Below are 114,993 nucleotides of genomic sequence, written 5' to 3' on the forward strand. Positions count from 1 at the left end.
ATCGACGGACAGCGCTACCGCGACCTGAAGCGGCCGCTGACCAAGGTCGGCGCGCTGCTGGACGCCAAGTGGGTGCACCCGAACCGGTCCGCCCGCGCCCACCTGGCCTGGATGGCCGCGTCCAACAAGCTGCCGAAGGACTCGGTCGACAAGGCCCTGGAGATGGTCGGCCTGTCGGCGGTCGCGAACAAGCGGGCCGGTGCCTTCTCGCTGGGTATGTCCCAGCGGCTCGGCATCGCCGGCGCGCTGCTCGGCGACCCGGAGGTGCTGCTGTTCGACGAGCCGGTCAACGGTCTCGACCCGGAGGGCATCGTCTGGATCCGGACCTTCATGCACCGGCTGGCCGACGAGGGCCGGACCGTGCTGGTCTCCAGCCACCTGCTGTCCGAGATGGCGCTGACGGCCGAGGACCTGGTCGTCATCGGCCGCGGCAAGCTGATCATGCAGAGCACCACCCAGGAGTTCGTCGACCGCGCCAGCGGTACGACGGTCAAGGTGCGGACCCCGCAGCTCGACCAGCTGGCCGGCGTACTGAACGGGCAGCAGCTGGTCACCCGGATCGAGGACGTCGAGGACGAGGGCAAGGTCCTGTTCGTCGACGGCGACGTGCGCACCGACCAGGTCGGCGAGGCGGCCGCCGCCCACGGCATCGTGCTGCACGAGCTGACGCTGCAGCGTGGATCGCTGGAGCAGGCGTTCATGCAGATGACCGGTGACTCGGTCGAGTACCACGCACAGGACGAGATCGCTGCCGTGACCCAGCTCGACGCGCCGTCGGGCACCGAGGTGGCCGCGGGTCCGAAGGAGGACAACTGACATGTCGGTGATCACAGTCGAGCGGATCAAGCTCTTCTCCACCCGCTCGCCGTGGTGGTGCATGATCGTCGCGGCCGTGCTGACCGTCGGGTTGGCGGCGCTGACGACCGGCTTCCTCAAGGGCGCCGACGAGCAGAACGCGACGATCTTCATCACCCAGCCGGGCGCACAGCTCAGCCAGATGGTGATGATGGTGATGGCCGCGCTGGCCGTCACGACGGAGTACCGGTTCGGCACCATCCGGACCAGCTTCCAGGCCGTTCCGCAGCGGGCCGCGCTGCTGCTCGGCAAGACCGCGGTGGTGGCCTTCCTGTCCGGCCTCATCGGCCTGATCGCCTCGTTCGGCGCGTGGGGTGTCGGCAGCCTGTTCGCGAGCAACGCGGACCTGTCGATCAACACGGCGGCCGAGTGGCGGCTGCTGGCCGGTCAGGGCCTGGTGTTCGCGATCTCCGCGGTGTTCGCGGTGGCCGTCGGCATCCTGATCCGGCAGAGCGCCGGTGCGATCGCGATCCTGATCCTCTGGCCGCTGCTGGTCGAGAACCTGGTCAACCTGATCCCCAAGGTCGGCGACGACCTGGCCAGGTGGGCGCCGTTCGCGAACGGCAGCTCGTTCCTGAACCAGGGCCAGGACTTCGGTCTGGCCGGCCAGGGCGCGGGCGGCACCGACTTCGCCCTCAGCCCCTGGTGGGCACTGCTGTACTTCGCCGGCTGGGCGGCCGCGCTGATGACGATCGCCCTGGTGAGTGCGAGCAAGCGCGACGCCTGACAAGAACCACCCCGGCCGGAGTTGAGGGGCCCTGGCCGGGGCAGGGAGCCCGGTCGGGCTGAGGGGTCCTGGCCGCGACGGCCCGTGGTGCATCTGGGAGACCGGATGGACCACGGGCCGTTCTCCTGTCCACAAAGGGTGGCGAGTTGGCCCGACGACCGTCTACGGTGCCGCGCATGACCGACTGGGCGCAGGTGCGCGACACGGACTACGCGGTCCCTTCCGATCGATCGCTGGACGAGCTGGTGGCCGAGCTGGTGGGCATGCTGCGCTCACCGGATCCGGTGGTGCGGGACCGGCAGGCGTACGCCGTGCTCGCGACCTGGATCGGGCGTGGAGTGCTGTCGACGGAGCAGTTGCGGGCACTGGGCGACCAGATGGTGCCGCGGTTCGGCGACCCAGAGCTCCAGGCGCGGACGTTCGCGCCGTTGATCCTGGACTCGATCGTGACCGCCGGCGTCTTCGAGCCGAGCTGGGTGCCGCCGTTCGAGCGCTGGTACGTCGCCGAGGAGGACCTGCGCGGGTACGACGAGAAGCTCGGTTGGCTGCACGCGGTCGCACATGGTGCGGACCTGCTCGGGACACTCGGGCTGCACCCGGCCGTGGAGCCGGTCCAGATGCTCCGGCTCGGGATCGGGCGGCTGCTGACGCCGACGTCGTACGTACTGCGGGACATGGAGGACGACCGGCTCGGGTACGCGCTGGCGGCCACACTCACTCGCGACGACCTGACCGACTCCGACGCGACCAGCTGGCTGGACCCGGCGCTGCGGGCGTTGTCGAACCCACCGGTCGAAGGGATCACGCCCGAGGTGACGAACACGCTGCGGACGTTGCGGGTGCTCTACGTGCTGGCAGACCACGGTCTGCGGGTGGGAGATGAGAAATTGCTCACCCGGATTCCGCGAAGCGAGCAGGTAAAGACAAAGCTGGCCGACGTGTTCCGGATCGTCACGCCGTACTATCTCTGACGTTCCGGTGGCGGTCCGGAGGCTCAAGGCAACTACCTGGCGGGGTACGGCGCATCCGACTTTCGTCTCGACTTTCCCTGAATCCTCCCCGAGAAACGGCACGTCGCGGTCCAGGGCGGAGTACAGGTGGTTCCAGGTGGCAGTAGAGCCCCCGTCCGTGACAAGGTCTCTGCTGGCAGGCCATGGCCCCCTCCCATGGTGGTGCCAACGCCACTACCTGAGTAGTGCCAACACCATCAGATCTGGTCCCTGGCGAGGTTAGCTTTGAGTCACAAGCCGTCGGGGGCAGCGGGTTCTAGAGAGGGCGCGAGGAAAGTCATGGTTGCGACATACCTGAAGAGATGGGTCGGCAACCGCATTCTCAGCAGGACCACCCGGAAGGGTGGTCTCGACCTGTCGAAGATGCGGATGTTCCCCAGCCAGGTTTCGATGCCGCTGCGCAGGCAGGGCCTCGACCCGGTGCCGGAGCTGGCACAGGTCCGGGAGACCGAGCCGGTGCACAAGCTGGCTCATCTGTTCGGGCTGAACGTCTGGGTGGTCAGCGGTCACGCCGAGGCGAAGGCCGTGCTGGCCGACACCACCAACTTCAGCAACGACATCCGGCCGCTGGTCGGCTCCGACCCGAACAAGCCGTCCGAGGGCATCGGCGGGCTCGGGTTCACCGATCCGCCGGACCACACCCGGCTGCGCAAGCTGCTCACCCCCGAGTTCACCAAGCGCCGGCTGGCCCGGCTGGAGCCGGCGATCGAGAAGATCGTCAACGACCAGCTGGACCTGATGGAGGCGAAGGGACCGGTCGCGGACATCGTGGCCGACTTCGCCTTCAACGTGCCGTTCCTGCTGATCGCCGACCTGCTCGGCGTCGAAGAGTCCGACCGGGATCGGTTCCGCGCGCTAGGCCCGGCTCGGTTCGACCTGTCCGGTGGCGGCATCGGGGTGTTCGGGTCGGCGTCGGAGTCGCGGGACTTCCTGTTCGAGATCGTCCGCAAGCAGCGGGCGAACCCGGGCGACGGGCTGATCGGCTCGATCATCCGCGAGCAGGGTGACGACCTGGACGACGTCGAGCTCGGTGGACTCGCGGACGGCGTGTTCCTGGGCGGGTACGAGACGTCGGCGAGCATGCTCGCGCTCGGCACGCTGGTGCTGCTGCGCGACCCGGAGAACTTCGAACGGATCCGGAACGAGCCGGGCGCGGTCGACGTGATCGTCGAGGAGCTGCTGCGGTACCTGACCGTCGTACAGGTCGCGTTCCCGCGGTTCGCCCGGCACGACCAGGAGCTGTTCGGTCACCAGGTGAAGAAGGGCGATCTGGTCGCGGTGTCGTTGTCCGGGGCGGACCGGGACAAGCAGGTCTTCGGCCAGGACGCTGAGGACTTCTACCCCCGTCGTACCGTGTCGTCCGCGCATCTCGCCTTCGGCCACGGCATGCACCGCTGCGTCGGCGCCGAGCTGGCCCGGATGGAGCTCCGCGCCGCCTTCACAGCCCTCGCCCACCGCTTCCCGGACCTGTCGCTCGCCATCCCGGAGGACCAGCTCCGCTTCCGCGACTTCTCCATCGTGTACGGCGTAGAAACCCTCCCCGTCCGCCTCCACGCCACCGCCGCCGAACAGGTAGCCGGCTGACGAGGCACCGGTCAGCCTAGGAGGTTGAGCCGGTCTGCGAAGGCTGAGAGGTCGTCCAGGGTTGGTGGGTTGACGACCAAGCGGGTCACGCCTTCGGCCTCGTACGCCGCTACTGCTTGGGGAGTGAGGTCGGTCGAGGCCCAGCGGGTGTACTCGAGGTCGTCTCGGCCGGCGGTCTTGCGGACGAGGTCCCACTGGGTCGCGCGCTCGGCCGGAGTCAACGCGCCGCCGGGAAAGTAGCCGTCACCGCGTAGGCCGGCCCGGCGGGCTGCGGCTCGGCTGGAGCCGCCGATGTGGATCGGGAGGGGCGCGAGCGGCTGCGGGAAGCTACACAGGTCCTTGAAGGCGAAGAACTCGCCGGAATGGCTCACCCCGTCCGCGCCACCCGACCACAGCAGCCGCAGTACGTCGATCGCCTCGTCGGTACGACGGCCACGCGTTGCGAAGTCGACGCCGATCGCCTCCGCCTCACCCGGGAGGTTTCCCAGCCCCACGGTCAGCAGGCGCATCCGGCCCTTCGAGAGTCCGTCGATCGTCGCGAGACGCTTCGCCAGCACGACCGGATGGTGATACGGCAGCAGCAACACCGCCGTACCCAAGAGGATCCGCTCGGTCGCGGCCGCGACGAACGCGAGCAGGTCGAGCGGATCGGCGTACGGCAACGTGGGCGGCAGTTCGAAGCCGCCGAAGGTGGCGCCGGGGTAGAGCGCCACGTGCTCGGGGACGTAGAAACCCTCGTATCCACAGGCCTCCGCGTGCTGTGCGTAGCTGACCAGTTTGTCCGGATCCATGCCCTGAAAGGGCGTGCTGTAGCTCACGGCGAACTTCATCCCGCCACCCTAGAACTCTGCCCTTGGGGGCAAGGCAAAACGGAACTGGTCGTTCTCGACAGTAGTCTCGTTGTGGCACTAGGTGGTCGATGGCCGGTTCGGGTCGTGACAGGAGTGGGGGTGGGTGGTCACAATGGGCGGTCCGGCCCGAAGTGCGGGTGACGGATCAGGGAAGGCCGCCGGCGGGTATGGGTAGTGGCGAGATGGCGACGGGTGACGCGCTGACCGACCGGATCGCCGCCGCGATGACCGCCGCTCAATCGGGTGGGCATGCGAGTGCGGCGGCCGAGATCGAGGCGATCAGGGTCGAGCTCGGTGGCGTGCCGAGTTACCGGTTGGCGGCCGCGGAGTACGTGCGTGGTGTCACGGCGCACCATGCCAGCGACGCCGACGAAGCCCTGCGCGCGGTCGATGCCTGTATCGAGGTCGCCCGCGCGATCGACGAGCCCGGCTGGGAGGCGAACGCGCTCCCGATCCGCATCATCAACCTGGCCCGCAGCGGCCGCGGTGGCGACACGGTCAACGATCTGGTCGCGGCCGAGGCGGCGCTGAGCCGGACCAGGGATCCAGGGCTGACCGCCTGGGCACACACCGGACTCGGCTACGCGTACGACGTCCTACGGCTTTTCGAACTGTGCATTCCGCATTACGAGCTCGCCTCCACGCTCCACAACGATGTGTTCGAGCTGGCCGAGTCCGAGGCGATCGACCGGCTGAACCTCGCCGAGACGTACCTGCGCTGGGCGCACGAACTCGAGCGGCTCGGCGATCCTTTGTATACAAGGGAGATCGAGGAGCGCTTCGCGTCGGCGGCGTACTGGTCGCGGGAGGCCGAGCGGGTGCTGGTCGACGACGAGAGCCAGGAGTTCTGGCGACTCAGCGCCCGGCTGTGGATCGCGGCCGCCGCGACCGCTGCCAATCCGGGCAAGGCGGTCGCCGATCTGACCGAGCTCAGGGACGAGATCAGCAAGCTCGGCGAGACCGAGCGGCTCGCGCTCGCGGGCGCCTACCTGGCCCGGGCCCTGCAGGCGCAGGGGAAGACCGACGAGGCCAAGGCCGCCGCGGACCGGGCCGCCGACGACCTGATCCCGTTGGCCGACCCATCGACTCACGTTCTGGTCCTGCAGACCCGTTCGGAGATCGGGGCAGCCGACGGTACGCCGGGAGCCGTTGCAGGCTTGGCGTATGCGCGTTCGGTCGCCCGCGGCTGGTGGAAGGAGCGGCAGCGCGCGCTGAACGCCGTACGGCATGCGCTTGCCGTCCACGATCTGCCGGCCAGGCACGACGCCGAATGGCATGCGGCCCGTCAGGATCCGCTGACCGGCGTCGGCAATCGCCGCGCCCTGGACGAGCGGCTGACCGCGGCCCGCGACTCGGGGCGTGCAGTCACGTTGCTCGCCATCGATGTAGACGACCTCAAGATCGTCAACGACACGTTCGGGCACGCCTGTGGGGACGAATTGCTGCAGGTTGTGGCAAATCTCCTGGTAGAACAGGCGCGAGCCACCGACGCCGTGGTTCGATCGGGTGGCGACGAGTTCTTCGTGGTCCTCGACCAGCCCGACGCCAAGGGCGGCGCCCAGCTGGCCGAGCGGATCCGGGTCGCGGTCGAGGCGATCGCAGCCACGACGGAGAAGCCGTGGCTGCGCCGGCTCGGGCTGAGTCTCGGGTACGCCGCGACCGCCGAAGGGCTCGGGGTCGAGCAGTTGGTCGCCCAGGCGGACCGGCGTCTTTACCAGGACAAGCGCCGCAAGAAACTGATGGGCGCCACCGGAGCGTGAGGCAGGTAGGGGAGAAGTGGTGCGCGAGACGGCGGGGGTGACGGCGCGGATCGCGGCGGCGATGACACGAGCGCAGTCGGGCAGTCCGGCCGAGGCTGCGCTCGAGATCAACGCGCTGCTGGTCGAGCTGGGTCCGGAGCCGAGCCCTGAGCGTGCCGCGGCCGAGTTTGTGCGGGCCGTCGCGGCGCATCACGGCGCCGACTCGATCGAGGCGCTGGACGCCGTCGACGGCTGTATCCGGGTCGCCCGCGCGATCGACGAGCCGGGCTGGGAAGCCAACGCGATCGCGATCCGGATCGTTACGCTGATCCGCACCGGCGAGGGCGGTGACTCGGTCGCCGACCTGGTCGCCGCGGAGAACGCGCTGTCCCGGACTCGCGATCTCGGGCTGGCCGGCTGGGCGCACACCGGACTGGGGTACGCATACGACCTGCTCCGGCTGTACGAGCTGTGCATCCCGCACTTCGAGCTGGCCGCCGAAGGCGATCACGATCCGCTCGGCCTGCTCGAGGCGCCGGCGATCAACCGGCTGAACCTGGCCGAGTCGAATCTGCGGTGGGCGCACGAGCTCGAGCGTCTCGGCGACACGACGTACGACGCAGAGATCCAGGAGCGCCGGCGGTCCGCGCATCGGTGGGCAGGTGAGGCGGTCGAGGTGATTCTTGCGGCCGATCTGCTCGGGTACTGGCCGATGGCCGGGCGGATGTGGCTGGCGGCGAGCAACGACGACGGGGACGCAGCCGAGGCGGCGGTGATCCTGAAGGACTGCCGGGACCAGCTCGCGAAGCTGGGTGATCTCGAGCTGGCGGCGATCGCTGGCGCGTACCTGGCAAAGGCGTACCTCTCGCTCGGGCGGATCGCCGACGCGATGGAGGCCGCGGACCGGTCGGCGAGTGACCTGCCGCCGACGTCGGATCCGCCGGTGGAGGCGCTGATCCGGCACACCGCCGTACAGATCGTGGCTGAGTCCGGGGACGCCGGTGCGGCGACCGGGCTGCAGTATGCGCGGGCGATCAGCAGAGGCTGGTGGGCGGAGCGGTTGCGCGGGCTGTACGCCGTACGGAGCGCGCTGGCCAACCATGAGCTCTCGATCCGGCACGATGCCGAGTGGCGGGCGGCTCGGGAGGATCCGCTGACCGGTGTGGGTAATCGGCGTGCTCTGGACGAGCGCATGTCGGTGGCGCACGCGTCTGGTCGATCGGTTGCGGTGATCGCGCTCGACGTGGACAACCTGAAGGTGGTCAACGACAGCTACGGGCATGCGCGCGGGGATGAGGTACTGCGACGTGTCGGGCAGCTGCTGACCGAGCAGTGTCGCGCGGAGGACGTGGTGGCACGGGCGGGCGGTGACGAATTCGTCGTCGTACTGGACAACCCGGACGAGCGGGGTGCGCCGGAGCTGGTCGAGCGGATCAGAGCTGCCGCGGATCGAGAGGCTGCGCGGGCGGAGGCGCCTTGGTTCGCGATGCTGCGGCTGAGTGTTGGGCAGGCGAGTAGTACTGACGGTACGGCGGTCAGCGACCTGCTGACCGAGGCGGACCGGCAGATGTACGCCGAGAAGCGCCGACGCCGGGCTCAGTAGTCGAGAAAGCCTTCTATGACAAGGCGTCTGACCTGCGGCAGGTATTCGGTGAGTACGTCGACCAGCGGGCGGTCCATCAGGTCGGCGAGGGCCGCGAGGATCTGGCCGGTGCTCAGCTCGCCGTCGCAGGCGCCGACGAAGCCGGCGAGCACAGTGTCGACCTGCTCGGCCCGGCGCATCCCGCGTTGCCTTCGCAGGACGATGGTGGCCGGGTCCTCGGCGCCTGGCTGACCTGTGGTCTCTTGGATGACGTCGTCGGCGACCTGCAGGTGCATGGCGGTCAGGTCGGCCGGTAGGCCTTCCAGGCGTTCGAACCGGTGCAGGACGTGCGGACCGATCGGACGCTCGATCTCGTACGGCCAGGACTCGGCGTCGAGGGTGCCTGCGACGTTGTGGAGGGTGATCCAGCCCATGCCGATCGCCTCGACATCCTGATCGTCGAGGTAGCGCATCCACTCGTCGTACCGGATTGTGTACTGCGGTGTGCCGTGGAGGCCGGCGTCGCGTAGCCAGAGTTCGACGTACTCAGAGGGGTCGAGCTGCTCACGCTGGACTGCCCAGGCGGACCGATCGCCTGTCCAGGTGGCGATGCGGTCCTGCCAGTCCTGGCCGCGGACGCAGGTCCAGTTGGCGAGTAGTTGGCACCAGCCGCCGTCGGTCAGGTGGGTCGGCGCTTGTTTTACGAGCTGCTCGACTACGGCGTCGCCGGTGAAGTGGGTCTCGCGGTAGGTCAGGTCGCCGTCTGGTGGGGAGATGACGTACGGCGGGTTGCTGACGATCAGGTCGAAGCGCTCGCCGCTGACCGGCTCGTAGAGGCTGCCATCGCGGATGTCTAGGTCGATGCGGTTGAGGGCGGCCGTCGCTTTTGCGAGTTGGAGGGCACGCGGGTTGACGTCGGTGGCGACGAGTTGGTTGACGCGGTCGGCGAGGTGCAGCGACTGGATGCCGCATCCGGTCCCGATGTCGAGCGCACGCTCGGCCTTGATCGGGACAGTGAGGTGAATCAGGCTGAGACTGGCCGGCGCGATACCGAGCACGTAGTCCGCCCGCATCGGCTCCCGCCGCCCGTCGAGCCCCGGGGTGAGGTCGGCAACCACCCACCACTCCTGCCCATCCTCCGCAAACGGCCGCAGGTCGAGGATCGCCCTCGCTTGGCCTCCTGAGGTCGCGATGATGCCCAGAGCAACCAGATCAACCCCCGGAAACGCCTTGCTAACAAGCTCTTCCGGGACGGTCCGCTGCAGCAGGAACAGCCGGATCATGGTGTCGAGCGCGTCCCCGGATCCGGTCCGCCGTACCGCCGGAGCGGTCTCATTCCGAGCCAGCGCCCCGTTCGCCTGCGAGCCGAGCCGCTCCGCCACCCCATCCACGGTGTACCCCGCGGCCGCGAACGCCTCCCGCAACCGATCCACGTCGTACCCTGTCAACTGCGTCACGCGCACATCCTCGCATCCCTTGCCCACTGAGCTGGAGGGTTGCCCCCTCAGATTCTCAGGGGGCAACCCTCCAGTTGCGGGGTTAACCCCCGAGTTGGAGGGTTGTCCCGTTTGAGGCGGCCGGGGTGGTTAGGGGTTGCAGGTTAGTTTGGGGTTGGCCCAGTCGGCGTGGTCGCTGGTGTTGCCGTCGCCTCCGTCGGTTACCTGGAGGGTCAGGGTTTGGGCGCCGGTTACGTCGACTGTGGTGGTGGCGGTGGGGCTGGTGCCGGTTAGTTGGTCGGATGTGTATTTGGCGGTGCCGTCGGTGAGGACCTTGAAGGTGACCTTGCCTCGGTCGTCGACCTCGTCGTCGACGCCTAGTTGGCTGGTGAAGCTGGTGCAGTTGCCGCCGAGGCGGACACTCACCGACGACGGGGCGTGTGCTCCGAGGCCTTTGGCATAAACGACGCCGTCCAGTGTGATCGGGGCGCCGTCGCCGGCGGCGTCCTCGCCGTTGCTGTGGTCGCGTTCGACCGGACCCCAGCCGTTCGTCGAGTCGAGGAACTCCAGGTCGCTGACCCAATTCTCCCCGGTGGGTGCCGGTGGCAACGGTTTGTCGGCAATGGTTGCCGCGAAGAACCCGAGCCCACCGCCGGGCAGCTTGATCGCCTTCACCGTCTTCCCAGGATCGAGCGGTACGGCGGTGTAGAAGACGCGATAGTCCGTCGTCGTATTGCCCAGACCCGCTGGTGTGTAACGGCCCTTGACCGAGACAGCGAGTGAGGCTCCACCCGTTGTCGGATCCTGACAGCACCAGTTGGGTAGCTGGAAGGTGCCCTCGGACGTCGAGCCGTCGGTGTAGATGATCGTCACCGTCCCGCGAGCGTTCAGACTGGCGCCCGCACCCAGTAGCGCGAGATGCGAGCCGGTGCCCGAGACAAGGATCGGAGCCGATTGGTTCTTCACCAGGTTCGGCGTACCGGGTGCTCCGGTCGGCCAGGTGAAGTCGGCGCCCTGGACGGTGACCGTCGCCCCGGGCTTGTATCCGGCCGCGGCGAGGGCCTCGCCGTTGTAGCTGTCGCCAGATCCGTCGAAGTTGCCCTGGGCATAGGTCGCGGCATCGGTGACACCAACGACATTCGATGCTTGTGACAACGATGCGTACGGCAACTCCGCCGTCGCCGAGGCCGTGTTCGAGTAACTCTTGCCTTGAGCAACGTACGACGCCTTCAAGGTCAGCGTGAAGCTCGCCGGTTTCACATCAGCGCCGGGCGTGACCTGGAGCTTGGTGGTGACCGTCTTCCCAGGAGCGACGCTGGCAAAGGTGTTCTGACCGGAAACGTTCCAGCCGGTGGGCACGGCGACATCCAGACTGACGTTGCGCACGGTGGTACGGGTGTCGTTGCGGAAGGAAGCAGTCACCTCGGTGGCCTGACCCGGAGCGTTCCACAGGGATGGCGTGGTCAGCTCAGGGGTGCCGAAGGTGTTGGCGACATCAGGTCCACCGACGGAGGACGTGCCGAGCAGGCGGACGACAGCGTTCCGCGAGGTCGGGATCGAGGCGGTTTGAACCTGGACGACCCCGTTCGAGTAGGTCCACTTGGCCGGTCGTCCGTCGATGGTCACGTTGTGCGGCGCGGTGCCGGTGTGGACAGTCAGCTCGTACGGACGTGCGGCCGGCTTCCCGGCGTACGAACCGACGCTGGCGCCGATGTTCACCGTCACATCACCACGGCCCTGCGTCGGTGCGTTGACCGTGAACGTCTGCGTCGCCGACTTGGTCGACCTGGTCACCCGGTCGTCCTCGTACATGCTGAACGACGACTTGCCCGACGGGTAGATGTCGACCGTGACGCGGTCGCCAAACCCTTGCTCGGCGGCGTTGTTGATGCCGGACTTCCACATCGGCACCACCGCGCCCGCCTTGACGAACAACGGCAGCGTGTCGAGCGCCGCGTGGTACCCGTTCACCGTGGTCGGTCCCTGGTAGACGCGCCCGGTCCAGTAGTCGACCCACTTGCCGGCGGGCAGGTAGATCCCGTTCTTCACCTCGTCCGCGCCGTACATCGGCGCGACCAGGAACTCCTTGCCGGCCAGGAATTCGTACTTCGTCGTGTCGTCCCACGTCTTCGGGTCGTTCGGGTACTCCAGCACCAGCGACCGGTTCAGCGGAGCTCCGGTCCGGTGCGCCTCGGCGGCGTACGTGTAGAAGTACGGCAGCAACCGCTCCCGCAGCTTCAGGTACTTGCGGTTGATCGAGGTGTACGGGTCGCCGTACGCCCATGGCTGCTTGTACGCCGGAGTCGACCAGCCGGACATGCTCATGAAGGCCGGGTTGAACACCTTCCACTGCAGATCACGCACGTACGACGTGGCCGATCCACCGAAGATCCCGTCCACATCGCCGGCGCTGTAAGCGATCCCGGAGTTGCCGGAGCCGGTGATCGCCGGGATCTGCCACTTGATCGCGTCCAGCGAACCGCTGTGGTCACCGGTCCACTGCACCGCGCACCGCTGCGCGCCGGCCCAGCCCTCGACCATCCAGGCGAACCCACGAGCGTTGCTGTACTGCTCGATCCCGTCATGCGCCGTGTCACAAGCACTCAACGCGTATCGGTACCCCGGACCGACCCATGCGACATCCAGCTTCCGGACCCGTACGCCGGCGTCGATCTCGGCCGGCTGCCGGTCCAGCGAGGACTGCGTCCACAGACCCATCTGGATGTTGCGCGCGTTCAACTCGTCACCGGTCTGCTTGAGAGCAGGAATGTCCCGCTTGCCCCACCAGGTGCCGTCGACCTGCTCGGAGTCGGTGTTGGCGGAGTACCCGCAGCCGTAGTCGTCGTTGACCAGCATCCAGCCGCCGGGCATGTCCTCGTCCTTGAAGCGCTGCGCGACCTTCACCGCGTCCAGCGTGGTCACCTTGTCCGGGTTGACCTTCCAGTCGTTGCTGGGGTCCGGGTCCGTCCCGTAGTGACCGCGGTTGTAGCAGTCCGAGTCGCCGTACTCGAGGCCGTAGATCGGCGGCATGAACGGGCGGCCGGTGAGCTCGGTGTAGCGGTCGAGCGAGGTCTTCAGGTCGCCGACGAAGTAGTACGCGTCGAACCGCTTCTCGTCGTGCGTAGTCACAACCGGACTAGTGAAGCTGTAACTACCCGGGCTGAACGTGTTGCGAAGTACGCCGTACCCCGCGGTGCTCATGTAGTACGGCGATGCGTTCGGGTTGCCGCCGTCCTCCCAGTTGAAGTCCTTGGAGATCTTGATCGTCTCGTCGCGATGCGAGAAGCGGCCGTTCTGCATGCCGCCACCGAAGAACTGCTCGTTCGCACCACGGCCGAGGGTCTGCGTCGCGGAGCTGTCGGTCCACGACAGCGGCGCGGTCTCGGACCAGACCAGCTGACCGTTCGACCGGTACAGCGAGAACTTCAGCGGGCTCTTCTGCGCCCGGACCTCGATCTTGCCGGTCGTGAGCGAGTAGTAGCTGCCGCGATCCCGCCACGCCGTCCGCGGCGTTCCGTAGTCGGTCTTGGCGACGATGTTCGATGCGGGGGCGGTCGGGTCGGTGGGCGGTGTGTTGGCCGGGTCGGTGAAGTTCCCGTCCGGCGCAAGCCAGAGGCGGAACACGTCGTCCATCAGGAAGACGACCCGAACCTTCGCGGCGCCCGCACTGATGGTGTACGTCGCTTTGTCGGCCGAGAAGGCCGTGATGTCACCGAGCGTGGTGCCGGCGGCCCGGGCCGGACCCGCGGTGAGCACGAGTGCACCGGCGAGGAGGGCCAAGGCGACTACTGAACGTTTCATGCGGACAAAGATGCTCACGAGTGCCTCATTTCACGCATCTATGAACAAGATGGCGACATTGAAGCTCACCGGAGACCAGTTGTCACGAGGTCGGCCGTGACGAAGTTGAGACGGTGTCGCCATCACGGGGTGAAACAGGGCGATGACGATGAGTCGCATGGCGAACCTGCGTCCCACCAGCCCCAGCAGTCACAGACTCACCAGGCGGCACCTCCTGACCGCCGGTCTGGCCGGCGGCCTGGCGCTGGCCGCCCCGGGGCTCGCCCACGCCGCGCCGATCGACCCGGACCGGATTCGGGCAGCGGGCGACCCGAACTTCCATCCGGTGAAGTTCCGGCTCCCGGCGCCGACCGGCCGGAAGGCGCTCGGGACGACCGCGATCCACCTGCGCGACCGGTCGCGCCCGGATCCGAGCATGCCCAGCGGTCAGCGTGAGTTGATGATCAGTCTCTGGTACCCGGCCTCGATGTTCGGCTCCGCTCCCATCGCGAAGTACATGCCGGCGCGGACCGCGGTCGCGGTCGACGACGCGTGGACGGGTGAGTACGGCCTCGCGCTGCCGACCGGATCGTTCGACTTCGCCGCCACCGAGACGCATTCGCGCGTCGACGCACCGATGCAGCCCCTGCGGCATCCCGTCGTACTGTTCTCACCCGGCTACCAGTACAACCGGTTCGTGAACACCGCGCAGGTCGAGGACCTCGCCAGCCGCGGGTACGTCGTGGTGACGATCGACCACTCGCACGAGACGCCGGTGGAGTTCCCGGGTGGACGGTTCCTGCCGGGTGCGACGGAGTCCGAGCCGCCCGGTCCGGACCAGATCCGGACGGCGGTCGAGACCCGGACCGCGGACGCGCGATTCGTGCTGGACCAGTTGGAGCGGCTCGCGGCCGGGCAGAACATCGATGCCGACGGCAAAGATCTCCCGGACGGGCTCGCGGACGGGCTGGACCTGCGCAAGATCGGCATGTTCGGCTTCTCGCTCGGCGGCTACACGACCGCGAACGCGATGCTGCAGGACAAGCGGATCTCGGCCGGCATCGACCTCGACGGCACGCTCCAGGACGACCGGATCAAGGGGCCGCTCGGCGACGTCGCGGAGCAGGGGCTGGATCGGCCGTTCCTGCTGTTCGGTTCGGGCGAGACGCAGCGGACCGATCCGGCCAAGGAGTACTACGACAAGTCGTGGGCCGGCTTCTGGGCCGCGCAGCGCGGCGGCAAGCTCAACCTGACCCTGACCAACTCCAAGCAGAAGGCGTTCACCGACTACCAGTTCATCTTCTCCCAGCTGTTCCACGACATCTACGGCGAGGACCCGATCATCACGTCCGTGACCAAGGCTCTGGTCGGGGGCGCCAAACCGGCACGGAGCGTGCTGGCCCAGCGCGAGTACCTCGCCGCGTTCTTCGACCTGACGCTGCGTCGCCGGCCGTCGCTTCTGCTCCGCGGCGACTCCCCCAAATTTCCCGAGGTGCGTTTCGCCCGCTGAGACGGCGTACCCTCAAAAAGAGTCGCGGCGCTTACCGTGGCGAGATCGCGACGCGCGGTGACGGACGGGGCTGTTCGCCGTCGTCTGGAACACTCAGGACGGCGCGGTCGGAAACCCGGGGAGGTGTAACCGGGGCCTGACCGGTTACCGTGCGTTGAGAAATGCGTTGCCGTCGGCCGTACTCTGTCCTCGGGCGGGGTCGGTGGGTGCTCGGGGGAACAGACGTCGGTACAGCGTTGTTCGATCTGGGACGTTGTCGGCAGGACGAGAGTAGGGAGCGCAGTGGCAGGGGCAGCAGGGACGAAGACAGGCACCCGGTTGGTGATCGTCGAGTCGCCGAAGAAGGCGCGGATGATCGCCGGCTTCCTCGGGTCCGGGTACGTGGTGGAGTCCAGCTTCGGCCACATCCGGGACCTGCCGAGCGGCGCGGACGAGATCCCGGCGAAGTACAAGGGCCTGCCCTGGGCCCGGCTCGGCGTGAACGTCGAGGACCACTTCGACCCGCTGTACGTCGTACCGGCCGACAAGAAGGCCCAGATCCGCAAGCTGAAGGATCTGCTCAAGGGCGCCGACGAACTCTTCCTCGCCACCGATGAGGACCGCGAGGGCGAGGCGATCGCCTGGCACCTGCTGGAGGAGCTGAAGCCGACCGTCCCGGTCAAGCGGATGGTCTTCCACGAGATCACCCCGAAGGCGATCCAGGACGCGGTCGGCAACGCCCGCGACATCGACGAGGACCTGGTCGATGCGCAGGAGGCGCGCCGGATCCTCGACCGGCTGTACGGCTACGAGGTCTCGCCGGTGCTGTGGAAGAAGGTCATGCCGAAGCTGTCGGCGGGCCGGGTGCAGTCGGTCGCGATCCGGATGGTGGTCGACCGCGAGCGGGAGCGGATCGCTTTCCGGAGTGCGTCGTACTGGGATCTCGATGCAACCCTCGACGCCGGTGAGAGCCGGACGCCGCGGCAGTTCCCTTCCCGCCTGGTCTCGGTGGACAGCAAGCGGGTGGCGCAGGGCCGCGACTTCAGCTCGATCGGTGAGCTCAAGGGCGCGAACACGGTCCACTTGGACGAGCAGGCCGCGACCGCGCTGGCCGGTGCGCTGCGCGACTCGCAGTTCACCGTCCGGTCGATCGAGTCCAAGCCGTACTCGCGCAAGCCGTACGCGCCGTTCCGGACCACCACGCTGCAGCAGGAGGCCGGCCGCAAGCTCGGCATGTCCGCGTCGCAGACGATGCAGGTCGCCCAGCGGCTGTACGAGAACGGCAACATCACCTATATGCGTACCGACAGCGTCACGCTGTCGGAGACCGCGATCACCGCGGCCCGGGCCCAGGTCCGCGAGCTGTACGGCGCGTCGTACCTGCCGGACAAGCCGCGGGTCTACACCTCCAAGGTGAAGAACGCCCAGGAGGCGCACGAGGCGATCCGGCCGGCCGGTGAGCACTTCCAGACCCCGGCGCAGACCGGTCTCACCGGCACCGAGTTCCGGCTCTACGAGCTGATCTGGATGCGGACGATCGCGTCCCAGATGCGGGACGCGATCGGCAACAGCGTCTCGATCAAGATCGACGCCAAGGCCTCGACCGGCGAGAACTGCGAGTTCACCTCGTCCGGCCGGGTGATCACCTTCCACGGCTTCCTCAAGGCGTACGTCGAGGGGCAGGACGACCCGTCGGCCGGCAGTGACGACCAGGAGACCCGGCTGCCGGACGTGGCCGAGGGCGACGTACTCCCGGCCGTCGAGGTGATCGCCTCCGGGCACGAGACCAAGCCGCCGGCGCGTTACACCGAAGCCACGCTGGTCGGTGGGCTCGAAGAGCGCGAGATCGGGCGGCCGTCGACGTACGCGTCGATCATCGGGACGATCCAGGCCCGCGGGTACGTCTACAAGAAGGGCACCGCACTGGTGCCGGCCTGGCTGGCGTTCGCGGTGGTCCGGCTGCTCGAGGAGCACTTCACCCGGCTGGTGGACTACGCGTTCACGGCGACGATGGAGGACGTGCTCGACGAGGTCGCGGCCGGTGACCTGCAGCGCGAGGGTGTGCTGGACCGGTTCTACTTCGGCGACGCCGACCTCGAGGGCCTGCACTCGATGGTGAACGACCTGGGCGACATCGACGCCCGGGAGATGTCGACGTTCGCCGTCGGCGGGGACGACAGCGGGATCGTCGTTCGCGTCGGCCGGTACGGGCCGTACGTCGAGGACAAGGACGAGCGGCGTGCGAACGTGCCGGAGGACCTGCCGCCGGACGAGCTGACCGTCGACAAGGCCCTCGAGCTGCTGGAGCAGCCGTCGGGTGTCGAGACCGAGCTCGGTACGGCGCCGGACACCGGCCTGAAGGTGGTCGCGAAGGCCGGGCGGTTCGGGCCGTACGTGACCGAGGTCCTGCCCGAGGACGCGCCGAAGAGCGCTAAGCCGCGGACCGGGTCGCTGCTCAAGTCGATGACGCTGGACAGCATCGGTCTGGACGACGCGATGAAGCTGCTCTCGCTGCCGCGAGTGGTCGGGACGGACCCCTCGAACGGTGAGGAGATCACCGCGCAGAACGGTCGCTACGGGCCGTACCTGAAGAAGGGCACGGACTCGCGGTCGCTGGCGACCGAGGAGCAGATGTTCGACATCACTCTCGACGAAGCGCTCAAGATCTACTCCGAGCCGAAGCAGCGAGGTCGGCGCGCGGCCGCGCCGCCGCTGAAGGAGCTCGGCGAGGACCCGGAGTCGAAGAAGCCAGTTGTGGTGAAGGAGGGTCGCTTCGGTCCGTACGTCACCGACGGGGAAACGAACGCGACGCTCCGCAAGGACGACTCGGTGGACACGATCTCGCTGCTGCGTGCGGCCGAGCTGCTGGCGGACAAGCGAGCCCGCGGCCCGGTGAAGAAGACCGCCCGCAAGGCGCCCGCGAAGAAGACGGCCGCGAAGAAGACGACTACGAAGAAGACCGCCGCCAAAAAGACGACGGCCAAGAAGGCCACCACAAAGAAGACCGCGACGGCCAAGAAAACGGCGGCAAAGAAGTCCTGAGGCGATGGCAAAGGAGCGCGGATGACGAGTGCGACTGAGGTCAGCGCGCAGCGGTTGCGGGAGCGGGGCGAGCGGGTCACGCCTGCTCGGCTCGCGGTGGTCGAGGTGCTCGCGGGGACCGAGGAGCACCTGAGCGCCGAGCAGATCGGCGAGCGAGCCGAGCAGTTGCGCCCGGGCATCCACCGCGCGACCGTCTACCGCGCGCTCGACGCGCTCGGCGAGTTCGGACTTGTCACGCACGTGCATCTCGGTCGGGCAGGCACGACGTACCACCTGGCCGGCGACCTCGCCCCGCGGCACCTGCATCTCCGCTGCTCCGAGTGCGGCACGGTGTACGACGCCCCCGGCGACATCCTCGAGTCCGCCCGCAAGAAGCTCTCCCGCGAACTCGGCTTCCACCTCGCCCCCGAACAGGTAGCCCTAGTCGGAGTCTGCAAGAACTGCCAGGCCTGACCACTCTCACCCGCCGCCCGCCTCCGCCGTCCGCGCCGCCGCCCGTCTCCGCCGTCCGCGGCCAGGTGAGGGGTCAACCCCTCACCTGGCCGGTTGCGGACCCGGATTCTCCGGGGGCAACCGACCAACTCGGGGGTTGACCCCTCAGACGCGCGTCGGACGGGGAGGGCGCGTGTGGTCGGAACGGGGCTGTATCGGCGTGGGCTGTCCATATTTGTTCATCGGTGTGGAATCGTGAACAGAGTTGGCCTAGGGTCGGGGTCTGTGACCTATGTCGAGGACTTTGCTTCCGGTGAGAACGTGTTGGCCCCGCGGGCCTGGCTGGACGACGACTCCGGGCGGGTGCCGCTCAGCGGGGACTGGAGTTTCCGGTTGTCGCCGACGGTGGCGGACGCGCCGGACGACCTGAAGGACCCGGACATCTCCGGCTGGGACACGATCGCGGTCCCGGGCCACTGGCAGTTGAGCGGGTACGGCGCCCCGGCGTACACGAACGTGGTCTATCCGTTCCCGCTCGAGCCGCCGTACGTGCCGACGGACAACCCGACCGGCGACTACGTCCGTACCGTCACCGTCCCGGCGGACTTCGGCGGCGCGCGGATCGTGCTCCGGTTCGAGGGCGTGGACTCGCGGTTCGCGGTGTTCGTGAACGGCTCGGCCGTGGGTTGGTCGTCGGGGTCGCGACTGGCGTCGGAGTTCGACGTCACCGAGTTGGTTGCTCCGGGCAAGGAAGCGCAGATCGCGGTCCGCGTGCACCAGTGGTCGGCCGGCAGTTACGTCGAGGACCAGGACATGTGGTGGCTGTCCGGGATCTTCCGCGAGGTCAACCTGCTCGCGATCCGACCGGAGGCTCCGACCGACGTCTTCGTCAAGGCCGCGTGGGACCACATCGACGGCGAGGGAACCTTGCTCGTCGAGTCCGACGTACCGGGCATTGTGACGGTCGCCGAGTTAGGTTTGGAGCTGCCGACCGGCGAGCACACCCGGATCGAGGGCGTGCAGCCGTGGAGCGCCGAGGTGCCGCGGCTGTACGACGCCGTACTGCGGACCGAGGGCGGCGAGGTCCGGCTGCGGATCGGGTTCCGGACGGTCGCGATCGTGGACGGGATCTTCACCGTCAACGGCAATCGGGTGCTGTTCAACGGCGTCAACCGGCACGAGTTCCACCCGGACCGCGGTCGGACGCTGACCGAGCAGGACATGCTGGACGACGTACTGATCATGAAGCGGGCCGGGATCAACGCGGTCCGCACCAGCCACTACCCGCCGCACCCGTACTTCTTGTCGCTGTGCGATGAGTATGGGTTGTACGTGATCGACGAGTGCGACCTGGAGTCGCACGGGTTCGGGTACGAGCCGCAGCCGCCGAAGCTGCCGAACCCGGTGATGGATCCGCGCTTCCGCGACGATCTGGTACTGCGGATGCAGCGGACGGTGCACCGGGACAAGAACCACGCGTCGATCGTGATCTGGTCGCTCGGCAACGAGTGCGGGATGGGCGAGAACCTCAAGGCGATGTACGACGCGGTGAAGGAGCTCGACCCGTCGCGGCCGGTGCACTACGAGCGCGACACCGAGGCGGAGTTCGTCGACATCTACTCGCGGATGTACACCTCGCCGGAGGGGTGTGCGGAGATCGGGGCGGACACATCGAAGTACCGGAACCTGCCGTTCATTCTGTGTGAGTACGGGCACGCGATGGGGAACGGGCCGGGTGGATTGCTCGACTACCGCGAGGTGTTCGAGAAGTACCCGCGGTGCCAGGGCGGGTTCATCTGGGAGTTCATCGACCACGGTCTGCGGACGACGATCGACGGGCGCGAGGTCTACGCGTACGGCGGTGACTTCGGCGAGACGATCCACGACGGGAACTTCGTGTGTGACGGGCTGCTGTTCCCGGACCGTACGCCGTCGCCGGGTATGCACGAATACGCGAAGGTGATCGAGCCGCTGCGGATCGTTGCTGACGGCAACCGTGTGTCGATCACGAACCGGTACGAGGTGCTGGACACGAGTCATCTGACCTTCACGACGGTGGTTGAGGCCGAGGGTGAGGTCGTCGGCAGCGGGAACCTGCCGGTGCCGGCAATCGCGCCCGGCGAGACCGTCTCGATCGAGCTGCCGCCGGGGGTCCTGAAGCAGAGCGAGCGCACGGAGGCGTGGCTCACGGTCACAGCCGAACTCACCGAGGCGACTTCATGGGCCGAGGCCGGCCGCCGCGTTGCCTGGGGCCAGATCCGGCTGGACGAGCCCGCCACGGCTGCTGGTGTTCCTACTGGTTCACCAGCCGAAGGAACAGCTGGTGTGCAGGGCATCAACGTCGCTGGTGTGCTGAATGCTCGGTTGGAGGTTTGGCGGGCGCCTATCGACAACGATGCGATTCCTGGGGTTGCGGCGGCCTGGCGGGAGCAGGGGTTGCATCGGGTGCAGCACCGGATCGTGTCGCAGGGTGAGCGGGATGGCGCCTGGGAGGTTGTCACTCGGACCGCTCCGCCTGCGCTGCAGTGGGGTCTGCGCAGTACGTGGCGCTGGACTGCGGTGGATGGCGCGGTCGTTCTGGACCTCAGCGTCGTACCGGAAGGTCTGTTCCCGGAGGTGCTGCCGCGGCTCGGCATCACGTTCGAACTGCCGAAGGTCGGGCGAGTCGAATGGTTCGGCACCGGCCCGAACGAGGCGTACGTCGACACCCGCGCGGCTGCCGCGGTCGGCAAGTACTCAGCCACGGTCGCCGAACTGCAGACGCCGTACGTCCGCCCCCAGGAGAACGGCCACCGCATCGACACCCGCTGGGCCCAACTGGACGGTCTACGCATCGAGGCGGTCGGCCAACTCTTCGGCCTGACCGTCCGCGACTGGACCACCCACGACCTCGAGACCGCCAAACACACCCCGGACCTGGTCCCCGGCGACACCACCTACGTCACCCTGGACCTAGCCCAAACCGGCGTAGGCACAGCCGCCTGCGGCCCAGCCCTCCCCGACCGCGACAAACTGAAGACGGCTCCGGCGCACCTGTCCCTCCGCTTCACCACCGCATAACCCAGCCCCGGACCGCTAGCCCATCACAACGACGGCGAATCCCACGCCCTCCCGCCTACGGAGGCCGTCGCCCCGCGATTGTGATGGCCTGGCGGTCCACGCCCGGACCCCGGCCACTCACCAAGCCGGAGCCGTCTGGGCGGATCACGCTCAGCTGCGGTCCGGCGTGGGCCCGGCGGGCGGGTTGGTGAGTGGCGTAGATCCGCGCCACCTCGCAGGACACTCAGATGGCGATGGTTGGGCGGGGGTGCGGGCGGGTGGTTGGGGGGTGGTAGGCGGTCCAGGCTTTGGTTAGGCGGTGGACGGCTTCGGTTAGCGCTGGTTGGGGGGCTCGGAAGTGCAGGCGGATGTGGGTATCGCTGGCGCCGGTGATGTCGAGGCCGGCGCCGGGGAGGATGGCGAGGCCGTGGCGGAGGGCGGTTTGGGCGAAGGACGTGCCGTCGCCGTACGGCAGGCTGGCCCAGAGGCATTGGCCGCCGGTGACGGTGGGGATGTCCCAGGTCGGTAGCGCCTGGGTGAGCAGGGCGTGGAGGTGGTCGTGGCGGGCCTTCAGGGTTTGGTGGAGGTCAGGTCCGTCCAGAAGCGGCAGCAGGTGTACGGCGGCTAGCTGGGTGGGGACGTTGCCGCCCAGGTCGTGTACGGCGCGCAGGCGAGCCAGCCGGTTGATCAGCGGCGTAGACGCGCGGATCCACCCGATCCGCAGGCCGCCCCAGATGCTCTTGCTCAGCGAGCCGATCGAGATCACCGACTCGCTGTACGCCGCCAACGGCGTAGGCATCGGCACACCTGGAAACCCAAGGTCCGCAGGCACCTCGTCCTCGATCACCGGCACGCCCGCACCGGCCAGCCGCTGCCGAGCCAGCGCAGACAGCACTGAGCCCGTCGGGTTCTGGTACGTCGGGATGACATAAGCCACCGCCGGACGCCGCTCCCGGACTGCTCCCTCCAAGCCCTCCAGCCCGACCGGAAGCCCACGCAGCACCGCGCCCTGCTCCCGGAACACCTCCAGCGCTCCCGGGTACGTCGGCGCTTCGACGAGCACCTGGTCACCAGGGGACACCAGGGCATGAGCCAGCAGGGACAGGGCCTGTTGGCCACCGTTCGTGACCAGGATCTGCTCGGAAGACGTCCGTACCCCACGAGACGTGTAGCGGGCAGCCAGCGCCGTCCGCAGGGCCGGGTGTCCGTACGGGTAGTAGCCGATGTCGTCGCTGATCCGGCTGAGCTCAGGTGCGATCTGCGCGAACGCCTCGGCCAACTGCGGCGGCGGATCGCCAGGCGCAGCACAGATGGCGAGTAGTACGTCGTCGTCGCGCGCCTCCAGCGAGTCCAGGAAGATCGGATCGACCGGAGCATCCGCGGCATCGGACGGTACGCCGGCCACCCGCGTCCCACTGCCCTGTCGACGGTCGATCCGCCCCTCGGCGCGCAACAGGTCATAGGCGCCGACCACCGTCGTACGCCCGACCGCCAGAGCACCGGCCAGCGCGCGGTCCGGTGGCAGCAGCACTCCGGACGGCAGTTCGCCGTCGTCGATCAGTTGCCGGAGCCGGGCCGCGAGCAGCACGTACAGGGGGCCGCGGCCGGACGACCAGCGGCCCAACCGGTCAACCACCTCGATTGGTCTCATTCGCGAACCAATTCTGCCGGATTGGCTCTGGGGTGACCAGGGGAAGCCCAGAACCATGGCTGTATGCCCATCTTTCCGCGCAACCAGATCATGTCCCTGACCGCCGAACAGCCCCGGCACGAGCTGGGCGAGAGCTACGGGCCGGACCTTCGGCTCGCCGACTTGCTGACGCCGGAGCTGGCGGACCTCGAGCTCGGCTACGGCACCGCGGCCGGCGACCTTCGGCTGCGGACCGCGATCGCGGACCGGCACGGCGTACCGCCGGAGCAGGTCGTCGTCACGATCGGCGGGATGCACGGGATCTTCCTGCTCTCCTACCTGCTCGCGGACCGCGGCGGCCAGGTCGTCACGACCGCGCCGCTCTTCCCGATGACTCGCAACACCTACGAGTCGCTCGGCGCCGATGTCCGCGTGGTCCCGGTGACGTTCGACGACGGCTATCAGCTGACCGCCGACGCCGTACGGGCGCAGTTGACGACGGACACGAAGCTGGTCAGCTTGACGACTCCGCAGAACCCCTCCGGGGTCGCCGTACCGCTGGAAACCCTGCAGGAGATCGTGATCGCGATGACCGAGGTCTGCCCGGACGCGTACCTGATGCTCGACGAGACCTATCGAGTCGCGGCGTACGGCGACGATCCGGTCGTGGATACCGCCGTTCATCTCGGTCCGAAGGTCGTGTCCGTTGCGTCGCTGTCGAAGTGCCATGGTGCGGCCGGGTTGCGGATCGGCTGGATCGTGAGCACGGACGCCGAGTTGCTTGATCAGCTGACGACGGCGAAGTTCAACACGGTCGTCTCCGCATCCCCGGTCACCGAGGCGCTGGCGGTCCGCGTCTTCGAGCGGGAGGACGAGATCCTTGCGGTACGTCGTTCGTGGCTCGCGGAGAACCTGGCGATCACCGAGGATTGGGTCCGCGCCAACAGCGACGTCGTCGAATGGGTGCGCCCGGACGCAGGAGCGTTGTGCACGATCCGGTTGAAGGACCACGTTGAGCTGGACCGGTTCCGCGCGGCGAGCGCTGACCTGGGTGTTCGGGTCGCTGATGGTGACTGGTTCGGCGACGAGCCGCGGGTCTTCCGGCTCGGCTTCGGCTTCCTGCCGGCAGGCGAGCTGAAGGCCGCCCTGGATGCGCTGCGGCAGGCTGTCCACGCCGCCCACTAGGCTTGCGGGTGTGCCGGAGCCCTATGACCCGTTGACCGATCCTGCACCGGCGCACGATGTGCGCGCGGTGTTGCGGATCCGGGCGTTCCGGCGGTTGTGGATCGCGTTCGGGCTGTCCAGTCTCGGTGACTGGATCGGGCTGCTGGCCCTGACCGCGATGGCGAAGGCGTTCGCCGGCGACGACTACCAGGCGGCGAACTTCGCGATCGGCGGCGTGCTGTTCCTGCGCGTGCTGCCCGCGCTGGTGATGGGTCCGGTGGCGGGCTGGATCGCGGACCGGCTGGACCGGCGCTGGACGATGATCCTCGGCGACCTGATCCGGGCTGCGTTCTTCGTCAGCATCCCGATCGTCGGCACGCTGACCTGGGTGCTGGTGGCGACCGTGCTGATCGAGATCGTCAGCCTGATCTGGGGCCCGGCCAAGGACGCCAGCGTGCCGAACCTGATTCCCCGGCACCGGCTCGAGGCGGCCAACCAGATCAGCCTGATCACGACGTACGGCACCGCCCTTCCGGCCGCGGCGATCTTCACCGCGATCACCCTGGTCTCCCGCTGGGCCGGCGATTTCGCTATCGACCTGGCCGTCTACGTGAACGCGGCAACCTTCGTCGTCTCGGCCCTCGCGATCGTCTCGGTCTCGGAAATCGGCCGCGCGATCCACGATCACGAGGACCACCCGACGCTGTGGCGGACGATGGTCGAGGGCTGGTCCTACGTCACCGGTACGCCGGTGGTGCGCGGTCTCGTGGTTGGGATCTCCGGCGCGTTCGCGGCCGGCGCGGTCGTGATCGGTCTGGGCCGCACATACGTCGAGGGTCTCGGCGCCGGCGACCCCGGGTACGGGGTGCTGTTCGGTGCCGTGTTCGGTGGTCTGGCGCTCGGTATGGGGTTCGCGCCGCGGATCTTCTCCGGGCTGTCCCGGCGGCGGTTATTCGCAGCCGGGCTGGTCGGGTCCGGTATCTGCCTGGCTGGGCTGGCGCTGATCCAGCAGATCGAGATCGCCACGATGATCGCGATCCTGCTCGGGTTCTGCGCCGGCGGCTCCTGGGTCTCCGGGTATACGTTGCTCGGTCTCGAAGTACCGGATGCGGTTCGCGGGCGGACGTTCGCGTTCGTGCAGTCCGCAGTACGCACGGTGTTGGCGGTCACGTTGGCAATCGCGCCGTTCGCGGCTGGCGCGATCGGCCGGCATACATGGACGATCAGCGGTCACTCGGCGACGTACAACGGTGCCTCGATGACGATGCTTGCCGCTGCGGTGCTGGCCGGGGTGATCGGTCTGCTCGCCTGGCGGCAGATGGACGACCGGCCAGGGGTTCCGTTCTGGCGCGACGTACGGCGCAGTTTCGGGAAGACGCGTGGTGACTATCCGTCGGTCGGCCTGTTCATCGCGCTCGAAGGTGGCGAAGGCGCTGGGAAGTCGACGCAGTCCGCGCTGCTGGTGAAGTGGCTGGAAGAGCAAGGCCAGCAGGTCTTGCTGACCCGCGAGCCCGGCGCGACCGAGCTCGGCAAAACGCTGCGGCAGATCGTCCTCGACCCCGCGACCGGCGACATCTCACACCGCGCCGAGGCGCTGCTGTACGCCGCCGACAAGGCCGAGCATGTGGACTCGGTGATCAAGCCGGCGCTCAAGGCAGGCGCGGTCGTGATCACCGACCGGTACGTCGACTCCGCGCTGGCCTACCAGGGATCCGGGCGTGATCTGGACCTGTCCGACGTCGAGCGGGTGAACCGCTGGGCCACCGACGACCTCCGGCCGAATCTGACGATCCTCCTCGACCTGCCGCCGAAGCGCGGTCTCGGCCGGTTCACCGAGCGGGACCGGATCGAGGCCCAGTCCGACGAGTTCCACGAGCGAGTCCGGAACGCGTTCCTCGAGCTGGCCGCCGCCGAACCGCAGTACTACCTGGTCCTCGACGCGACCCAGGACCGCGAGGAGATCGCCAAGCAGATCCGCGGCCGACTTCAGCCGATCCTCCCGAGGGTGAGCCTATGAGTGTCTGGGACGACCTGGTCGGCCAGGAGCCGGCGGTCGCCGTACTGCAGAAGGCGGTCAACGGTGCCGCGGCCGCGGTGCGGGGCGAGTCAGGTCGAGCGGTCGCCGGTATGACCCATGCCTGGCTGATCACCGGGCCGCCTGGATCCGGCCGGTCGAACGCGGGCCGTGCGTTCGCGGCTGCGCTGCAGTGCGCGGACCAGGGCTGCGGCGTGTGCAACGACTGCCGCACGGTGCTCAGCGGTGCGCACCCGGACGTGTCGCTGATCCGGACCGAGCTGCTGTCGATCCGGGTCAGTGAGGTCCGTGAACTGGTACGCCGGGCCGCGATGAGCCCGACGCAGGGCCGCTGGCAGGTGATGGTGATCGAGGACGCGGACCGGCTGACCGAGCAGGCCGCCGACGCGTTGCTGAAGAGCATCGAGGAGCCGTCGCCACGGACTGTCTGGGTGCTGTGTGCGCCGACGGTCGAGGACGTCGTACCGACGATCCGCTCGCGGTGCCGTCTGCTGGTACTGCGGACTCCGCCGGTGGCTGCGGTCGCGGAGATGCTGACCAAGAAGCTCGAGGTCAGTCAGGATCTGGCCTGGTTCGCGGCGCGGGCCGCTCAGGGGCACATCGGCCGGGCGCGGGCGCTGGCCCGGGACGAATCCGTCCGCGAGCGGCGGAACAAGGTGCTCGAGGTCCCGTTCGCGTTGCGCGACCTCGGAGCCTGCCTGAAGTCGGCGCAGCAGTTGCTCGACGCGGCCAAGGAAGAGGCCAAGGCCAGCGCCGAGAAGGTCGACGAGAAGGAACGGACCGCGCTCGAGCAGGCACTCGGTGTCGGGACGAAGGGCGCCAAACCGCGCGAGGCGAACGCCGCGCTGAAGGAGCTCGAGGACCAGCAGAAGGCGCGGGCCAAGCGCTGGGAACGGGATGTTCTCGACCGCTCGCTGGTGGATCTGATGGCGCTGTACCGGGACGTGCTGGTCGTTCAGACCAGGTCCGGCAGCGAGCTGATCAACGCCGAGCTGGCGCGCAACATCGAGCAACTCGGGTCCCGGACGACCGCTGAGCAGACGGTGCGCCGGATCGACGCGATCGCGACCTGCCGGGAGGCGATCGAGGCGAACGTGGCCCCGCTGGTCGCGCTCGAGGCGATGACGGTGTCCCTGTTCGAGGGCCGGAACGACGGGTTCACCATCCCGCGGCGCGTGCTCCGCTGAGACCAAACCTTGAGGCGTGAGTCACTGCACGGGCTCGCGGGTGTCCGGTCACGTCCGATAACTGGTCAGGCGGTGTAACACCGAGACCTGCGGGTCCGATGTCCGGGTGTCCGGGTGATTGCTCGGCATGACCTTGCCGAAGGACCTAGATGGACCAAGTGCCCTCCCCGATCCAGCCTGCGCGGCCGCCGTTGCCGTCGGCTGAGTCCTGGCTGGAGGGCGTCCCGACCCCGAAGCAGCGGCGCCAGAACGGGTACGCCGTCGCGGCCCTGGCGACCAGTCTGCCGGGCCTGGTGCCGATCGCGGTCGTGCTGGCTTTGATCGCGTTGCGCCGGATCAAGCAGACCGGCGGGCACGGGAAGCGGCTCGCGTACGGCGCGCTGCTGGTCTCACTGTGCTGGGTGATCGCGACCACGGTCGCGGTCACGCTCAACCTGATCCACGATCGCCAGGAAGGGATCGGCCGCACGGTGTCGATCTCGCAGGTGAGCGTCGGCCGGTGCTTCGACGCGGACCTGGACGTCGCGTCGCTGCGGCAGGTGACGATCGCGGACTGCGCCGCACCGCACTCCGGCGAGGCGTACGCGAAGGTGCCTGCGGCCCTGGCCGGATTGTCGACCGCGCAGACCGGGACGGTCGCCACGCAGCAGTGCGCGGGCGCTTTCGTCGAGTTCGTCGGGAAGCCGTACGAGCGATCCGAGCTGGACATGTACTACGTCGTGCTGGAAAATCGTGCCGTTGCTGATGGCAACGTCCTGTGCTTGGTCGGGATGCCGGGGACCCGGTTGACCGGTACGATGCGCGGATCACAACGGTAGTGCCCGCGGGGGAGCAGTGAGGGTAGCGTGAGCCAGCCACCGTACGAACCAGAGTCAGAACGGCCGCAGGACAGGCCGCACGATCCGACGCGCGCGTTCCCGACGTACGCCAGGCCGGACCAGCACCCGCAGCAGGCCGGTTCGCAACCGGCTGGGCCGCAGCAGCCGGGCTCGCAGCAGCCCGGGTCGCAGCCGGCGGGTGGGTCGCCGTGGGCGGCTCCTGGGCAACCGCAGCCGGCGCAGGGTCAACCGTCGTACGGGCAACCGCAGTACGGGCAGCCTCAGCAACCGGCGTACGGGCAACCGGGGCAACCGGCGTACGGACAACCCGGGCAACCCGGGCAACCGCAGTACGGGCAGCCTGGGCAGCCGCCGCAGTACCCGGCGGGTCATAGCGCGGGGTATGGGCCGGGGCAGTATCCGTCGGCCTACGGGCAGGCGCCGGCGCCGTACGCCTATGGGTACGGCTACCAGGGTGATTCGGGGACCAACGGGCTGGCGACCGCTGCGCTGGCGACCGGGATCGGCGGCTTCTTCATCGGCCTGTCCGCGCCGGTCGCGATCGGGCTCGGGATCGCGGCGCTGGTCCAGATCAAGCGGCGCCAGCAGGGCGGCAAGGGGATGGCGATCGCCGGGCTGGTGATCGGTTCGCTGGTGACGATCGGGTACGTGCTGCTGTTCGCGTTCCTGTTCGTGATCGGCTCGAGGGCCGACGACGACTACAGCGCACCCGAGCAGCCGGCGTCGTCGAACTCGGGGCCGACCCAGTACATCGACGAACTGAAGGTCGGCGACTGCTTCAACGACAGCAGCGGCGGCGCCGAGGACGAGGTGATCCTGCTGGCCTGCACCGCGGAGCACGATGGCGAACTCGTCGCGGTCGTCACGCCCCCGGCCGGCGCCTATCCCGGCGACAGCGGCGTCGACAAGGCAGCCGACCGCGCCTGCACGCCCGCCTTCGGCACGTACGTCGGCAAGTCCCGCGACGACTCCGAGCTCTACCTGGACTGGTGGACCCCCGACAAAACCACCTGGAACCACGGCGACCGCCGAGTCTTCTGCGCCGCCCGAGGCCCCGACGACCAAAAACTAACCACCACCGTAAAAAACAGCCACCGCTAGTACTGCGGACTCCCTGTCAGCCGATTCCGGTGGGCAAGTCGCCCCAACGCCTCCGCGAGCACGCGGGAACGTTGGACTGCAAGTACTCTGGCGCCGTGGGTATGGTGATGGCGGTGTCGTTCGAGCGGTACGGGCGGCTTTATTACCTTGATCCGGGTGAGTTTCGGCCCCGGGTCGGGGAAAAGGTGCTGGTGCCCACCGACGACGGTCCTGAGGTGGCGGAGTGTGTGTGGGCGCCGCAGTACGTGACCGAGGAGGTCGGCGGGCTGCCTTTGTGTGAGGGCATCGCGACCACCGCGGATCTGGACCGGGATGAGCAGAACCGGACGCGGCGGGCCGATGCGCGGGTGATCGCGAAACGGACGATCCGCCAGCACGGGCTGCCGATGAAGGTGGTCGGGATCGACTTCGTCGACCGTCGGGAAGACGTCGACCAGCTGGTCATCGTGTACTTCTCCGCCCCGCACCGGGTCGACTTCCGCGAGCTCGTACGTGACCTCGCCCGCGCGCTGCGGGCGCGGATCGAGCTGCGTCAGGTCGGCGCCCGGGACGAGGCCCGGTTGCAGGGCGGGATCGGGCCGTGCGGCCGGGACCTGTGCTGCGCGACGTTCCTGAAGGACTTCGAGCCGGTCAGCGTGCGGATGGCGAAGGACCAGGACCTCCCACTGAACCCGCTGAAGATCTCCGGCGCCTGCGGCCGGCTGATGTGCTGCCTGAAGTACGAGCACCCGCTCTACCAGGAGTACAACGCGAAGGCGCCGGCGCTCGGGACCGCGGTGGAGACCCCCGCGGGTGATGGAGTGGTGGTCGGGCACAACGTGCCGAGCGACACCGTTGTCGTCCGGCTGGCCGCCTCCGGCCGGCGCTGCGCCTGCAGCCGTGCGGACGTGTGCTCGCCGCGGCAGCAGTACGAGGCATCCAGTACGACGACCCCGGACGCCCCACCGGTCGAGGCCGCCGTACCGGAAGACGCCGTACCAGAGACGGTCGCACCTGAGAACGCCGGTCCAGAGACCGTCGTACTCGCGGACGCAGTACCCGAGGCCGCCGTACCCGACGAAGCCGTATCCGAGGAAACGCCGGGCGACGAGAGCCGCGAGGAGCGGCGGGCCCGGAAACCACGCCGGCGCCGCCGCCTGCACCACGACGACGAGGGAGAACCCGGGCAGTGAATTTCCGCAGGCCGATCGTGCTGGTGGCAGCTCTTGCGGTCCTGGTGAGTGGGTGTGGGGTAGCGAGTCGCGCTCAGAACGTGGACGAGGGTACGGCGCCAGGCATCGGCAGCAACCCGCCCAGCGGACCCTCAGGCCCGATCCCGGCCGGGCTGGAGAAGTTCTACCAGCAGAAGCCGGACTGGGAACGCTGCGGCTCGAACCAGCAGTGCGCGACGATCCTGGTCCCGTTGGACTACACCGACCCGACTGGCCAGACCATCGAGCTGCGTGCCCGGAAGGTGCTCGCCCGGGACCGCGGTGGACGGATCGGCACGCTGTTCATCAACCCCGGTGGACCGGGCGCCTCGGGCCAGGACTTCGCCGGGCAGGCGCCGATGCTGTTCGGTGCGTCGCTGTTGCGGAAGTTCGACATCATCGGCTGGGACCCGCGCGGTGTCGGTGAGTCCACGCCGGTCAAGTGCCTGGACACCGCCCAGCTGGACACGATGATCGCCGCCGACGGCAGCCCGGACAACGCCGCCGAGGTGACCGACCTCGACAAGGAAGCCAAGGTCCTGGCCGCCGGCTGCGAGCAGCGATCCGGCCGCCTGCTGCCGCACGTCTCGACCAAGGACGCGGCCCGCGACCTCGACGTACTGCGGGGCATCGTCGGGGACCAGCAGCTCTACTACATGGGCATGTCGTACGGCACCTACCTCGGCGCGACGTACGCCGAACTCTTCCCGAAGAACGTCGGCCGGATGGTCCTGGACGGCGCGGTCGATCCGTCGATCACCAGCCAGCAGATGGGGATCGCACAGGCGAAGGGCTTCGACACCGCGCTCGATGCGTTCGCCGAGGACTGCGCCCAGCGTTCTTCCTGCAAGCTCGGCAGCAGCAAGGCCGAGGTGCTGGCCAAGGTGGACCAGCTGATCAATGACAGCGACGCGCACCCGCTGCCCGGCGACGGGAAGCGCGAGGTCACTCAAGCTCTTGTCGTCCTCGGCGTGATCTACCCGCTGTACCTGAAGGACTTCTGGCCGCGGCTCGAGGATGCCGTCGCCGACGGGCTGGCCGGCAACGGCGCCCGCCTGCTCGCGCTCGCCGATGAGTACACCGACCGCCAGCAGACCGGGTACGCCGACAACTCGAACGAGGCCAACATCGCGGTCAACTGTCTGGACCACCCGGACTCCACCTCGATCGCGCAGATCGAGTCGAAGCTGCCGGCGTTCAAGGCGGCGTCACCGCGGTTCGGCGAGTTCCTCGCCTGGTCGTCGGTGTCGTGCATCAACTGGCCGGTGAAGCCGGTCAACCAGCCGCACAAGATCAAGGCGGCCGGCGCGAAACCGATCATGGTCCTCGGCACCACCCGCGACCCGGCCACGCCGTACGAATGGGCGGTCGGTCTGGCTCACCAGCTGGAAAGCGGTGTCCTGGTCACCCGGGACGGCGACGGGCACACGGCGTACCTGTCCGGCAACGCCTGCGTGAAGAACGTCGTGGAGTCCTACTTGGTCCAGGGCAACACCCCTGCAGCCGACATCAAGTGCTAGTTCGGCCGGTCGTCGCCGGGGGCGACCGGGAGTTTGAGAGTGTCCGTGGCGTGCTGGAGGAGCGCGCGTAGGCCGGCCTCGTCCTGCGGGCGGCCGCCGACGGTGATCTCGACCGCAGAGGTCTTGCCGCCGTCAGTCGAGACCCAGCGCGACAGGCCCATCCGCGGACCGCGGGCCCGGTCGGTGTACGTGTAGACCAGCGTGCCGTCGTTCCGGCTGATCACCTTCAGGTTGCGCTCGTCGATGCTGTGCTCGCGGACCGCGACCAGCTGGTCAGGAGTCTGCTTGCTGCCCCGAGTGTCGAACCTGATCTGCCAGACGCCGGTCGAGTCGAGGAACTTCGGCCGGGTGCCGTCCTGGGCGCTCTTCCAGCCGACCGGGACCTCGGCGGACACCGGGTCGTCGTCGGTGCCGAAGTTCTGCACCACGTACTGCAGCGAGTCGGGCTGGAGGCAGGCGGTACAGGCCGGCGTACTGGGTGGGGCCGAGCTCACGATCCCCACCGACGTGTTGTTGTCGGCGGCGAACGGATTGCCGCCGTTGACGGCCAGCACGGTGCCGAACACGGCCACGCCGACGGTCATTCCCGCCAGCGTCATCAGCAGTGCCTGGTGCCTGGGCGTGAGCATCCCGACCTCGCTTCCCTCTCTCCCGCCCGATTATCGCCGACGAGAGGGGCTTCATCGCAAACCGCCGCGTACGCTGGCACGTCGTGGAGATGTCCGACCCTGCTTTCCAGCAGGCCTTACAACGCTACGACGACGGTACGGCGGAACGCGCAGACCTGAAACTGCTCACCAAGGAGTTGCTCAAGCTCCTGGTCGCGAAGGCTCCGGGTCACGCCGTCGAGGTCCGCGTCCCGCCGTACGGCGCGGTGCAGTGCATCGAGGGTCCACGACACACCCGTGGTACGCCGGGCGCCGTGATCGAGCTCCCGCCGGACCTGTGGATCGACGTCGCGCGCGGCCGCACCACCTGGGCCGACGCCCGGATGACCGGCAAACTCCGCGCCAGCGGCGAGCGCACCGACCTCACCGCCCTGCTGCCCCTGATCTGAACACAAGGATCCGGACATAAGTGAGCCGCGGTCCCCCGTCGGGCCGCGGCTCACCTAGTACTTGTCGGTCAGCTGGACCAGACCGTGGTGCGGCCGTAGACGACCGCCAGCTTGCCGGTGTTCTGCATCTGCAGCACCGAGCCCTTACGGACGGTCTTGGTGGACCACAGTGCCTTCTTGGCGGCGCTGTAGACGACCACGTTGCCGTCCTGCTGCATGACGAGGTACGCGCCCTTGCTGACCGTCTTGGTGCTCCAGATCGGCGTCTTGCCGTTCTTGACGACCACCGCGTTGCCGTCGGTCTGCATCTGCAGCCGGTAGATCCGGTTCGGCGAGACCAGCAGGTCGTACGGGTTCAGGATCCGGCCGGAGCCGAGCGTGCCGATCACCATGTGCCGGTACCAGACCGCCTTGTTGCGGACGTTGTAGATGACCAGGTTGGAGTCACTCTGCACCGCGAGGTACGCACCGGTGCTGCCGCCGGTGTTGCTGGCCCAGACCGGCGTACGGCCGGAGACGACGACCAGGTTGCCGTCGCGCTGCATGATCAGCGTGGAGGCCTTGCGGTTGGTCATGCTGGCCCACAGGGCGGTCCGGCCCTTGTAGAGGACGGCGTTGCCGTCGGTCTGCATGATGAGCGTGTAAATCCCGTTGGGCGAACGGCGGTACTGGCCCGGCTTCAGGTACTGGCCCGGCTTGAGCACCGACGACACAGCCGTGGTGCTCGTGGACGCCGTGCTAGCGGCCTGGGCGGCCGAGGGAACAAGCAGGGTGGCACCGGCGGCCGCGCCCGCGGCCAGCGTGGCGAGCAGCCGGGTGCCGGCCGACTTGATCGAGATCATGCGGTTCATCTCCGTCTTCCCGGGGACCGGCCGGGTCTTCCCGGCCGGTGAGATTGACGCCCTGGGCAACCAATCGGCTCCACCGTAGGGTCCGCCTGGGTCGCCGCCGGAACCTTTCGATGTGCGTGAAAAGGTCGCGCCGAAATCAGGTTCGTCCCGGCTGGTCGGACCTGACACTATGGGCCGGTGGCAGTGAGTCTCCGCGCGCAGCTGGCCCGGTTGCGCGTCGATCTGACCCCGTGGCGTGGTTCCCGCGATTTCCGCATCCTGCTGGTGTCGGGATCGGTCTTCTTCCTCGGCGGCATGGTCGGGTACGTCGCTCTGCCGTATCAGCTCTACCAACTCACCGGATCGAACTTCGCCGTCGGCGCGATGGGTCTGGTGACGATCGCACCACTCGTCGTGTTCGGCCTGTACGGCGGTGCGCTGGCAGATCATGTGGAACGCCGGACGCTGCTCGTCAGCACCGGCCTTGCCCAGGTCGTCATCTCAGCGCTGATGGTCACCAACACGCTCCTGCCGCACCCGCAGATCTGGCTGATCTACCTCTGCGGCGCGCTCAACGCCGTCGCCTCCTCGCTGCAGAGGCCTTCGCGGGAGGCACTTCTGCCACGAGTGGTCCGTCACCAGGAGATCCCGGCGGCGGTCGCCTTGAGCTCCCTGACAGGGCAGATCGGTCAGCTCGCCGGTCCGGCGCTGGGTGGTGTCCTGGTCGGGACAGTGGGCGTGACCTGGGCGTTTTCGGTCGAGCTGACCGGGATCGTGTTCGCGACGCTGCTCTACACCCGACTGGGCTCGTACCGGACAGGCGACCACTCCACCGCTCCCAGTCTGCGGGCGATCGGCGGTGGCATCGTCTACGCGTTCCGCCGGAAGGACCTGTTGGCGACGTACCTGGTGGACATGGTCGGGATGTTCCTGGCGATGCCGATCGTGCTGTTCCCGGCGTTCGCGACCGAGATCCTGAAGGAACCGAAGCTGCTCGGGCTGCTCTACAGCGCCGAGGCGATCGGGGCGATGTGCGCCAGCCTGACCAGTGGCTGGGCGAAGCACGTCCACCACCAGGGCCGGGCGGTCGTGATCGCCACGATGTGCTGGGGCGCCGCTGTCGGGATCGCCGGGCTGGCGCCGAATATCTGGTTCGCGATCGCGTTCTTCGCCGTGGCGGGCGCGGCCGACATGGTGTCGGTGCTGTTCCGGTCGGTGATCTGGAACCAGACGATCCCCGACGAGATGCGCGGCCGGCTCGCGGGCATTGAGATGCTCGGCTACTCACTCGGACCGCTCGGCGGTCAGGCCCGCTCCGGTCTCGTCGCCGACCTCACCACGGTCCGGACGGCGATCGTCAGCGGCGGTGTACTGTGCGTCGCCGGCGTGGTCGCGACCTCGGTCTGGCTGCGCGAGTTCTGGCGGTACGACGCCCGCACCGACGAACACGCCGTCCGCGAAAGAGACCTCCGCGCTGCGGGCTAGGCTGCCAGTCATCATGCGTATCCTGATCGCTGCCGGGCTGGCCGCCGTGCTCCTCGCGGGCTGTAGTGGTCCCGGGCAGGAGGATGCGCCGAGCGCGCCGCCGCTGGTGTCCGTCCCGACGCCTTCGGACACGCCCTCGGAGACCCCGTCGGCAACCCCGTCCGAGACGCCGAGCGGACCGGCCAAGGTCGCGGAGACGTTGTGCGTACGGATGGACGCCACTCTGGTGCAGTCGACGCTCGCAGTGCCGGCCGCGAACATCCAGCCCAAGACGCCACCGGCCGATTTCGGCATTCCGACGTACGACGTCTGTCAGCTGACTCTCGGCAAGTCTCCGAACGGGCCGGTGCTGAACATCGAGACTTCGGTGCTTCCGGCAACGAAGGCGACGTTGGCGGCGACCCAGAAGGCGTACGCCGCGACGAAGGGCGAGAAGGCGTTGCCCGCGGTGGTGGGCGAAGGCGGATACGGGACGAGCACGTTCGTGGTGTTCCTGCTGGACCGCAAGCTGTACAAGATCGCCGGGCCCAAGGCCACGCTGGCGAAGTACGTCGTACTCGCTCAGGAAGTCGTCCGGCAGGCGCCCGGTCTGCCGGCCACGAACGGGTGGATCACGCGTCCGGACTGTGACCGCGGTTCGTCCGCGGCAGAGAAGGTCATGGGGACGGCCGCGATGGTCAGGCGGGACAGTGAGTCGCCCTTGGGTGATGTGGTCTGCGGCTGGGTCACCACGACCAGCGTGCTGTACACCTCGGTACGCCGTACTCCGCAGGCCGAGGCGCTGATCGCCCCGCTCCGCAAGGCATCGACCTCGCAGTCGATCCCGCTCGGCGACGAAGGGTACGTCGACACCGCCACCGGCCGAGCCACGATCCGCGTCGGCGACGACAAACTGGTCGACCTGGTCCCTCTCCCGGCCCGCGCCGTCAACCCGGACGTGATGACCCAGTTCGCCCTCGCCATGTCCTCCCTCTACACCCGCTGAGCCTGTACCGAAGAACGGGTAGTGGTGGGCTGATTCGGCCTCCAGCCGGAGAGCTCAGGCGTGAGGCGGTGAGGTGGAGGCGACTACTACCCGTTCTTCGGTACGGCAGTCGGCGATGGTGGCGATGGCTTCGGTGATTTCGGTGGGGGTTCGGGCGGCGTAGCCGAGGACCAGGCCGGGGGTGTGGGGGAGTTGGCAGTGCCAGGAGAGGGGGTGGACCTTGACTCCTCTGGCAAGGGCGGCTGCGGCCAGCGCGACGTCGTTGGTGGTGTCGTCGAAGGTGATGGTGAGGTGCAGGCCGGCGGCGGCGCCGTGGATGGTTGCGGTGGGCAAGTGGTTGCGGATGGCGGCGACCATCGCATCGCGGCGGGTACGGTGCCGGCGGCGGACGAAGCGGAGCTGGCGTTCGAGTTCGCCGGACTCCATCAGGTGGGCGAGCGTGAGTTGCGGGAGGGCGGCGTTGCCGAGGTCCGCCAGGCGCTTCCGGCCGATCAGCTCGTCCTTGTACTGCGGGGGTGCGAGCATCCAGCCGATCCGCAGTGCGGGGGCGAGCAGCTTCGAAACGCTGCCGGTGTAGATGACCTGATCGGGGAGCATCGCGCGGAGAGCCGGGACCGGCGGGCGGTCGTAGCGGTGCTCGGCGTCGTAGTCGTCCTCGATGATCAGACCGCCGTCGGCGGCCCACTGGATCAGTTCCCGACGCCGTTCACCATCCAGCACGACGCCGGTCGGGAAGTGGTGGGCCGGCGTCACCATGACCACGTCCGCGCTGGAGTTCCGCAGTACGTCGACCTGGAGGCCGCGGTCGTCGACCGGGATGGGCGGGGTCCGCATGCCCCAGTTCTGCAGGTGCTGGCGGGAGCCGAGTGAGCCGGGGTCCTCGACCGCGATCTCGTGTACGCCGCGCTGCTCGAGTACCTGCGCCACCAGACCGATCGCTTGGGCTACTCCGGCCACGATGATCAGGTCGTCCGGGCCGGCCGCGATCCCGCGGTTCTGCGCCAACCAGACCGCGACCGCCCGCCGCAACGCTGGCGTCCCGGCCGGATCGCCGTACCCGAACTCGGCCGCCTGCAGACCCTGCAGCACTGCCCGCTCGGCCCGGATCCACGCCGCACGCGGAAACGCCGCCAGATCCGGCACCCCGGGCGTCAGGTCGATCCGTGCCGGGACCGCTCTCAGGTTGTCGAAGATCTCGAGGTTCTCGGCGGAACGACAGGAGGTAGTGCCCGGATCGCTTGTTTTGCTCGACGCTTCAGGCGGGCGGGGGCCTATACGTAGATGACTACGTCCTGTCGTACCGACGACGACCGTTCCGGCTCGGCCCCGGCCGATGACGTGGCCGTCTTCGGTGAGGCGTTGGTAGGACTCGGTGACGACGCCTCGGGAGATGCCCAGGTCGGCGGCGAGGGTGCGGGTGGCGGGGAGGCGGGTGCCGACCGGGAGGTGGCCGGTGGAGATGGCGGTGCGGAGGCGGTCGGTGAGCCAGTCGGCGAGTCCGCCGGCGGGCACGTCGGCCGGGTTGAGTTGCAGGAAGTCCGTGCCATTGGACCTGCCACTTCCGGCCTGATTGGACCTGTTCACTGGACCATTGTGGCGCGACCGTGGAGACATGGGAACTGACTACGTCCACGGCTACACCCCGGCGGAGACGCGCCGGCTCTCCGACCAGGCCGGTACCCTGGCCGACCTTCTGCACGGCGGCACGACCTACGCACCCGGCAGCCGAGTCCTCGAGGCGGGCTGTGGAGTGGGCGCCCAGACCGTCCAACTCGTGACCCGGAGCCCAGGCATCGAGCTGGTCTCGGTCGACATCTCCGAAGATTCACTCGCCCAGGCCAAGGCCCGTGTCGCCGCCAACGCCCCCAACGCGACCGTCGATTGGCGGCACGCGGATCTCCACGACCTTGACGAGAAGTTCGACCACGTCTTCGTCTGCTTCGTCCTCGAACACCTCCGCGACCCGCGCAGCGCCCTCACCCGCCTCCGCGGTCTCCTCAACCCCGGCGGCACGATCACGGTGATCGAAGGCGATCACCAGTCCGCCTTCTTCCACCCCCGCAGTACGCAGGCCCAAGCCGTCATTGACTGCCTCGTCGACCTGCAGGCCGAGACCGGCGGCGACTCGCTCATCGGCCGGCGACTCCAGCCGCTCCTCGACGACGCGGGGTACGACGACGTGCACGTCGAGCCGCGCACCGTGTACGCCGACCAGACCCTCCCGCACCTGGTCGACGGCTTCACCCGCAAGACCTTCATCGCGATGGTCGAGTCCGTCCGCGACCGCGCGATCGCCGCCCGGATGCGGACCGAGTCCGAATGGAACGACGGCATCCGCGACCTCGAGAAGACCGCCGCTCCCGGCGGCACCTTCCACTACACCTTCTTCAAAGGAGTTGGCCGGACATGATCGCCTTCCTCATCCTCGTCGCGCTGATCTGCTGGGCCCTCAAACGCAACCAGCGCAAGCAGATCCGGCCGCCGGCCAACGGGATCCCCGATCGCGACCTCGAGCGTCTGGTCGCCGAGCTCCGATCACTTAGCTGACCAGTTCATGAACACCTGGTAAACAAGAGGCATGCCCCCCACTGAGCAGCTCGAGATCGAGACGAAGTACGACGTCGACGAAAGCGTCGTCGTGCCGGCGCTGCACGAGCTGCCCGGGGTCGCGAGCGTCTCCAAACCGGTCGAGCTCGACCTGGAGGCGGTGTACTACGACACTCCCGAGCTGGACCTGGCCGCGAACAAGGTGACGCTCCGCCGCCGGACCGGAGGCGAGGACGACGGCTGGCACGTGAAGTTCCCGGGGTCGTCGGGTGGGCGGCTCGAGGTCAGACATCCGCTCGGCCGATCGGTGCGCACCGTCCCGATCGCGGTCGTCCGTACAGTCCGCGTCCATGTCCGCGACAACACACTCGCCGCGGTCGTGAGCCTGCAGACCCGGCGCGTCGTCCATCGGCTGCTCGACGAAGACGGCGCCGTACTCGCGGAGTTCGCCGACGATCATGTGACCGCGACGGTCGAGGGCGGTGAGCCGGAGAGCTGGCGCGAGTGGGAGGTCGAGCTCGTCGGCGGGGACAAGGAGCTGCTGGAGGACGCCGGCGAACTGCTGCGGTCGGCCGGTGCGCGTCCGGCGTCCGGGCCGAGCAAGCTGGCGCGGGCGCTCGGTGACCGAGTTCCGGCGTACGACGACTTGGCGCTACCGGAGAAGCCGCGGACGTCCGATCTGTTCCGCGCGTATGCCGGCGCTCAGGTGCGGGCGATCCACGAGCGGGATCCCGAGGTACGGCGTGATGTCCCGGACTCGATCCACAAGTTCCGGGTCGCTACTCGGCGGCTGCGGTCGGCGCTGGCGACGTACCGGCCGGTGATCGACCGCGAGGCCGGCGACGAGCTCCGGGCCGAGCTGAAGTGGCTTGCTGGTGAGCTCGGGGTCGCGCGCGACGCCGAGGTGCAGCGGGAGCATTTCGCGGCCGAGATCGCGGAGCAGCCGGTCGAACTGGTGATGGGCCGCGTCGCCGGCCGGATCGACGACGAACTGCGCCGGACCTACAAGGACGGTCGCGCGGGTGCACTGGCCGCCCTCGAGAGCGAGCGCTACTTCCGCCTGCTCGACAGGCTCGACGAGCTGGTCGCCAAGCCGCCGGTGACGGGCGACGACCGCAAGGCGAGCAAGCAGATCGGTGAGCTCCTCGACCACGACCTCAAACGGATGCGCAAAGCGGTACGCCGGTCCGAGGCCGCGGAGACTGTCGCCGAGCAGGATCACGAGCTCCACGAGGTCCGGAAGGCCGCCAAGCGACTGCGGTACGCCGCGGAGTCCGCAGTACCCGTCCTCGGTGACGAAGCCGGCAAGCTGGCCGCCCAGGCCGAACAGGTCCAGGAGATCCTCGGCGAACACCAGGACTCGGTCGTCTCTCGCGAGCTCCTGCACCAGTTGGCCATCGAGGTCTACGGCGACGGCGGCAACCCCTTCACCTTCGGTCGCCTGCACGCCCTCGAAGAGCTCCGCGGAAACGCCTCCCGGGCAGCCTTCTACAAACTCTGGCCGACGCTCGACTTCTGAAACCGAAAACGGGCGGTCAGGTCCTCGCCGACCTGGCCGCCCGTTGCTTTTCTGGTGGGGCTGCCAGGCAGGTCCGCGTGAATTGAGCAGGACCTGCCTGACAGGCTTAGTGCTGGACTGCCTTCTCGGCGCCGGCGCCGGTGAGGGAGCGGACTTCCATCTCGGCGAAGCGGTCGACGTCGACCGGCTCCTTGCTGGTGATGGTGCCGAGCCAGCCGAGCAGGAAGGCCAACGGGATCGAGACGATGCCCGGGTTGTCCAGCGGGAACCAGTGGAAGTCGACGCCGGTGTCGGTGATCATCGACAGGCTCAGGTGAGTCTTGGCGTCCACCTTGCCGGAGACGACCGGGCTGAACGCGATCAGGATGATCGTCGAGGCCAGGCCGCCGTAGATGCTCCAGAGCGCGCCGCGGGTGTTGAAGCGGCGCCAGAACAGCGAGTACAGGATGGTCGGCAGGTTCGCGCTGGCGGCGACCGCGAACGCGAGTGCCACCAGGAACGCGATGTTCTGCCCGTTCGCGAAGATGCCGCCGACGATCGCGACCAGGCCGATCACGACCGCGGTGTACCGCGCCACCTTGACCTCGCCGTCGCCGCTGATCTGGCCCTTCTTGATGATCTGGCCGTAGATGTCGTGCGCGAACGACGTACTCGCGGTGATCGTCAACCCGGCCACCACGGCCAGGATGGTGGCGAAGGCGACCGCCGAGATGACGCCGAGCAGGACCTCGCCGCCGAGTTCGAAGGCCAGCAGTGGCGCGGCCGAGTTGGCCTTGCCCGGTGCGGCCTTGATCCGGTCCGGCCCGACGATCGCGGCAGCGCCGTACCCGAGGACCAGCGTGAACAGGTAGAAGATGCCGATGATCCAGATAGCCCAGCTGACACTGCGCCGGGCTTCCTTGGAGTCCGGCACGGTGTAGAAGCGCATCAGCACGTGCGGCAGGCCCGCGGTGCCGAGCACCAGGGCGAGCGCCAGCGAGATGAAGTCCAGCTTGGTGACGCCGGTCAGGCCGTACTGCAGACCCGGGCTGAGCAGCTTCTCACCGGCGGCGGGGCTCTTGTCGACTGCCGCGCCCAGCAGGCTGGACAGGTTGAAGGTGTACTTCGCCAGCACCCAGATCGTCATGATTCCGGCGCCGATGACCAGCAGCACCGCCTTGACGATCTGGACCCAGGTGGTGCCCTTCATGCCGCCGACGAGCACGTAGGTGATCATCAGGATGCCGACCACGGCGATCACGATGCTCTGACCGGTCCGCCCGGAGACCCCGAGCAGCAGGGCGACCAGACCGCCGGCACCTGCCATCTGTGCCAGCAGGTAGAAGAAGCAGACGACGAGGGTCGAGATCGCGGCCGCCATCCGGACCGGCCGCTGCTTGAGCCGGAACGACAGTACGTCGGCCATCGTGAAGCGGCCGGTGTTCCGGAGCAGCTCGGCGACCAGGAGCAGCGCGACGAGCCACGCGACCAGGAAGCCGATCGAGTACAGGAAGCCGTCGTACCCGTTCAGGGCGATCGCACCGGCGATGCCGAGGAACGACGCGGCGGACAGGTAGTCGCCGGAGATCGCGATGCCGTTCTGCGGGCCGGTGAAAGATCGTCCGCCGGCGTAGAAGTCGGCCGCGGTCTTGTTGTTGCGGGAGGCCCGGAAGACGATCGCCAGCGTGGCCAGCACGAACAGCGCGAAGATCAGGATGTTGACGGTCGGGTTCCCGACAGTTGCCAGCGGCAACATCAGTGGGGCGGTCACTGCTGGGCTCCTTCGATCTGGTGGCGCAGCTTCGCGGCGTCGGGGTCGAGCTTGCGGTCGGCCCAGCGGACGTAGATCAGCGTGATCGCGAACGTCGACACGAACTGCAGCAGCCCGAAGATCAGGGCCACGGTGATGTTGCTGCCGCCGATCTTGTGGGACATGAAGCCGTGTGCGTAGTCGGCGAGCAGGACATAGACGAAGTACCAGACCAGGAACAGTGCGGTCATCGGGAACACGAAGCGCCGGAACCGGCGACGAAGTTCGGTGAAGTCCGGCGACAGCTGGACATCCCGATAAGTCGTCAGGTCCGGATCACGCGTATCACTCATCGCGGGACCTCCAGAACGGGGAGCTTGCCGGGCGGTAGAGGCCGGCGGGGTTGCTCGTACTGTGGCGTGGGTCACGGTGGCCCGACAGCACCGACGCGCATCGAGCGCTCAGCGGAGCACACCAGTCGACCGGTGGATCACTCAGCTGCGACGAGCGGTAGGAAGAGCGCGATGAGCGGTTGCCGGTCCGGGTCCGCGGTCCACGTCGACCGCCTCGGGAGTGTGTAGCCGGACCATGCTGCGTGCGGTCCCGGCCGGGATCTTGTCCGGGGTGAGCTTGGAAACCACGATGACGGTGAGGAAGGCGAGCGGCATCGTCCACGCGGCCGGCTGGCCGACGAGCGCGCGCGGCCAACCGCCATGGGGTCCGCCGGTCACGTTGACGAGTGCGGCCGCACTCGCCGCGATCCCGCCGACGACGAGGCCGGCCGCGGCGCCGGTGGTCGACATCCGCCGCCACCAGATCCCCAACACCAGCAGCGGACAGAACGTCGACGCGGCCAACGCGAACGCGAGCCCGACCGTGTCCGCAAGACTCAACGCACCGGTCACCGTGAACGCCAGGTACGGAACCACCATCGCGAGCAAGGCCGCGATCCGGAAGCTGTTCACCGCGACGTAATCCCCGCCGGTCCACCGATGCAGCCGGCTCCGCAACAGGTCCTGATCGATCACTCCGGCGATTGCAACAGTCAACCCCGACGACGTCGACAGGAACGCCGCGAAGGCTCCGGCCGCAACCAGTGCACCGAGCAGATCCCCTGCTGTACCAGGGAAAACTCGCCCCGGCAGCTCGAGTACGACGGTGTCGCCACCAGCTCCCACCAGGTCAGGCGCGAACGTCCGCCCCAGGACGGCGTACATCGGTGGGAAGAGGTAGAAGAGACCGAGCAGCGCGAGTACGACGACGGTGGTACGACGGGCCGCGCGGCCGTCCGGGTTCGTGTAGAAGCGGACCAGGACGTGTGGCAGCCCCATCGTTCCGAAACAAAGGGCCATGAGCAACGAATAGGTCGCGTACAGCGGATGGGCGCGACCGCCCGCGCGGGACAACGGCTCGGCCCACTCGGCGGCCGCGCCGTGCAAGGAGTCGAGTACGCCGGTCGGCTGGTGCCAGGCGAGCAGGATCACGAAGATTGGTGTGGCCAACGCTGTGAGTTTCAGCCAGTACTGGAAGGCCTGGACGAAGGTGATCGACCGCATCCCGCCCGCGGCGACGTTGATCACCACGATCACCGCGACGATCATCGCTCCCACCTGCGGCGGCGCACCGGTCACGGTTTGGACGGCGAGACCGGCTCCGTGCAACTGCGGCAGCAGATAGAGCGTGCCGATACCGACCACGAGTCCCGCGCAGATCCGGCGTACGGCGGCGGATTCGAAGCGGGTCTCGGCGAAGTCGGGCAACGTGTACGCACCGGATCGGCGCAGCGGGGCTGCGACCAGGACCAGCAGCATCAGGTAGCCGACGGTGTAGCCGACCGAGAACCACAGCATGTCGGCGCCGTTCACCAGCACCAGACCGGCGACGCCTAGGAACGACGCGGCCGACAGGTACTCACCGCTGATCGCCGAGGCGTTCCAGCGCGGGGTGATCGCCCGGCTGGCAACGTAGAAGTCGCTGGTGGTCCGGGAGATCCGCAGTCCGAACAGGCCGATCCCGATCGTTGCCGCGACCACCAATCCGATCGCACTGAGACTGAGCGCCGGCGACATTCCTACTGCCGTCCCACGAACTCGGTGAACTCCGCTTCGATCCGCTCGGCGTGGCGGACGTAGATGCGCGCGGCGACGTACACCACTGGGTAGACGAGGATGCCGAGAATCACCCAGGGCAGCGGCAGGCCGAGAACGGACAGCGTGCGCGTCGGTGGGACGAGCCAGAAGAGCAGCGGGATGCTACCGAGGACGAGCAGTACGCCGGCGATGACGGCCAGCGTGAGCCGGAGTTGGGTCTGCACGAGCGAGAGCATGTAGATCTCGCCGAGCCGGGTCTGCTCGTCGATCTCGCGGGTGCCGGTGGGGTTAATGGGTCGTTTGGCCGCGCTGGCCCGGGGGTTGGTGACGCGGACCCTCCGTGGTGCGTCGGGCGTACTCATCGCAGGGAGGTGGATCGGACCAGGAGGTCGCGGAGCTCGCGAGTGTGCCGGCGGCTGACCGGGAGCCAGTCGCCGCCGACCCGGACTGCGCACCGGCCGCTGTCGACCCGCATCTCGTCGATGTGCGCCAGCGCGACCAGCGTGCTGCGGTGGATCCGCGTGAACCCTGCGTCCCGCCAGCGTTCCTCGAGGGTGCTGAGCGGGATCCGGACCAGGTGCGAGTTCTGGCCGGTGTGCAGACGGGCGTAGTCGCCCTGCGCCTCGACGTACCGGACCGTGGAGCGCTGGACCCATCGGGTGACACCGGCCAACTCGACTGCGATCGTCTCGTCCTCCGAGTCGTCAGGTGACTGCAGTGCAGCCGGTGCGCCCTGGGTGACCACCCGACGGACCGCCTCAGACAGCCGCTCGGCCCGGACAGGTTTCATGACGTAGTCGGCCGCGTCGAGATCGAAGGCGGCCACGGCGTGTTCGTCGTAGGCGGTGACGAAGACGATCCGGGGCCGTGGCTGGCGGAACTTGGACAGCACGCTGGCCAGGTCAATGCCGTCCAGACCTGGCATCTTGATGTCGCAAAACACCACGTCGAGGTCGGTGGCCTGCAGGATCTTCAGCGCGTCCGGGCCGTTCTCGGCTGTCAGGATCTGGCCGATCCGGGGGTCCTGGCCCAGCAGGTACACCAGCTCGGCCCGGGCGGGCTCCTCGTCGTCCGCGACCAGCGCGCGCAGCGGAGTGTCGGCCATGCCCTCACCTTAGGACCTGTCCGGCGTTCCCGCGCCTAACAGGCCCTACGGCGACGCGTGCACCCCTGAGGAGTATTTGGGGATGCGGAAAGTAACCTTCGTTCCGGCGTCCACTGCGGTCTCAACGACCAGGCCGTACGCGTCGCCGTACACCTGGCGCAGCCGGGCGTCCACGTTGCCGAGGCCGACCGAGTCGCTGCCGGTCTCGCCGGACAGGGCGGCTCGGATCACCTCGGGGTCGCTGCCGGCGCCGTCGTCCTCGACGCTGATCTCGGCTTCGTTGATCCGGTCCCGCGCGCGGATGCTGATGTGGCCGACTCCCGTCGTACCCTCCAGGCCGTGGCGTACGGCGTTCTCCACCAGCGGCTGGACGACCAGGAACGGGATGACCACCGGCAGCACCTCAGGCGCGATCTGCAGCGACACTTTGAGCCGATCACCGAAGCGGGCCTGCTCCAGCACCAGATAGCGCTCTACGTTGCGCAGCTCGTCCGCGAGCGTGGTGAACTCGCCGCCACGCCGCAGTGCGTAGCGGGAGAAGTCAGCGAACTCCAGCAGCAGTTCACGCGCCCGCTCGGGGTCAGTGCGCACGAACGACGCAATGGCGGCCAGAGCGTTGTAAATGAAGTGTGGGCTGATCTGGGCGCGTAGCGCGCGCAGCTCCGCCTCCATGGCCCGCGTGCGTTCCTTGTTGAGCTCGGCCAGCTCTACTTGACCGGACACCCACCGGGCGACCTCCTCGGTCGCTCTGACCAGTGCGGCCGAGGTGTTGTTGCTGTACGCGACCAGTACGGCGACCACGTGCTCCTCGGTGACGATCGGTGCCACCACCGCCGTCCGGATCGGGCACTGCGGGTCGCCGCAAGCCACGTCGTGTGCGCCGAGTACCGCCGTACGGCCGGACCGGAGGGTTGGTGCGGCCAGGTCCTTGGCGTCGCGGCGGTGATTGCTCTCGTACGGTCCGCCGACGCCGTCCCAGGCCAGTACACCCGAGGAGTCGCAGATCGCGATGGCCGCCGTACCCAGGAGATCTCTGAGGTGGCGGCTGGCTTTGCCGGCTGCTGCGGGGGTCAGGCCCTCGCGCAGGTGCGGGCTGGCCAGCGAGGCGGTATGCAGGGTCGCATACGTCGCCTTGTCAGCCGGAGTCCCGAAATGCTTCCGCCGCCGCGCGAACACTCCATGACGGTAACCGCTCAGCCCTCGGCACGCGGCCTGAACGCCTCCAGCGCCTCCGTGTCGGAGTAGTTCGACAGCAGGTACTCCGCGACCCACTCCTCCCGCCCCGGGTACGTCGACTCGCTCACGATCCGCTCCGCGGCCTTAGCAGCATCCAACGCAGTACGACGCAGTTGTACGCCGTCTGCGGTCAGCAAGGCCCAGCTCGGACCAGGTGCGCCGTACGGCATCCCGACACTGCCCGCGTTCACCACGAGCCGTCGATCGACCTGACGGGCGAACGGCATGTGGGTGTGACCGCAGACGACCGTCCTGACCTCGTCCGGAAGCTCACTGAAGACCTGTGCCCACCGAGCGATCGGACTGTCCACCAGCACCATCTCCTCGTCGTCCCGCGGAGTGGCGTGACAGAACAGCACATTCCCGATCGTCACGGTGGTGGGCAGTCCGGCCAGCAGCTCGACCTGGTCCGGTCGCAGTTGCTCCGCTGCCCACGGACCGACCGCATCCGGCGGCTCCTTGTCGTACTGCTTGCGAGCCATCTCCACGAGCTCCCGGTCCGCATTGCCGCGCACCCACACGGCCCGCTCGCCCAGCTCCTTGAGCACATCGAGCGTCTCCACCGGCTGCGGTCCACTCGCAATGTCCCCGGCCAGCACGATCAGGTCAGCCTCGTGAGCATCGGCCAGGACCGCCTCCAGCGCAGGCAGTACGCCGTGAATGTCAGCCAGCACAGCAACGGTTGTCATGCCAGCAGTCTGCCGCGAAAACCCTTGCCGCAAAGGGACATCTGCTCAGAGCAGATCAGCGGGCGAAGTCGATCTGTTTGGCGGCGACGACCTTGGTCGCGCGTTCGCACGCTGCAGTCTCGAGAGAACATCGCACGACCGTGCTCGTCGTGTTCGGATCCTGACCGCCGCCAGTTACGACGGCGACCATCAGGACATGCTGTTCGTCCTCGGCCGCGGCCCGGTAGAAACAGCCACTCCACTGGTTCCGTACGGCGCCACTGCGCGAGTCCAGCGCGGTGATGATGTTGCTGCAGAAGCTGTCGCCGTACGCCGGTGTGCCGATCGCGACGGAGCCGTCAGGAGTGAATCCGGTGATCCGGTAGTCGCAGGTCTTGAACCGCTTCTTGCCGGTCGCGATCTCGACGACGGTCGAGCAGCCGTCGGGGCTGCTCTTCGTGGGTACTACGGAAGCCAGCCGGCCGTCGCCCGAGACGGTCGTCGGATCTCCGGCGACTGTCTTCACCAGGGCGGGCTTGGCGGCGCCCGGCGTCCAGCTGTAGAGCTTCGACGTCAGCACCCCGCCCTTGCCGGAAGCCTTGTAGTAGACCGTGTTCTTCGCATATGCGAGCACGAAGATGCTCTGGACGTCCGGGAGCTCCAGGGACTTCACCGAGCCGCCGTTGTCCACGAAGAGCGTCGCGCCGTACGTCTGCTGTCCGACGATCACCGGTGGGGTGGTCGCGTACACCGCGGCCGACTGATCCGCCGTCCCGATGAGAGTCATGACGTTCGGGGTACGGCGAACCACTGCGCCGGCGGAGTCGACCTTCAGCAACTCACCCCCGGCGGTCGTTGCGAGCACACTGCTGCCCAGCCGGGCGACGTCCATCAGGCTGCTGCTACCGGGGACCTTCAGCTCCTTGCCGGCGCCGAGCACCGTGTGGTCCAACCGATAGGTCACCTGCGGATCCCGGCCCTGCGTCAGCTTGGCCGGCTGGAGTGCGATCGGGCCGGCTGGTGGCGCGGACGGAGTGGACGTCGGCGGTGGGGTCGGCGTCAGCTTCGGCTTCGGCGTCAAGGTCGGCGTGAGGATTGGCGTCGGGCTTGGCGTGGTGGCCGCCGACGGGATTGGGGTGAAGCTCGTGGTGCCACCCAGCGGCGCGGCGTCCAGCGAAGACGCGGACGTCGGACCTTGCCGGGAGGCGATCGCTCCGCCGACGGCAACAGCAGCCACGGCAGCGACCGCCACAACAGCGATCAGGCGGCCGATGTAAGGAGGGGTCAACTCAGTCCCCGATCAGGAGCGTGCCCTTGGCGAGCGGCGTGGCCAGCTCGCAGGCGCCGGTGGAGATCGTGCAGCGGATGATCGACGCCGGAGTCTCCTCACCGGTGTCGGCGAGCAGTAGTAGGTGCTGGTCGTCCTCAGGGATCCACTGCCGGAACACGCCGGACCACTCGTGCAGCAGAGTGCCCTTCTTCGCGTCCAGCACGGCGGCGATGCCGTTGCCGTAACCGTCCTGGTAGATCGGACCGGCGATCGCGGTCGCGCCGTCAGGGGTGAAGCCGACGATCTGGTAGTCGCAGGTGCGCCACAGTCGCTTGCCGGCCGGGATGGTGAGGAGGCTGCTGCAGCTGTTCTGGTCGGACAGAGTGGTCAGCGACCCCGCCGTACCGACGCTCGACACCGCCATCGCCTGCGGGACTGCGTCGATCGTGATCACCTTGGACTGATCGGGACTCCACTCGTACAGGGTGGAGGTCCCGTCCTGGGTCGTCGACGCGTCGAAGTACACCTTGTCGTTGAGGTAGCCCAGCAGTGTGGCGTTCCAGATGTTCGGCATGGTGATCTTCTGGACGCCGGCCCGGCCCTGGTCCTGCTCGGCGTAGAAGGTCGTTGCGCCGGTCGCCTCACCGGTGGCCTTCAGACGCGAGCCGACGTACGCGGCGCCGAGACCGTCGGCGGTGGTGATGATCTGGGTGACGTCCGGGGTCTGGCCGGTGACCTTGCCGTCGGTGTCGATGGTGAGCATCTCCGTGCCGTAGCCCTTGGTGACCACGGCGAGCGCCGACGAGCCGAGCCGGGCGACCGCCTGGATGTCGGTGCTGCCGGGGACCTTGACGTCGTTGCCGGCGCCACCGCGGATCGTTCGGCCGCTCAGGTAGGTGATCTGCGGCGCCCGGCCGGGTTGGAGCTTCTTGAGGTCGATCTTGGTTTTCACCGGTCCGGTGCTGATCGGAGTGGAGGTCTTGGCCTCCGGTGTCGTCGTCGAGGGCGTCGGCTTGGCGGTCGGCGTTGTGCTCGCGGACGGAGACTGGGAGCTGGAGAGCGGCGCCACATCGGCCTCCGCGGTCTGTGGGCCCTTGCGGTAGGCGAGGGCTCCGCCGCTGGCGATGGCGGCCACGGCGACAGCTGCTACCAGGGCGACCAGACGGCCGTTCTGCAGTCGCATCGGCGAGCTCCTATCGAACCTGGTCAGTTGGCACGGCGTGAATTGACCGGGCGGCGGACCACGGCCGAGGGGCCCCAGGAGCCCGCTGTCGGGAGATGTGACGTCGGAAAACACTGCTTTGTTCACTCCAGCGAACGGGTCGCAGGAGTGATCGAGCATAATTGCGCCATGGACCAGCCACCCCGGATCGGCCGGTACTCCCTGGTCCGCCGGGTGGGTGCCGGAGGTTTCGCGACCGTTTGGCTGGCCCGGGACGAGCAACTGGACGCCGAGGTCGCGGTCAAGATCCTGTCCGAGAACTGGGTCGAGGACGAGGATGTCCGTCGCCGGTTCCTGGCCGAGGGCCGGTTCCTGCGCAAGGTCGACTCGCTGTACGTCGTCGGTGTGCACGACATCGGCGAGGCCGACGACGGCCGCCCGTTCATGGTCCTCACCTACGCCGACGGCGGCACGCTCGCGGACCGGATCAAGGCCGGCCCGCTCGAGTTCGCCGAGGCGGTCCGGATCATCACCCAGGTCGGCCGAGGCCTGAAGCACCTGCACGCGCGCGGCGTACTGCACCGGGACGTGAAGCCGGCCAACGTGCTGTTCCGCACCGATCCGTCCGGCGACCGCGCGATGCTGTCCGACCTCGGTCTGGGCAAGTCGCTGGCCGAGGTCTCCCGGATCACGATGCCCGGCGGCACTCCGGCGTACGTCGCTCCCGAACAGGTGATGGGCGAGCGGCTGGACCACCGCGCCGACCTGTACTCGCTCGGTGCGGTCGCGTACGCCGCTTTCACCGGACAGGCACCACATGGCGTGGCCAGCCTCGGTGCGGTGATGCAGATCGACGCACCGCCGCCGTCGATGACCACGCTGCGCGAAGACGTGCCGGATGCGATCGACGTCGTCGTACGGCGTGCTCTGGAGCCGGACCGGGACCAGCGGTGGCCTGACCTGGACAGCTTCCTCAACGCGCTCCGTGAGGCGCACACCACGGGCAAGGTCCCGGCCAGGCTGGTGCCGGCCGCAGAGATGCCCACGCCGGCTGCCGCGACCGGTCCGGTCGACCAGGCGACCGCATTGGCCAGCTCCAACGAGCCGACCGTCGCAACACGGCCCCGGCGCAGGCGGCGTACCGCTGTCATCACTGCCCTCGCGGCTGTCGTTTTGGCAGCAGGCGGAGGGTACGGCGGGTATGAGTACGTCCTGAGCCGTTTGGTGAAGGTCGAGAACAAGCCACTGTCCGTCGAGGTCCCGCGTACCTGGTCGCAGAAGGCGGTCGACCAGGGGAACTCGTTGCTGGTCAGCACGAGTACGGCGAACTGGCAGAGCAATCCACAGATCGAGGGCGTCTTCGTCGGGCTGGTCACCGGGTCGACGCTGCCCAGAAGCACCACTGCGCCGGAGGGCTGTACTGCGGGTACTCCGGACACGTCTCAGCAGCAGGTGGTCACCTTCCAGTACAGCTGCAACCAGGGACCCGGCGTGGTCGAGCAGTACCGACAGCTCGACAAGACCAAGCAGCTCCGGATCCAGGTACGCGAGTCCGACCCGAAGCTCCGCCAAACCGTCCTCAACTCAGTGAACTACGCCCCACTAGGGGACTAGCGACGTCAAGGACGAGATCGACGCCTTGTGCATCCGGGGGATGACGTTGAGGGTGGCAGGGTCCGAGGCGTACAGGTACGAGCCGGACTCGTAGACCAGGTACGCGGTCCCGTTGTACTCCGTGATGCCTTCGGTCATGCTCGGTGCCCGGAAGCAGCTCAGTGCTGCGGCGTCCAGGTCTTTCTGACCGCGCTTCACCACATAGATGTTGCTGCGGTTCCCACGCCCGTACGACGTGCTGTAAATGAAGTGGCTCGCGGTGACGGTCAGTCCCTGCGTTTTGGTCGGGATCTCCCAAGCGCCTGCCTGTGTGGTCAGCGTGCCGTCGTCGGCGATCTTGTACTCGTACATGGTCCCGCGGCCGGTGTCGTTGAACGTCCCGGCGAACAGCGAGTCCCCGTAGCCCCCGATGAACGACGAGCCGGCCACGTCCCGCGCAGTACCGACCTGTGCGAGGTACGGCGTACCTGCTGCCTTCAACGCGTCACGTAGCTCGGTCAGCCGGTATTTCCGGATGCTGCTGCCCTGGCCGGCCACGAACGCCCAGCCTTTGCTCACGGTGATCCCACCGGCGTGTGTCTCGGCGATCGCGACCACACCGACCGTGGCGCCGGTGGACGGATTGATGCCGTAGATCTCGGAGTCCGCGCCCGCGCGGTACGCCGCGACGAGGAGCAGGTTCTGGCCGGAGCCGTCCCAGTTGTACCAAGTGCCGGCGCCTTGCGGGGTGTAGGTGCTGAGGTTCGGGATGCTCGCGCTGTTGCTGAAGCGGGCGTCGTACTTCTTCGATGCGGACGTACCGTCGTAGAACGTCGAGCCGCCGGTGGTGTCGGTGTCGCAGCTGATCGCGGCGTGCGCGGGCAGGGCTGCGGTGAGTGCGGTAGCGGTGGTGATCAGGGCGGTCGAGATGGCAAGAATGCGCATGGTGACCTCTGGAGGTTGGGCGGAAACCTACGAGAATTTCAGAGTAGATCGGCATTTAGTAACGTGCGAGGGTTCACCGGGCGTCGGTTCGCCGAACAGACGCCGTACCGTAGGCCTCATGACCGATCTGTCTGCGGCGATCGACCGCGTTCTGCCCAGTGTCCGTGCCGATCTCGAGGACCTCATCCGGATCCCGTCGGTCAGTTACGAACCGGCTCGTGCGGCCGACGTCCAGCGGTCCGCCGAGGCGACCGCGGCGTTGTTCGAGGCCGAGGGCTTCACGGTGAAGATCGTCCGGGCCGGCGACGGTGCGCCGGCGGTGATCGCGAAGAAGCCGGCCCCGGCAGGGAAGCCGACCGTGCTGCTCTACGCGCACCACGACGTACAGCCGACCGGACCGGTCGAGCAGTGGACGTCCGAGCCGTTCGTGCCGACCGAGCGCGATGACCGGCTGTACGGACGCGGTGCGGCCGACGACAAGGCCGGCATCGCCGCCCACCTGGCCGCCGTACGGGCCTTCGGCAACGATCTGCCGGTCGGCGTGACGGTGTTCGTCGAGGGTGAGGAGGAGATCGGCTCGCCGACCCTGCTGCAGTTGCTCGACGAGTACTCCGACGACCTCGCCGCGGACGCGATCGTGATCGCCGACTCCGGCAACTGGGAGGTCGGGACGCCGGCACTGACAGTGTCGCTGCGAGGCCTGGTCGAGGCGTACGTCGAGGTTCGGACGCTCGACCACGCGGTCCACTCCGGTCTGTTCGGCGGACCGATCCCGGACGCGCTGTCGGCGTTGTGCCGACTGCTCGCCACCCTGCACGACGACAAGGGCGACGTCGCGGTTGATGGGCTGCACGCGTCCCGGGCGGCGGACGTGGTGTACCCGGAGGACCGGCTGCGGGCGGAGTCTTCGGTGCTCGATTCCGTTCGGCTGACCGGCTCGGGTTCGCTGGTCGACCGGCTCTGGACCCGGCCGGCGGTGGCCGTGGTCGGCATCGACGCGCCGTCCGTGGCGGAGGCCAGCAACACGCTGGTGCCGGTCGCGCGGGCCAAGGTCAGCCTGCGGGTCGCGCCGGGTGATGACGCTCTGAAGGCGAGCGTTGCCTTGAAGGAGCACCTCGAGAGCCACGCGCCCTGGGGTGCGCAGGTCACCGTCACCGAGGGGCAGAACGGCCAGCCGTGCAGCGTGAACGCCCGCGGCGCCGGGTACGAAGCAGCCCGCTCGGCGTTCCAGGAGGCCTGGGGTGTCGAGCCCGTGGACATGGGAATGGGCGGCTCGATCCCGTTCATCGCCGAGTTCCAGCAGGCCTTCCCGGAGGCCGCGATCCTGGTCACCGGCGTCGAGGACCCGGACACCCGCGCCCACGGAATCGACGAGGGCCTGCACCTCGCCGAATTCCGCAAGGTCTGCCTAGCAGAGGCTCTGTTGTTGCAGAACCTCGCAAACCAAGCATGACCGGGCTTTCCGGCGACCCAGTGTTTGGCATAGGTTTCGGCGAGTGAAGATCGCAGTCGTACGGGAGACCAGACCGGCCGAGCGCCGGGTCGCGCTGGTGCCGGAACAAGTCGCGAAACTGATCGAGCTCGGCTACGAGGTCGCGGTCGAGCCGGCCGCTGGTGAACGTGCGCTGTTCTCCGACGACCTGTACCGCGACGCGGGTGCCGACGTGGCCTGGGGTGCCGACCACGCGGCGACGATCGTGACATCGGTTCAGCCGCTCGAGCGCGAGCGTCTGCAGCGGTTGCACGCAGGTACGGCGCTGATGTCGTTCCTGCCGACCAACCCGCCGGATGTGGTCCGTACCGCCACCCGCGCCAAGCTGACCGCGTTCGCGATGGAGCTGATCCCGCGGATCTCCCGGGCCCAGTCGATGGACGCGCTGTCCTCCCAGGCGCTCGTCGCCGGATACCGGGCCGCGATCGTCGCGGCCGAGCGGCTGCCGCGCTTCTTCCCGCTGAACATGACCGCCGCGGGTACGGTCCCGCCGGCGCAGGTCGTCGTACTCGGCGCTGGTGTGGCCGGTCTGCAGGCGATCGCCACCGCGAAACGCCTCGGCGCCGTCGTGAAGGCGTACGACGTTCGTACGGCGGCGGCCGAGGAGATCGCGTCGATGGGCGCCGTGCCGATCGAGCTCGAACTGGGCACGCTGGACGGTCCTGGTGGGTACGCCCGGGAGATGACGCCCGAGCGGGCTCAGCTCCAGCGGGAGCTGCTGACGCCGTACATCGCCGCCGCGGACGCGTTGATCACGACAGCCGCCGTACCAGGCCGGACCGCACCGATGCTGGTCTCGCGCTCCATGGTCGAGCAGATGAAGCCAGGCTCCGTGGTCGTCGACCTCGCCTCCGAACAGGGCGGCAACGTCGAAGGATCCGTCGCCGGGACCGAGCTGACCATCGGCGAAGCCCTGGTCTGGGGCGGTGCGAACGTGGCGAGCCAGATGGCCGGACCGGCGTCGCGGCTCTACGGTCAGAACATCGCGAACCTGATCCGGTTGATGACGCGGAACGCCGCGTTCGACCCCGACTTCGACGACGAGATCGTCCGCGGCTGCTGCGTCACCCACGACGGCAGCGTCCTGCACGAGCCCACCCGCAAACTCCTGGAGGGGCAGCTCCCGTGAGCGAGTCCATCGCGCTACTCACGATCTTCGTACTCGCGGCGTTCGTCGGGGTCGAGGTGATCAGCAAGGTCTCCTCGACCCTGCACACCCCGCTGATGTCCGGGGCGAACGCGATCCACGGCGTCATCCTGGTCGGCGCCATCATCGTTACCGGCGCGACCGACTCGACGATCGTGATGATCGTCGGACTGCTGGCCGTCGTACTCGCGACCGTCAACATGGTCGGCGGGTTCGTGGTCACGGACCGGATGCTCGAGATGTTCAAAGGCCCGGGGGCTCGCAAGAAGGAGCTGCACAAGTGATCCCCACCTGGGCCCAGATCGGCTATCTGGTCGCCGCGGTCTGCTTCATCGTCGCGCTGAAGGCGCTGTCGTCGCCGCGCAGCGCGCGGACCGGCAACCTGATCGGCGCCGCGGGTGCGGTACTCGCGGTGATCATCACGTTCGCGGCGTACAAGCCGAACCACCTGGCGCCGATCCTGATCGCGCTGGTGATCGGCACGGTCGGCGGTGTGGTCGGGTCGCGGCGGGTGCAGATGACCCAGATGCCGCAGCTCGTTGCCTTGTTCAACGGTGTCGGCGGTGGCGCGGCCGCGCTGGTCGCGTTGCTGGAGCTCGGCGAGGTCTCGTCCGACGCGACGGTCGCGGCGATCGCCTCGGCGTTCACGATCCTGGTCGGCGCGATCAGCTTCTCCGGATCGGTGGTGACGTTCACCAAGCTGCAGGAGCTGATGACGACCCGGCCGGTGACGTTCCCGGGGCTGCCGGTGCTGTTCATCGCGTCGATCCTCGGTGGCGTGGCGCTGAGCGTCTGGCTGGTGTCGGATCCGCGGGTGTGGGTCGGCGTACTGCTCTGCCTGGTCGGTCTCGCGATCGGCGTGATGCTGGTGCTGCCGGTGGGCGGTGCCGACGTACCGATCGTGATCTCGCTGCTGAACGCGTTCACGGGTCTGACGGTGGCCGCGAGTGGTTACGTGCTCGGCAACACGCTGCTGCTGGTGGCGGGCACGCTGGTCGGTGCGGCCGGTACGTTGCTGACCAAGCTGATGGCCGACGCGATGGGGCGGTCGGTCTTCAACATCCTCTTCGGTGCCGTCCGCGGTGGGTCGACGCTGGGTGCCGGCACGGTGTCCGAGCGGCCGGTGATCTCCGGTGGGCCGGAGGACGTCGCGATCCTGCTCGGGTACGCGAACAAGGTCATCATCGTGCCCGGGTACGGTCTCGCGGTCGCCCAGGCGCAACACACCCTCCGCGACCTGGTCGAGGAGCTCCAGTCCCGCGGGGTGAAGGTCGACTACGCCATCCACCCGGTGGCCGGCCGGATGCCCGGTCACATGAACGTGCTGCTGGCCGAGGCCCAGGTGCCTTATGAGCAGCTCCGCGAGATGGACGACATCAACGGCGACTTCAAGACGACGGACGTCGTACTGGTCGTCGGCGCGAACGACGTGGTCAACCCTGCCGCCCGCAACAGCCCGTCGGCCCCGATCTACGGCATGCCGATCCTGAACGCCGACGAGGCCCAGCGAGTCATCTTCCTCAAACGCTCCATGCGCCCCGGCTTCGCCGGCATCGAGAACGAACTCCTCTACGACCCGCGGACCACGTTGCTGTTCGGCGACGCCCGCGACTCGCTGACCAAACTCCTCGCGGCGTTGAAGACCGTCTGAGTGTCCCCGGGATATTCCCGGGGAACAACGTTGTCATCCGAAAAGGCGGGTACTAAACCACACCCGCGGCTTTCCCCGCAACCGTCTGGCACCTTCCTGCCCGAAATTCGCGGCAGCCGGTCCAGGCCGGTAAGAAGATCAGCACCCCATGGCCGCCCCCGGTCAACGACCTACCCCGGCCACCCGCCTCCGTTGCCCCGCTCCGCCCCCTCTGTTTGACTTTCCAACCGAGAGGCCCGGGCGGCGCACCCATTTCCCTCTCCTCCCCGCCCCACTCGAAGGAGACCCTTTTGCCTCACCCCCACCCACCCCTTTCCCGCTCCTGGGACTGGGGCTAATCCACCCACCCCCGCTGCGCCGCCCGAACCCCCAGTTCAAACCGCCCCGAAGCCCCCACCTGCTCCCCGAGCTTGGCGACAATCCGCCGCACGGTACGCATCGACACACCCAGCCGCCTCGCAACCTCCTCGTCCGTAGCGCCTTGCACCAAGAGCCTGAGGAGTTCCGAGTCCTGCGCGCTGATGCCGTGCGGCTCGACTGGAGTGTCGAATGGGTCGCGGGCCGTACGCCACAACTGTTGGAAGATCTCTGTGGCCAAGCGAACCACCGCGTTGCTGTGATGCACGACAGCACCAATCGAACTGTCCTCGGGATCGATACCCATCACTGCTGCGTCGTTGTCGAATATGATCAATCTGAAGGGAACTGAGGGCGTGATCCGGACTTTGCCGCCGAATTCGATCATGCGCTGGATAAAGTGGTTCACGCCGGCTTTCCTGAAGAAAGATTCGGGAAAGAGATAACGAATTTCGACTCCGCGGTCCAGGTGTGCGCGGTCGGGAGAGTTCTCGAAATCAGATCGCAGCAGGGCGTCGGCGACGAGTAGTCCCCAAATTGATTTAGTCGGCTGAAATCGCTGCATTCGCTGGTTCGCGCGCTCTGAGCCTTCGAAGATCTCGACGTCGCCTGCCGACTTCTCGGTCAGAAAATTTCCGTAGTCTGAGATGAACACCCCGGCGCGGAGTTGCTCGGCTCGAAGTTGGTGGCTGAGCCCATCGATCTCCTCCTGTCGCTGGGCTGTGAGACGCTCGAACGCGACCGCCGGGTCGAGCGGGTATTCCTCGAGGTTCGCCCAGTTCGGCGCGAGGAACCCGAGCTCGCGCAGTTTGTCCAGGTCCTGTGTCAGCTCCTTCTGGCTGAGACCCAGCTGTCCGGCCAGATCTGGCAACCGTGAGCCTTTCGCCAGTTCGGGCTCCTGAAGCAGCGCTCGGTAGACGGCCAGACGCCGCTCAGTGAGCCCGTACGACTCGAACAAGGCAGAGCTCAGACCCAGCCGCGCTTTGCGGCGGCTACGCCGAGTTCGAAGCGGCTGGCGGCGTCGAGGCGGTCGGAGAGGGTGGCGGTGATGCGGCGCGCAGTGCGGAGCGAGATGCCGAGCAGGCGAGCAACCTGCTCGTCCTTGGCTCCACCGGCGAGCAGTCGCAGCACTTCGGCCTCATGCGGGGTCAGCGGAGCGTCGTCCCGTTCGTCCGGGTCGAACAGTTCGGTGGCTTTGGACCAGTAGGCGTCGAAGAGCGACAAGGCGATGGCCAGTACTGCGGGGCTGCGATGGATGACTGCCCCTGCGGTCGGGCTCTCCGGGTCCATCGGCATGATGGCGATCTCGCTGTCGACAAGTAAAAGCCGCATCGGCAGCGTAGGCGTCACCCGTACTTCACAGCCGAGCTTGTGGACCGCGGCGGCGTACTCCATCGCCTGCTTCGAGGCGGTCATGCTCTGTAGGTAGACTGTCCGCAGTCTGATTCCGCGCTCGAGCAACGGCAGGTCCGGTGAGTCCTCGACGGAGCGAGCCGTGTCGTCGATATGCGTCGGCACAAGACCCCAGAAGGTCTCGCGCGCCTTCAGGGCCAGCTCCTCGATGCGACGGGACGCGTTTCCCCTGCCTTTGAGTATCTCGACGTCGCCGCTGCTGCGCGCGGTGAGGAGCTCGTTGTACTGCTCCGCGACGACCTCGGCGGTTGCCTCAGCCTCACGGAGCTCTCCGAGCTGTCTGTTCAACTCGCTGCGCCGGCGCTCGGCCAGGCCGGTGAGGCCGACTCGCGGGTGGACCGCATGCTCGCCGCCGGGATTTGTCCAGGTCGGAACCAGAAGATCGAGTTTCCGGAGCTTGTCCATCAGCTCCTGAACAGTGGCCGGCGATAGATCGACTAGCGCCGCTATCTGCTCGGGCGTACTGTCTGGGTGGCTGAGAAGGGCGTGATAGACCGCAAAGGTGGCTTCGTCCACCCCCAGCGGCTCGAACACCATCTTCTCCTCCGGAACTTGTCGGAACCGACCATATACAGAGCGCGTCGACAAAGAGCACTCATTAGCGGTTTCGGATTATTTCTGAAGGGACGAGCTGTGATCAAGAAGTTGCTGGCCGTAGTCAGTCTTGGGATCGTACTTGCTATCGGAGTGTCGGTCCCGGCTAGCGCTTCGACCGGCCAGGAGCCGGCCTGCCAGGCCCTCGTCTGCTGGTAAGCCAGATTTCATCGTCGTTCTCCCCAAACCGAGCGCGCTGGACGGACGTGGCCAAGCCACTCCCCGCCGTCCCGTAGACTGCGGGTGTGGCTCGTGGCGATGGTCGGCTTACTGATGAACTCGACCCGCAGGATCTGGGTCCGCAGGACGCTTGTGGCGTCTTCGGGGTCTGGGCGCCGGGGGAAGAGGTTGCCAAACTCACCTATTTCGGGCTCTACGCCTTGCAGCACCGGGGGCAGGAGTCGGCCGGGATCGCGGTCAGTAATGGGTCGCAGATTCTGGTCTACAAGGACATGGGGCTGGTCAGTCAGGCCTTCGACGAGGCCACGCTGGCTTCGCTCAGAGGGCATATCGCGATCGGCCACTGCCGGTACTCGACGACCGGTTCCAGTGTGTGGGCCAACGCGCAGCCGACGTTCCGCTCCACGGCGACCGGATCGATTGCGCTCGGCCACAACGGCAACCTGACCAACACCAGTGAGCTCGCCGCCAGTCTGAACGGCGAAGGTGACCTCGATCTCGGTCTGGACGCGGCCGTCGACCACGCCAAAGCGAATGCGAAGCACGGCGCCTCGAGTGACACCGACATCCTCACCTCGATGCTCGCCGGGTACCCGGACCTGACCATCGAGCAGGCCGCCGCCAAGATCCTCCCGAAGGTCAAGGGCGCGTTCAGTCTGATCTTCATGGACGAGAACACCCTGTACGCCGCCCGCGACCCGCAAGGCATCCGCCCGCTCGTACTCGGCCGACTGGAGCGCGGCTGGGTGATCGCCAGCGAGACCGCCGCCCTCGACATCGTCGGCGCCTCGTTCATCCGCGAGATCGAGCCGGGTGAGCTGGTCGCGGTCGACGCCGAAGGGCTCCGCTCGACGCGGTTCGCCGAGGCGGATCCGAAGGGTTGCCTGTTCGAGTTCGTGTACCTCGCCCGCCCGGACACCCAGATCTCCGGTCAGCGGATCTACTCGACCCGCGTCGAGATCGGCCGCAAGCTGGCCAAGGAGCACCCGGCCGAGGCCGACCTCGTCATCGCCACCCCCGAGTCTGGTACGCCGGGCGCGATCGGGTACGCCGAGGCGTCGGGCATCCCGTACGGCTCCGGCCTGGTCAAGAACGCGTACGTCGGCCGCACGTTCATCCAGCCCAGCCAGACGATCCGCCAGCTCGGCATCCGGCTCAAGCTGAACCCGCTCCGCGAGGTGATCGAGGGCAAGCGCCTGGTCGTCGTCGACGACACGATCGTCCGCGGCAACACCCAGCGCGCGGTCATCCGGATGCTGCGCGAGGCCGGCGCCAAGGAGATCCACGTCCGGATCACCGCGCCGCCGGTGAAGTGGCCGTGCTTCTACGGCATCGACTTCGCCAGCCGCGCCGAGCTGATCGCCAACGGGCTGAACACCGAGGAGATCTGCCGTTCGCTCGGCGCCGACTCGCTCGGGTACATCAGCCTGGACGGCCTGGTCGAGGCGACCACGGTCCCGATGGACCGGCTCTGCCGGGCCTGCTTCGACGGCGTCTACCCGGTAGACCTGCCCGACCCGGAGCACCTCGGCAAACACCTGCTCGAGCTGCCGGTGGCCACCGATGCCGACGGGCTGGCCGCGGTCTCCGGCGGTGGCGGTGCCGCCGACGCGCTGAGCCGCCCGTAACCCAGTCCCCCCGGGAGGACGGCGTACGCCGGGATCCCGGAGTACGCCGTACCGAGGAGAAGAACGTGAGCGAAGGCGCGAGCTACGCGTCCGCCGGGGTCGACATCGAGGCCGGAGACCGGGCCGTCGAGCTGATGAAGGAATGGGTGGCGAAGGCGACCCGTCCCGAGGTGGTCGGCGGGCTCGGCGGGTTCGCCGGGCTGTTCGACGCGACCGCCCTGACGTCGTACCGGCGGCCGCTGCTGGCGACCTCGACCGACGGGATCGGGACCAAGGTCGCGATCGCGCAGAAGCTGGACAAGCACGACACGATCGGGTTCGACCTGGTCGGGATGGTCGTCGACGACCTGGTCGTGTGCGGCGCGGAGCCGCTGTTCATGACCGACTACATCTGCACCGGCAAGGTGGTCCCGGAGACGATCGCGCAGATCGTGAAGGGCATCGCCGAGGCGTGTGTCGAGGCCGGTACGGCGCTGGTCGGCGGAGAGACCGCGGAACACCCGGGCCTGCTGGAGGTCGACGAGTACGACGTGGCCGGCGCTGCGACCGGAGTCGTCGAGGCGGACGAGGTGCTCGGCGCGGACCGTGTGCGCGCAGGCGACGTCGTACTGGCGATGGCGTCGTCGGGACTGCACTCGAATGGTTACAGCCTGGTGCGGCACGTGTTCTTCGAGCGGGCCAAGTGGACGCTGGACCGGGAGGTGCCGGAGTTGGGCACCACGCTGGGTGAGGTGCTGCTGACCCCGACCCGCGTCTACGCGAAGCACTGCCTGGAGCTGATCCAGGAGCTGAACGACGGCGACGGTCGGCCGCTGCACGCGATGTCGCACATCACCGGCGGCGGCTTCGCCGCGAACCTGGCCCGAGTCATCCCGGACGAGCTGTCGGTCCGGATCGACCGCTCCACGTGGACGCCGGCGCCGATCTTCGGGCTGGTCGGGCTGCTCGGCGATGTGGCGCTGCCGGAGCTCGAGAAGACCCTGAACATGGGCGCGGGCATGGTCGCAGTACTCGACCCGTCAGCCGCCGACACGGCGATCCAGGCGCTGGCCGCCCGCGACATCCCGGCCTGGGTATGCGGTGAGGTCACCGCAGCTCCCGGCGGCACCGTCACGCTGGAAGGCGCGTACGCCAAGTAAGCCGACCGGCTGTGCATCCCAGCACCACCTGGAAGCAGCTCTGGAACGAGCTGTCCGACGCCTCGGGCAGCTACGACCGCTGATCCGCCACAGGTGGTGCTGGTGTGATGGAACTCGTCGGACGCACGGTGAACTGCTCAGGCACCCCGAAGGGCGCTGAGCAGCTCAGCCGGGCTGATGTTGCTTACCGACGGGGGTGGTAGTCGTCGGCGTCGTCTCCGTCGCCGTCGTTCTCGCCGTTCGCAGAACGGTCGCCACCCTGGTCACCGGACAGCTCACGCTTGAGCTGGTCCAAGTCGGTGTCCCAGGTGCGGTACTTCAGGTCGCGTGCGACCTTCGTCTGCTTGGCCTTTGCACGGCCGCGCCCCATAGCGTCGACCCCCTCGCACAAGTCAACCGGGTACGCTGCGTGGCGCCCACGGATCAGTCGTCAGTAATCGTGGTTCAAGGATACCCGGAGCGCGGGATCGACACACGCACCGCCCCCGGCCAGTGGTCCGATGACAGCATCGATGGGGTGGGCCGATCCCCTCAAACCGGCCCACCCCACCGCGTCTTTCGGTGTTACTTCACTTCGCGACGTGAGCTAGCCCACAGTCCGACGATGGTCGGCAGGACGATCCAGACCCCGACCGCGGTGAGCGTCTCCGCCCCCATCCCGTGCAGGTCGCGCTCCGCGATCCGGCCGAGTGCGCCGAAGACGTCCAGCCAGTTCGCGTTGTCCTTGAACAGCGCCGGCCCGGCCAGCGACCAGGCGGTCGGCGCGATGAAGTACGCCAGGATCGCGACCGCGGTCTGCGGGATCAGCGCACCGAAGGCGGCACCCATCACCACGTTCAGCGCGACGGTCAGATATGCCCCGGCGAGCTGTCCGCCCAGTCCGGCGTACGACGTCGTGTGGTCGGTGACTGCCCCGGCCAGCGCCGTGCTCGCCAGCGCCAGTACGACGACACCGGTCATCACGACCGCGCTCAGCACGACCGCCGACACGAACTTGGCCAGCTGGACCCGGACCCGGCGCGGCGACAGCGTGAACGTGGTCAGCGCGGTCCGCTGCGTCCACTCCGACGTCATCGCCATCACGCCGATCACCGGCAGCAGGAGCATCACTCCGGTGGACGCAGCGCCGAGGAAGCCGTCGACGCCGGCCGGTCCCTGCGCCAGGTGAGTGATCTGCCAGGTCAGCGCGGCCAGTGCGATCAGCAGGATCGCGGCGATCAGGACTCGGCCGCTCCGGGTGTTGACGGATTTGCGTAGTTCGATTGCAACTAGTTTCAGAAATGACTGGCCGCGAGCGGGCGGCAGCGCGGTCGCTACCTCGGCCCGGTGCTTGGCCGGTGCGACGGTCGGGACATCTTCGGTCACGGTGGTCATAGCGATGCTCCAGAAGTAGGTGTGATCAGGCAGCAGCGGCGACGGGCGTGGTGGTCAGCTGGAAGAACAGGTCCTCCAGGCCGGCGCCGTCGCTCTGGCGGAGTTCGATGAGGATCTGACCGGCAGCGGCGGCGGCGCGCCCGACCTGCTCGGCGGTGGCGTCGACGCGCAGCGAGCCGTCGTGCTGCGGCTCGAGGTTCAGTCCGGCCGCGGTCAGGGCCTCGTTCAGGCCGATCGGGTCGAGACCGCGGACCAGCGTGCCGGTCCCGGCGAGAAGCTCGTCCAGCGAACCGTTGGCGACGATCCGGCCGCCGCCGATGACGACCAGCCGGTCGACGGTTGCCTGGACCTCACCGAGCAGGTGGCTGGACAGGATGACCGTTCCGCCGCGGACGGCGAAGTCCTGCAGCAGTCCGCGCATCCAGCGGATGCCCTCCGGGTCCATCCCGTTGGCGGGCTCGTCGAGGATGAGTACGGCGGGGTCGCCGAGCAGCGCGGCGGCGATTCCGAGCCGCTGGCGCATACCGAGCGAGTACTGACCGACGCGGCGTTTCGCGGCGTGGCCGAGTCCGACCGCCTCGAGCATCTCGTCGGCGCGGGTCTTCGGCACACCGAGCAGACTGGCGTTCAGCAGCAGCGTCTCGCGGCCGGTCCGGCCCGGATGCTGCGCGGCCGCGTCCAGCATGACCCCGACGACCCGGCCCGGGTTCGGCAGGTCGGCGTACCGCTTGCCGGCGATGGTGGCGGTGCCGGAGGTCGGCGGCGTGAGGCCGGTGAGCATCCGCAGCGTGGTGGACTTGCCGGCGCCGTTCGGGCCGAGGAAGCCGGTGATGCTGCCCGGCTGAACGGTGAACGACACGTCCTGGACAGCCGTGGTGCTGCCGTAGCGCTTGGTCAGGTTCTCGACGGTGATCATGACAACGAGTCAACCGTCCGGGACCCCTGTCCCACATCGGACGAGCGGCTGCAACGACCCCCTACGAAAGTTGTCCGGAACAGCCCGGAACCCACCCGGAAGGGGGACGTCGTCGCGTCGACCGTCGAACTACAGTGACGGAATGCGACGGTTGCGCCGGTGGTACGCCTGGTGGGTCAGGCATGCCCCGCGGCTGCGCGACATCCTGTACGTCGGCTTCAGCCTGCTGACCATCGTCGCGCAGGCCGCGTCCGGCGGCGGCTGGTCCGCCAAGGACTGGTACGTGCTCGGCGCCGGCGTGGTCGCCTCGGTCGCTCTGATCTGGCGGCGGCGGTTCCCGGTCACGGTCACCGCGATCTCCGTCGTCGCGATGCTGACCGCGGGCATCTTCGTCCCGATGGGACTCGCCCTGCTGACGCTGTCGATCCGCCGCCGCGACCTCGCCCTCGCCTTCCTCAGCCTGGCCGCGTACGGCGCCTATGTCTTACATACCGTCAGTAGCGGTGGCGCGGCCTGGGTAACGCTGTTCACGGCACCGTTCCTGGTCGGGACCTGGGTCGCGATCGGCGCCTACATCGGCGCCCGCCGAGACCTGATGGCATCACTGCGGGACCGCGCCGAGCGGGCCGAGGCCGAGCGCGAACTGCGCAGCGAGCAGGCCCGCTTGGGCGAGCGGGCCCGGATCGCCCAGGAGATGCACGACGTCCTCGCGCACAAGGTCTCGCTGATCGCCCTGCACGCCGGCGGCCTCGAGGTGAACCCGGCGGTCGGCGCGGACAAGGTCGAGGGTTCGGCCCGGCTGATCCGCGAGACCGCACGGCAGGCGATGGAGGACCTCCGCGAAGTTCTCGGCGTACTGCGGACTGACGTCAGCGTGGCCGGAGCCGATCTGGCGCCGGTGCCGCAAGCTGCGGACCTGGAGCGACTGATCGAGGCGTCCCGGGACGCGGGCGTGACTGTGGGCTATGAACTCGAACTTCCGAACGACGTACCGGACTCGGTCGGGCGGACCGTGTATCGGCTGGTCCAGGAGTCGTTGACGAATGTGCACAAACACGCACGCGCTGCTGCGACCGAAGTACAGGTCCATGGCGCTCGGGGAGAAGGCGTGACGGTCAGGGTGACGAACGTACGACCAGTGGCTGCTGATTCACTGCTGCCTGGTGCCGGTGCGGGCCTGGTTGGGCTCCGTGAGCGAGTGCAGCTGGTAGGCGGCCGGCTGACCACCGGGCCGACGACAGAAGGCGGCTGGCGGGTCGAAGCCTGGCTGCCGTGGGACGACCATCGGCAGGACGCCGAGCCAGTGTTCGTAGATACGGTGTTGGATCGCAAGGATGGGGAACGATGACGCGGCTGCTGATCGTGGACGACGAGGCGCTGGTGCGGGCCGGGCTGAAGATGATCCTCGAGTCCGACGACGAGCTCGAGGTGGTCGCCGAGGCCGAGGACGGCGCGGATGCCGCGACGATGGTCAAGGAGCACCGGCCGGACGTCGTACTGATGGACATCCGGATGCCGCGGCTGGACGGGCTGGCTGCGACCCGGGAGGTGCAGGCCCTGCCGGATCCGCCGAAGATCGTCGTACTGACGACGTTCGACCTGGACGACTACGTGTTCCGCGCGCTGCAGGCGGGCGCCAGCGGGTTCCTGCTCAAGGACACGCCGCCGCGCGAACTGGTGCAGGCGATCAAGGTGGTGGCGGCCGGGGACGCGATGCTGTCGCCGGCCGTGACCCGGCGGTTGATCGGCCACTTCGCCGGAGACCCCCGCACGGACCGGCGGCGGGCGGCGCGGGAGCGGATCAGCAAGCTCACCGAGCGGGAGCGCGAGGTGCTGGTCGAGGTCGGCCGCGGCCTGCAGAACGCCGACATCGGCCGGAAGCTCTTCATGAGCGAAGCCACCGTGAAGGCACACGTGTCCCGCGCCCTCGTGAAGCTCGATGCCACCAACCGCGTCCAAGTCGCGATCCTGGCCTACGAAGCCGGACTCCTCGACGGCTAAAAGAAGCCGGCCCGCGCCGTCGGAGGGGTGGGTCGACGGCCCGGGCCGGTTTCGGTGGTCAGCGTGCCTGGGGGGATAGGACGCTGACGACCGGTCGGCACCCAATGGGGGGAAGGGCGCCGACCGGTGAGGACTCAGATGTGGCCGAAGGCCACGCTGCTGGTCCAGATCTTCGCCTTGGCGACCGGGCGGCCCGGCTTCGAGGCGTGCCACAGCATGTTGCCACCGGCGTAGATGCCGACGTGGTACACGCCGCCACCACCGTTGCGGAAGAACACGAGGTCACCGGGCTTGGCGGCCTTGCGGCTGATGTGCTTGGTCGCGCTGTACTGCTGGCGCGCCGTGCGGGGCAGCTTGTGGCCGGCCTTCTTGTACACGAAGCCGGTGTAGCCGGAGCAGTCGAAGCCGCGGGTGGTCGTGCCGCCGTAGCGGTACGGCGTGCCCTTGAGCTTGGCCGCCTCCCGGAGCACCTTGGCCCGGAACGTGGTCGTGCCGCTGCTGGCGCCGTACTTGCCGTAGAGCACCTTGTGCTTCGCGGCCCAGGTCAGGCGACCCCAGGTGTTCTTGTCCATGTAGCCGGTGGACTTCAGGCCCCACGACGTCTGGAACTTCTTCAGCACCCGGACGGTGCTGTTACCGAAGTAGCCGTCCGGCCCCAGGTGCAGGGCGCGCTGGACGTACTTCACGGTCGGGCCGGAGTCGCGGAACCGGAGCAACGGCCGGCTCGGAACGCTCATGTGGCCGCGCTGCGCAGCCGCGGTCATGGTGGCCGCGGAGGCGGTCGCCGGAGTGGTGCTCAGGCTGAGAGCGGCTCCACCACCGACAGCGAGACCCACCGAGAGAACGGCGGCTGCTGCGCGGGGTGCGGCTGGCTTGCTGGTCCTGCGGTGCTTCGCCAGGGTCCGGCCGGTAGGCCGGTCGGTACTGGCTTCAGCGTGGCTGACGGCGCGCGTAAGCGACGTCCGTCGGGCAGTGACGGGCATGGTTGTCTCCCGACGCCTGTGAAGTTAGCTGTCGGGTTCGGGCTGGGATTCATAGCCCGGTCCGCTCCCGCGGACTTCACCCCAGGGTCTCGGCCACTCACGGTCGAGACCCAACTTCATGGGTCCCCCACCCCTGCCATGTGTTTCGAGGGGAGCACATGGGCCCTGGCAGGGCTCGGCGTTGACCCGTGTGCAGTTCGTGTTGTTTACCGAACCGCCGACGACTGTATAACAGAACGATCACGACGCAAACCCTCAGATCGACAAAGTCCCTCCCGAATGGCTGTGAGAGGGCTTCTGACGGGTCAACAGGTCCAGGTGAACACCAGGTGTCCTGAGCGCGGCTGAGCGGGGCGCAGGCGGGAAATGGCGGCTCGGGTGTGACCCCAATCACATTTCGTGGTGGCTATCTGTGACAACGGGCACAGAGGGTGGTCAGGGTGCCCTAAAGTCCTTGTGGATTCAGCTATTTCCGAGCAGCTCGCGGAACCGCTCCAGGCCCACGTTCCCGCCTGAAAGCACCACTCCGACGCGCTCCGGCAGCCCGTGGATCCGTCCGGCCAGCAACGCGGCCAGCGCGCTCGCCCCGCTCGGCTCCAGCACGATCTTCAGCCGCTCGAACGCGAACGCCATCGCGGCCACGATCTCCTCGTCGCTGACCAGCTCGAACGACTCGACCAGCCGCCGGTTCACAGCGAACGTCAGCTCGCCCGGTATCGAGATCGCCTGCCCGTCCGCGATCGTCCGCGGTACGGCGATCTCCACCCGCTCGCCCGCCACCAATGAGCGGGCGTGGTCGTCGCCGGCCGCCGGCTCGACCCCGATCATCCGGATCCCCGGACACATCAGCGTCGCCGCGGTCGCGCAGCCGGCCATCAGCCCACCTCCGCCGACCGGGACCAGCATCGCGCCGAGGTGCCCGACCTGCTCGAGCATCTCGAGCGCGACCGTCCCCTGCCCCGCCATCACGTCGTAGTGGTCGTACGGCGGGATCAGCGTCCGCCCGCGCTCTTTCGCCAACTCCTGGGCCAGCGCGGTCCGGTCCTGCGTGTACCGGTCGTACGTCACCACCTCGGCGCCGTACCCGCGGGTCGCGGCCAGCTTGGTCGGCGGCGCGTCCTCCGGCATCAAGATGACCGCGCTCGTCCCGGCGAGCCGCGCCGCGAGTGCGACGGCCTGCGCATGGTTGCCCGAGGAGTACGCCGCGACGCCGGACCGGAGCTGGTCCGGTGTCAGCAGGCTGATCGCGTTGTACGCGCCGCGGAACTTGAACGCGCCGATCCGCTGGAAGTTCTCCGCCTTGAGGAACACCTCGGCGCCGACCCGCTCATTCAGGGTCCGCGACGTGAGTACCGGCGTACGGTGCGCGACCCCGGCGAGGCGATCCGCCGCGGCCTGGACATCGGAGAGACTTAGCTCGGCCATGAGGTGACGTTATTACCGATGTCAAGATCGGTTGGCCGGCTCCGTACTGATGGACGAGAGGCACCCGATCGGGGGCCGTGGCTGAAGGAGACACCGTGAAGTACCTACTGGTCCTGAACATCAACCCCGACGTGCTGTCCGCGCTGACCGAGCAGGAGCAGCAGGCCATTTTCGACGGGCACCAGAAGTTCCTGACGACGACGAAGGAGTCGGGCGAGTTCCACAGCACGGTGGCGCTGGCCGAGCCGGCCAAGTCCGCCGTGGTCCGGGTCCGCAACGGGCTGCCGGCCGTGACGGACGGGCCGTTCGTCGAGTCGAAGGAGTTCCTCGGCGGGTTCTACCTGATCGAGGTCGCCGGGCCGGAGCGCGCGTACGAGCTGGCCGCGATGATCCCGGACGCCGGCATCGAGGGACTCGGCGTCGAGGTCCGGCCGGTCGCGTTCGAGGACGGTCTCTGAGCGTCTGGGTTGCTGACAGCTCAAAGGGGGTTTCTCCGCCGGATGGTGGAGAAACCCCCTTGTTTTCTTGAGGTTTCAGTCGGTCTGGTCGTCGACCTTCGCGTCCGCTGCGTTCTTCTTGATCGACTCGATGCCGTTCTCAGCTGCGGCCTTCGTCTTGTAGCTCTCGCTGCTGGTCGCGATGATCTCGCCGTTGCCGGCCTTCAAGCGGAACCGGAACTCGCCCGACTTGTCCTTGTACAGCTCGAACTTCCCCGCCATCGAAATACCTCCATAGAGAGTGGTATCGCTCCGTTTCGGAGCGTAGCCCTCTCGGGCCGACGACGCAGTGCGCACACGCGGACCGCCATGCATGCACAACCCGCTCAGATGCGGCTCAGGTAGTCGTGATTCGGGGGTTCTGCGTGCGTGGCGGTCCGCTTCAGTCGAGCACGCCGCGGATGCCGGCGACCACGAGGTTGATGCCGATGTCGTAGTACCGGTCGCGCGACGCCGGGCAGATCAGCGTGTCCGCGGCGGAGGTGATCAGCGGGTACCGAGCGGGCGACAGTGCGCCCAGCGACGCCCGCTTCATCCGGAGCGAGGCCTCGCGGGCCTCGGGGTCGCTCACTTCGCGGGCGACCGGATCGGTCATCACCAGCGAGATCAGCGAGCAGATCGCCTGCCGGCCGACCTCAGCCGCGTCGTCCACGTCGAACCCGCCCTCGACCAGGAGCTCCATCGCCCGCTCGGCGAGCGCCAGCCCGGGCTCGGCGACCAGGATCCGGGTCAGTGTCAGGTCCGCCAGCCGCGGGTGACCTCGAAGCGCCGTCACGAACGCGGTCAGCAGCGCCTGCAGTTGCTTGTCCCACGGCTCGTCGCTCGGCTCCGGGAGTACGACGTCCGACAGCAAGCGGTCGCCGAGCGCGGCCAGCAGATCGTCCTTGTCCTTGAAGTGCCGGTACAGCGCCATCGGCGTGACGGCGTGCTGCCCGGCGAGCTTCCGGAACGAGACCGCGGCCGGTCCTTCGTCGTCGGCGATGGCCAGTGCGCTGTCGACGACCTTCTCCGGATCGAGGCGGCGGGAGGTCTCTTTGGTGATCACGTTGACAAGTTTACACCGTAGACCTAGTGTCTACTCCGTAAGCTTACGGCGTATACATACAGCGTAAACTCTCAGCGAGTGAGGTACGGCAATGCGACGCAGTCCTTGGGCCACCCTGGCGGTGCTAGCCCTGGCGCAGTTCATCGTGGTGCTCGACGTGACGATCGTGAACGTCGCGCTGCCCCACATCCAGGCGGATCTGCACTTCTCCGCCGACTCCCTGCAATGGGTCATCAACGCGTACACGCTGCTCTTCGGCGGCTTCCTCCTGCTCGGCGGGCGGATGGCCGACCTGCTCGGGCCGCGCCGGGTGTTCACCGCGGGCCTGCTGCTGTTCGGCGTCACCTCCCTGATCGCGGGGTTGTCCAATTCACCTGAGTTCCTGATCGCAGCGCGGGCCGTCCAGGGTCTCGGCGGCGCGCTGCTCTCGCCGGCCGCGCTGGCGATCCTGACGATGACGTTCGCGCACGGGCGGGAGCGCAACATCGCGATGGGCGTTTGGGGTGGGCTCGCCGGTCTCGGCGGGACGCTCGGCGTGGTCGCGGGCGGCGTACTCGTCGATTCGCTCAGCTGGCAATGGGTCTTCTTCGTCAACGTGCCGATCGTGCTCGCACTGGTCGCGCTGATCCCCGTGTTCGTCCGCGACGTGCGGCATTCGACTGGTCGCCGTACCTTCGACACCCTCGGGGCCGTGCTCGGCACGGGCGGGTTGCTGTCGGTGGTGTACGGCGTGGTGCGGTCGGAGCCGGCGGGTTGGGGTTCGTTCGAGGTTGTCGGCGTACTGACTGCTGGTGTGCTCATGCTGGCGGCGTTCGTGTTCGTGGAGTCGCGGTCGGCCGCGCCGCTGGTGCCGCTGCGGCTGTTCCGGTCGCGGGCGTTGAGTGTGTCTGGCGCGACGCTGGCGCTGAACGGTGCAGGGTTCCTGTCGATGTTCTTCCTAACTGCTATCTACTTGCAGCAGGTGCGTGGGGACAGTGCGCTTGATGCCGGCATCCACTTCCTGCCGATGGGCGGCGCGGCGATCGTCGGCGCGGTTCTCGCGTCGCAGCTGGTGCAGCGGGTCGGTACGCGTACGGTCCAGCTGGCGGGCGCAGTACTGAGTCTCATCGGACTTCTCCTGCTGTCACAGGCCGATGCGGCCGGCAGCTACACCTCCCAGCTCCTGCCCGGTCTGATCATCTTCGGCTTCGGCATCATCGGCGTCGGCGTACCCGGTCAGATCAGCGCAGTCTCCGAGGTTCGTCCCGCCGAGGCCGGCGCAGCGTCCGGCGTCGTCAACGCGATGTACCAGGTCGGCGGCGCACTGGGTCTGGCGATCGTCACCACGCTCTCCATCACCCACACCACCAACGAACTGACCCACGGCGCCACCCAACTCCAGGCCCTCCAGTCCGGCTACGAACGAGGCCTCCTGGCAGCCGCCGCCTTCGCCGTCGCCAACGTCTTCCTCACCCTGGCAGCCCCCCAACTCCAGCCCACGTCGGAGCAACTAACCGAAGCCACCGCCGCAGCCTAAGTTGCCTCAAGCAACGTCCGGCCGGCTTAGGGTGCTTGCCATGCGCCCCTTGACCTGGCCGGACTGCCGCAACGTGCGGGACCTCGGAGGACTAGCTGGTTACTTGCAGACAGGTCGCCTGATTCGCAGCGACAATCTCGACCAACTCACCCCCGCCGGCATCGCTGCTGTAGAGGCCGCTCACATCAGCCGGTTCGTGGATCTACGAAGCGCCTGGGAGTGTGAGACGTTTCCATCGCCGTACGTCGCTGACACGCGGTTGCGGAACCTTCCACTCTGGGATCCGGCTGACCCGGACGTTTCGGCGCTGGGGTTGTTCGAGCAGTACCGGATTCTTGTCGACGACTACCGCGAACGGGTTGCGTCCGCCGTCGTGGCGATTGCGGATGCGCCCACCGGGTGTGTGGTGGTGAGTTGTCACGCGGGCAAGGATCGGACCGGGGTTGTGGTTGCGCTGACGCTTGACCTGGTCGGCGTACCTCGGGAGTTGGTTGCCTCTGACTACGCGGCCTCGGGAGAGTCGGCGGAGACCATTCTTCGGTTGCTGGCTCACGTTGACGAGAGGTACGGCGGAACGGCGGCGTACCTGGTGGAAGCCGGGGCTACCACTGATCAACTGGACGCGTTGGTGGGGCGGCTGACCGGGTGAGTCCCGGGGCGATCCCCGATGTCTGTGGTGTCCGTTCGCCGGGAGGGTTGGGGGCTCGGACGGACTTGAGGAGATCGGGATGTTGGGTCAGGGATTGGTTGCGTTGATGTCGGCCGCGGTGGCGACTGTGGTGCCGGGGGTGGCGAGTGGTTCGCCTGGGGGATTGCAGACCGGGCTCGATGGGGTGGCGGCGATTGGGACCGTGGCCGAGGTGCGGAACGGTGGGGACGTTTGGCGGGGGACCAGCGGGACCGCGGTACTGGGGACCGACCAGAAAGTCCCAGTCACCGGGCGATTCCGGGCCGGGAGTATCACGAAGACGTTTGTTGCCACTGTCGTACTGCAACTAGTTGCCGAAGGACGCATCCGGCTCGACGACTCGGTTGAGCACTGGTTGCCGGGCGTCGTACCGAACGGCGAGAACATCACGGTGCGCGAATTGCTCAACCACACCAGCGGTTTGTACGACTACAAGGACACCCTGCCGCTGCCGCCGAGCGAGGAGTTCTACGCGAACCGGTACCGGACCTGGACCGCGGCCGAGCAGATCAAGCAAGCGCTCGCCAACCCACCGGTCTTCGACAAGCCGGGTTCGCAGTACGACTACTCGAACACCAACTACCTTCTGATCGGCGAGATCATCCAGAAGGCGACCGGCCGGACGTACTCCGAGGAGATCGAACGCCGGCTGATCCGTCCGCTGAAATTGAGCGGTACGACGATGCCCGGTACGTCGCCGTGGATCCGCGGACCGCACCTGCATGGTTACGTACCCAAGGACGGCGGGCTGATCGACTTCACCGAGATGAACCCGACCCTGTTCGGCGCCGGCGGCGACATGATCTCCACAACCCACGACCTCAACCGCTTCTTCGCAGCCCTGCTCGGCGGGCACCTGCTCCCGCCCCGACTCCTCGCCGCAATGAAGGAGGCCGGCACCAAGGACGGCACCTACGGCCTGGGTTTGTCGTGGCACACCACCGCCTGCGGGGTTCGTGTGTACGGCAACGACGGCGACGCGCTCGCCTACCAGGCCTACTCGTTCTCGACGGCCGACACCCGTCGCCAGGTGACGATTGCCGTGACCCCGGACTTCCAGACCAACCCGGACAAGTCCGTCGACGCATTCATCGACGAGGCGATCTGCTCCTGACCTGTTCAGGCCAGCGAATGTGAGATTGTCCGGCAATCGGTTTGGCCGACGGGCGAAACGGCGACACTGGGATGGATGCACACGCTGTCGCCGACCGAGGGGACCCGGGACCTTGGAACTCGCCACGCTCGGAACCGACGACTGGTACATCGCCCGGGAGGTCCGCCTCCGGGCGCTCAAGGATTCCCCGTCGGCGTACATCTCGGAGTACGAGGACGAGGTGGGAGTCGGCGAGGAGGGGTGGCGGGAGCGGTTCACCCGGATGCAGTGGATCGTCGCCCGCCATCAGGCCCGGGTGATCGGGTTGGCGAGTTCGGTCCGGGTCGACAGCCGGCCGCCGTACGAGCGTCACATCGAATCGGTCTGGGTCGATCCGCGGCACCGCCGTACCGGAGTACTGCGGGCAATCTTCGGGCATCTGAGCGTCGTCGAGCCCGGGATCACCGAGTGGCGGGTCTGGGTGCTGGACACGAACGCGGTCGCACAGCGGGTGTACGACCGCCTCGGATTCAGCCCGACCGGTGAATGGCAACCGCTAGCCGACGGCTCCGGTCGCCTGGAGATTCGGCTGCGGTTCGACGCGCCGCCGCGATCCGGCTGACACGCCGTACCCACAGGAGGCCCACGTCTGCAGGCCGAGCTCGGCCAATGCGTCGCGGTCAGAGAGCTCTGACGTGTAGCGCCACAGCACCTGCTCCCACCGCAGCTCGTCCTCCTGCCACTTCTCGATGAAGTCCACGCATAACTCCGGCCTGATGCTCGAGGCGCGCGTCTTCGCGGTCAGCAAGGATTCGTGCGCGTCCAGCATCTTCAGGTAGTCGACCGGGTTCGCCGACGGTTGGGCGTGGGACAGCTCAGCGATCGTCTCTTCGATCGTGTCCAGCCGGATCTCAGTGAACTCTCGCCACAGACTCTCGCGCGTCGCGGCTGCCAACTGCTCTTTGAAGGTCCAGTCAGGCGTGCTCTCGAAGAGTGCGTACAGGCCCTCGGCCAGCAGATCGCCGAACTCCTCGCGATCCGCGCGTCCTGGATCCGCGAACGGCGCATATTTCTCTTGCCGGACCTCACCGATTCTTGGCAAAGACCGCTCGGCTGCGTGCCGCGCGAAGAAGAACCAGTCCTCGTTGTAGATATCGGCGAAGAAAGACAATCCAGGGTGTTGCAGGTTGACGCCGAGAGCGGCGCCGCTGACGAACACGTCCTGCTTGAATCCGGCCAGCCGCCGCGCGTGGCAGACCACCGAGTTGTCCGGGAAGTATCGGCTCACCATCGAGGCGACCGGGTGCCGGTCGAGAGTGCCGGACAGGCGCTCGACGTCCCAGGCCTTGAACTGGCTGATGTCGTCGTCGACGAACAGGATCTTGTTCCAGCCGCGCATCCGACCGAGCAGCAGGCCGATGTTCCGCTTCGCGCTGAGGTCACTCGAGCGGCAGGCAGAGGCCATCTTGAACTCCGGGCCGGAGGTCAGTGGGGTCTCGTACGGAAGTCGGTAGTTGTCGGGCACCTCGACGACGAGTGCTCTGGCTCCGAACGTCCGCTCCACCCGGCGTACGACCTGCCCGACCTGTGCCTGCCGGCTGCACAGCACGACGAGCGGCACGGACAGGGTGGCGGACAGAGTGATGACGTCTTGCAAGGCCGATGCCGGGCGCGCGGCAGGGACGACGATCGCGTCCAGCCGGCTGCGCGCTGCCGGAGCCGTGGCGGCGGGGACGTCGCGCAGCAGCGACGCGTGAGATTGGCCGTGCGTGAGCTGACGGCTCATTCGTCCTCCTCCTCGGGGGACCACTCGTAGAGGCGGTTCTCCGGGATTTCCAGGTCAGGGGTGATGGCCTCGCCGTTGATCACTGGCACGCGCAGCAGCAGACCGAAAATTCCGCCCGGGAACCTGTTGGCCAGATAGGCCTCGTTGCGTTCGCGAACTGCATCGTCGGTGAGCGTGCGCACTGAGCCCAGGACACCGCGGCTGTAGACGCCATTGCAGATGGTGATCGTCCGGCTGTGGTTGAACGGGTTGCGCAGCCGGGCGAGGAGAGCGACATCCTCGACCAGCTCCCGCGGAGTCTCGCCTTTCCAGGCATCCTGGGCCTGGACCGCCTCGAGCTCCGCCTTCGACGGTGCATCCGGGTCGGCGTCCTTGAGCTCTTCCCACAGCGGCCGGTACTCGCGGCCGTCGCGTGATCGGAAGATCTCGCCGTCGGCCAGGTCTGCGACGGGCATCTGCCGGATCGGCAGTTGGTCGAGTACTCGCATCAGGCGGCTGGTGACCGTGTTCCAGGCGATGCCGCCGAGCAAGAGGAGGTGGCCGGACAGGTGGTCCGAGTTCACCTCGGATGGCAGTCGGTGCCGCGTGCGGAGCTCCGGGTTGGAGGCGCGCACATGGCCCCACATCTCGATCAATGCGTCGAGGTCGGCGTACTTGTACAACCGCGTGTAGTTCGGATTGTCCTCTTCGGCGAGCGGAGAACGCCCCTCCTCGGGGGCTTCCGGGCAGATCAGCGTGATCGGCCCGGACTCGAAGTCGAAGGTGTACGACCCGCTGACGGGTGACGGATCGGCTTGATGACGAACTGAGTCCCGCAGCGCGACCAGCTCACGCTGGAGAGTGCTGAAGCGCTCCCGCTCTGCCGCGGTCAGGTCCTGCTCACGTGGCAGCCGCGTCGTGCCTGCTGGTACGACGGACTTCGCGAAGAGCAGCGAGTACGATCGCAGCCGCTCTTCCGGCGGAAGCTTCGGATTGGTCTGTGACTCCCACGAGCTGATCGTCGCCACGGCGACCCGGACGTCGGAACTGAGCGCATGCGACAGATCCTTCTGGGTCAGTCGCTGCGACTCCCGGAGATCACGAAGCCTCCTGGCGAGTCGTACGGCCTCTGGTGAGGGGGCCACGGTCCACTCCCGAAATCTGCTCAGCCAACTACGGGTGTCACGGATCCGGATGATCCATGCCCGCTCTACTCGACTCCACTTGACTACACATCTGCGCTTCGGACCGAAGATCTTCCGGATCCCCTGCGGGCTCAGATTTGTCGACTCCCTGCGTTTTCCCGATCACGATCCGTGCTCAGTTAACCGCAGTACACCTGCGCTCTACCGTAGTACCGAACTCTGCCTGAATCCAACTGAACCCGCATAATACGCCCGAAATAGGTCCGATCCCGGGTCTGTCTCACCGGCTAGCCCAGATAATCCAGTGACGTCAGTGGTCTTACCCGCGAAGATGGCGCCGTGGATGAGGTCGAGGTCGTCGTCGCCCATAGCGAACGTGCGACGCTCCGTGTCGGTGACGTGTTCCTGAAGATCGACGCCGATCAGACGAATATCGACGTCGAGGTTGAGGCGATGGGTCTGGCGCCGATCCCGACACCGGAGATCCTGTGGCGCAAGCCGCCGGTGCTTGCGCTCGCGGCCGTCCGGGGAACCGCACTCGGCCGTCTCGGCGAGCCGTCGCCCGCCTCACCGAAAGCGTGGGCCGCGGCCGGTGCGGCCATCCGGATGCTGCACGACGCACCGCTGCCGCCATGGCCAGGCCCGAGCCTCGACGAGATCACTCCGAAGCTCGACAGTGAATGCGACTGGCTGATCACGAGCGGGACCCTTCCCGCCGACCTGGTCACGCGCAACCGCGAGGTTGCCGAGGCCGCGCTCCGACCGTGGAAGCCGGTGTTCGCACATGGAGACCTGCAGATCACCCATGTCTTTGTCGGCGACGATGACGAGGTCACCGGCGTGATCGACTGGTCTGAGGCGAGCCGCGGCGATGCTCTGTATGACCTCGCCAGCCTGACGCTCGGCCACGAGGAGAACCTCGCCTACCTCCTTGCCGGCTACGGCACCGACGTCGACCTCAACGTGATCCGCGGCTGGTGGTCGCTCCGAAGCCTTCGTGCCTCCCGATGGCTCGTCGAACACGGCTTCGACCCCAACTCTCCAGGCTGCGAATTCGACGTACTGCGAGCTCGCATGTAGCTCTGCTTAGGTTGTGAGGGCTTCGCGCGACGCGCGGAGTACTCCGACGACGGCGCCGATGAGCCACAGTGCGAAGGCGATGGACGCCATGCCTCCGCTCCAGAAGCCGGACAGGCACAACACGACGACGGCGTACGACACCCAGACGGCCCACCTCGGCAGGGCACGTGCCTGCTGGGCGATCCGCGTCGTGACGGCGACGATCACGCCGCCGCCGATCAGCCCGGTGAGTGCGAGGACCTGCCCCGCCATGCCGAGCGCGCGGGTGGTGTTCGGATCGGGGGTGAATTCGTCCGACCACGCCGCGAACGCGCTGCCCACATCCAGCGAGACGCCGGTGATCATCAGCCCGCCCAACAGCGCCGCGGCCGGCACGATCGCGTGCGCGAGCGGGTCCCCGCCGGACAGCCGGTCCAGCACTCGTCGCAAACCGGTGGCGAACCAGAGCAGGAGCGCGACGCCCGCAGCGAGCACGGGTACTCCGATGCCGGCTGCGGCCTGGCGTCCGTCGTCGTTGAGCCTCTTGAGGATGTCCGTGTCCGACATGCTCGCGTCGTCGACGCCGACCAGATAGCACAGCGCGACCGCGGCGACGAGCAGGACGATCGAAGCGGCGCCTGCCCACGCTGCGCGCTGAAGAGCTTGTGACTCGTTCATGCCGCCTCCCCCTCTCACGGCCGCCAGTCCGAGTGTGCGACTGCACCGAACCACCAGCAAGGGCGAGCTATCAGGGCGTCGTTAGGAAGGGGTTGTCGGCGTTGACCTTCGCGACGACCGGGGCGAGGCCGGTGACGAGTTCGTCGACCTCGTGCGGCTCGAGGCAGGTGTACGCCGGGGCGGCCAGCGTGTCGGTGAGCTCCTCGATCTCGGTCCTGAGCTTCCGGCCCGCGGGCGTGAACGCGTCGGCGTCGTCGACCAGGCCGCGGCGCCGCAAACCGTCGATGACAGTGGTGAGTTGGTCGTCGGTGAGCGGGTCGAGCCGGCCGAACTCTCGCGGCTTCATGTCCGAGTAGAGCGCCTGCAGCACGTGCGACTCCTGCCCGTTGATGCCGGCGGCCACCAGTGCGGCCGTGTGCCCGTCACCACGGTGTTCGCGGAGCAGCGTGGCCGAGTGCCAGAGGCGAGCAAGCGGCTCTTCCGGTACGGGCAGTGAGCGGAGTCCGGCGTACAGCATCCTGCCCTCCATCGGGGCGCTGAACGCGGCCTTCGTGAAGAGCTCGGCGGACCGCGCGATCACGGGGCTGTCGGCCAGGTCGCCCAGGATCCGGCGGAGCGCGGCGACACAGCCGCGCTGTCGGGCGGCAAGGACAGCCTCTGGCGTGGCGACCTCCCAGACGCTGGGGATCTGCGCGGCGACCTCGCCTGGCGCGAAGTTGTAGAACAGTGCGTCCACGACCTCCGCCGGCACCCGCCCGAGCGGCGCCGACCGGGAGGCGAAGTACAACGGCCAGTAACTCTCGTACCCGAGCGCCTGCAGTTCCACATCCGGCTCATCAGCCATGTAGGCGACCTCATGAATAGGTACGAACAGCTCCTTGAGTCGCCGCGCCACGCTTTCCATCAGATTTTCTCCAAGTCCTCAAACCAGCCCGTCACCGGTCTCTCACCCTGTCTACGAACCACCCGTACCCCTTCCGACACTTGGCTGAGAAGTTTCCCCCGGGTCCTCCCAGAGCCTCGCAACCTGCTCTGCCTGGTTGTGTACGTCGAGCCCGTCCACTTGGATCCGGTGGTCAGCGGCCGGGGGATTGGCTGTGTCGGCTTCGTGAAGCATTCGGAACTCATCGTCAGTCAGCCAGACTTTGCGAGATGCCGCACGCCGCATCGCCTCCGGAAACTCGACCGTCATATGCACAATCACGCACCCAGGCAGCTCCCGTCGATACAAGGCGCAGGTCTCTGGCGTCAGCACATCAGCAACGACAACCTCGATGCCCACAGCCACAAAATTCCGAGCCAGACTGCATGCATTCACCACGCCAAGCCTTCGCTGCTCGCGCCCTTCCTCACCCACCCACGGCGCGACAGCCCCCGCAACGACCAACTGCCGCACATCATCCACATCAACAAACGCGCAGCGAGCCCGCCCCTCCGCAAGAGCAAGCCCCGTCACACTCTTCCCCACCGCAGGCCCACCCGTAAGAACCAACGGTGGACGCATCACAGCCGACCGCACCATCCCGGTATCGCTTCCTCGCCCGCCACGAACTCGTCCGCTCGACCCTCACGGGTCGCTTGCAGCGCCTCTTCGAAGCCTGGACCTGCGTAGGCAACTGCCCGCAGACGCCAGACGTGCAAGACGTCCCCCAGTTGCTGAAAACGCCAGACTTCGTGGGCCGCGTCGAGCGCACCGTGGTACTCGCCCAGAAACTGCTCATGCCACTTCACCGGCAAAAGGTGAAGGATCTCGCTCGGATCAATACTGTGCACGCCATCACCCGACGTATATTGCGGGTGGTTGGTCACTTGGCGCTCTCCCAGAGGACGACGCGGTTCCCGACTGGATCGGCAAACCTTGAGTGGCGAGGCATGTTCTCGCCGTCCGTTGGTGCGTAGTGCTCGGTCGCTCCAGCCGCCAGGGCTCGTTGATGAGCTTCGTCGAGTCCGACGACCCCAAGTCCGAACGCCGACTTATGCCCGTACTGCGGTTCATCCGCCGACCGCACCCTGATGTTGAGGAAGCCGATCGCGTCCCCCTCGCCCAGAACCACCTGCCGACTCCCGCTACCCCAATCCTCCAACTGAACCCCGAGAACCTCGCCCCAGAAGCCACATGCGCTCTCCAGCGCGTCATCGGAGTCGACCCCGATGTTCACCGCAGCCAGCCCAAACTCAGTAGCCGACTTCATTTGCATGGGCTTCCCTTCCAAGTCCCGTGCCAGTTGATCCAACACCGCCTCAACCCGCTCGCTCCGTTCGCGGAGCGCAGACCGATGCCGCGCGAGAACCGCACGAGCATCAGACACGTCACCGTCGAGCATCCTGGCGATATCTTCCGTCGACACTTCCGCCTGCCGCAGAAGGCGGACTCGCCGCGCAATGTCGACCTGCACAGACCTATAGCGCCTGTACCCCGTCCTCGCATCGACCGTGGCCGGCCGCAACAAACCAATCTCGTCGTAGTGCCGAAGCGTCGAAACCGACAACCCCGTCAACATCGAAAAGGTCCCGATAGTCACCAGCTCATCCACCACCCCGACATCATCAAGCCTCACCCAACCAGAGAGTCAACTACCTCACTCAACAGCTTGCTACTCGGTAGCCGCCGTGATCACACACGCTTCGTGTGAGGTCGCCGGCGTCGACCGTCGAAGCGGGATAAGCGCGCAGAGGCGGCGACGAGCCGGAGGAGGTGAGGAGCGGAGTGACGAAGGTAGCTGCCGCAGAGTGGGCGTGGGAAAGAAGATCTCACCGGCAAGGGGAGAGGGCGGTGGTGGTCATGGGCGCTCTCGAACCGCCGACCTTCCGCGTTTCAGCTCGGCAGCGGTCGCCTTGTTATGCCGCTTCTGCGTTCCACCTGACGCGCATATGACGGCTGACTGCGGCCGACGTCCCTGCCCGTTGCGGTAGGGCTGCACCGATGGGCAAGCAACTCAGAGGTCCGAGCCTGAATCTTCGATAGCGCGTGGGGGGCTCTGCGGGAGATCGGGCGGCCGTCCGGGAGATGTTGCGGTGATGGTCGCGCTGGTGCTCGGTTGGCGCGCGAGCCGGCGACTCACGACACCGCAGCAAACCGGAGCAGCGCGCGGATACCGTTCGTCCCTTTCAAGAATGTTCTGCGGGGCGATCAAGCGATAACGTATGCAGATGCCGAGTGATGTATTACCTCCCAGCTACGCGAAGCTTCGTGTGCCCAGCTGGATGTATGGAGGCAACCCGGCAGGACTACTTGAGTTCTCGGGCCTGCAGTACAGGCGCGTTTCCGGTGAAACAGACGTTTGGGCTGTCCAGACCGAGGAGAGCTACTATCGCCGGCCATCGCGGCTGGTCACCCTGGAGCATCTGATCGGCCCGGCCGTGTATGGCGAACACTTCGATGCACTGAACAAATTGATAGATCCAGCACCTACCACGCTGTCGAATGAAGCGATTCTAAAAATCAACCAGCTCGGCAAGCAGGCGGAAGAATCCGGAAATATCACGGACATGATTGCTCATATGCAGGTGATCCTAATGGCGGTGCCAGTGACAGAGCTGGCAGCCACTGCGCGCGAGATGTACTCGGTCATCTCAGGACTTCCTGTGAAGGATGCGCCAATGGAGAGGCCGCTCGGAGATGCTTCGATGCATCTGGTTCGCCGTGATTCATTGCTCACGCACAGAATCAAGTTTGCGGCGATATGGATGCAGTTGGAGAACGACGAGCGGCTTCGCGAGCAGGGTCCGCAGTTCCTTCGGCGGCAACTGTCGGGCGAGGAGCGTGTGTTTCAATCCTCCTCGGAGCTGCATAGCGGAATTTATATTTTCGATGCCTATATGGGGCCGCTGTTGGGCTCGCTGAGCCCGTATGTCTGGGGGTTCTATACGGGGCATACGTTCGGAAACATCGTCGCGACATACGGATTGCCCCTGTCGGGAGTTCGGTCGGGCGCTGCCGAATTGCTGCAAACCATTTCTATTCAGGGTGGAACAAGCGCGGTTCCGCGGTCGCCCGTAAAACCACGATCTGCCACTATTGCAGTGGAGTGGTGGGTAACGGCCATGAATGATCTCTTTGCCGTACTGTCCGACTTCGCCAACTTCATCGATAAAGATGGATTCTATGACTCGGCGCGCCATTTGCATACGATGCTAACCGTCGAACAGCTATTCCGGCGCATGGTATCGATGCAGGTTGAGCATAGGGATCTGCATGCGAGGCGAGTTCTGCTATTTTCCGCACTCGACACCCTTCAGCGCCTTGCGAGGCGACCGATTGAGACACATTGTTCGCTTCGGGTGGCGCGAAAGACCCTCAATAAACTGCGGGAGAAAATCCCTCGAGATGCGGCTGATATTCTCATTCCGCGAGCGGTCGAAGCGGTCGAGGCGCTGGAGCAGATGCAGTCCGGATTCTTTCTGAGTAAGAGTAGTGGCGTGGTGAAGGTTGCAGATGAGAAGAGGGGAGAACGCATTCTTAATTTGGATACCGCTGTCGCCCACTATATTAAGGTGTTGAGAGACGCAACCCACGGGCATGGAAGCAATCGCGACGGTAGCATCGCCAAGACTAATGCACTTCTTGCCCATCATAATGGAGAAGTTCCTCACGCACTTGGCTGGATTGCCTATCTCTATCTGCTTGATTTCCTGGCAAATCCCGAGACTTTCAAGTCGATAATCCGGTCACAGTATTCCTAGCCGGGTTGATGCCGAGTTCTAATCGTGGTGAATGTCGCTCTCAGATCGGGCCGGCCCTCAAAGTGGCGCGAACTCGTTGTCCCTCCAGGTGATCAGGCAATCCACCTCACCGCACACGCTGTCGGATGAACTTCGGGGTTGTGCAGTCCACGTCCGTCGGCACATCTTGATCGGAAAGCCTGTCGACGTGTCTGGAATCGCGACGACTTCGTCGAGCACTACGACATGAAGCGAGACGAGGGCGCCACGCTCTCGCTCTCAGAGTTCTGTAATCAGCTCATCCGCAGTTGGGTGTGGATGCTCTCTGCGGACGCTGAGACTGGCCGCTTCGACGGGATCTACGTGTCGTCAGGCCGAGCGCGCAAGCAGCACATCTACTTCGTGCCCGCCGACACCCTCGTGACAGTGTTCAGGACCGTCGGCCTGGACGACGTTGTGGTCTTGCGGATCAAGATGGACAGCAACGGTGCCGGCACATCACCAAGGCAAGTCGCGCGTACTCGCCAGATTCGTCCGACGACCGGCGAGCGCCCATCGAGACCAGCTAGCCGAGCTCGTCGGCTCCGCTGTTGCTGCATTCTGCTCTTATGGATCAAGGCGCGCCGCATGCGCCTCCGGCGTTCAACGCCGCGCCCGCTCTCGGTGTCTTTCTGAGAGCCAAGAGCGTTGCCTCCGGCGGGGTCCTCACGGCTCCGGGATGACTGCCCGATTTGGCCGGCTAGCTCAGAGGTGGTCGGATGTGCGTCTTCCCCGTCTGCCGCTCATCCCAGTCAGGGCTCGCTGATGGCGCTACGCGTGGGCTGAGCGGCAGACGGAAGACACATGAGTACGCACTGGTCAGCGAGAATTCAGAGCGGCTTGATCACTAGCTGGATTGCGACGCTAACGAGAACACCCGCGAGGAAGAAGAGGATGTTGGCCTTAAGGTTCTGGCGGGCAGCATTCTTGCCCTCAGCGCCTATCTCCGCCCGGACGGCGCGCATCACAGCATCTTGTTGCTCCTGGTGGAGCGATGCGAGCTGTTGTGCTTGCTCAGCCTCAGCCTTCAAACTGGCCGCCGTCGCTGCCCGGACCTCCATCTCGGCGGTGATTTGCTCGATGAGTTCTGCAGACGACCTCATCTGATTCTGCAGGCGGCTGATTCGAGCTTCGAGCGTCACACTCTGCGAGGGGTCACCAGCATGACGTCCGCGACGAGCCGCCAAGGTGCCAGCGACAGCGGAGGCGAGACCGCCCAGCAGTGTTGCTAACACAGGTATGAAGAGTTCCACCGGCACACAGTAGACGCGACGCTGTGTAGTAGACGAGGCTGCGCGAGCAGCGCCTGGCTATCGCCCTCGAAGCAGGCGACCATGTGAGGGCCGCGGAGGTCGCCGCCGAGGTTCCACTTGGGGACATCCCCAGCAAGACCTGCCGGCTTGGGTTCTTGATCGAGCATGCTCGCGGGTTGCACGGCCTCCCGGGGCGAGATGACGAGGTCACTCATCTGCTGGCTAAGGCCGAAAAGCTGGGGTGCGACGCGGACTCGGCACAACGTGTGGGCTCGCGAGATTGTGAGCGAGATGGTGCTTCGGGCTCGTCGCGATGCGGGTGGTCGGGAGTTGCGCGGGCTCGCTGACCGGATGGGGATGTTGTCGGCGCTATGATCGCAACCAGATCAGGCCAGCTCGCGGTTGCCGTGACTACGGTCGCCTTGTGTGCGGCGGCTGACTTAGTTGTCAGGGAGCGCGATAAGCGCGCAGGCGCGAGCGGTAGCTCGCAAGGGGGCCGGCGATAAGCCGGAGCGTGCGTGGGAAAGAAAATCCCTCCCCGGTGAGTGGAGAGGGTGGTGGTGGTCAGGGGCGGTCTCGAACCGCCGACCTTCCGCTTTTCAGGCGGACGCTCTACCAGCTGAGCTACCTGACCGGGAGAAAGGTCGGCGGCGGTGTTTTGGCACCGCCGCCTCTTCTCCTGGCGACCCAGACGGGACTCGAACCCGCGACCTCCGCCGTGACAGGGCGGCACGCTAACCAACTGCGCTACTGGGCCAAATGACTCGATGATCCTACAGCATCTTCGAACCAGTTCTTGCACCGGCTTTCGCCGTATCCCCAACGGGATTCGAACCCGCGTTACCGCCTTGAAAGGGCAGCGTCCTAGGCCACTAGACGATGGGGACTCGGACCCGCGGGAGCCGAAGCTCCAGGGACAGCCGTAAGCATAGAGGAGTTGAGCCGTGCGTCCAAAACGAGATACTGGAGGCGTGATCGAGATGAGCCGGGCGAACTTCGAGGCGCTGGTCTCGGACGCGCTGGACGAGATTCCCGAAGAGCTCGCGCTGCTGATCGAGAACGTGGCCGTGTTCGTCGAGGACGATCCGCCGCCCGGCGGGCCGGTGCTGCTCGGGGTCTACGAAGGGATCCCGCTGACAGAGCGCGGGCACGAGTACGGCGGCGTGCTGCCGGACCGGATCACGATCTACCGGAATCCGACGCTGGCGATCTGCGATACCTACAGCGACGTCCTCGACGAGGTGAACGTCACAGTGGTGCACGAGATCGCGCACCACTTCGGCATCGACGACGCCCGGCTCCACCAACTCGGCTACGGCTGACAGGCATCAACCCAGCGACAACCCACGGGCATGCCGAAACCGCCGTACGGCGAACGCGTACGGCGGGAAGCGGCCCAAACTCAGCCGCGGTTGAACAGCAGCTTCCACGGCATCAGCGCCGACTCGAGCTGCACCTTCAACGACATCTTCGAGACACCCTCGGTGCGCTCCTCGAAGTGGATCGGCACCTCGGCGATCCGCAGGCCGCGCTTGACCGTCCGGTAGTTCATCTCGACCTGGAACGAGTACCCGTTGCTCTCGATCGACGCGACGTCGATCCAGCGCAGGGTGTCGGCCTTCCACGCCTTGAAGCCGGCCGTGGCGTCCTTCACGTGTAGCCGCAGCAGCGCGTTCACGTAGAAGTTCGCCCAGGCGGACAGCGCCCGCCGGTGCCAGCCCCATTCGGCCGCGGCCGAGCCGCCCGGGACGTACCGCGACCCGATCACGACGCCGGCGTCCGTCGTCCGCAGCGTCTCGACCATGATCGGGATCACCGAGGCCGGGTGGGACAGGTCCGCGTCCATCTGGATGACGATGTCGGCACCCTCGTCCAGCGCGCGGGTGATCCCGGCGACGTACGCGCGGCCGAGGCCGTCCTTCACTGTCCGGTGCAGTACGCCGACCTTCTCCGGCGACTCCTTGGCCAGTTCGTCGGCGACGTCGCCCGTACCGTCGGGGGAGTTGTCGTCGACGACGAGAAGCTCGAGGCCGGGCAGGTTCAGGTCGGACAGCAGTCCGGCCAGCACGGGCAGGTTGTCCCGCTCGTTGTAGGTCGGTACCACGACCACGATCTTGGCTAGCTCACCCATGACTTTCCTTCGTCGGAGACACCGAAAGCTACCGTATCCGCCGACCACAACGATCGTAGAGGGCGGCTGAGAACCCTGCGCCTACTGCGGGGCACTCGGCACGGCACCTCGCCGCACGTGAGCAAAGGCCACGATGCTCCGCATCGAGACCTTCGCTCCCGTACGCCGAGCCACCGCACCGAGCACCTCCTCGCGACGGCGCAGGGTTCTCAGCCGCCCTCTCAGAGTTCGGCCAGTGCCTCAGAGACGGTGCTGTAGATCCGGAACTCGCCGCCGAGGCCGGTGATGCTGAGCGGGCGGTCCACCGGGCGGCCAACGCCGACCAGGGCGAGGGTGATGTTGTGCTGCCCGGCCAGGTTGCGGGCCTCGACCAGGTTGCCGAGGCCGGCGGAACTGCAGAACGTGACGGCGGAGAGTTCGATCAGCACCAGCCGGGCCGGCGGCGCTACCGCGGCCCGGATGGATTCGGCGGCGAAGTCGGTGGTGGCGATGTCGATCTCGCCGGACAACCGGACCAGCAGTACGCCGGGCGCCAACTCCTCGGTCACCGCGTCGAACGTGGTCCTGATCATCTCACCGTCCCGCGGCTCTGAATGGCTTGTCACGCGGGTCTCTCCCCGGGTAGTGCCTCGAACGCAGGGTCCTGGCGGGTGGAACTGCCCTGCTCTCACCGTATGCCCCAACGCTCGGCAGTCACAACGGGTCTGCCGGCGATGACCCCGGAGCGTGACCTCCGGGCTGTAAGCGCTGCCATTCAAGCAAACGACGGAACCACGACGGTGATAGACAAGGTCGCATGGCTGTTCTCGACGGCAAGGCGGCTTTGGTCACCGGCGGCACCGCGACTGGAGGGATGCTGGTCTGAGCGCCGAGGAACTGCTTGCTGAAGTCGACGACGCCGCCGATCCGGCGGTGGCGGAGGTGCTTGCGCGCTACTTCCAGCTCCAGCCCGGCGGCTACGGGTACGGCGACCAGATGATCGGCGTGAAGCTCTCGACGATCCGCGGCATCCTCAAGCCGTACCTGCGGGCCGACCTCCCGCTGGCCGAACTCGAGCAGGCGCTCGCCAGTCCGGTCCACGAGCACCGCCTGACGATCCTTTGCCTGCTCGCCGATCGCGCATCCCGCAGTCTCAAGCACCCGGCCGAGCTCACCGCGATCCACGAGCTCTATTTGCGCAGTACGGCGTACATCAACAACTGGGACTTGGTCGACTGCAGTGCTCCGCAGATCGTCGGCGGCTACCTGCTCGACAAGCTACGCGACGAGCTCTACACCCTGATCCGATCCAGATCACTCTGGGAACGCCGGATCGCCATGGTCGGCACGCAGTTCCTGATCGGCCAGGGCCAGACCGCCGACACCTACAAGCTGGCCGCCGAGGTCCTCGACGACCCGGAGGACCTGATCCACAAGGCCTCCGGCTGGATGCTGCGCGAGGCCGGCAAGCGCGTCTCCGAGGACGAGCTCCGCGCCTTCCTCGACCAGTACACGACCCGGATGCCGCGCACCATGCTCCGCTACGCGATCGAACGCCTCGACGAAACCTCCCGCCGGCACTACCTCGGGTTGCGATAAGGAAAAGTCGACAAATCAATCGCGGCTCTGCGCGTACGGCGGCGATTCGATGGCGCAATGGGTGTGGTGGTGCACCAACTGCGGCTTCACCGGCCGATCGCCCAACGTGACCCAGGCGATCACGCCACCAGCGGCCGCGAGTACGGCGGAGATCCATAACGCGTTCCCGAATCCGTTGTGGAAGGCAACGGGATTGCGATAGCTGTCCCCGGTGATACCGGCCGCCATCGGGATCGCCGCGACGGCCATCAGTTGCGCCGACCGGGCGACCGCGTTGTTCACCCCGGACGCGATGCCCGCGTGGTGGTCCTCGACCGAGGACAGTACGGTCGCGGTCAACGGTGCGACGGTCGCGACCAGACCGAGGCCCAGCACTACAACGGCCGGCAGTACGGCGGTGAAGTAGTTGGAGTCGAGGTTGATCCGCAGCATCAACAGGAATCCGCCCGCCATCAGGAACGGTCCGACGGTCATCGGGATGCGGGCGCCGATCCGGTCCGACAGACCACCGGCGTACCCCGAGAGACCGAGCATCAACACGGTCATCGGTAACAGGGCCGCGCCGGCCTCGAGTGCGGAGTAGTGCAGGGCGGTCTGCAAGTACACGACGACGAGGAACGTCGCGGTGCCGAGTGCGCCGTACACGACGACCGTGACCAGGTTCGCGCCGGTGAAGCGCCTGTTGGCGAAGATATTCAGCGGCAGCATCGGGTGTGAGCTGCGGCGTTCCACCTCGATGAACCCCACGAACGCGACCACGCCGATCACCAAGCTGGTCAGGATCATCGGGTCGCCGAAGCCGTGATCGCCGGCACTGATCAATCCATAGGTCAGGCCGGCCAGACCGAGGGTCGCGAGGACCGCGCCGTTGAGGTCGAGTTTGCCGGTGGCGCTCTCGTCGCGGGTCTCGGGGACGTGCCGCACCGTGACCAGGACGGTCGCCAGCGCGAGCGGAATATTGAGAAGGAAGATCAGCTGCCAGGAACCGCGGTCGACCAGGGTGCCGCCGACGAACGGACCGACGGCGGCGGCGACCGAGGTGAGGCCAGACCAGGTGCCGACCGCCTTGCCGCGATCGGAGTGCTGGAACGACGTCTGCAGGATCGCCAGGCTGCCCGGTGTCAACAGCGCGCCACCGATGCCCTGCAGGACCCGGCCGGCGATCATCACCTCGAGCGACGGTGCGATCGCGCAGATCAGCGAGGCCACGGCGAACCAGATCACCCCGACGAGGAACATACGCCGTCGTCCGAGCCGGTCACCGAGCGAACCGCTGAGCAGCACCAGTGAGGCGAGCATCAGCATGTAGCCGTTCACGATCCATTGCAGACCGGCCATGTCCGCGCCGAGGTCCTGGCCCATCGCCGGCAGCGCGACGTTGACAACCGTGCCGTCCAGGAACGCCATCCCCGACCCCAGTGCGGTCGCAGCCAGCACCCATCGGCCCCGGGCGGTGCCCAGCGCGATCCGTTCTTCCGTCATGGGGTCAGCGTGGCAGATCGAGCTGCAGTACGACGAGGGCCTTGCTGGCCGGAAGACCGGTCTGGATGGTCAGGTCGGGCGGATCGCCGACCGCGCATCGGGTCTCGGCCATCAGCGGGCAGACCGCGTTGAGCAGACCGCTGGTCACCTTGATGTCGGTCGGCAGGGCCGCGTCGGCGCCCGAGGTGAGTGGCCGAATGGCCGAGCTGGCTCGCGTCGACACCGAGGGTGAGGCCAGGATCGTCGACCCGGACAGCCGGTAGGTCAGCTGGACCCTGGTGGCCGAGACCGTCAGTGGCAGGTCGCCGGACCCGGCCACCGTGCTGTTCTCGACCGGCACGAACTGGTTGTCGGCGAGCACCTTCAGGTTCGTCACCTTCGGCGTGGTCGGTGACATCATCCCGGGCAGATTGATGCCGGACGTCGGCAGCTGCAACGACAGGATGTCGGTGGCCTGGGGCAACATCACGTTCTCGGTGACGTCGAACGATCCGTCCCGCTGCGGTACGACGGTGAGTTGGATACCCGGCGTGGTCCCACCAGGACCGGGTGTGGCCTTCGGCGGTGGCGTGGCAGATGGCAGTGCGACGGTCAGTCCGGGGCTCGGCGCGACCGGCAGGGCGGCGGGACCGGGCGAACAGGCGACGGTCGCGCTGTACCCCAGCACCAGCGCGATCGCCGCCAGAATGCGGAATCCGGTGTGCCTGAGCTCCTCCACCCCCGATGAACCGGTCGGGAAGATCTCGGGACGCCGCAGGGGCGTGCCACGTCCTGACAAAAGTCACCGCCCCCCAAAACGGACCTGACCGCAATACCGGACCGGCACGATCCCTGGCGGTGAGGTCGGACTTGCGCATACGATACGCCCGAATTCGTGGGGTCGGGTAATTCTTGCGGTATTTTCCGATGAAGTCGGAGGGGGAGAGAAATGCGAGGACGGAGCGTGTCCGGTCAAATCCGGGCGGTATACCTGAGTATTTCGAGAATTCATGGTCCGGTAATTCGCCGGTTGCTTCCGTTGGTGCTGGCGGTGACCGTCGCGGCGGCGCCGGCGGTCGTCACGGTGCCGGCCGAAGCGGCTGCCGGAGCCAACCTGTACTTCGTCCAGGGCCTGCCTGGACGCAGTCTGGACATCAGCGTCGACGGCCACCAGGTCGTCGCCGGGGTGGCCGGGGGGAAGCTGGTCGGACCGTACGGTGTCGCATCCGGCAAGCGGATGATCACTGTCAAGCAAGGCGGAAAGCTGGTCATCCAGCGGGAGGTGGCTGCCGGTTCCGGGGCCAGCCTGGATGTCGTCATTCACCAACCGGTGTCGCCCAGTGGCGCTCCGTTGATCACGACGTACCCGAACAAGCTGACCGCGGTGCCGTCGGACAAGGCCGGATTGCGGGTCGCGCACGACGCGGCGGTCGGGCCGGCCGATATCCGGGTTAACGGAAAGGTCCTGTTCCGTAACGTAGCGAACGGGGAATCGCTGGACGTAGTCGTTCCGGCGGCTACTTACAAGGTCGACATCGTGCCCACTGGCGCAACGTCACCGGTCGTTCTCGGTCCGTTGGACCTGCCGGTCAAGGCCGGTTATCTGACCCGGGTGTTCGCGATCGGCGCACCGAGCCAGAAGACGATGACGGTCGCGCTCGGCACGATCAAGATTCCGGCCACCGGGTCGGCGAAGCCGGGCGTGGTGAACACCGGGACCGGCGGACAGGCGGCAGGGCTCAACCAGGCGCAGAGCCCTGCCGACCAGTCCGGACTCTGGGTCGTGGTGTTCCTGGCCGCGCTCGCGGTCGCGGTCGTCACGGCACGGAAGGTGGTTGCGGCCCGGAAGGTGGTCCGCCGCTGAACCGGGGCTTGCTCGGTACGGCGCTGTGCTGTCTCGCCCTGGCGGGTTGTTCCGCCTCGGCGGGCAGTGCGGCGCCTGCACCGACGACCACGTTCCACTTCACCGTCGGCGGTACGCCGTCGGCTGGGCCCACCGAGCCAACTGTTCCGATGTCCGCGCCGCCGGGACGCGTCGGCACACCGGCGCCGAGCCAACGCATCCGCTTCGTCCCGCAACAAGTCGTGCTACCGGGTGGCGCGTCCGCACCGGTGCTGACGGCAACTACTGTCGACGGGCAGCTCCAGGTGCCGGCGATGGCCAAGCGGGTCGGCTGGTGGGACGGCGGCGCCCAAGCCGGTGACCCGTTCGGCTCGGTGGTGCTGGCAGGTCACGTCGACACGAAGACCGAAGGACTTGGGTTCTTCGCCCGGCTGATCGGCGTACGGCGCGGCGAGGTGATCGTGGTCAACGGTTCCGGCCACACGGCGTCGTACCGGGTCGTGTCGATCGCGTCGGTGCGGAAGGACGCCCTGGCGACCAAGAGCGGAGCGTTCGACCAGAGTGGGGACCATCGGTTGGTCCTGATCACCTGCACGGGTGCGTACAACGCCTCGCAGGGCGGCTACGCGGACAACCTGGTAGTCACGGCGACCCCGATCGGCCTGGCGAAGTAGGGATAACCCCACCCTGACTTGGGGTGCTCGCTCCATGTCGGCTCGGTTCGTCGCAGAGCAGGCTGGTCGCATGAATCCGAAGATCCTCCTGGCGGCTGTCGGAGTCGCTGCCGCATTGATAGCTGCTCCGCTGTCCGCCCCGCTCGCCGCCACCGCGGCCGCGTCCGCCGACGGGGTCTGGAAAATGGACGGCTACGGCACGATCGTTGCTGTCGACAACGGTAAGGCCAGGCTCTACCAGACCAGCACCATCAGCTGTACGCCGGACACCGAGTACACCCGGGACGGGGACAGCTTCGTTGCCGACGGCGAGCAGTCCTTCACCTTCGCGGTGCACCGGAGCCGAGCCGACATGCGGCTCGAGGGCGACGTCGGGACCAAGCATCTGCAGCGGATGCCCGGGCTCCCGGCGCAGTGTTCGATGCCGGGAGCAACCGGTCCGCTGGCGGAGTTCGACCAGTTCTGGGCAGCTTTCGCGGAGAACTATCCGTTCTTCGCGGCCAAGGGCATCGACTGGAACGCGGTCCGCGCGAAATACCGCCCGCAGGTAACGTCCGAGGACAAACTGTTCGACATCCTGGCCGCGATGATCCGCCCACTGGGCGACGCGCACACGGGGATCCGCACCCCGGACAACCTCTTCGTCGGCGTCCGGCCGGGGACGACGTTCCCTTCGATGGACCTGGAGTCGAAGGTGATCCGCCCGTACATCGAGCACACCGCGCTCAAGGGTGTCCACTACACGTCGTACGCGAACGACCTGATCGGGTACGCCGAACTGCCCGGCCGGATCGGCTACCTCCGAGTGGTCGCCTTCCTCGGGTACGGCGACGTCCCGCACTACGCCTCCGAGCGGGCCGTGCTCGAGTCGACGCTGGACACCATCCTCGCGACCAAGCCGCAGAAACTCATCCTGGACCTGCGCCTGAACGGCGGCGGCTCGGATCAGCTCGGCCTCGATCTGGCGTCCCGGCTGACCGCGCGCCCGTACTTCGCCTACTCCAAGCGCAATCGGAACGACCCGGCCGATCCCTCGAAGTTCACCGCCCCGCAACCGGCGTACGTCGTACCGTCGTCGGGGCCGAGGTTCACCGGGCCGATGGTGATCCTGACCGGTGGTTCGCAGGTCAGCGCGGGCGAGACCTTCACGATGGCGATGATGAACCGGGTCCCGCGGCCGATCCGGATCGGCGAGAACACCCAGGGCGTCTTCTCCGACACCATGGACCGCACCCTGCCGAACGGCTGGACGTTCATCCTGCCGAACGAGGAGTACCGCACCGCGGCCGGGACGACGTACGACGGGGCCGGGATCCCACCGGACATCCGGCGCCCGGTTTTCACACCCGAGGAGCTCTCGGGCGGCCGGGATTCGGCCTTCAGTACGGCGCTCGCAGTACTCAAGTAGGTAGGCTCCCCGGTCATGGCCAGGTATTTCGACATCCATCCGGAGAACCCTCAGCGGCGGTCCATCGGTCAGGTGGTGGACCTGCTGCGTGAGGACGGGTTGATCGCGTACCCGACCGACTCCTGCTACGCGCTCGGCTGCCAGCTGGGGAACCGGGACGGGATCGACCGGATCAAGACGATCCGGCACCTGGACGACCGGCACCACTTCACGCTGGTGTGTGAGAACTTCGCGCAGCTCGGCCAGTTCGTGCACATCAGTAACGCCGTCTTCCGCTCGATCAAGGCGGCCACGCCGGGCAGTTACACGTTCATCCTGCCGGCCACCAAGGAAGTGCCGCGCCGGCTGCTGCACCCGAAGAAGAAGACCGTCGGTGTGCGCATTCCGGACCACGTGGTCACCCAGGCGCTGGTCGCGGAGCTCGGCGAGCCGCTGGTCTCCAGCACGTTGCTGCTGCCCGGCCACGAGGAGCCGATGACGCAGGGCTGGGAGATCAAGGAAGAGCTCGACAACCAGATCGACGCCGTCATCGAGGGCGAGGCCGGCACCGAGCCGACCACCGTCGTCGACATCTCCGAGGACGTCCCGGAGATCGTCCGGGTCGGCGCCGGAGACCCCACTCCATTTGAATGAAGGACCTTCGGTACAACTGAGGGGTGACCAAGACCCTGGATTTGACCCCGGACGAACTGCTGACGACGACCCGGACGGTCCGGAAGCGGCTCGATCTCGAGCGGCCGGTGCCGATGGAGCTGATCCGGGAGTGCATCGAGATCGCGCTGCAGGCGCCGTCGGGGAGCAACCGGCAGACGTGGCACTGGCTGGTGATCACGGACGCGGAGAAGCGCGCCGCGATCGGTGAGTACTACCGCCAGGCGGTCGAGCAGTATCTGGCCAGCTCGGGATCGGCCGGGAAGCTGCATGCCGACGACCCCGAGCGCGGTCCGGTCCAGCGCCGGGTCGGGGACAGCGTGGCCTACCTCGGTGAGCGGATGGGCCAGGTGCCGGTGCTGGTCATCCCGTGCCTCCAGGTCCGCTCGCTGCCCGCGGGTAACCAGGCCGGTCTCTGGGGCTCGATCCTGCCGGCGGCATGGAGCTACATGCTGGCCGCCCGGGCCCGCGGACTCGGTACGGCGTGGACCACGCTGCACTTCACCTTCGAGCAGGAGATCTCCGAGCTGCTCGGTCTCCCCGAGGACATCCGGCAGACGGTACTGATTCCGACGGCGTACACGATTGGGACCAACTTCAAGCCGGCGCCGCGTCAGCCGCTCGACGACGTACTGCACGTCAACGGCTGGTGATCAGGAGGCGGCCATCTCCTCGATGGTGAGGCCGCTCAGCACCGACCGCGGCTCGGTGATGGTCAGATCCAGGTCCGGATCGGCGTCCGCGTCCTTCACCTTGACCAGTAGCCAGTCCGCGCCGGTGCGGGTGAACGCCCAGGCGCCGTTGAGCTTCACGCCATGCAGTTGCACCTTCAAGTGCCCGCGCTCGATCGCTTCCGCCGGGTCGACGAGCTGGTGGTGGTCGTCGCGGGTCAGGTTCGTGTAGACGCCCGCGTCCCAGACGATCACCGCACCGCTGCCGTACTGCGCTTCCCGGTGCACACCCTCGTACGACGCGTACTCCAGATCGTGGTCCGTGGTGAACACCGCGAGCCGCTTCACGATCGGATCCAGCGACGGTCCACGCGGCACCGCCCACGACTTCAGCACCCCGTCCACCTCGAGCCGTACGTCGTAATGCAGCCGCCTGGCGTCATGCAGCTGCACCACGAAAATTGGCTTCGACATCGGGCTCCTGGGCGAATTCGAGTTACAGCTAACGGTCGGTCGCGAAGCGGTTGTAGGCTGGCGTCTTGTTGGGAGACCAACCCCCACACCTTCCCATTTTCATCCGCCCCTGTCCCGAAGCAGGTGCCATGCCCGTAGCCCCCTCACCGGCGCGGCCGATCGCCGTTCAGGTTCTCATCGGTGGCCGCTGGATCGCAGGCCAGGAACTGGGTCGCCGGACCGGGACGGCCGGGGCCGACGAGGCTCTCGTCAGCCACCACGGCCATCTCGTCTGGGTCGACCAGCGCTCGGTCCGCGAGTCCTGACAAGCTGAAAGCCCTTTCCACAAAGGGGTTTCAGCAAAGAGCTTTCGCAACCAGGTTGCCGATCTCGACCGCCGACGCGGAGCCGGACGGGTCGAACAGCGTCCTGGTCAGCGCGAACGTGACGCCTGAGCTGGTGTCCGCCCAGGCGACGCTACCGCCCATGCCCGGCCACCCGAACGACGCCGGACTCTCCTCGGCCGTCGATCCGAACCGGCCGACCGCGTAGCCGAGCGCCAAAGTTGCGGGGTTGCCCAACAATTCGTCCTTCGCGACAAGTGCCGGGCCGGTGATCACCGGGACCGCTTCCGGCCGGACCAGCCGGACTCCGTCCACCTCGCCGATCAGACCGGCGTACAGCTTGGCGATGCCGCGGGCGTTCAGGATCCCGCTGGAGGGGTCCTCGATCGCGAGGTGCTCGGGCTGGTTGAGTACGGCGGCCCGCGGCTGCATGCTCGGCGGGACGACCTTCGCGAACATGTCGGCGAGCATCGCGAACGTCTCCTCGGCTCCGTCCGGCTCGACGAGCGGCGTGAGTCGGTCCACTTGGTCGGCCGGGAGGGCGAAGTACACGTCGTTCTCGATCCCGAGCGGCGTCAGGATCTCCCGCAGTACGTCGGAGATCGTCCGGCCGGTCGCTCGCCGGACGATTTCACCGACCAGTAGGCCGAACGTCTCCGCGTGGTACGTCATCTTCGTGCCCGGCTCCCACCAGGGTTCCGCGGCGGCGAGGTCAGCGGGAATCGTGGCGAAGGTTTCGTGGGTCGCGTCCGGCGGCAGCGCGGGCAGACCGATCGAGTGCGTCAGCACGTGCCGCAGCGTCGCCTTGTCCTTCCCGTGGGCGCCGAACTCGGGCCAGACCTCGACGATCGGCTGGTCGTAGTCGAGCGTGCCGCGATCCACCAGCACGTTCGCGACCGTCGCGGACGCGCCCTTCCCGGTGGAGGCGGCGTAGTACAACGTCTCCGTCGTCACGCCGTCGCCGGCCACCGCGTCGACGACCAGCTCTCCGTGCCGGTACGCCGCCACTTGCAGCCCGAGCTCCGTCTCGGCGAGCTCGTCGATCCGCCGCTGCACCACGTCCTGAAGGTCCATAACCCCATCCTTTCGCTCTATGGATGGGTCGGAGCCGAATCGGGCCTCTTGACGCCGCCCTACGCGTAATCGAGGGCGAATCGGACCGTCCGCTCCACCTCGGCCGCCGTCCCGACCGGGCAGAACAGGAACTCCGTCGTACCGGCGTCCGCGTACCGCTGGAGCTCCTTGGCCACCGCCTCCTCGTCACCGAGTACGGCGGTGTCCGCCGGCCCGGCCTTCCCGCCGCGATCCAGCACCGCCCGGTACGACGGCATGTCGCCGGCGGCGCCGTACTGGGTCCGGATCCACTCCCGGGTCGTGTCCGGGTCGTCCGTGACCGCGACGCACACGCCTGCGATCACCTGCGGTTGCGGTCGCCCGGCGGCGGTCGCGGCCTCGTCGATCGTGGGCCTGATGAAGCCCTCGATGACCTCGGGGCCTGCCCAGCTGGTCGTCGTACCAGCCGTCAGTTCACCGGCGGTCTTCAGCATCCGCGGTCCGAGGGCGGCCAGGATGAGTTCGGGCGCCTCGGCTCCGGCGATCTCGAGCTGGCCGCGGGCGGTCAGCCGCTCGCCCACGTAGTCGGTGGGCTCACCGGCGAGCAGCGGCCCGAGCGCTTCGACGTACTCGCGTACGTAAGCGGCGGGCCGGTCCATCGACAGGCCGAGCATGCCCTCGACCATGTGCGGATGGCTGGCGCCGACCCCGAGCGTCAGCCGGTTGCCGGTCAGCACCTGCACGCTGAGCGCCTGCGCCGCGAGGGCGAGCGGGTGACGCGGGTACACAGGCACGACGCCGACGGCGTACCCGATGGTCGAGGTGTACGGCGCGACGCCGGCGATCAGCGTCAGCGCGTCCCAGCCGAGCCGCTGGCTGAACCAGACCCGGTCGATGCCGTTGTCCTCGGCGGCCTTCGCGGCGGCGCCGATCTCGTCGATGGTCTTGCCTTCTTCGTCGATCCACAGTCCGATCCTCATGTCCACCAGTCAACGGTTCCGGGCGCCGCTGACCCAGACGCAGTTACGCTGTGCAGCGATAAGGAATCGTGATCGCCGGAGGTGTCCGATGGAGCTACGGCAGCTGCGGTACTTCGTCACTGTCGCCGAGGAACTGCATTTCGGCCGGGCCGCCGAGCGGCTGAACATCGTCCAGCCCGCGGTCAGTCAGCAGGTCGCCCGGCTCGAACGCGAGCTCGGTCTGCAACTCCTCGACCGGTCGTCCCGGCATGTGCGGCTGACCGGCGACGGCGAGCGGATGCTGCGCGAGGCGCGCGCCGTGCTGGCTGCCACCGACCGCGCCAACGAGGTCGCTGCGGAGCTCGCGTCCGGCCGCTCGGGCGTTCTCCGGATCGGCATGGCGCCGGGGTTGCGGGATCGGCTGGAGCGCGGTCTCGCGGCTTTGCGAGCGCAGACGCCGGATCTCGACGTGCGGCTGACGTCGGGCTCGACCGGCGACTATCTCGCCGCGCTGCGGGCCGGCGAGTTGGATGTGGCGTTCGTCCGCGGGGAGGTGGCCGCCGCCGATCTGCAGGTGATCGAGCTCTGGCGCGATCCACTGTCCGTCCTCGTGCCGACGTCGTACCAGGCGGATGACGGCGTCAAGCTGATCGATCTGGCTGGGTTGCCGCTGCGCCTGCCGGCCGATCCGTGGTTGCAGGAACGGATGGCCGCTGCCTGCCGGGCGGCGGGCTTCGAGCCGGTGATCGGCCGGCCGGTGGAGGATTTCGAGGCCGCGATCGTCGAGATGGCGACTGGATCGCCGGCCTGGACCGTTGTGTACGGCACGGCGTGTGAGTCCGCCGAGGGAGCGCTCTGGATGGGGCCGCTCGCGCCTGGGCTGAGCGCGCCGGGGCAGCTGATCGTCGCGGGCGGTCAGCCGGAGTGTGTCGACGTACTGGCGGCTGCCTTCGCGTGAAGCCCCCGGCGGGCCCTGACAGCTCCGCCGGGGGTGTTGATTACTCAACAAACACGGGATCGTACGTTGGAAAGCGAGTTCCGAGGAGGGCTCGTCTCATAATTGGCCATCCGCTGCGACGAACGGTTCGTGGCTCCCGGTGAGCAGTTGCTGACGCTGCGGGGATATTGTTGGTAGTTGCAACCAAATATCGGGCTGTGTGAGGACAAGTTCAGCCGTTTCCGCCCCGGGACAGCGCGCGTCGCTGCCCCGGTCGTCGCGATCCCGCCGTACGAACGGAAACTGATGTCTGCCACTCAGACCTCGCCGGCCACACCCCAGGCCGGCTCACCGAACCGCTATCGCTCTCGGTACTCCGAGGGGGATCCGGACACCGCACCGGCCGCGCCGCCACCTCAACCTCCGCCGACGGCTGCCGTTGAGCTGTCGCACCGGGAGATCCTGGAGATCCTGGCCGGGCTGCTCGCCGCGCTGTTCACCGCGGTGCTGAGCTCGACGATCGTCAGCAACGCGCTCCCGACGATCATCGCGGACCTCGAGGGCTCGCAGACGCAGTACACCTGGGTGGTCACCGCCAGCCTGCTCGCGATGACCGTGTCGACGCCGGTGTGGGGCAAGCTGTCCGACCTGATGAGCAAGAAGCTGCTCGTGCAGCTCGCGATCATCATGTTCGTCACCGGTTCGGTGTTGGCCGGTGCCTCGCAGAACGTGCCGTTCCTGATCGGGGCCCGCGTTCTGCAGGGGCTCGCGATGGGCGGGTTGATGGCGCTCGCGCAGGCGATCATCGGGGCGGCGATCCCGCCTCGCAACCGTGGCCGGTACTCCGGCTACATGGGCGCCGTGATGGCGCTGGCAACCGTGTCCGGGCCACTCGTCGGCGGCGTAATCGTTGACACCTCGTGGCTCGGCTGGCGCTGGTGCTTCTACGTGTGTGTGCCGCTCGCCGTGATCTCGTTGATCGTTCTGCAGCGGTTCCTGCACCTGCCGGTGGTGAAGCGCAAGGTCAAGATGGACTACCTCGGCGCGCTGCTGATCGCGGGCGCCGCGAGCCTGCCGCTGATCTGGGTGTCGTTCGCGGGTACGCACTTCGCCTGGTGGTCCTGGCAGACCGGTGCCTATCTCGGCGGTACGGCGCTGCTCGCGCTGCTGGCCGTGATCGTCGAGGTACATGCGCGTGAGCCACTCGTACCGGTTCGCATTGTGCGTCAACGCACGACGGCGCTGGCGATCCTCGCGAGCCTCTCGGTGGGGATCGCGATGTTCGGCAGTGCGGTATTCCTGGGACAGTACTTCCAGGTGGCTCGCGGGTACAGCGCGACCGAGGCCGGGTTGCTGACGATCCCGATGATGTTCGGGTCGTTCCTGGGGTCGGTGGGGTCCGGGCAGCTGATCACCCGGTTCGGGAAGTGGAAGCGGTACCTGGTGATCGGTGGGATCTTCCTGACGGCGGGGCTCGGCGTACTGGGGACGATCGACCACACGTCGCCGTACTGGTACATCGGGCTTGGGATGCTCTCGATGGGCATCGGCATGGGCATGATGATGCAGAACCTGGTGCTCGCCGTACAGAACACCGTGGACGTCAGCGAGGTCGGAGCGGCTAGCGCTTCGGTCACGTTCTTCCGGAGTCTCGGCGGTGCGGTTGGGGTGTCGGTCCTCGGGGCTGTGTTGGCGACTCGGGTGACCGATTCGATCACCGAGCATTTGCGGGATCTCGGTCCTGGGGCGGCGGCTGCGGCACAGGGCGGGTCGGGGAGCGTGCTGGATGTGAATGCGTTGCCGGCGCCGGTCGCGGAGATCGTGCGGCACGCGTATGGCGACGCAACGGGACGGATCTTCGTTATCGCGGCCGGTGCTGCTTTGGTGAGCCTGCTCGCGGTGCTATTCATCCGCGAGGTCCCCCTACGAAAGACCGTCGCAATGGGCGCCGAGTCTCCGGAGGGCGCGCCGGGCTCCGCCGCCGGTACTTCGGACACCGGCAATGGCGCTGCTCCTGGTGCGGGTGCGGGTGTTGGTTTATATCGGGAGACCGTGTCCGACGATCCGGCCGAGCGTGCGGCGGTTGTGGCGCTCGACGTGATCACCTCGGCCGAGCGGACGGCCCGCGAACGTGAGCGCGAAGCCAACGAGCGGGTGCAGGCAGCCGCGACCGTGATCCGGCAGATGCGTACCGACGTAGCGGACCTGTTCACCCGCGTCGACCAGCAGATCGCGGACCTGGAAGACACCCTCCCCGGCGCCGGCATTCCACAACCCGCCGCCGCGATCCTCGACTCCCAGCGCCCCGCCGGCGAACTGGTCGACGAACTCCGCCGGTACGAACTGAGCGTCCTCAGCGCGAGCCAACGCACTGCCGACCACCTCCGCGAAACCGCCCGCACCGAGGCCGACCACGTCCGTAGCACCGCCCACGCCGAGGCCGACCAGGTCCTCGCCGAGGCACGGTCCGAGGAGCAGGAGATCCGAGCCCGCATCGCAGAACTCCAGTTGGTGGAGGATCGCCTCCTCGGCACCGTCCGCGACAGCCTCTCCACCACCCCACCCCCGCCCACGCCGAGCCCGTCGTACCCGCCGGCCGCCCATCCCGGATCGGACCCTGCGCCCGGGCCGGCTGCGGCGAACGGGGTGAGCGCGGCGAACGGGGCGAGCGCAATGAGGAGTTCGGAGTCGGACGGCTCGTCGCCGTACCTCCCGCACGCCACCGGCAACGGCTACCCCGACGCCACCGCCAGCCCCGAACGCCAACCCTTCGGCTGACCCTCCTCGCTGCCGAGTCGTGGCGAACGGCGCTGGCGCCGTTCGCCCAGTCGTGGGTTTCGGCTGTTCTGAGCAGCCCGGACCCACGACTCGACGTACGGGCCAGGCGCCAAAGGCCACGACTCGGCGGATGGGCCAGGCGGGGCGGCGGGTGGGGCGTGTCGGGAGTGGGTGGCATGCTTCGGGTAGGGCCGGTGGTGAGGGAGTGGTGTGGGGTTGTGGGACGTGGAGCGGGTGCTGGGGCTGGCGCCTGACGCTGCGTCCGCGAAGGCTGGGCAGGGGCTGGCCCGGGGCGAGAAGTGGACGGAGAGCGGGGCGTCCGAGCGCGCGATCTGGGGCCTGTGCCAGGGCAGTGGCAAGCAGCCGTACCAAACCGCGGTCGAGCTGAGCGGACCGGCGTACAAGTGCTCCTGTCCGAGCCGGAAGTTCCCGTGCAAGCATGCGCTTGGACTGCTGCTGTTGTGGACCGCGGGCGAGGTGCGTTCGGCCGACGAGCCTGAGTGGGTGACGACCTGGCTGGATCAGCGCGCCGCCAGGGCCGACCGGCCCGAGCGGAAGCCGGGCGAGGTCGCCGACCCGATCGCAGCCCAGCAGCGCGCATCGCGGCGTACCGATCGGGTGTCGAGCGGGATGGCCGAGCTGAAGGGCTGGCTTGACGACCAGGTACGGGTCGGGCTCGGTGGCTTCGACCAGCGGGCGTACACGGAGCTCAGCCGCCTCGCCGCTCGCATGGTCGACGCGCAGGCGCCGGGAGTGGCAGGAGCGGTACGACGGGCAGCCGCCGTCGTCGGCCGTGGCCACGGGTGGCCGGGCGAACTCCTCGAAGAGCTGTCCTTGATCCACCTGATCGTCTCCGCCCACGACCGTCTCTCCGAGCTCCCGCCGTCGCTCGCCGACACCGTGCAGACGAGGATCGGCTGGACGATCGAGACCGCCCGCGTCGCCGTCGAGGGGGAGAAGGTCGAGGACGACTGGCTGGTCCTCGGCCGCGTGATCGAACCCGACGACCGCCTCACCGTCCGCCGGGTGTGGTTGCGCGGGGCAACAACCGGTCGACTCGGGCTGCTCCTCAGCTTCGCCGCCGCGGGCCGTCCGCTCGATCCGCTGCCGGCGAGGCCCGGCGAGTACGTTCCCGGCGCGCTCTCGTTCTACCCGGGCGCCCTCCCGATGCGGGCCCTCCTCACCCAGACCGCACCCCGCCTACCCGCGCCGCAGCCGACCGGACTGACAGCCCACCAGGCGCTCAAGTCGTACGTCGAATCCGTCGCGGCAGACCCGTGGAACGAACGCTGGCCGCTAGTGCTGCAGGACGTACGACCGGCTCGTCACGGAGACGGTTGGGCGTTGGTGGATGCGGACGGCGACGGGCTCGAGATCCTGCCGGGATGGGATGTGTTGAAGCTCCTCGCGGTGTCGGCAGGCGATCCGATCACCGTCTCCGGCGAGTGGAACCGCGCCGGCCTTCGCCCGATGACCTGCTGGCACGGCGAACGGCCGGTGATCCTGTGAAGGGCTGGGACGGCCTGGTCAGTTCTGCGCTGCTCGGTACCGATCGACGGCCCGCGCATTTCGAGGAGCTGCCGGAGCACATCCAGGAGCGCCTCGGCGACGGCAACCTCCTCGATGCCGCCGCTCTCGCCACCGTCTACAAACGTGCCGGCCGCAAGCCGCTTCGCGAGCTCGAGCCGCTGCCGGCCGCGCCTGGTGAGGACCGGCCGTTGCCGCGGCCGGTTGCGATCCGTCGGTTGGCTGCGATGCTCGGCGGGTTCCAGACTTCAGCGCTCGGTGAGTGGTTGCGGGCCGCCGATGCTCGTGGTTGGGGTGTGCCGCCCGAGCACCTGCCCGCGCTCGCGGACTATGCACGCCACCGCGCCGAGTACCGCCCGCTCGTGATGGCCGCCGCCGGTCGTCGTGCTCGTTGGCTGGCGGACCTCAATCCCGAGTGGCGCTACCTTCATGCAGCCGTTGCAGAGAGCAACGATCCGGAGATGTGGACGCATGGCAACACGATCCAGCGCCGTACCTGGCTGCGTGCGATCCGCTCCCAAGACCCCGCCGCCGCCCGTGAAGCGCTGGCCGAGGTCTGGCCGACCGAGTCGGCCGCCACGAGGGTCGACTTCCTCAGCCTGCTCGCCGACGGATTGTCCTTGCTGGACGAGGATTTCCTCGAATCCGCGCTTGACGACCGTTCGCGTGAGGTACGCCGAGGTGCCGCACGGCTGCTCGCCCGTCTGCCAGGTTCGCAGTACGGCGAACGTATGACGGAGCGCCTGCACTCCCACCTGACCTCGACCCAAGGCGTACTGGCGGTCGACCTCCCGCGGCGGATCGCCCAGTCGATGGAACGCGACGGCCTCGACTCTCAGAACCCAGAAGGCATTGGCAAACGGGCCTGGTGGTTCCTGCAGATCGTTGCCAACACACCCCTTTCAGCAATGGAAACCGCTTGGCTGAAGACAGCTGTAGAGGGGTGTGCACCAGAGGTACTGCAGGCCGGCTGGACCGAGGCAGCCATCCGTGAAAGTTCGGAGGAGTGGGCACGTGCGTTGTTGCGCGCCGAGTCCTCGACCGGAGATCGCAGTCCGGCGGAGCTGCTGCGGTTGTTGCCCGCGGACGAGTGGGCGAGGGCTGTCGACGTACTACGTCAGACTGTCGACGTTGCCGAGCTCGTCGGCGGTCTGCCCGTTCCTTGGCCGCCATCGCTTGCGACGATGATCCTGGACCAGCTCGCCAAGGTCGGCACGAACCGCGCCTGGGCCCGGCTCGCCAGCATCACGGCCCGCGCCGCGCCGCCCGACGTACTCAACCATCCGATCACCCGCGAACCCACCGGCGAGGAAGACACCTGGCGCCGCCGCCTGGTGGAAACCCTGACCTTCCGCAGCGAAATGTATGAGGAGCTCTCATGACCACTGAAATCCTCCGGCCGCACGCGGAAGTCGAGTACGCGCACGAGTTGCAAGCACTCAAGGCGACCGACGACAAACCGCGGCCGCCGGCGTGGCAGTTGTCGCCGGCTGCAGTCGTCACCTACCTGCTGGGCGGGAAGGCGGGCGACACCGAGATCTCACCGAAGTACGTCGGCCCGCGACGGCTGGTCGAGGTTGCGGTCGCGACCCTTGCGACGGACCGTGCCCTCCTGCTTCTCGGCGTACCGGGAACGGCGAAGACCTGGGTGAGTGAGCATCTCGCGGCCGCGATCAGCGGCGACTCGACGTTGCTCGTGCAAGGTACGGCGGGGACCCCGGAGGAAGCGATCCGGTACGGCTGGAACTACGCCCAGTTGATTGCCCAAGGCCCCAGTGAGGCCGCGCTGGTGCCGAGTCCGGTTCAGCGCGCGATGACGGACGCGAAGATCGCCCGGATCGAAGAGCTCACCCGGATGCCGTCCGACGTGCAGGACGCGCTGATCACGATCCTGTCCGAGAAGACTTTGCCGATCGCCGAGCTGGCCACGGAAGTCCAAGCCCGCAAGGGATTCAACGTCATTGCCACCGCCAACGATCGTGACAAGGGCATCAACGAACTCTCCAGCGCGCTGCGCCGGCGCTTCAACACCGTCGTACTCCCGCTGCCCGAGTCTGCCGAGGACGAGGTCGAGATCGTCTCCCGCCGGGTCGCGCAGCTCGGGTCGTCACTCGAGCTGCCGCAGCCGGACGATGCTCTCGACGAGATCCGCCGAGTGGTGACGATCTTCCGCGAGCTGCGTTCGGGGCGGACCGAGGACGGGCGTACGGCGGTCAAGTCCCCGTCCGGCACGCTGTCCACCGCGGAGGCGATCAGCGTGGTCACCGGTGGTCTCGCCCTCGCGGCGCATTTCGGTGACGGCGTCCTGCGACCGACAGATGTTGCCGGCGGCATCCTTGGGGCAGTCGTCAAGGATCCGGCCGCGGATCGAGTGGTGTGGTCGGAGTACCTCGAGACCGTGGTCCGTGAACGCGACGACTGGGCGCCGTTCTACCGAGCCTGCCGAGAGATCTCCGGATGACCGTTCACCTGTTGGGGATCCGGCACCACGGGCCGGGGTCAGCGCGCGCGGTGGCTGCGGCGCTGGCCGAACTGCGGCCTGACGTCGTGCTGATCGAAGGGCCGCCGGAGGCCGACAAGATCGTCGAACTGGCGGTATCGGAGGAGATGGAGCCGCCGGTCGCGCTGCTCGCGTACGCCGTCGATGACTCGACCCGGGCCGCGTTCTGGCCCTTCGCCGTGTTCAGTCCTGAATGGCAGGCGATCAAGTACGGGCTGGCGGCCGGCGTGCCGGTGCGGTTCTGCGATCTGCCGGCGGCGCAACAGTTCGCTTCCAGCGGTGGGCGTTCTCTGTCGATGGATCCGCTGGGCACGTTGGCCGAGGCGGGCGGGTACGACGATCCCGAGCGCTGGTGGGATGACGTGATCGAGTCGCGTCGCGGTGGCGCCGAGCCGTTCACCGTGATCGCCGACGCGATGCGCGAACTACGTCACGGCGAGGAGGCGACCGGCCGTGAAGCGCAGCGCGAGGCCTACATGCGGACGGTTCTGCGCAAGGCGATAAAGGAGGGCTTCGAACAGATCGCGGTGATCTGCGGCGCCTGGCATGTCCCGGCGCTGGAGCTCCCGTTGCCCACAGCAACACATGACCAGCGAATCCTGAAGGGCCTGCCGAAGCGCAAGGTCGCGTGCACCTGGGTGCCGTGGACGCACGGCCGGCTGGCGGCAACGAGCGGGTACGGCGCCGGCATCACCTCACCTGGTTGGTACCACCACCTGTTCACCGCGCCAGACCAGATCACGACCCGCTGGCTGTCGAAGGTCGCTCAGGTACTGCGGGCCGAGGACCTCCCGGTGTCCAGCGCACACGTGATCGAGGCGGTCCGGCTCGCGGACACCCTCGCCGCACTCAGGGAACGACCGCTCGTCGGGCTGAGCGAAGTCACTGAGGCGACGCGGGCGGTCCTTTGCAACGGGAACGACGTACTGCTGGATCTGGTCACGCGGGAAGCGGTCGTCGGGGAGCTGCTCGGGTCGGTGCCGACCGAGACGCCGCAGGCTCCGGTCGCGGCGGATCTGGCGGCGCAGGCGCGGCGGCTGCGGATGAAGCGTGACGCGACCGAGCGGGTGATCGAGCTCGACCTGCGGAAGCCCAACGACCTGGAGAAGTCCAGAATCCTGCACAGGTTGAGGATTCTCGGTGTGCACTGGGGCGTTCCGGCCCAGGATGAGCGACGGGCGCAGGGCACGTTCCGCGAGATGTGGCGGTTGACCTGGGATCCCGGACTCGAGGTGGAGTTGGTCGCCGCGGGGGCGCACGGTACGACGGTGCTCGGCGCCGCGACGACCGTGATGCTGAAGGCCGCCGACTCGACAACGTTGGCCGACGTCACGGCTGCCCTGGAGAAGTCCTTGCTCGCCGATCTCGCGGACGCGTTGCCGCCGTTGGTCCAAGGCATCGACACCCGAGCGGCCGCCGACGCCGACGTCGGTCACCTGATGGCGGCGCTCCCAGCCCTCGCGCGTGCCTCCCGGTACGGCGACGTACGCGGCACTGATACGGCCGGACTGGCTGCGGTCGCGGGGCGGATGGTGTCGCGGGTGTGCGCCGGTCTCGGGCGGACTGTCCACGGGCTCGATCCGGATGCGGCGAACGCCGTACAGGAGTTGATCGACGGGGTTCAGGACGCGACCGTGCTGCTACCCGAGACTGTGCGAGCGGAGTGGCTGAACACGCTGGAGGGTTTGAGCGATCGGGCCTCCGTGCCGCCGTTGATTCGGGGGCGACTGACGCGGTTGATGCTGGACACCTCGCGGCTGCCGGATCACGAGGTCGCGCTGCGGTTGGGGCGTTCTTTGTCTCCTGGTACGCCGACTGCGGACGCGGCCGGATATGTCGAGGGATTCCTGGCCGGCGGCGGTTTGCTGCTGGTGCACGACGAGCGGTTGCTGGCGATGGTCGACGGGTGGTTGGCGGGGATTCCGGACGATGCGTTCGTGGAGGTGCTGCCGTTGTTGCGGCGTACGTTCGGGACGTTCGCGGCGCCGGAGCGGCGGTCGATCGGGTCGCGGGCCCGGGTGCTCGCTGATCCGGGATCTCTCGTGGTTGCTGACGACAACGATCTCGACGCCGAACTGGCGGCGACCGCATTACCAGTGGTCGCGCAACTGCTGGGGGTCTCATGAACGACGAACGCATGCGTCGCTGGCGGCTCGTGCTGGGTGGCGAGGCCGAGCCGGAGACCGGTACGACGCTGTCGGCCGAGGACCGGTCCGTCGACGCCGCATTGGCCGCGCTGTACGACGCCGCGGAGGGTGAGTCCGGGACTCAGCGAGCCTCCGGGCTGGGGTCGTCGGCGCCGCGGGTTGCACGCTGGCTGGGTGATATCCGGCAGTACTTCCCGAGCACCGTCGTACAGGTGATGCAGCGGGACGCGGTCGAGCGGCTCGGCATCACCCGGATGCTGATGGAGCCGGAGTTGCTCGGCGCGGTCGAGCCCGACGTACACCTGGTCAGCACGTTGCTCGCGCTCAACGAGGTGATGCCCGAGGAGACCAAGCAGACGGCGCGGGACGTGGTCGGCCGGGTGGTCGCTCAGCTCGAGGCGCGATTGGCGGAGCGCACGAGGGCTGCGGTCACGGGCGCACTCGACCGGGCCGGCCGGACGTCGCGGCCGCGGCACTCGGACATCGACTGGGACAGGACGATCCGGGCGAATCTGAAGCACTTCTCGCCGGCGCTCGGGACGATCGTGCCGGACCGGCTGGTGGGGTACGCGCGGCGGAACCACAGCGTCCAGCGCGACATCGTGCTGGCGATCGACCAGTCGGGGTCGATGGCGGAGTCCGTCGTGTACGCGTCGCTGTTCGGTGCCGTGCTCGGGTCGATCCGGACGTTGCGGACGAGCCTGGTTGTGTTCGACACCGCGGTCGTGGATCTGACGGATCAGTTGGAGGATCCGGTCGACGTGCTGTTCGGGACCCAGCTGGGCGGCGGCACCGACATCAACCGGGCGCTGGCGTACTGCGAGGACCTGGTGACGAAACCGGCCGACACGGTGGTCGTGCTGATCTCCGATCTCTACGAGGGCGGCGTCCGGGAAGAGATGCTCCGACGAGCGCGTTCCTTGGTGGAGTCCGGCGTACAACTGATCGCCTTGCTGGCTTTGGCCGACTCAGGGACACCGTCGTACGACGCCGAGAATGCGGCCGCGCTAGCGGATCTCGGCGTACCGACGTTCGCCTGTACGCCGGACCTGTTCCCGGACCTGATGGCCGCGGCGATCCGGCACGAGGACATCACCAACTGGGCAGCCACCAACCTGACGTAAGGGCGCGGTAATTCGGCTGACACTCCCCGGTGCCGGTGCGACGGTGGGTGGCATGAAGATCAGCGAGATCCGGCCCGACGAGTATGAGCGGGCTGCGGAGTTGTGGGAGGCCTCGGTCCGGGCGACGCATGACTTCGTCACTGAGTCGGATCTAGACGTCTTCCGGCCGTTGGTACGGGCGTCGTTCGCGGAGATCCCGCAGTTGGCCGGGTTGCGGACCGATGACGGGCTGCTGATCGGGTTCATCGGCGTGGCTGAGGGCAACGTCGAGATGCTCTTCCTCGACCCGGCGTACCGCGGTCGGGGCGGCGGCAGCCTGCTACTGGAGCACGCCTTCGCGGACTTCGCCGCCACCAAGGTCGACGTCAACGAGCAGAACCCGCAGGCGATCGGCTTCTACCAACTCCACGGCTTCCGCACCGTCTCCCGCAGTGAGCACGATGAGACCGGGAAGCCCTACCCGATCCTGCACATGACGCTCTAGCCGGCGATCTCCAGGATGTCGATCGGGGTGTACGGGTCGGCCTCGGCGAAGCGGAGGGCCCACTGGACGGCCTCCTCCTTGCTGTCGACGCGGATGATCGAGACGCCCGCGACGAGCTCCTTCGTCTCAGCGAACGGGCCGTCCATCACCCGCGGCTGACCCGGTGCCGGGAACGTGACCCGCGCACCGCGCGAGCTCGGCATCAGCCCCTCGCCGAGCACCAGCACCCCGGCCTGACGCATCTCCTCCAGCACGGCGTCCGCCCGCTCGAGGATCTTCGGATCCGGCGGGTTGCCGGCCTCCAGGCTGTCGTTGGTCTTGTGCAGCAGCATGTACCTCATGCCGAGACGATAACCGTCAGATGAGCTGCGCGAGGTTGCTCGGGGCGTAGTAGCTGCTCGGGTCGTCGCAGAGCGGCGCCTGAGTGAGCTCGGCCGGCCGCGACATCAGCAGCGCGTGGCCCTTAGCGATCGCGGGCGCCAGGTACTCGTGCCCGGGGAGATTAGCGACCGCCGTACGGCAGCCGAGCGCCATGCCCTCGAACAGCGCCGTGGTCGACACCCCGACCTGGTACGTCGCTGTGGCGAGCAGATCGAGTGTGCTGCCGCCAGTCGACAACTGCACCCCGGCCGGGATCGCGTAGTCCTCCGCGCGCTCACTCGGGTGCAACCGGTAGAGGACCTCCAGCTCCGGATGCTCCTTCGCCACGGCATCCGCGACCTGCACGAGCTCCGCACCGACCGTCCCTTGCGAGAGGAACACCACCCGCCGCGGATCCTTCGGCCCAGGCGCCGGCAGGAACGTCGCGCCCATCACCTCGGTCCGCATCCCGGCCGGCAGCTCCGCGACGTCGGTCCAGTACGACCCGAAGCACCACAGCTCGTCCGGCTGATCGGCGACCACGGGCCGTCCCGGGTAGCTGTAGCCCAGGTGGAACGGGCTGATCGCGCCGTGCTGCAGCTCGACGACGCGGATCCCGAGATCGCGGGCCGCGCCGACGATGTGCTGGTGGAAGTACGCGACCACGACGTACACGGTCTTGATCCGGTGCCGCTTGAGCAGGGCGCGGTACAGGGATCGGAGCCGCAGGTGCTTCGGTACTTCGCGGGCGATCAGTGAGCCGACCGGGATCCGGACACCGGTCAGTTCCTCGAGGGCTCGGCCGATGCCGCGGTCGTCGGCGGTCCGGGGATGGATCGCGCCGGCGGCGGACGTGAAGAAGTCGAGGTTCTTGCTGCCGGGGAGCGGGGTGCCGTTGATGCCCGAGTCGAGGATCAGGGCGTTGCCGCCGAGCGCTGCGCGGAGCTCGTCGGTGTAGATCTCGACACCGTTCGGTTTCCGCGGATGCGGTACGACGAGAGCGTCGTACCGGCCGGGGAACGGGGACCTGCCGACGATCCCGGTGACGTGCCTCCCGACCAGGGCGGCCTTGTCGTACGGCGTACGTCGTACCGGGTGAGGGGCGCCGTGGATGCCGCTGCGGCGGGTCAGCTCATGGAAGACGCGCATCCGGATGATCGGCCAGGGGTGAGCGCCTTTGATCTGCCACCCGAGCAGCTCCAGGTCCGTCTCCACCTGCCAGATCGCCTGGCACAGACTTGCCACCGTCGGACCCGGCTCCGTGCCGTTCCCGGTACTCGTCATGGTTGATCCCTACTATCCCGGCGAGGCTACCGACGCCCGAGAAGAACCGGCGGACTGCCTTCAGCAGGTGCGTCTTCCGGCCGAGCAGCAGCCCGGCGAGGGCGAACCCGATCGCCGAGATCACCCGGGCCGAAGCATAGGCCAGGACGAGTACGTAGCTGATCGCGCCCGGGCGGATCAGCAGCCGGCTGATCGTGTCCCCGCTGCCGGAGCGGAACGCACGCCGTACCAGCCAGCGCAGGGTGGTCCGGCCGACCGGGACCTCCTCCTGGATGCACGCCTCCTCGGACCAGACGATCCGGAACCCGGCCCGGTGCACGCGGAGGAAGAAGTGCAGGTCGCTGGAGCCGGTGTACCGGAACGCGGGATGGAAGCCCGGCGTGACCGTGTGGTAGACGCGGCGGCTGACCAGGGTGTTGTTCGTGTACGCCTTCCGGAGCTCCTCGCCGCTGGTGTGCCGGCCAGTCGAGTCGTGGACGTCGCTGTAGTGGTTCCAGGCCGGGGCGCCGGGCGGGAGGTTGCCCTTCACCGGCCCGGTGACAACGTCGGCACCGGTCGACTCCCACGCCTTCAGCAGGGTCTTGAGCCAGCCGGGCGGGGCCACCTCGTCGTCGTCGACGAAGATCAGCGCGTCGTCGTTCCAGCACAGCTCGACGGACCGCTCCCGGGCGAAAGGAATGCCCGGCTCCGGTTCCACCACCGATTCGATCGGGTACGGCGTACCTTCCCCGAACTCCTCCATGACCCGCGCCGCCGACCCCTCGGCGTCGTTGTCGACCACCACGATCCGGATCGCGTAGTCCCCGTCTGCAGGCAACTCCTGAGCCTGCAAACTCGTCAACAACCCCCGCAACAGAGCAGGTCGCCTGAAGGTAATCACCGCAATGGCGACGCAGGTGCTCATGGCGCCCGAGACTATCGGTCCGAACCAACAACCGCCCATCCAACTCCTTGTGACATCCCCCCACATTCCGGCCGGTCCACGGTCCGGAAATTGCAGGAAGTTGCAGAAGTTGTAACGCCGGTGGCGTGGTGAGCGATTTAGGGCAGGGACCTTATGTGGTCCAGTCCGCCCGATTGAGGTTCATGGGGGTTGTGGTGTCTCGTACTGCTCGTTGGTTGCGGCTGGCTGTGCCGGCTGCTCTGGTTGCGGGGTCGGTGGTGGTTGTCACCGGGTCGTCCGGGACCGCCTCGGTGTCTGCCGAGCCGCGTCTGGTCCAGGCGAAGTTCAGTCCCGGTGCGAGCGGACCCGCGTACGACGCGAAGTCCGTGATCGTCCAGTTCAAGGCGAAGGCCACCACGTCGGCCCGCAAGGCCGCGGTGGCCAAGGTGAAGGGCACGCCGGATGTGTCCGTCACCGCCGACGTCGTCAAGGTCACAGGTGACGTCCCGGCGACCGAACTGCTGAAGAAGTTCAAGGCCGACCCGTCGGTGGAGCTTGCCTCGCTCAACTACATCCGGAAGAAGTCGGCCACCCCGAACGACGAGCTGTACACGAACTACCAGAAGTACCTGTCGACCGTCCGCGTCGACAAAGCCTGGGACCTCTCGAAGTCCGCCGGCACCCAGTACATCGGTGTCCTCGACACCGGCGTCGACGCCGGCCACCCGGACCTGGCCGGCCACCTGCTGCCCGGCTACAACACCTTCAACACAGCCCTGGCGCCGAACGACGGTGACGGCCACGGTACGGCGGTGACCGGCATCATCGCGGCCGGTACCGCGAACGGGATCGGCGTCTCCGGCGTCGCCTGGAACGCGAAGGTCCGCCCGGTCAAGGTGCTCGACGACACCGGCTCGGGCGAGGACAGCAACCTGATCAACGGCATCAACTGGGCGGTCAAGAACGGCGTCCGGGTGATCAACATGTCACTCGGCGGCGAGGGCGACGACCCGGTCCTGCACACCGCGATCCAGAACGCGGTCGCCAAGGGCGTCGTACTGGTCGCCGCGGCCGGCAACACCGGCGGCGACTCGTCGAACCACTTCCCCGGGGCGTACCCGGAGGTCCTGTCGGTCGGCGCCACCAACTCCGCCGGCGTGCTGACCAGCTTCAGCAGCTACGGCGACACGGTCGACATCGCCGCCCCGGGCTACGACATCACCAGCACCGCGCCCCGCGCAGGGACCCCGGCCGGCTACGAGCCGTACTTTCTCGGCATGGCGGGTACGTCGTTCTCGTCTCCGATCGTCGCCGGTGTCGCGGCCCTGGTCCGGAACAAGTGGCCGTCGTTCACCCCGGCGCAGGTGATGGCCCGCCTGAAGGCGACCGCCCGCGACGCCGGCCCGCGCGGCACCGACCCGTACTACGGCGCCGGCATCCTCGACGCGTACTACGCCCTCGGCGGCGCGCGGACGACGGACTTCGCCATGGGCGCAGCCGACAAGAACGACCAGCCCTCCCGCGCCGGTGAGCTGATCGCCGGGGTCGCGGTCTCGTCGACGATCAGCGTCGAGGGCGACGTCGACTGGTACAAGGTTCCGGCCGGCGCAGGCTCGCACCAGGTGCGCGTCGACGTCACCGGAGCGATGTTCGACTCGGGCACCTACGCGCAGAACTTCGGACCGGTCGTCTCGGTGTACGACAGCGCCCTCAAGCCGCTGGCGTTCGTCCAGAAGCCGGTGCCGCCGGTGGACAGCGACGGGTACGAGATCCCGCAGGCGCTGACCGCCAGCACCTACGCCACGCTCCCGGCCGAGACCGCCTACATCTCGGTCCGCAACGCCAACGGGTCGCGCGACAGCCGTGCGTACTCGCTGAAGGTCACCAATGCGGACGGCAACGTCGGCACCGCGCCGATCCCGACCTACCCGGTCCTGGATGCCCTGCCCGCGGATCTCTCCACCATCCAGAGCACCGAGATCCAGCCGGTGGTCACGTTCGCTCCGGAGGTCACCGCGGACAGCGTTATCAGCGGTCTGAAGCTCCTGAACGGCTGGACCGGCGCGGTCGTCCCGGCCGGCGTGACCTACGACCCGTCGTCGCACCAGGCGATTCTCACCCCGAAGGCTTCGTTGCTTGAGGCAACGCCGTACAAGCTCTCGGCGACCGGTGTGGTGGAGACCTCCGGTGCCGCGGTGGCTCCGTTCAGCACGGTCTTCAGCACCCCGGACCTGGTACCGCAGAAGCTGGCCACCTTCACCGGCAGCGGCGCGTACCTGGCCGCGAGCCTCGCCTGGGAGATCCCGCCGACCACGGACCTCGACCGGGTGGTCGTACGGCGCAACGTCGGCAGCAAGGCGCCGACGTCGAGCACCGGCACGCTCGTCTACTCGGGCACCGGGACATCGGTGAAGAACACTGGGCTGGCACAGGGCACGACGTACACCTACGCCGGCTGGGTCGTCGACCGCGGCGGTCACTACAGCCCGATCGCGATCAAGCAGTTGTTCGGGATGAAGTCGGGGATCGCGGTGACGTCGACGTTGATCAACTACGGCGGCGCGATCACGATCAAGGGCAGCACGCTGCGGATCGACAACAAGGTGTACGCCGGTCTGCCGGTCAACGTCTACGTGCGGCCGAAGAACTCGACCAAGTTCGCCCTGCTCGCGGCGTTGAAGACGTCCTCCACCGGGACGCTCTCGGTGACGCACAAGCCGCTCGTGTCGTCGGTGTACATGCTGACGTTCCCGGGCAACGCCGACCTGATGGGCACCCGTACGGCGGACATCACCGTGCAGGTCCGTCCGACGATCTCCGCGACCCTCGCGCCGACGGCGATCAAGCTCGGCAAGACGACCGCCTTCAGTGGGTACGTCGCTCCTGCGCACGCCGGGCAGGCCGTCTACCTGCAGCAGTACGGCAGCAAGGTGTGGAAGTCGATCGCTTCGGTGAAGCTGATCAGCTCCGGTAAGTACGCGTTCGGGATCAAGCCGGCCATCCGCGGCCAGATCGCCTACCGCGTCTACTTCGCCGGCGACGCCGACCACGCCCCGGCGTACTCGATCAACAAGATCGTCACGGTCAGCTGAATTGGTTGCCCACCGCCCCCAGAGGCGGTGGGCAACCAATCGATCAACCGCAGTTGTGCGCAGCACTGGTGGTCGAACCAACGACCACATCCACCGCGCCGCCCAGAGCAGTCAGGTGTACGGCGTTGACCGTGAGCCCGTGGTCAGCGCCGACGACCGGCACCTGCTCATTGATCACCAGTCGAGCCGCGCCGCCGAGATCGATCCCCGAGTTCGGGGCATCGGAGACCGTGACCGGTTTGCCGGCGATCTTCAGGGTCAACGTCGTCGTACCGTTGGCCTTCGTGCAGGTGCTTGTCGAGGTGGCGGTCAAGCCGGACACCTCGATCACGTCCAGTCCGGGGATGCCGATCCGGACGCTGTCCGCAGTACTCACCGCCGTCGCCGTACTCGGTTCGACGGCGGTCGCCACCTTGGCGCACAGTGCGCTCGCGGTGATCACGAGGGTGTTGACTGCT

100 protein-coding genes, 3 tRNA genes and 1 riboswitch (2 of these 104 running past the window's edge) are annotated in these 114,993 nt (G+C 67.7%); of the genes, 56 read left to right on the plus strand and 47 right to left on the minus strand.

Translation table 11 applies throughout. The annotated features are described in order from the left end of the window. The 4 genes from EV650_RS26520 to EV650_RS26535 form a co-directional block, all read left to right on the plus strand. Window positions 1-816: the 3' portion of an ABC transporter ATP-binding protein gene (locus EV650_RS26520; protein ID WP_134121704.1), read on the plus strand. It extends 177 nt beyond the left edge of the window; only the last 816 of its 993 coding nucleotides appear in the window; the start codon falls outside the window, past its left edge; its stop codon occupies window positions 814-816. Window position 817: 1 nt separating this feature from the next. After that, window positions 818-1,582, plus strand: coding sequence for a hypothetical protein (locus EV650_RS26525; protein ID WP_134121705.1), 765 nt, complete (start codon window positions 818-820; stop codon window positions 1,580-1,582). 176 nt (window positions 1,583-1,758) lie between these two features. Next, window positions 1,759-2,553: a DUF2785 domain-containing protein gene (locus EV650_RS26530; RefSeq protein WP_134121706.1), complete on the plus strand. Its 795-nt coding sequence runs from the start codon at window positions 1,759-1,761 to the stop codon at window positions 2,551-2,553. A gap of 318 nt (window positions 2,554-2,871) precedes the next feature. Further along, window positions 2,872-4,176 carry a cytochrome P450 gene (locus EV650_RS26535; protein WP_134121707.1) on the plus strand — a complete coding sequence of 435 codons (1,305 nt, stop codon included), beginning with the start codon at window positions 2,872-2,874 and terminating at the stop codon, window positions 4,174-4,176. An 11-nt stretch (window positions 4,177-4,187) separates the two neighbouring features. On the opposite strand, the gene EV650_RS26540 is transcribed toward EV650_RS26535, so the two are convergent. Next, complete coding sequence (locus EV650_RS26540; RefSeq protein ID WP_134121708.1) at window positions 4,188-5,006, minus strand: TIGR03619 family F420-dependent LLM class oxidoreductase; 819 nt, start codon at window positions 5,004-5,006, stop codon at window positions 4,188-4,190. A 203-nt stretch (window positions 5,007-5,209) separates the two neighbouring features. On the opposite strand from EV650_RS26540, the gene EV650_RS26545 reads away from it, so the two are divergent. Both EV650_RS26545 and EV650_RS26550 read left to right on the plus strand, forming a co-directional pair. Continuing rightward, a complete protein-coding gene (locus EV650_RS26545; protein WP_134121709.1) occupies window positions 5,210-6,787 on the plus strand; it encodes a GGDEF domain-containing protein in 1,578 nt (525 codons plus the stop codon). A gap of 19 nt (window positions 6,788-6,806) precedes the next feature. Then, complete coding sequence (locus EV650_RS26550; RefSeq protein ID WP_238174465.1) at window positions 6,807-8,369, plus strand: GGDEF domain-containing protein; 1,563 nt, start codon at window positions 6,807-6,809, stop codon at window positions 8,367-8,369. Here the strand turns inward: EV650_RS26550 and EV650_RS26555 are convergent. Further along, window positions 8,363-9,805 (minus strand): DUF7059 domain-containing protein, encoded by a 1,443-nt coding sequence (locus tag EV650_RS26555; RefSeq protein WP_238174466.1) that lies wholly within the window; start codon window positions 9,803-9,805, stop codon window positions 8,363-8,365. The two genes, EV650_RS26550 and EV650_RS26555, sit on opposite strands and share 7 nt — an antisense overlap. A gap of 129 nt (window positions 9,806-9,934) precedes the next feature. After that, a complete protein-coding gene (locus tag EV650_RS26560) occupies window positions 9,935-13,585 on the minus strand; it encodes an NPCBM/NEW2 domain-containing protein (RefSeq protein ID WP_134121711.1) in 3,651 nt (1,216 codons plus the stop codon). 157 nt (window positions 13,586-13,742) lie between these two features. Here EV650_RS26560 and EV650_RS26565 point away from each other — a divergent pair, with 157 nt between their 5' ends. The 4 genes from EV650_RS26565 (at window position 13,743) to EV650_RS26580 (ending at window position 21,587) form a co-directional block, all read left to right on the plus strand. Beyond that, window positions 13,743-15,074, plus strand: coding sequence for an alpha/beta hydrolase family protein (locus EV650_RS26565; protein ID WP_134121712.1), 1,332 nt, complete (start codon window positions 13,743-13,745; stop codon window positions 15,072-15,074). A gap of 282 nt (window positions 15,075-15,356) precedes the next feature. Continuing rightward, window positions 15,357-18,095 carry a type I DNA topoisomerase gene (topA, locus tag EV650_RS26570; protein ID WP_134121713.1) on the plus strand — a complete coding sequence of 913 codons (2,739 nt, stop codon included), beginning with the start codon at window positions 15,357-15,359 and terminating at the stop codon, window positions 18,093-18,095. Window positions 18,096-18,116: 21 nt separating this feature from the next. Next, a complete protein-coding gene (locus EV650_RS26575) occupies window positions 18,117-18,548 on the plus strand; it encodes a Fur family transcriptional regulator (protein WP_134121714.1) in 432 nt (143 codons plus the stop codon). Between the two features lie 264 nt (window positions 18,549-18,812). Further along, window positions 18,813-21,587 (plus strand): glycoside hydrolase family 2 TIM barrel-domain containing protein, encoded by a 2,775-nt coding sequence (locus EV650_RS26580; RefSeq protein WP_238174467.1) that lies wholly within the window; start codon window positions 18,813-18,815, stop codon window positions 21,585-21,587. A gap of 223 nt (window positions 21,588-21,810) precedes the next feature. On the opposite strand, the gene EV650_RS26585 is transcribed toward EV650_RS26580, so the two are convergent. Continuing rightward, entirely contained in the window at window positions 21,811-23,217 is a 1,407-nt protein-coding gene (locus EV650_RS26585) for an aminotransferase-like domain-containing protein (RefSeq protein ID WP_134121715.1), read from the minus strand. A gap of 63 nt (window positions 23,218-23,280) precedes the next feature. Here EV650_RS26585 and EV650_RS26590 point away from each other — a divergent pair, with 63 nt between their 5' ends. From EV650_RS26590 to EV650_RS26620, 7 genes are all read left to right on the plus strand, one after another. After that, window positions 23,281-24,381 (plus strand): pyridoxal phosphate-dependent aminotransferase, encoded by a 1,101-nt coding sequence (locus EV650_RS26590; RefSeq protein ID WP_134121716.1) that lies wholly within the window; start codon window positions 23,281-23,283, stop codon window positions 24,379-24,381. 10 nt (window positions 24,382-24,391) lie between these two features. Then, the gene (gene tmk / locus EV650_RS26595) at window positions 24,392-26,377 is read left to right on the plus strand and encodes a dTMP kinase (protein ID WP_134121717.1); all 1,986 of its coding nucleotides are present in this window, start codon (window positions 24,392-24,394) and stop codon (window positions 26,375-26,377) included. Continuing rightward, a complete protein-coding gene (locus EV650_RS26600; RefSeq protein ID WP_134121718.1) occupies window positions 26,374-27,582 on the plus strand; it encodes a DNA polymerase III subunit delta' in 1,209 nt (402 codons plus the stop codon). The genes tmk and EV650_RS26600 overlap by 4 nt, the downstream gene beginning before the upstream one ends. Window positions 27,583-27,731: 149 nt before the next feature. Next, window positions 27,732-28,400: a DUF4190 domain-containing protein gene (locus EV650_RS26605; protein WP_134121719.1), complete on the plus strand. Its 669-nt coding sequence runs from the start codon at window positions 27,732-27,734 to the stop codon at window positions 28,398-28,400. 27 nt (window positions 28,401-28,427) lie between these two features. After that, window positions 28,428-29,522: a DUF4190 domain-containing protein gene (locus EV650_RS26610; protein WP_134121720.1), complete on the plus strand. Its 1,095-nt coding sequence runs from the start codon at window positions 28,428-28,430 to the stop codon at window positions 29,520-29,522. A gap of 101 nt (window positions 29,523-29,623) precedes the next feature. Further along, window positions 29,624-30,694, plus strand: coding sequence for a PSP1 domain-containing protein (locus tag EV650_RS26615; protein ID WP_134122695.1), 1,071 nt, complete (start codon window positions 29,624-29,626; stop codon window positions 30,692-30,694). Next, entirely contained in the window at window positions 30,691-32,232 is a 1,542-nt protein-coding gene (locus EV650_RS26620) for an alpha/beta hydrolase (protein ID WP_134121721.1), read from the plus strand. The genes EV650_RS26615 and EV650_RS26620 overlap by 4 nt, the downstream gene beginning before the upstream one ends. Here the strand turns inward: EV650_RS26620 and EV650_RS26625 are convergent. After that, a complete protein-coding gene (locus EV650_RS26625; protein ID WP_134121722.1) occupies window positions 32,229-32,861 on the minus strand; it encodes a YebF family protein in 633 nt (210 codons plus the stop codon). The two genes, EV650_RS26620 and EV650_RS26625, sit on opposite strands and share 4 nt — an antisense overlap. An 89-nt stretch (window positions 32,862-32,950) precedes the next feature. Between EV650_RS26625 and EV650_RS26630 the strand changes: the two genes are divergently transcribed. Further along, the gene (locus EV650_RS26630; protein ID WP_134122696.1) at window positions 32,951-33,289 is read left to right on the plus strand and encodes a sterol carrier family protein; all 339 of its coding nucleotides are present in this window, start codon (window positions 32,951-32,953) and stop codon (window positions 33,287-33,289) included. Window positions 33,290-33,357: 68 nt separating this feature from the next. On the opposite strand, the gene EV650_RS26635 is transcribed toward EV650_RS26630, so the two are convergent. Beyond that, window positions 33,358-34,140, minus strand: a complete 783-nt coding sequence (locus EV650_RS26635) for a hypothetical protein (protein ID WP_134121723.1) — start codon at window positions 34,138-34,140, stop codon at window positions 33,358-33,360. 177 nt (window positions 34,141-34,317) lie between these two features. Between EV650_RS26635 and EV650_RS26640 the strand changes: the two genes are divergently transcribed. Then, complete coding sequence (locus tag EV650_RS26640) at window positions 34,318-35,604, plus strand: MFS transporter (RefSeq protein WP_134121724.1); 1,287 nt, start codon at window positions 34,318-34,320, stop codon at window positions 35,602-35,604. A gap of 13 nt (window positions 35,605-35,617) precedes the next feature. Then, window positions 35,618-36,589 carry a hypothetical protein gene (locus EV650_RS26645; protein WP_134121725.1) on the plus strand — a complete coding sequence of 324 codons (972 nt, stop codon included), beginning with the start codon at window positions 35,618-35,620 and terminating at the stop codon, window positions 36,587-36,589. Between the two features lie 54 nt (window positions 36,590-36,643). On the opposite strand, the gene pdxR is transcribed toward EV650_RS26645, so the two are convergent. Next, complete coding sequence (gene pdxR, locus EV650_RS26650) at window positions 36,644-38,173, minus strand: MocR-like pyridoxine biosynthesis transcription factor PdxR (RefSeq protein ID WP_202874915.1); 1,530 nt, start codon at window positions 38,171-38,173, stop codon at window positions 36,644-36,646. Between the two features lie 28 nt (window positions 38,174-38,201). Here pdxR and EV650_RS26655 point away from each other — a divergent pair, with 28 nt between their 5' ends. From EV650_RS26655 to EV650_RS26660, 3 genes are read left to right on the plus strand one after another with little or no spacing between them, the layout of a single operon-like run. Next, entirely contained in the window at window positions 38,202-38,999 is a 798-nt protein-coding gene (locus EV650_RS26655) for a methyltransferase (protein ID WP_134121727.1), read from the plus strand. After that, window positions 38,996-39,136 (plus strand): hypothetical protein, encoded by a 141-nt coding sequence (locus tag EV650_RS40465; RefSeq protein ID WP_166678277.1) that lies wholly within the window; start codon window positions 38,996-38,998, stop codon window positions 39,134-39,136. Before EV650_RS26655 ends, EV650_RS40465 begins: the two co-directional genes overlap by 4 nt. 31 nt (window positions 39,137-39,167) lie before the next feature. Then, a complete protein-coding gene (locus tag EV650_RS26660) occupies window positions 39,168-40,655 on the plus strand; it encodes a CYTH and CHAD domain-containing protein (RefSeq protein ID WP_134121728.1) in 1,488 nt (495 codons plus the stop codon). A 106-nt stretch (window positions 40,656-40,761) separates the two neighbouring features. Here the strand turns inward: EV650_RS26660 and EV650_RS26665 are convergent, their stop codons facing one another. The 9 genes from EV650_RS26665 to EV650_RS26705 all read right to left on the minus strand — a co-directional run bounded on the left by EV650_RS26665 (window position 40,762) and on the right by EV650_RS26705 (window position 49,936). Beyond that, window positions 40,762-42,390 carry a monocarboxylic acid transporter gene (locus EV650_RS26665; protein ID WP_134122697.1) on the minus strand — a complete coding sequence of 543 codons (1,629 nt, stop codon included), beginning with the start codon at window positions 42,388-42,390 and terminating at the stop codon, window positions 40,762-40,764. Window positions 42,391-42,401: 11 nt separating this feature from the next. After that, window positions 42,402-42,737, minus strand: a complete 336-nt coding sequence (locus tag EV650_RS26670; RefSeq protein ID WP_134121729.1) for a DUF485 domain-containing protein — start codon at window positions 42,735-42,737, stop codon at window positions 42,402-42,404. A 141-nt stretch (window positions 42,738-42,878) separates the two neighbouring features. Continuing rightward, window positions 42,879-44,453: a sodium/solute symporter gene (locus EV650_RS26675; protein WP_134121730.1), complete on the minus strand. Its 1,575-nt coding sequence runs from the start codon at window positions 44,451-44,453 to the stop codon at window positions 42,879-42,881. Window positions 44,454-44,455: 2 nt separating this feature from the next. Continuing rightward, entirely contained in the window at window positions 44,456-44,836 is a 381-nt protein-coding gene (locus EV650_RS26680) for a hypothetical protein (protein ID WP_134121731.1), read from the minus strand. Beyond that, a complete protein-coding gene (locus EV650_RS26685; RefSeq protein WP_134121732.1) occupies window positions 44,833-45,579 on the minus strand; it encodes a LytR/AlgR family response regulator transcription factor in 747 nt (248 codons plus the stop codon). Before EV650_RS26685 ends, EV650_RS26680 begins: the two co-directional genes overlap by 4 nt. Before the next feature lie 45 nt (window positions 45,580-45,624). After that, the gene (locus EV650_RS26690) at window positions 45,625-46,755 is read right to left on the minus strand and encodes a histidine kinase (protein ID WP_134121733.1); all 1,131 of its coding nucleotides are present in this window, start codon (window positions 46,753-46,755) and stop codon (window positions 45,625-45,627) included. A 17-nt stretch (window positions 46,756-46,772) separates the two neighbouring features. Then, window positions 46,773-47,504: a metallophosphoesterase family protein gene (locus tag EV650_RS26695; protein ID WP_134121734.1), complete on the minus strand. Its 732-nt coding sequence runs from the start codon at window positions 47,502-47,504 to the stop codon at window positions 46,773-46,775. 55 nt (window positions 47,505-47,559) lie between these two features. Beyond that, window positions 47,560-48,771 carry a hypothetical protein gene (locus EV650_RS26700; RefSeq protein WP_134121735.1) on the minus strand — a complete coding sequence of 404 codons (1,212 nt, stop codon included), beginning with the start codon at window positions 48,769-48,771 and terminating at the stop codon, window positions 47,560-47,562. Between the two features lies 1 nt (window position 48,772). Further along, complete coding sequence (locus EV650_RS26705) at window positions 48,773-49,936, minus strand: hypothetical protein (RefSeq protein ID WP_134121736.1); 1,164 nt, start codon at window positions 49,934-49,936, stop codon at window positions 48,773-48,775. A 168-nt stretch (window positions 49,937-50,104) separates the two neighbouring features. On the opposite strand from EV650_RS26705, the gene EV650_RS26710 reads away from it, so the two are divergent. After that, a complete protein-coding gene (locus EV650_RS26710; protein ID WP_134121737.1) occupies window positions 50,105-51,529 on the plus strand; it encodes a serine/threonine-protein kinase in 1,425 nt (474 codons plus the stop codon). On the opposite strand, the gene EV650_RS26715 is transcribed toward EV650_RS26710, so the two are convergent. After that, window positions 51,518-52,453: a hypothetical protein gene (locus EV650_RS26715; protein ID WP_134121738.1), complete on the minus strand. Its 936-nt coding sequence runs from the start codon at window positions 52,451-52,453 to the stop codon at window positions 51,518-51,520. The genes EV650_RS26710 and EV650_RS26715 overlap by 12 nt on opposite strands. Before the next feature lie 118 nt (window positions 52,454-52,571). Here EV650_RS26715 and EV650_RS26720 point away from each other — a divergent pair, with 118 nt between their 5' ends. From EV650_RS26720 to EV650_RS26735, 4 genes are read left to right on the plus strand one after another with little or no spacing between them, the layout of a single operon-like run. Continuing rightward, window positions 52,572-53,906 carry a dipeptidase gene (locus EV650_RS26720; protein WP_134121739.1) on the plus strand — a complete coding sequence of 445 codons (1,335 nt, stop codon included), beginning with the start codon at window positions 52,572-52,574 and terminating at the stop codon, window positions 53,904-53,906. 43 nt (window positions 53,907-53,949) lie between these two features. After that, window positions 53,950-55,074, plus strand: a complete 1,125-nt coding sequence (locus tag EV650_RS26725; protein WP_134121740.1) for an NAD(P) transhydrogenase subunit alpha — start codon at window positions 53,950-53,952, stop codon at window positions 55,072-55,074. Then, on the plus strand, window positions 55,071-55,376 hold the full coding sequence (locus EV650_RS26730) for an NAD(P) transhydrogenase subunit alpha part 2 (protein WP_134121741.1): 306 nt from the start codon (window positions 55,071-55,073) through the stop codon (window positions 55,374-55,376). The genes EV650_RS26725 and EV650_RS26730 overlap by 4 nt, the downstream gene beginning before the upstream one ends. After that, on the plus strand, window positions 55,373-56,743 hold the full coding sequence (locus EV650_RS26735) for an NAD(P)(+) transhydrogenase (Re/Si-specific) subunit beta (RefSeq protein WP_134121742.1): 1,371 nt from the start codon (window positions 55,373-55,375) through the stop codon (window positions 56,741-56,743). Before EV650_RS26730 ends, EV650_RS26735 begins: the two co-directional genes overlap by 4 nt. A 334-nt stretch (window positions 56,744-57,077) precedes the next feature. Here the strand turns inward: EV650_RS26735 and EV650_RS26740 are convergent, their stop codons facing one another. Then, window positions 57,078-58,058 carry a helix-turn-helix transcriptional regulator gene (locus EV650_RS26740; RefSeq protein ID WP_134121743.1) on the minus strand — a complete coding sequence of 327 codons (981 nt, stop codon included), beginning with the start codon at window positions 58,056-58,058 and terminating at the stop codon, window positions 57,078-57,080. Between the two features lie 8 nt (window positions 58,059-58,066). Continuing rightward, window positions 58,067-59,050: a helix-turn-helix transcriptional regulator gene (locus EV650_RS26745; RefSeq protein ID WP_134121744.1), complete on the minus strand. Its 984-nt coding sequence runs from the start codon at window positions 59,048-59,050 to the stop codon at window positions 58,067-58,069. Between the two features lie 302 nt (window positions 59,051-59,352). On the opposite strand from EV650_RS26745, the gene purF reads away from it, so the two are divergent. Both purF and purM read left to right on the plus strand, forming a co-directional pair. Beyond that, on the plus strand, window positions 59,353-60,915 hold the full coding sequence (gene purF, locus EV650_RS26750; protein WP_134121745.1) for an amidophosphoribosyltransferase: 1,563 nt from the start codon (window positions 59,353-59,355) through the stop codon (window positions 60,913-60,915). 65 nt (window positions 60,916-60,980) lie between these two features. Then, window positions 60,981-62,054 (plus strand): phosphoribosylformylglycinamidine cyclo-ligase, encoded by a 1,074-nt coding sequence (gene purM, locus EV650_RS26755; protein WP_134121746.1) that lies wholly within the window; start codon window positions 60,981-60,983, stop codon window positions 62,052-62,054. A 184-nt stretch (window positions 62,055-62,238) separates the two neighbouring features. Here purM and EV650_RS26760 read toward each other — a convergent pair whose 3' ends face one another. The 3 genes from EV650_RS26760 to EV650_RS26770 all read right to left on the minus strand — a co-directional run bounded on the left by EV650_RS26760 (window position 62,239) and on the right by EV650_RS26770 (window position 64,344). Further along, a complete protein-coding gene (locus EV650_RS26760; RefSeq protein WP_130387089.1) occupies window positions 62,239-62,424 on the minus strand; it encodes a DUF3073 domain-containing protein in 186 nt (61 codons plus the stop codon). A 194-nt stretch (window positions 62,425-62,618) separates the two neighbouring features. Next, window positions 62,619-63,428 carry an ABC transporter permease gene (locus EV650_RS26765; protein WP_134121747.1) on the minus strand — a complete coding sequence of 270 codons (810 nt, stop codon included), beginning with the start codon at window positions 63,426-63,428 and terminating at the stop codon, window positions 62,619-62,621. Between the two features lie 25 nt (window positions 63,429-63,453). Next, entirely contained in the window at window positions 63,454-64,344 is an 891-nt protein-coding gene (locus EV650_RS26770; protein WP_134121748.1) for an ABC transporter ATP-binding protein, read from the minus strand. Between the two features lie 142 nt (window positions 64,345-64,486). Between EV650_RS26770 and EV650_RS26775 the strand changes: the two genes are divergently transcribed. Both EV650_RS26775 and EV650_RS26780 read left to right on the plus strand, forming a co-directional pair. After that, on the plus strand, window positions 64,487-65,692 hold the full coding sequence (locus tag EV650_RS26775; RefSeq protein WP_134121749.1) for a sensor histidine kinase: 1,206 nt from the start codon (window positions 64,487-64,489) through the stop codon (window positions 65,690-65,692). Beyond that, entirely contained in the window at window positions 65,689-66,345 is a 657-nt protein-coding gene (locus tag EV650_RS26780; protein WP_134121750.1) for a response regulator, read from the plus strand. Before EV650_RS26775 ends, EV650_RS26780 begins: the two co-directional genes overlap by 4 nt. Window positions 66,346-66,479: 134 nt before the next feature. Here EV650_RS26780 and EV650_RS26785 read toward each other — a convergent pair whose 3' ends face one another. Next, window positions 66,480-67,328 carry a C40 family peptidase gene (locus EV650_RS26785; protein ID WP_134121751.1) on the minus strand — a complete coding sequence of 283 codons (849 nt, stop codon included), beginning with the start codon at window positions 67,326-67,328 and terminating at the stop codon, window positions 66,480-66,482. Continuing rightward, window positions 67,328-67,495: riboswitch (cyclic di-AMP (ydaO/yuaA leader) on the minus strand. Its footprint overlaps the gene before it by 1 nt. Before the next feature lie 295 nt (window positions 67,496-67,790). Beyond that, on the minus strand, window positions 67,791-68,753 hold the full coding sequence (locus EV650_RS26790) for a pyridoxal-phosphate dependent enzyme (protein ID WP_134121752.1): 963 nt from the start codon (window positions 68,751-68,753) through the stop codon (window positions 67,791-67,793). Between the two features lie 95 nt (window positions 68,754-68,848). Between EV650_RS26790 and EV650_RS26795 the strand changes: the two genes are divergently transcribed. Beyond that, window positions 68,849-69,211: a YciI family protein gene (locus tag EV650_RS26795; RefSeq protein WP_134121753.1), complete on the plus strand. Its 363-nt coding sequence runs from the start codon at window positions 68,849-68,851 to the stop codon at window positions 69,209-69,211. A gap of 75 nt (window positions 69,212-69,286) precedes the next feature. Here the strand turns inward: EV650_RS26795 and EV650_RS26800 are convergent, their stop codons facing one another. Beyond that, window positions 69,287-69,472 (minus strand): YegP family protein, encoded by a 186-nt coding sequence (locus EV650_RS26800; protein ID WP_134121754.1) that lies wholly within the window; start codon window positions 69,470-69,472, stop codon window positions 69,287-69,289. Between the two features lie 160 nt (window positions 69,473-69,632). Continuing rightward, window positions 69,633-70,295, minus strand: a complete 663-nt coding sequence (locus EV650_RS26805; RefSeq protein WP_134121755.1) for a TetR/AcrR family transcriptional regulator — start codon at window positions 70,293-70,295, stop codon at window positions 69,633-69,635. Window positions 70,296-70,386: 91 nt separating this feature from the next. Between EV650_RS26805 and EV650_RS26810 the strand changes: the two genes are divergently transcribed. The 4 genes from EV650_RS26810 to EV650_RS26825 all read left to right on the plus strand — a co-directional run bounded on the left by EV650_RS26810 (window position 70,387) and on the right by EV650_RS26825 (window position 74,214). Next, window positions 70,387-71,811 (plus strand): MFS transporter, encoded by a 1,425-nt coding sequence (locus tag EV650_RS26810; RefSeq protein ID WP_134121756.1) that lies wholly within the window; start codon window positions 70,387-70,389, stop codon window positions 71,809-71,811. Window positions 71,812-71,851: 40 nt separating this feature from the next. After that, window positions 71,852-72,460, plus strand: a complete 609-nt coding sequence (locus EV650_RS26815) for a tyrosine-protein phosphatase (protein ID WP_134121757.1) — start codon at window positions 71,852-71,854, stop codon at window positions 72,458-72,460. Between the two features lie 79 nt (window positions 72,461-72,539). Continuing rightward, window positions 72,540-73,613 carry a serine hydrolase domain-containing protein gene (locus EV650_RS26820; RefSeq protein WP_134121758.1) on the plus strand — a complete coding sequence of 358 codons (1,074 nt, stop codon included), beginning with the start codon at window positions 72,540-72,542 and terminating at the stop codon, window positions 73,611-73,613. A gap of 112 nt (window positions 73,614-73,725) precedes the next feature. After that, window positions 73,726-74,214 carry a GNAT family N-acetyltransferase gene (locus EV650_RS26825; RefSeq protein WP_134121759.1) on the plus strand — a complete coding sequence of 163 codons (489 nt, stop codon included), beginning with the start codon at window positions 73,726-73,728 and terminating at the stop codon, window positions 74,212-74,214. Here the strand turns inward: EV650_RS26825 and EV650_RS26830 are convergent. Together EV650_RS26830 and EV650_RS26835 are read right to left on the minus strand one after the other, a co-directional pair. Then, a complete protein-coding gene (locus EV650_RS26830; RefSeq protein WP_134121760.1) occupies window positions 74,149-75,378 on the minus strand; it encodes a hypothetical protein in 1,230 nt (409 codons plus the stop codon). The genes EV650_RS26825 and EV650_RS26830 overlap by 66 nt on opposite strands. Then, window positions 75,375-76,502: an XRE family transcriptional regulator gene (locus tag EV650_RS26835; RefSeq protein WP_134121761.1), complete on the minus strand. Its 1,128-nt coding sequence runs from the start codon at window positions 76,500-76,502 to the stop codon at window positions 75,375-75,377. Before EV650_RS26835 ends, EV650_RS26830 begins: the two co-directional genes overlap by 4 nt. 339 nt (window positions 76,503-76,841) lie before the next feature. Here EV650_RS26835 and EV650_RS26840 point away from each other — a divergent pair, with 339 nt between their 5' ends. Continuing rightward, complete coding sequence (locus tag EV650_RS26840; RefSeq protein ID WP_134121762.1) at window positions 76,842-77,582, plus strand: phosphotransferase family protein; 741 nt, start codon at window positions 76,842-76,844, stop codon at window positions 77,580-77,582. Window positions 77,583-77,588: 6 nt separating this feature from the next. Here EV650_RS26840 and EV650_RS26845 read toward each other — a convergent pair whose 3' ends face one another. From EV650_RS26845 to EV650_RS26860, 4 genes are all read right to left on the minus strand, one after another. Then, window positions 77,589-78,239: a hypothetical protein gene (locus EV650_RS26845; protein WP_134121763.1), complete on the minus strand. Its 651-nt coding sequence runs from the start codon at window positions 78,237-78,239 to the stop codon at window positions 77,589-77,591. A gap of 70 nt (window positions 78,240-78,309) precedes the next feature. Next, window positions 78,310-79,143, minus strand: a complete 834-nt coding sequence (locus EV650_RS26850) for an SCO6745 family protein (protein WP_134121764.1) — start codon at window positions 79,141-79,143, stop codon at window positions 78,310-78,312. Between the two features lie 599 nt (window positions 79,144-79,742). Then, window positions 79,743-80,048, minus strand: coding sequence for a DUF6247 family protein (locus EV650_RS26855; RefSeq protein WP_238174469.1), 306 nt, complete (start codon window positions 80,046-80,048; stop codon window positions 79,743-79,745). Then, the gene (locus tag EV650_RS26860) at window positions 80,045-80,797 is read right to left on the minus strand and encodes a MerR family transcriptional regulator (RefSeq protein ID WP_134121765.1); all 753 of its coding nucleotides are present in this window, start codon (window positions 80,795-80,797) and stop codon (window positions 80,045-80,047) included. The genes EV650_RS26855 and EV650_RS26860 overlap by 4 nt, the downstream gene beginning before the upstream one ends. 592 nt (window positions 80,798-81,389) lie before the next feature. Here EV650_RS26860 and EV650_RS26865 point away from each other — a divergent pair. Beyond that, window positions 81,390-82,922, plus strand: coding sequence for a hypothetical protein (locus EV650_RS26865; protein ID WP_134121766.1), 1,533 nt, complete (start codon window positions 81,390-81,392; stop codon window positions 82,920-82,922). An 848-nt stretch (window positions 82,923-83,770) separates the two neighbouring features. Here the strand turns inward: EV650_RS26865 and EV650_RS26870 are convergent. The 4 genes from EV650_RS26870 to EV650_RS26885 form a co-directional block, all read right to left on the minus strand. Continuing rightward, window positions 83,771-84,193 (minus strand): nucleotide exchange factor GrpE, encoded by a 423-nt coding sequence (locus EV650_RS26870; protein ID WP_134121767.1) that lies wholly within the window; start codon window positions 84,191-84,193, stop codon window positions 83,771-83,773. A 558-nt stretch (window positions 84,194-84,751) separates the two neighbouring features. Next, window positions 84,752-84,827 (minus strand) — tRNA-Phe (locus tag EV650_RS26875). 46 nt (window positions 84,828-84,873) lie between these two features. After that, window positions 84,874-84,950, minus strand: a tRNA-Asp gene (locus tag EV650_RS26880). A gap of 57 nt (window positions 84,951-85,007) precedes the next feature. Then, window positions 85,008-85,080 (minus strand) — tRNA-Glu (locus tag EV650_RS26885). Between the two features lie 84 nt (window positions 85,081-85,164). Here EV650_RS26885 and EV650_RS26890 point away from each other — a divergent pair. Next, window positions 85,165-85,515: a metallopeptidase family protein gene (locus EV650_RS26890; RefSeq protein WP_202874916.1), complete on the plus strand. Its 351-nt coding sequence runs from the start codon at window positions 85,165-85,167 to the stop codon at window positions 85,513-85,515. An 80-nt stretch (window positions 85,516-85,595) separates the two neighbouring features. Here EV650_RS26890 and EV650_RS26895 read toward each other — a convergent pair whose 3' ends face one another. Both EV650_RS26895 and EV650_RS26905 read right to left on the minus strand, forming a co-directional pair. After that, window positions 85,596-86,324 carry a polyprenol monophosphomannose synthase gene (locus tag EV650_RS26895; protein WP_134121768.1) on the minus strand — a complete coding sequence of 243 codons (729 nt, stop codon included), beginning with the start codon at window positions 86,322-86,324 and terminating at the stop codon, window positions 85,596-85,598. 221 nt (window positions 86,325-86,545) lie between these two features. Next, window positions 86,546-86,896 carry an STAS domain-containing protein gene (locus tag EV650_RS26905; RefSeq protein WP_238174470.1) on the minus strand — a complete coding sequence of 117 codons (351 nt, stop codon included), beginning with the start codon at window positions 86,894-86,896 and terminating at the stop codon, window positions 86,546-86,548. A 304-nt stretch (window positions 86,897-87,200) separates the two neighbouring features. Here EV650_RS26905 and EV650_RS26910 point away from each other — a divergent pair, with 304 nt between their 5' ends. Next, a complete protein-coding gene (locus EV650_RS26910) occupies window positions 87,201-87,902 on the plus strand; it encodes a DNA alkylation repair protein (RefSeq protein ID WP_255512121.1) in 702 nt (233 codons plus the stop codon). A gap of 15 nt (window positions 87,903-87,917) precedes the next feature. Here EV650_RS26910 and EV650_RS26915 read toward each other — a convergent pair whose 3' ends face one another. Beyond that, window positions 87,918-89,384 carry an MFS transporter gene (locus tag EV650_RS26915; RefSeq protein ID WP_134121771.1) on the minus strand — a complete coding sequence of 489 codons (1,467 nt, stop codon included), beginning with the start codon at window positions 89,382-89,384 and terminating at the stop codon, window positions 87,918-87,920. Window positions 89,385-89,388: 4 nt separating this feature from the next. Beyond that, window positions 89,389-90,102, minus strand: a complete 714-nt coding sequence (locus EV650_RS26920; protein WP_238174472.1) for a hypothetical protein — start codon at window positions 90,100-90,102, stop codon at window positions 89,389-89,391. A 312-nt stretch (window positions 90,103-90,414) separates the two neighbouring features. Here EV650_RS26920 and EV650_RS26925 point away from each other — a divergent pair, with 312 nt between their 5' ends. From EV650_RS26925 to EV650_RS26945, 5 genes are all read left to right on the plus strand, one after another. Next, on the plus strand, window positions 90,415-91,227 hold the full coding sequence (locus EV650_RS26925; protein ID WP_238174473.1) for a DUF4397 domain-containing protein: 813 nt from the start codon (window positions 90,415-90,417) through the stop codon (window positions 91,225-91,227). Between the two features lie 149 nt (window positions 91,228-91,376). Beyond that, window positions 91,377-91,880, plus strand: a complete 504-nt coding sequence (locus EV650_RS26930; RefSeq protein WP_134121773.1) for a class F sortase — start codon at window positions 91,377-91,379, stop codon at window positions 91,878-91,880. A gap of 70 nt (window positions 91,881-91,950) precedes the next feature. Beyond that, window positions 91,951-93,288, plus strand: a complete 1,338-nt coding sequence (locus EV650_RS26935; RefSeq protein ID WP_134121774.1) for a S41 family peptidase — start codon at window positions 91,951-91,953, stop codon at window positions 93,286-93,288. Between the two features lie 15 nt (window positions 93,289-93,303). Then, window positions 93,304-93,921, plus strand: coding sequence for an L-threonylcarbamoyladenylate synthase (locus tag EV650_RS26940; protein WP_134121775.1), 618 nt, complete (start codon window positions 93,304-93,306; stop codon window positions 93,919-93,921). Between the two features lie 23 nt (window positions 93,922-93,944). Further along, entirely contained in the window at window positions 93,945-94,592 is a 648-nt protein-coding gene (locus tag EV650_RS26945; protein WP_166678278.1) for a nitroreductase family protein, read from the plus strand. On the opposite strand, the gene EV650_RS26950 is transcribed toward EV650_RS26945, so the two are convergent. Then, on the minus strand, window positions 94,593-95,084 hold the full coding sequence (locus EV650_RS26950; protein ID WP_134121776.1) for a DNA polymerase ligase N-terminal domain-containing protein: 492 nt from the start codon (window positions 95,082-95,084) through the stop codon (window positions 94,593-94,595). Window positions 95,085-95,212: 128 nt separating this feature from the next. On the opposite strand from EV650_RS26950, the gene EV650_RS26955 reads away from it, so the two are divergent. Continuing rightward, window positions 95,213-95,389, plus strand: a complete 177-nt coding sequence (locus EV650_RS26955) for a hypothetical protein (protein ID WP_202874918.1) — start codon at window positions 95,213-95,215, stop codon at window positions 95,387-95,389. A 30-nt stretch (window positions 95,390-95,419) separates the two neighbouring features. Here the strand turns inward: EV650_RS26955 and EV650_RS26960 are convergent, their stop codons facing one another. Together EV650_RS26960 and EV650_RS26965 are read right to left on the minus strand one after the other, a co-directional pair. Then, window positions 95,420-96,481, minus strand: coding sequence for a serine hydrolase domain-containing protein (locus tag EV650_RS26960; protein WP_134121777.1), 1,062 nt, complete (start codon window positions 96,479-96,481; stop codon window positions 95,420-95,422). Between the two features lie 59 nt (window positions 96,482-96,540). Further along, window positions 96,541-97,440, minus strand: a complete 900-nt coding sequence (locus EV650_RS26965; RefSeq protein WP_134121778.1) for a TIGR03564 family F420-dependent LLM class oxidoreductase — start codon at window positions 97,438-97,440, stop codon at window positions 96,541-96,543. An 88-nt stretch (window positions 97,441-97,528) separates the two neighbouring features. On the opposite strand from EV650_RS26965, the gene EV650_RS26970 reads away from it, so the two are divergent. The 8 genes from EV650_RS26970 (at window position 97,529) to EV650_RS27005 (ending at window position 108,916) form a co-directional block, all read left to right on the plus strand. Continuing rightward, window positions 97,529-98,377: a LysR family transcriptional regulator gene (locus EV650_RS26970; protein ID WP_166678279.1), complete on the plus strand. Its 849-nt coding sequence runs from the start codon at window positions 97,529-97,531 to the stop codon at window positions 98,375-98,377. Window positions 98,378-98,662: 285 nt separating this feature from the next. After that, window positions 98,663-101,134 carry an MFS transporter gene (locus tag EV650_RS26975; RefSeq protein ID WP_202874920.1) on the plus strand — a complete coding sequence of 824 codons (2,472 nt, stop codon included), beginning with the start codon at window positions 98,663-98,665 and terminating at the stop codon, window positions 101,132-101,134. A 210-nt stretch (window positions 101,135-101,344) separates the two neighbouring features. Continuing rightward, window positions 101,345-102,643 carry an SWIM zinc finger family protein gene (locus tag EV650_RS26980; RefSeq protein ID WP_134121780.1) on the plus strand — a complete coding sequence of 433 codons (1,299 nt, stop codon included), beginning with the start codon at window positions 101,345-101,347 and terminating at the stop codon, window positions 102,641-102,643. Then, complete coding sequence (locus tag EV650_RS26985; RefSeq protein WP_134121781.1) at window positions 102,640-104,043, plus strand: DUF5691 domain-containing protein; 1,404 nt, start codon at window positions 102,640-102,642, stop codon at window positions 104,041-104,043. The genes EV650_RS26980 and EV650_RS26985 overlap by 4 nt, the downstream gene beginning before the upstream one ends. Next, window positions 104,040-105,122 carry an ATP-binding protein gene (locus EV650_RS26990; protein WP_134121782.1) on the plus strand — a complete coding sequence of 361 codons (1,083 nt, stop codon included), beginning with the start codon at window positions 104,040-104,042 and terminating at the stop codon, window positions 105,120-105,122. The genes EV650_RS26985 and EV650_RS26990 overlap by 4 nt, the downstream gene beginning before the upstream one ends. Next, complete coding sequence (locus tag EV650_RS26995) at window positions 105,119-107,287, plus strand: DUF5682 family protein (protein WP_134121783.1); 2,169 nt, start codon at window positions 105,119-105,121, stop codon at window positions 107,285-107,287. The genes EV650_RS26990 and EV650_RS26995 overlap by 4 nt, the downstream gene beginning before the upstream one ends. Then, window positions 107,284-108,432 carry a VWA domain-containing protein gene (locus tag EV650_RS27000; protein ID WP_134121784.1) on the plus strand — a complete coding sequence of 383 codons (1,149 nt, stop codon included), beginning with the start codon at window positions 107,284-107,286 and terminating at the stop codon, window positions 108,430-108,432. Before EV650_RS26995 ends, EV650_RS27000 begins: the two co-directional genes overlap by 4 nt. 52 nt (window positions 108,433-108,484) lie before the next feature. Beyond that, the gene (locus EV650_RS27005; protein ID WP_134121785.1) at window positions 108,485-108,916 is read left to right on the plus strand and encodes a GNAT family N-acetyltransferase; all 432 of its coding nucleotides are present in this window, start codon (window positions 108,485-108,487) and stop codon (window positions 108,914-108,916) included. On the opposite strand, the gene EV650_RS27010 is transcribed toward EV650_RS27005, so the two are convergent. Genes EV650_RS27010 through EV650_RS27020 form a run of 3 tightly spaced genes read right to left on the minus strand, consistent with a single transcriptional unit; the run spans window position 108,913 to window position 111,503 of the window. After that, window positions 108,913-109,257, minus strand: a complete 345-nt coding sequence (locus EV650_RS27010; RefSeq protein WP_134121786.1) for a YciI family protein — start codon at window positions 109,255-109,257, stop codon at window positions 108,913-108,915. The two genes, EV650_RS27005 and EV650_RS27010, sit on opposite strands and share 4 nt — an antisense overlap. A gap of 16 nt (window positions 109,258-109,273) precedes the next feature. Further along, window positions 109,274-110,425, minus strand: a complete 1,152-nt coding sequence (locus EV650_RS27015; protein WP_134122702.1) for a hypothetical protein — start codon at window positions 110,423-110,425, stop codon at window positions 109,274-109,276. Beyond that, window positions 110,409-111,503 (minus strand): glycosyltransferase family 2 protein, encoded by a 1,095-nt coding sequence (locus EV650_RS27020; protein WP_369409962.1) that lies wholly within the window; start codon window positions 111,501-111,503, stop codon window positions 110,409-110,411. The genes EV650_RS27015 and EV650_RS27020 overlap by 17 nt, the downstream gene beginning before the upstream one ends. Before the next feature lie 143 nt (window positions 111,504-111,646). Between EV650_RS27020 and EV650_RS27025 the strand changes: the two genes are divergently transcribed. Then, complete coding sequence (locus tag EV650_RS27025; protein ID WP_166678280.1) at window positions 111,647-114,535, plus strand: S8 family peptidase; 2,889 nt, start codon at window positions 111,647-111,649, stop codon at window positions 114,533-114,535. Window positions 114,536-114,578: 43 nt separating this feature from the next. On the opposite strand, the gene EV650_RS27030 is transcribed toward EV650_RS27025, so the two are convergent. Next, a protein-coding gene (locus EV650_RS27030) for a sialidase family protein (RefSeq protein WP_134121788.1) crosses the window boundary here: on the minus strand, window positions 114,579-114,993 show its end. The gene runs 4,355 nt beyond the window's last position; only the last 415 of its 4,770 coding nucleotides appear in the window; the start codon falls outside the window, past its right edge — the gene reads right to left on this strand; it ends in the stop codon at window positions 114,579-114,581.

The sequence above is a fragment of the Kribbella kalugense genome, assembly GCF_004365875.1.
Classification (GTDB): domain Bacteria; phylum Actinomycetota; class Actinomycetes; order Propionibacteriales; family Kribbellaceae; genus Kribbella; species Kribbella kalugense.

Excerpts from the sequence above, each read along its gene's own strand:
- EV650_RS26930 (WP_134121773.1), top strand. The coding sequence starts at position 91,377 with ATGTCCGCGCCGCCGGGACGCGTCGGCACACCGGCGCCGAGCCAACGC.
- EV650_RS26970 (WP_166678279.1), top strand. The coding sequence starts at position 97,529 with ATGGAGCTACGGCAGCTGCGGTACTTCGTCACTGTCGCCGAGGAACTG.
- EV650_RS26600 (WP_134121718.1), top strand. The coding sequence starts at position 26,374 with ATGAGTGTCTGGGACGACCTGGTCGGCCAGGAGCCGGCGGTCGCCGTA.
- EV650_RS26680 (WP_134121731.1), bottom strand. The coding sequence starts at position 44,836 with ATGAGTACGCCCGACGCACCACGGAGGGTCCGCGTCACCAACCCCCGG.
- EV650_RS26950 (WP_134121776.1), bottom strand. The coding sequence starts at position 95,084 with ATGTCGAAGCCAATTTTCGTGGTGCAGCTGCATGACGCCAGGCGGCTG.
- EV650_RS26810 (WP_134121756.1), top strand. The coding sequence starts at position 70,387 with ATGCGACGCAGTCCTTGGGCCACCCTGGCGGTGCTAGCCCTGGCGCAG.
- EV650_RS26745 (WP_134121744.1), bottom strand. The coding sequence starts at position 59,050 with ATGGTGTTCGAGCCGCTGGGGGTGGACGAAGCCACCTTTGCGGTCTAT.
- EV650_RS26635 (WP_134121723.1), bottom strand. The coding sequence starts at position 34,140 with ATGAACCGCATGATCTCGATCAAGTCGGCCGGCACCCGGCTGCTCGCC.
- EV650_RS26710 (WP_134121737.1), top strand. The coding sequence starts at position 50,105 with ATGGACCAGCCACCCCGGATCGGCCGGTACTCCCTGGTCCGCCGGGTG.
- EV650_RS26560 (WP_134121711.1), bottom strand. The coding sequence starts at position 13,585 with ATGAAACGTTCAGTAGTCGCCTTGGCCCTCCTCGCCGGTGCACTCGTG.
- EV650_RS26615 (WP_134122695.1), top strand. The coding sequence starts at position 29,624 with ATGGTGATGGCGGTGTCGTTCGAGCGGTACGGGCGGCTTTATTACCTT.
- EV650_RS26575 (WP_134121714.1), top strand. The coding sequence starts at position 18,117 with ATGACGAGTGCGACTGAGGTCAGCGCGCAGCGGTTGCGGGAGCGGGGC.
- EV650_RS26830 (WP_134121760.1), bottom strand. The coding sequence starts at position 75,378 with ATGAGCCGTCAGCTCACGCACGGCCAATCTCACGCGTCGCTGCTGCGC.
- EV650_RS26585 (WP_134121715.1), bottom strand. The coding sequence starts at position 23,217 with ATGAGACCAATCGAGGTGGTTGACCGGTTGGGCCGCTGGTCGTCCGGC.
- EV650_RS27010 (WP_134121786.1), bottom strand. The coding sequence starts at position 109,257 with ATGAGGTACATGCTGCTGCACAAGACCAACGACAGCCTGGAGGCCGGC.
- EV650_RS26720 (WP_134121739.1), top strand. The coding sequence starts at position 52,572 with ATGACCGATCTGTCTGCGGCGATCGACCGCGTTCTGCCCAGTGTCCGT.
- EV650_RS26545 (WP_134121709.1), top strand. The coding sequence starts at position 5,210 with ATGGCGACGGGTGACGCGCTGACCGACCGGATCGCCGCCGCGATGACC.
- EV650_RS27015 (WP_134122702.1), bottom strand. The coding sequence starts at position 110,425 with ATGCGCGTCTTCCATGAGCTGACCCGCCGCAGCGGCATCCACGGCGCC.
- EV650_RS26540 (WP_134121708.1), bottom strand. The coding sequence starts at position 5,006 with ATGAAGTTCGCCGTGAGCTACAGCACGCCCTTTCAGGGCATGGATCCG.
- EV650_RS26965 (WP_134121778.1), bottom strand. The coding sequence starts at position 97,440 with ATGAGGATCGGACTGTGGATCGACGAAGAAGGCAAGACCATCGACGAG.
- EV650_RS26845 (WP_134121763.1), bottom strand. The coding sequence starts at position 78,239 with ATGAACGAGTCACAAGCTCTTCAGCGCGCAGCGTGGGCAGGCGCCGCT.
- EV650_RS26815 (WP_134121757.1), top strand. The coding sequence starts at position 71,852 with ATGCGCCCCTTGACCTGGCCGGACTGCCGCAACGTGCGGGACCTCGGA.
- EV650_RS26790 (WP_134121752.1), bottom strand. The coding sequence starts at position 68,753 with ATGGCCGAGCTAAGTCTCTCCGATGTCCAGGCCGCGGCGGATCGCCTC.
- EV650_RS26865 (WP_134121766.1), top strand. The coding sequence starts at position 81,390 with ATGCCGAGTGATGTATTACCTCCCAGCTACGCGAAGCTTCGTGTGCCC.
- EV650_RS26605 (WP_134121719.1), top strand. The coding sequence starts at position 27,732 with ATGGACCAAGTGCCCTCCCCGATCCAGCCTGCGCGGCCGCCGTTGCCG.
- EV650_RS26895 (WP_134121768.1), bottom strand. The coding sequence starts at position 86,324 with ATGGGTGAGCTAGCCAAGATCGTGGTCGTGGTACCGACCTACAACGAG.
- EV650_RS26785 (WP_134121751.1), bottom strand. The coding sequence starts at position 67,328 with ATGCCCGTCACTGCCCGACGGACGTCGCTTACGCGCGCCGTCAGCCAC.
- EV650_RS26695 (WP_134121734.1), bottom strand. The coding sequence starts at position 47,504 with ATGACAACCGTTGCTGTGCTGGCTGACATTCACGGCGTACTGCCTGCG.
- EV650_RS26905 (WP_238174470.1), bottom strand. The coding sequence starts at position 86,896 with ATGATCAGGACCACGTTCGACGCGGTGACCGAGGAGTTGGCGCCCGGC.
- EV650_RS27020 (WP_369409962.1), bottom strand. The coding sequence starts at position 111,503 with ATGGGCGGTTGTTGGTTCGGACCGATAGTCTCGGGCGCCATGAGCACC.
- EV650_RS26675 (WP_134121730.1), bottom strand. The coding sequence starts at position 44,453 with ATGTCGCCGGCGCTCAGTCTCAGTGCGATCGGATTGGTGGTCGCGGCA.
- EV650_RS26955 (WP_202874918.1), top strand. The coding sequence starts at position 95,213 with ATGCCCGTAGCCCCCTCACCGGCGCGGCCGATCGCCGTTCAGGTTCTC.
- EV650_RS26625 (WP_134121722.1), bottom strand. The coding sequence starts at position 32,861 with ATGCTCACGCCCAGGCACCAGGCACTGCTGATGACGCTGGCGGGAATG.
- EV650_RS26565 (WP_134121712.1), top strand. The coding sequence starts at position 13,743 with ATGGCGAACCTGCGTCCCACCAGCCCCAGCAGTCACAGACTCACCAGG.
- EV650_RS26655 (WP_134121727.1), top strand. The coding sequence starts at position 38,202 with ATGGGAACTGACTACGTCCACGGCTACACCCCGGCGGAGACGCGCCGG.
- EV650_RS26990 (WP_134121782.1), top strand. The coding sequence starts at position 104,040 with ATGACCACTGAAATCCTCCGGCCGCACGCGGAAGTCGAGTACGCGCAC.
- EV650_RS26995 (WP_134121783.1), top strand. The coding sequence starts at position 105,119 with ATGACCGTTCACCTGTTGGGGATCCGGCACCACGGGCCGGGGTCAGCG.
- EV650_RS26765 (WP_134121747.1), bottom strand. The coding sequence starts at position 63,428 with ATGACCACCGTGACCGAAGATGTCCCGACCGTCGCACCGGCCAAGCAC.
- EV650_RS26780 (WP_134121750.1), top strand. The coding sequence starts at position 65,689 with ATGACGCGGCTGCTGATCGTGGACGACGAGGCGCTGGTGCGGGCCGGG.
- EV650_RS27000 (WP_134121784.1), top strand. The coding sequence starts at position 107,284 with ATGAACGACGAACGCATGCGTCGCTGGCGGCTCGTGCTGGGTGGCGAG.
- EV650_RS26685 (WP_134121732.1), bottom strand. The coding sequence starts at position 45,579 with ATGGCCGACACTCCGCTGCGCGCGCTGGTCGCGGACGACGAGGAGCCC.
- EV650_RS26665 (WP_134122697.1), bottom strand. The coding sequence starts at position 42,390 with ATGTTGCCGCTGGCAACTGTCGGGAACCCGACCGTCAACATCCTGATC.
- EV650_RS26820 (WP_134121758.1), top strand. The coding sequence starts at position 72,540 with ATGTTGGGTCAGGGATTGGTTGCGTTGATGTCGGCCGCGGTGGCGACT.
- EV650_RS26800 (WP_134121754.1), bottom strand. The coding sequence starts at position 69,472 with ATGGCGGGGAAGTTCGAGCTGTACAAGGACAAGTCGGGCGAGTTCCGG.
- EV650_RS27025 (WP_166678280.1), top strand. The coding sequence starts at position 111,647 with ATGGGGGTTGTGGTGTCTCGTACTGCTCGTTGGTTGCGGCTGGCTGTG.
- EV650_RS26535 (WP_134121707.1), top strand. The coding sequence starts at position 2,872 with ATGGTTGCGACATACCTGAAGAGATGGGTCGGCAACCGCATTCTCAGC.
- EV650_RS26975 (WP_202874920.1), top strand. The coding sequence starts at position 98,663 with ATGTCTGCCACTCAGACCTCGCCGGCCACACCCCAGGCCGGCTCACCG.
- EV650_RS26775 (WP_134121749.1), top strand. The coding sequence starts at position 64,487 with ATGCGACGGTTGCGCCGGTGGTACGCCTGGTGGGTCAGGCATGCCCCG.
- EV650_RS26645 (WP_134121725.1), top strand. The coding sequence starts at position 35,618 with ATGCGTATCCTGATCGCTGCCGGGCTGGCCGCCGTGCTCCTCGCGGGC.
- EV650_RS26770 (WP_134121748.1), bottom strand. The coding sequence starts at position 64,344 with ATGATCACCGTCGAGAACCTGACCAAGCGCTACGGCAGCACCACGGCT.
- EV650_RS26590 (WP_134121716.1), top strand. The coding sequence starts at position 23,281 with ATGCCCATCTTTCCGCGCAACCAGATCATGTCCCTGACCGCCGAACAG.
- EV650_RS26715 (WP_134121738.1), bottom strand. The coding sequence starts at position 52,453 with ATGCGCATTCTTGCCATCTCGACCGCCCTGATCACCACCGCTACCGCA.
- EV650_RS26530 (WP_134121706.1), top strand. The coding sequence starts at position 1,759 with ATGACCGACTGGGCGCAGGTGCGCGACACGGACTACGCGGTCCCTTCC.
- EV650_RS26670 (WP_134121729.1), bottom strand. The coding sequence starts at position 42,737 with ATGAGTGATACGCGTGATCCGGACCTGACGACTTATCGGGATGTCCAG.
- EV650_RS40465 (WP_166678277.1), top strand. The coding sequence starts at position 38,996 with ATGATCGCCTTCCTCATCCTCGTCGCGCTGATCTGCTGGGCCCTCAAA.
- EV650_RS26935 (WP_134121774.1), top strand. The coding sequence starts at position 91,951 with ATGAATCCGAAGATCCTCCTGGCGGCTGTCGGAGTCGCTGCCGCATTG.
- EV650_RS26760 (WP_130387089.1), bottom strand. The coding sequence starts at position 62,424 with ATGGGGCGCGGCCGTGCAAAGGCCAAGCAGACGAAGGTCGCACGCGAC.
- EV650_RS26850 (WP_134121764.1), bottom strand. The coding sequence starts at position 79,143 with ATGGAAAGCGTGGCGCGGCGACTCAAGGAGCTGTTCGTACCTATTCAT.
- EV650_RS27005 (WP_134121785.1), top strand. The coding sequence starts at position 108,485 with ATGAAGATCAGCGAGATCCGGCCCGACGAGTATGAGCGGGCTGCGGAG.
- EV650_RS26630 (WP_134122696.1), top strand. The coding sequence starts at position 32,951 with ATGTCCGACCCTGCTTTCCAGCAGGCCTTACAACGCTACGACGACGGT.
- EV650_RS26705 (WP_134121736.1), bottom strand. The coding sequence starts at position 49,936 with ATGCGACTGCAGAACGGCCGTCTGGTCGCCCTGGTAGCAGCTGTCGCC.
- EV650_RS26940 (WP_134121775.1), top strand. The coding sequence starts at position 93,304 with ATGGCCAGGTATTTCGACATCCATCCGGAGAACCCTCAGCGGCGGTCC.
- EV650_RS26960 (WP_134121777.1), bottom strand. The coding sequence starts at position 96,481 with ATGGACCTTCAGGACGTGGTGCAGCGGCGGATCGACGAGCTCGCCGAG.
- EV650_RS26525 (WP_134121705.1), top strand. The coding sequence starts at position 818 with ATGTCGGTGATCACAGTCGAGCGGATCAAGCTCTTCTCCACCCGCTCG.
- EV650_RS26660 (WP_134121728.1), top strand. The coding sequence starts at position 39,168 with ATGCCCCCCACTGAGCAGCTCGAGATCGAGACGAAGTACGACGTCGAC.
- EV650_RS26915 (WP_134121771.1), bottom strand. The coding sequence starts at position 89,384 with ATGACGGAAGAACGGATCGCGCTGGGCACCGCCCGGGGCCGATGGGTG.